Here is a 111,748-nt window from a genome sequence, read left to right on the forward strand (position 1 = left end):
CGCTCGCCGCCGCCGAACAGCAGGCGGCCGTCCGCCGACAGCCGGTAGTAGTTGACCACGAAGCGGGTGTCGGAAACGGCCACATTGCTTGGGATGACATCGCTCGTGTCGCCCAGCAGCTCGGTGGCGATGATGTAGTTGCCAACCGGCATGATCCGGCTGTTGACGCGCGGCTCGAGCCCCTGGAGCAGCGCGTCGCCCGCCAGCACGACGTGCCTGGCCCGGACCGAGCCCTTGGCCGTCGAAACCCGTATGGAAGGTTCCCGCTCCAGCCGAAGCGCGACCGAGTTCTCATGGATGGCGACGCCCGCAGCAGCGGCGGCGCTGGCAAGACCCAGCGTGTAGTTCAGCGGATGCATATGGCCGCCGAGCTTTTCGTACATCGCGCCGTGATAGGGAGTGTTCACCATTCCACGTGCCTGCGCCGCCGACAGCATCTCGATGTCATGAAAATTCATCACCGTGGCAAGGCACTCGGCCTCTTCTTCGAGATCGCGCAGATCGGAGCTATTGACCGCACCGGCCAGATGGCCGGTCAGCCCGAGGTCGCAATCGATGGCGTGGCGCTCGATCAGGTCGAGCACCAGTCCGCGCGCCTCGAAGGCGAGATCGAATAGCGCCCGCGCCCGCTCCGGCCCATAAAGCCTGACCAGACCCTTGGCGCCCTTGCGCAGGCCAGGGATGATCTGGCCGCCATTGCGCCCCGACGCCCCCCAGCCGATCTTGCCGCCTTCCAAAAGCACGACCTTCAGCCCGCGCTCGGCCGCATGAAGGGCCGCGGACAGGCCAGTGCAGCCGCCGCCGACGACCACCAGATCGGCGTCGACATCGCCCTGCAGCGCCGGATGGTCCGGAGCCGGATTGGCCATCGCGACATAGTAGGACTTGCCGATATCCAGGCCGGAGTTGAAGCCCATCATCAGACCTTGAGCAGCAGATGCTCGCGTTCCCAGCTCGTGACGACGCTCTGGAACAGGTCGAGCTCGACGCTCTTGACGCGCAGATAGGTCTGGAAGAAATCCTCGCCGAGCAACTCCCGAACCGGGCTGCAGGCGGCGAAACGGTCGAGCGCCTCTTCCATGGTTTTGGGCAGCGTGCTCTTGCTGCGATAGGCGTTGCCCGATGCCTCGGGCGAACGCGAGAGCTTTTCCTCGACGCCGAGATAGCCACAGAGCAGCGAGCCGGCCATCGCCAGATAGGGGTTGGCGTCGGCGCCGGGCAGCCGGTTTTCCACCCGCCGCGCGGCCCGCCCGCCGGCCGGCACGCGCAGGCCGCAGGAGCGGTTGTCGTGCGACCACTCGATGTTGGCGGGTGCGCTGTGGTTCGGCCGGATGCGGCGGAACGAATTCACGTTCGGCGCAAACAGCGGCATCACCTCGGGAATGTATTTCTGCAGACCGCCGATGAAATGCCCGAACATCTCGGTGTCGGCATCGTCGCGCCCGGCAAACAGCGTATCCCCGGCCTCGTCGATCACCGACATGTGGAGATGCATGGAGCTGCCGGCTTGTGCGGCGATCGGCTTGGCCATGAAGGTCGCATGCATGCCGAATTCCTGTGCGGCCTGGCGCGTCAACCGTTTGAACAGCAGCACCTTGTCGGCCAGCGGCAGCGCGTCGCCATGCAGGAAATTGATCTCCAGCTGCGCCGTGCCTGACTCGTGGATCAGCGTATCGAGCGGCAGTCCGGCCACCGGAGCATAGTCGTAAAGGCGCCGGATCACCGGCTCGAATTCCTCCAGCGCCGCCATGTCATAGGGGTGCTGTACGGTTTCGGCGCGGCCATTGCGTCCGACCGGCGCTGCCAGCGGCCGATCGGGATCGGGATTGGGCGCGGTCAGGTAGAATTCGAGTTCAGGCGCCACCACCGCCCGCCAGCCGCGCTGGCGATAGAGATCGAGCACGGCCCTCAAGACATGACGCGGCGAGGCCATCCACGGTCGATCGTTCATGTGAAACGCATCGGCGAAGACATAGGCTTTCCCGGCTCCGGCGCCGGGTGCAAGGCAAAGCGTCGCGACATCCGGCACCATCCGCATATCGGGGTCCTGATAGCCGAAGCCCTCGTCGTTGGAACCGGAATAGCGGCCGTCTATGCAGACCAGGAAGGCGCTGCTCGGCAGGTAGAGCGCGCGGTCCTCGAGCGACTTCAGGAACTTGGCCGTCGGGAGGGCCTTGCCGCGCAACACGCCATTCACATCCGGCACCAGGCACTCGACTTCCCTGATCCCCTGCTGCTCCAGCCACCCCTTCGGATCGTCCATGGGGATCATTTGCGGTGCATCCGTTGTCGTTGTGTTGAGCATCAGGTCACGTCCTTACGAGGGCGAGAATGGCTTCGGCGGCGGCGTCCGTTCCCGGCGCCCGTGCCATGGTGGCCGCATTCTCCTTGAGGCGAAAGCGCATTTCGCCGTCGGCCATTAGGCCAAGGATGATGTTTTCCAGTTCCTCGTCGCTCCAGCCGTCGCGGCTGAGGTGACGGCCGACGCCGGTTTCCACGGCACGCCGCGCATTGTCGTGCCCGTCCCAGCAATAGGGCATGATCAGCGACGGCACGCCGAAACGAAGCGCTTCGCAAAAGCTGTTGTTGCCGCCGTGATGGATGAAGAGGTCGGATTTCGCGACGACCGACGGCTGCGGAAACCAGGCGTCGAGGAAGACATTGTCCGGAACCGCGCGGTAGGTGTCGCGCAGACCGCCGACATTGACGATGAAGCGGGCCGGAAGCCGATCGAACACGGCGAGCATGCGCTCGATCAGGCCGACATCCATGGCGCCCAGGCTGCCGAAGCTGAGATAGACCAGCGGCCCCTCATTGCGCGGAAAGACCGGCACATCGAACGGCCCTTCCGAACGGACACAGCCTTCGAGATAGACGAAGCGGGCCGGGTCGAGCGGCTCGGCGCGCTGCCTGCGCACGATCGTCGGGGTCAGCAGCAGATTGAGGTCGGGCGAAGCTTCCAGAAAAAGACCCTTCGGCAAGGGCGCAAGGCCGGCATCCGCCCGAAGCCGGCTGAACCGGTCATGGGCCGGAGCGACGGCTGCCAGGTAGCGCACCTCGAAGGCCTCGCGGCTCGGGTCGTCGGCGGCGAGACCGGACAGATATGGCGGCACATTGGCATCGGGCAGCTCGGTTTCGGCGCAGGAGACCACGCGCACCCATGGGCAGCCGGCAGCGGCCAGCGCCGGAAACATGATGACATTGTCGAGCACCACGGCGTCCGGCTTCAGCCGGGCCAGCAATTGGCGCAGCGGCGCCTCGGCATTGACCGCCGTATCGACGATCGCTTCCCAGGTCGGGGCGACATAGGTTTCGAGCTGATCGATCGGGCTCAGCCTGAAATGCGGCAGATGCCGGCGCACGAAAGCCTGCCAATAGCTCTGGCGTTCGCTGTCGGTCAGCGGCTCGTCGGTCGGCAACTGGTATTCCTGAAAACCATAGTCGGCGAACACGCCGGAAAAGCCGGCATGGCAGATGAACACCGGCCGGGCGCCACGGGCGCGCAAGGCCTGCGCGATGCCGACGCAATTGAGCGCCGCGCCGAAGCTCGCTTCGGGAAACAGCGCGATGGTCGGGCTGGCTTTGCGCGTCACTGTTCTCGTGGTCCTCGTCAGTCCGGCCGGCTGATCATGCCGAACAATGCGGGGGCCCCGCGGCTGGCCGCCTGCGGCCGCTGGCTACGGGACAATCGCAGATGGACGCGAAGCAGATCGGCTGCAATCTCATACTGCCGGCTTTCCAATTGGTCGAGTATGGTCAGGTGCTCGCGCAGCGATTGCTTCAGCCGGAAGACGTTGACGCCAGCATAAGTTCCCGGCAGCCGGCGCAGCCTGAGATGGTCGGACAGCGAGTCGGTGACGAACCGGTTGGCGGCGCCATCGGCGATTAGGCCGTGAAAGTCGATGTCCAGCCGCTGGAACTCTTTGATATCGAACGCGGCGTCGGGCAGCGCCAGCAGCGTTTCCATGCCCTGGCGCAAGGCTGCCGCGCGGGTCCCGTCCAGCCGAAAGCCAGGCCCCAGAATGGCGGCGGGTTCGAGCAGCAGGCGGAACTCGTAGCTTTCCCCTTGTGCCTCTGGATCGTCAGGCGCCCGCCTGAACAGCCAGGCCTGTCCCGGTGCGCGGTCCAGAAGATTTTCATCTGTCAGTTTCTTTAGTGCTTTTAGTACCGTCTTTCGTTCGGCGCCATACCGCCGCATCAGCGCGCCAATGGTCACCGTCTGATCCAACCGGCGCGCCGACCGGTCGCGCAGGATCATCTCCACGAGTTCGTCTTCTTCGGCGCTCGGCAGGTCGGCGGCAACGGTCGCCTGGTTGGTGAGGTCAACGGCCAGCCGATAGCCGGATTCAGCTTCCCAGCGCACCACGCCTTTTTCGGTGAGCAGCCGCAACGCCGCCCGCACCGGGGTCCGCGAAACGTTGCAGAGCGACGCGATCTGCTGTTCCGGGAGATGAGCACCGGCCTCGAAGCCGCATTGCCGGGCCACATCCAGAATGCGCTGAGCGAGATCGAGATGGTTGGTGCGTGGTCGTCTGGCAACGGCTTGCATGGCGATTCTCGTGAACGGGCTTGACCGCTGCGGTTTGACCGATCGCCCTTGCGGACGCAATCGGCCAGGTTCGCGGCGATTTTCCAAATTATGGATTGACGTACTTTTTTCTGCAATAGTACTGTGAGGTCAATCGGCAACAAAAAGACCGGGGAACAGGATCGAAGCCGCGGCACGGTCGCAAGCGGCGGTCCGACGATCGATTGAATTCGACGATCAACCAGAATGGGAGTCTGTCATGACCGCCACCACCCTGCGGCACCGTTCGTTAAAGACATCCTCGATCGCGCTCGGCCTCGCCCTGGCGCTGTCGGCGCCGGCGGCCGCCGCCGACCTCGTCATTTCCAACTGGGACGGCTACATGGCGCCGGACGCCATGGATGCCTTCAAAGCAGCGACCGGCGTTTCCGGCGAGGTCGTTGTCCACGCCACCAATGAGGAGATCATGGGCAAACTCGTCGCGACCGGCGGCAAGGGCTATGACGTGGTCTTCGTCTCCTCGCCCTTCGCCGAAGTGCTGAACAAGCTCGGCCTGATCGAGACGATCGACCACGCCAAGATCCCCAACCTCGCCAATCTCTATCCCGAGGCGACGAAACTGCCGCACGACGTCGGCAATAATTTTTCCGTGCCTTACACCTGGGGCACGACCGGCCTCTGCTACCGCTCCGATCTGGTGAAGACCGAGCCGGCCAGCTGGAACGATCTTCTCGCACCATCCGATGCCCTCAAGGGCAAGACCACTATGCTGGCGACCGACCGTTGGCTGCTTGCCGCCGGCCAGCTCGCCAAGGGCTATTCGGTCAACGAGACCGATCCGGCCAAGCTCGCCGAGGTCAAGGACCTGCTGATCTCGGCCAAGAAAACCTTGCTCGCCTATGACGACACCACCTTCTATTCGAAGCTGGTCTCCGGCGAGGCGTTGTTGGTACAGGCATGGGATGGCTGGTGCAATTACGGCATCGCCGAGAAGCCTGAGATCAAATACGTCATCCCTAGGGAAGGTTCGGACCTGTGGGTCGACACGATGGTGGTGATGAAGGCGTCGGCCAACAAGGACGCCGCCTTCCAATTCATCAACTTCATGCTGGATGCCAAGAACCACGCCTGGGCGGCCCAGAACATCGACTACAAGGTGCCGAACAAGCCGGCTATGGAAAGCCTGCCGGCCGATTTCCTCGCCAAATTCCCGAATATGAGCATGCCGGTGGCCGAGCTGGTCAAGTTCGAGCAGTTGCGCGACGTCGGCGATGCCCAACGCGACTATTCGAAGATCGTCAGCGAGATCAAGGCCGCGCAGTAGGCGCCGCAGTCCGATAAACTGGAAGCAAGCTTGCGTTCCTTCACGCCCTCCTCTGGCCTGCCGGCCATCTCCCCCTCAAGGGGGAAGATTGGCAGTTTCGCCCGCATCCCAACCATTCGGGGCACTGGAGATTGGCCACAGGCCGTGGTCCAGCTGATCTCCCCCCTTGAGGGGGAGATGGCCGGCAGGCCAGAGGGGGGTACTCCTCAATGAGATCTATAGTCCCCACTCGCTCCTCCTTGCTGATGGCGCCGGCGCTGGCCTGGCTCACTGCCTTGATGGTGGTGCCATGCGCGCTGGTGCTGGCGCTGGCCTTCTTCCGGCGCGGTATCTATGGCGGCATCGAATACACGTTCACGCTGGAGAATTTCGGGCTGGTTTTCGACCCGCTCTATGCCGGCATCTTCCTCAATTCGGCGCGCATCGCCGGCACCGCAACCCTGATCGCGGTGGTGATCGGCTATGCCGCCGCCTATGCGATCGCTGCGGCACCGCGCCGGCTGCAGCCGGTATTCCTGTTCTTTGCCGTTTTGCCGTTCTGGTCCAACTACCTGATCCGCACCTATGCCTGGATCGTGCTGCTCAACCGCGAAGGTCTGATCACTCAGCTCTTGCGCTGGTTCGGCTACACCGGTGAGCCGCCGTCTATGCTCTATACCGAAGGCGCCGTCATCGCCGGTCTGGTCTACAATTATCTGCCCTTCGTCATCCTCGCCTGCTACGCGCCGCTGTCGCGGCTCAATCCGGAGCTCGCTGAAGCCTCGCGCGATCTCGGCGCTTCGGCCATGACCACGTTTCGCCGGGTCATCCTGCCCTTGACCGTGCCCGGCATCGCCGCCGGCGCCGTCTTCGTTTTCGTGCTGTCGATCGGCAATTTCGTCACGCCGGCGCTGCTCGGCGGTGGTCGCTTCCAGATGATCGGCAATCTTGTCTACGACCAGTTCCTGACCGCCAATGACTGGCCATTCGGTGCGGCGCTGGCGATGGCGCTGATCGGCATCATGTTGCTGGTGCTGACGACGCAGGCCCTGGCCGCGGATCGCGCCGCGGGCCGTATCGCCGAAGCGAAAGGGGGCGCCGATGTCTGAGCGCTCCCCCGCCACGCGCCGCACGCTCTGGCTCGTGCTCTCGCTGGTCTTCGCCTTCCTCTATATCCCGATCGCCGTGCTGGTGGCGCTGTCGTTCAACCAAGGCGGGCTGCCGACCGTCTGGTCGGGCTTTTCGCTGAAATGGTATGCCTCGCTCGCCGGAAACGCCGCGATCCTTTCCGCCGCCCTCAACACGTTGATCGTGGCGCTGGTCTCGACCGCCATCGCCACGCTGCTCGGCACGCTGCTGGCAATCGGCGTCGAAATGCGCCGGCAGTATGGGAGCGGCCTCGAGGCGCTGATCTTTGCGCCGATGATCATTCCCGACATCGTGCTGGCGATCGCGCTACTCAGCTTCTTCTCCTTGCTCGATTTCACGCTGGGCCTGCACACCATCATCCTTGCCCATGTCGTCTTCAACCTTGCCTTCGTCTGCTCGGTGGTGCGCGCGCGGCTGAAAAGCTTCGACTGGTCGATCGTCGAGGCTTCCGCCGATCTCGGCGCTTCGGCGCTCACCACCTTCCGGCGGGTGACATTGCCGGGCATCCTGCCGGCGGTGGTCGCCGGCGCGCTGCTCGCCTTCACTCTTTCGGTCGACGAATTCATCATCGCCTTCTTCACATCAGGCGCCGGCCGCGCCTCGACCACGCTGCCGATGCAGATCTATGCGATGATCCGCTTCGGCATCACCCCGGAGATCAATGCATTGGCGACCATCGTCATGGCGGTCTCGATCACCGCGCTGACCCTGTCGCAGCGGCTCAACCGCGGGGTGATCGGCCAATGAGCGCACCCCGCACGCTGCTGGCGATCGACAAGGTCTCGAAGAACTTCGGCCGGGTGACGGCCGTTGACGGCATCTCGCTGGATATCCGTGAGAACGAGTTCTTCGCGCTGCTCGGACCTTCGGGCTGCGGCAAGACCACGTTGCTGCGCATGCTGGCCGGCTTCGAGACACCCAATCACGGCCGAATCCTGCTCGACGGGCGCGACATCGCCAGGACCCCGCCCAACAAGCGGCCGGTCAATCTGATGTTCCAGTCCTATGCGCTGTTTCCGCATATGAGCGTCAGGGCCAATGTTTCCTACGGCCTCGAAATGGAGCGCTTGCCGGCAAAGGAAATCCGCTCCCGTGTCGACGCCATCCTGGCGACGACCGAACTCGTTACCTTCGCCGACCGCAAGCCGGAGCAACTGTCGGGCGGCCAGAAGCAACGCGTCGCGCTTGCCCGGGCGCTGGTCAAGCGGCCGCGGCTGCTGCTGCTCGACGAGCCGCTCGGCGCACTCGACAAGAAATTGCGCGGCGCCATGCAGCTGGAGCTGAAGCGCCTGCAGCACGAGGTCGGCATCACCTTCGTCATCGTCACCCATGACCAGGAGGAATCGCTGGTCATGGCCGACCGCATGGCGGTGCTCAGGGACGGCAAGCTGCTGCAATGCGACACGCCGCACGCCGTCTACGAGCATCCGGCCGACCGCTTCGTTGCCGACTTCATCGGCGTGATGAATTTCGTGCCGGGCAAGGCCGCCGCCGACGGGGTGATGGCAGCGAACGGCATACGGATCACCGGAGCGGTTCCCTCGACTCTGGCTCCCGGCGCTGCGGCCGTCGCTTCGGTGCGGCCCGAACGCATCCGGCTGTTTCCGTCGGCGCAGACGGCCAATCGTGTGGCTGGCACAGTCGAGGCGCTGGCCTATCAGGGGCTCGACCTGCAGCTGCATGTACGCACCGCTCTGTCGCCAAAGCCGTTCCTGGTGCGCGTCACAGCCGACGCCGCCGACCGACGCCCGGTCGCGTCAGGCGATGCGGTCGAGCTCGGCTGGGATGCCGCCGACGTCAGAATTTTCGCAGATTGATTGAAGGAGAAGCTTTCATGGCGCAGAAGACGATCGCGTTTTTTCCGGAAGCAGCCTACGGCCCGGCGCTCAATTCCGTCGGCATCGCCCAGGCGGTCGAGGCGCGCGGCCACAAAGCGGTGTTCCTGTCGGACCCCGGCTTCGTCGACGTCTATAAGGGCTATGGCTTCGAGGCTCATCCGGTGAACCTGTCCGAACCGATGCCGCCGGAACAGATGGCCAAGTTCTGGGAAGACTTCATCAACGGCCACATACCGAATTTCCGCAAGTCGCCCTACGACCAGGTCGACAACTACGTAAAGGATTGCTGGACGGCGATTGTCGATAGCGCCAAATGGGCTGAGAAGGATCTGCCTGGCGTGCTTGCGACGATCAAGCCGGATGTTATCTGTGTCGACAACGTCATCCTGTTCCCGGCGATCAAGCAGTATGGCAAGCCGTGGGTGCGCGTTATCTCCTGCTCGGAAAACGAGATCGAGGACGAGGATATCCCGCCACACCTGTCCGGCTGCGGCGAGAATGACCACGCCTGCCATGAGCGCTATCGCAACCATTTCAACGCCGTCATCAAGCCGATCCATGACGACTTCAATGCGTTCCTGCGTGCTAGCAACGAGGAGCCTTACCCGCTCGGCCAGTTTTTTGAAGCCTCGCCCTACCTCAATTTGCTGCTCTATCCCGAGGCGGCGAAGTTCAAGCGCCGCCATCCGCTCGACCCGGCAAAATTCCAATATCTGGAAGGCTGCGTGCGGCAGGAGAAGCCCTACACGGTGCCGACTTTCGCTGAGAATAACGACGGGCCATTGCTCTACGTTTCCTTCGGCAGCCTTGGCGCCGGCGATGTCGATCTGCTGAAGCGCATCATCGCAACGCTGGGCAAGACGCGCTACCGGGCGCTGGTCAATGTCGGCGGCTACAAGGACCAGTACGCGCAAGTGCCTGGCAACGTCATCGTCGAGAGCTGGTTTCCGCAGCCCTCGGTCATCCCGCAGGTCGATGCGGTGATCCACCATGGCGGCAACAACTCGTTCACCGAGTGTCTCTACTTCGGCAAGCCGGCGATCAGCATGCCCTACGTCTGGGACGGCCACGACAACGCGACGCGCGTCGAGGAAACCGGCCACGGCTTCGGCATGCCGCGCTACGACTGGAGCGACGCCGAGCTGATCGCCAAGATCGAAACCTGCCTGACCGACCCGGCAATCAAAACCAAGCTGGCGAAGACATCGGCGCAGATGCAGTCGCAAAACGGCCCGGAGAAGGCGGCGGGGCTGCTGGAGCAACTTCTATGAGCGCGATGTTTGACGTGCCGAGCCAAGGCACCCCCCTCTGGCCTGCCGGCCATCTCCCCCGCAAGGGGGGAGATTGGCAGCCGTACCGTCGGCTTCAGCCTAGCAACGTTGGCGATTGGCGAAGACATAGCGGAAGTCCGATCTCCCCCCTTGCGGGGGAGATGTCCGGCAGGCCAGAGGGGGGTGGCGTGGAGCGAAGATGCGTCAAAACTCAGTATCGAACCGGAGCACCCGCATGACCGCCTCCGCGCCGCATCTCCACCAAGCCTCGACCCGCACCGACCTCGTCGATTGGGGCGCCCAGCCGGATGCGCTGGAAGGCGCTTCGCACTCCACCGGCAGGCTGGTACACAAGGGACCGAACAACCAGCCGGAATCCGGCATCTGGGTCTGCACGCCCGGCCGGTGGCGGCTGGCGATTCCGCGCGACGAATTGTGCCATTTCGTTGCCGGCCGCGCGACCTACAGGTCGGACGACGGCGAGGTCATCGAGGTCTCCGCCGCCACGGCTGTCATGTTCCCGGCCGGTTGGACCGGCGAATGCACCGTCCACGAGACCATTCGCAATATCTACATGCTGGCCTAAAGCCGGCCATTGGAGCTTCACGACATGCCAACGCCAATCATGAAATCGCCGCTCGCTATCACCGACCTCGTCGACTGGGGCGTCATTCCTACCATGATCGAGGGGGAATCCCGCACCTCGGGCAAGCTGCTGCACAAGGGACCGGAAGGCCGTTCCGAATGCGGGCTGTGGGTCTGCACCCCGGGCAAATGGCTCTGCCACGTCACCCGCGACGAGTTCTGCCACTTCCTTGAGGGACGCTGCACCTATGCGCATGAATCCGGCGAGGTGATCGAGATCGAGCCGGACACGGCGGCGTTCTTTCCGCAGGACTGGAAAGGCGTCTGCACCGTCCATGAGACGATCAAGAAGGTCTACATGATCCGCTGAGCGGGTTTGAAAGGAAGACCATGGAATTCTTCGCTGACCGGCCGGCTTTCTTCGTCAATCCGGATTACCGGCCGATGGCCGGCACAAGAAAGCTGGTGATCGACCCGGCGACGCTGGAAACCGTCGGCGCGATCGCGGCTGCAACCGACGGCGAGATCGACGCCGTGCTCACCGCGGCGACCAAGGCGCAAGCCGCTTGGAAAAAATTCGACGCCAAGAGCCGTGCCAGGCATCTGCACGCCGCCGCCAACGCCATCGAGGCCGCCGATTTCACGCACTGTGCCGAGCTGATGGTGCGCGAGATGGGCAAGCCCTATCCGGAAGCAATCGGCGAGATCGCCAATTGCGCACCGATCTTCCGCTATTACGCCGAGATGGCGCGTGACGATGCCGGCAAGATCGCCGGCACGACGCAGGCCGGTTCGTTCCAGTACGCGCGCTACGAGCCTTACGGCACGTCGGTGCATATCATGCCCTACAATTTCCCCATCCTGTTGATGTGCTGGACCGTCGCCGCTTCGCTTGCCGCCGGCAATGCCTGCGTGATCAAGCCGGCCGAAGCGACGACATTGTCGACGCTGGATTACATGGCTGTGTTCCGCTGCCTGCCGGCGGGCTTGGTGTCCTGCCTGCCCGGCGGGGCGGTCACCGCGCAGGCGCTGATCGCCTCCGACCGCACCCATGCCGTCGCCTTCACCGGTTCAGTCGCCGCCGGCAAGGCTGTCGCCGTCGCCTGCGCCGAACGCATGAAGCCGTGCGTTATCGAGGCCGGCGGCAGCGATCCGCTGATCATCAGCCAACACGCCCCGCTGGACGTCGCAGCGGCCGGCAGCGTCACTGCCGCGTTCCATCTTACGGGCCAGGTCTGCACCTCGGCCGAACGGTTCTTCGTCGTCGATTCCGTTCACGACCGCTTTGTCGAGCTGTTTGCGCAGAAGACACGTGCCCTGCGCATCGGCAACGGCCTCGACAAGACCGAGATCGGGCCGCTGGTCAGCGAGGCGGCGCGGGCTAAGGTTATGCGGCTGGTCGACGATGCGATCCGCAGCGGCGCCAAGGCTATCACCGGCGGGCGCATTCCGCCGGCGCACAATGTCGGCTGGTTCTACGAGCCGACGATCCTGACCGGCGTCACCCCCGATATGGCGATCGTGCGCGAAGAATGTTTCGGACCGGTCGCAGCGATCTGCCGGGTCAAGGATTTCGACGAGGCGATAGAGCTTGCCAATGACAGCCCGTTCGGGCTCGGCGCCTCGGTCTTCACCGCCGACCTTGCCGAAGCGCATGAGGCTGCGGAGCGGCTCGAGGCCGGCATGGTCTGGATCAACAATCCGCTGATCGACAATGACGCGCTGCCGTTCGGTGGCTGGAAGGCATCGGGCCTCGGCCGCGAACTTGGACGCCAGGGGCTGGATGCCTTCCGCCGCTCGAAGATGGTGATCATCGACCACAAACCAACGATCCAGGACTGGTGGTATCCCTATCCCGACAGCTGGTTCCGCGAAGCCGGCGGCCGCAAGCACGTATGAGGTACGAACGGCTGCGTCAGCCGATGCTCTCGCCGCCGTCAATCACCAAAGCCTGGCCGGTCATGAAGGACGAACGATCGGAGACCAGGAACAGGATCGCTTCGGCTATTTCTTCGGCGCTGGCCCAGCGCTGCATGGGAATCTTGGTGCGGACATAGCACTCGATCGCGTCCCGCCCGCCCATCTGGGCGATGAACGGCTCGTTGAAGGGCGTGTCGACCCAGCCGGGGCAGAGCGCATTGACGCGGACTTTGTGCTTGGCATAGTCGAGCGACATCTGCCGGGTCATCGCCACTACGGCATGTTTTGAGGTTGCGTAGGCGATCATCTCGCGGTCGTAGAACACACCCGAATTCGAGGCGGTATTCAGGATGACACCACCGCCCTGTTCGATCATCGACGGCATGACGAGCCTGGCCGCCAGGAACTGCGCCCGCACATTGATACGCCAGGAGGCATCCATGCCGTCGACGCCTACTTCGGTCAGCGTGCCGCCGACCTGGACCCCGGCATGATTGTGCAGGATATCGATCCGACCATGTTTGCCCAGTGTGCCCGTAATGAGTTGCTCGACCGCCACGTCCTCGCCGACATCGGTAGCGATCGCCTCGGCCTGGCCGCCGGCGGCACGGATGTCGGAAGCCGTGGCTTCGCCGGCATGCTGATCCCGGTCGGCGATCACCACCACCGCCCCTTCCCTGGCGATGATCATGGCACCGGCGCGCCCGATGCCCGACCCGGCGCCCGTCACCACGGCGATGCGATCTTTCAGAATCATGACGCGACTTTCAGTTTGATGGTTTGCGTTGGCGCAATTGCCATTGGGCAAGCACCACAAGCAGAACGGAGGCGACGAGGACGATCGTTGCGATGGCATTGATCTCGGGCGTCACGCCGCGCCGGATCGAGGCAAAGACATAGATCGGCAACGTCGTCTGTGCGCCGGCGACGAAGAAGGCGACGATGAAATCGTCGAAGGAGAAGGTGAAGGCGAGCAGGAAGCCGGCGATTACTGCCGGCATGATCTGAGGCAACACGATGCTGCGGAACGTCGTCAGCGGAGTGGCGTAAAGATCCCTCGAGGCCTCGACCAGATTGCGGTCGAGGCTGCCGAGGCGTGTGCCAACGATCATCGCCACCAGCGCCATCGAAAACAGGCCGTGCGCGGCGATGATCGAGCCGTAGCCGAGCGCCAGGCGTGGCGGCTGATCGTTCGGCCACAGCGAAGCGAGAAACGGATTGACGACTCCAAATAGCTGGACGAGCGCGACCAGCGTTGAGATACCGATGACGACGCCCGGAACAACGATCGCAGCGCCGAGAAGTGCATCGAAGACCGCCCGTGTTCGCGCGCCGACGCGCGCCAGGCCAAGCGCCGCAGCCGTGCCGCACAGTGCCGCGAGCAAGGCACTGGTGGTGGCGATGAACAGGCTGTTCTTCAGCGCCTCGACCAAGAAAGGGTTCGACAGCGCCTTGCCGTACCATTGCACCGACAAGCCGGTGAACTCGCTGGCATGGCGGCCCGCATTGAAGGAGAACAGCACCACCAGCGCGATCGGCAGGTAGAGAAAAGCGAAGACCGCTATGACGAAGGCGCGCATCAGATCAAATCCACCCGGCGTGCTCCGGAAAGCCGGGTCGAAATTCGGTTGGCGGCAAGCAGCACCACCACGGAGACCAGAACCAGCGTGATCGCGATTGCCGATCCGAACGGCCAGTTGCGCGATTGCAGGAACAGATCGACCAGCGCGTTGCCGATGAAGAAGACCTTGCCGCCGCCGAGCAGCGTCGGGATCAGATATTCGCCAAGCAGTAGGATCATGACCAGCGAAAAGCCGGTCATCACACCCGGCAGCGACAGCCGCAGCGTCACGCGTAGGAAGGTCGAGATCGGTGTTGCGCCGAGATCGGCGGAGGCTTCCAGCAGCCGGCGATCGAGCCGCTCGAGGCTGACATAGATCGGCAGGATCATCAGCGGCAGATAGCCATAGACGATGCCGAGCAGGACCGCGCCCGGCGTGTTGATCAGCCGCACATCCTCAAACCCGACATAGGCCAGCAGTGCCGGGATGCCGCGTCCGCCCAGAACATACATCCAGGCATAGGTTCGCATCAGCAGGCTGGTCCAGAACGGGATGACGACAAGCGCAAGCAGGATCAGCCGCCACCGCTCCGGCGCGCGCAAGGCGAGGTAATAGGCGACCGGATAGGCGACGAGAAGACAGGCCAATGCGCCTGCCGGTGCCAGCACCATCGTGTTCCAGAAGGCAGTCGCCCGCGCCGGAAGATTGGCATATTGCGCCAACGTGAAAGCGGCCTGATAGCCGCCTTCCGGCGCCCGCTCGCCGACGCTGAAGACGGCGATCGCGACAAACGGCAAGACCAAAAATACCACCAGCCACGCGGTTGCTGGACCGAGCAGCAGCGCGGTCAGCAGATTATGACGAAGGACATTGCTGCGCATTGAAAAATCGCCCCGGTGCCGGCGGACATCTGCCCGCCGGGTGAGTTGCCTGCATCGGACCTATGGCCTTGTTCAAGCCGACTTGAAGCGTGCCATCAGTTCGGCGCGACCCGGATCGGTCAGCGTCGCAGCAGCACCGAATTCCAGCGGAGTCAGCAGATCCGCCGCCGGGTAGAGGATCGGATTGTCCAGCACCTCCTTGGGCAGCAGTGCATTGACCCGCGCATCGGTGGAAGGCGCCCCGTTGGCCAGGTGCTCCCTGACCGCGACTTTCGGGTCCATCAAGTAGTTGAGCAGGGCATAGCCGGCGGGCTTGTTGGGCGCATCCTTTGGAATGGCATAGAAGTCGGTCCAGATCTCGCCGCCCTCCTTGCCAAGCACATAAGCGATCTCGGGAATGTCGCGGTGGAGCTGCGCCCCGTCATTGGTCCAGCACATCGTCATCCAGGCGTCGCCGGCACGCATCGACGGCTGGTAATCGCTGGAAACCGCAAACAGATGCGGCTTGACCTTCAGCAGCAATTCCTCCGCCTTGGCGAGTTCGTCCTGCTTCAGCGAGTTGAACGAGAAGCCGAAATATTTCAGCGCATTGCCGATCGTGGTGAGCTGGTAATCATGGACCATGGTCCGGCCGTCGCCGTCCGCCATGGCCGTGTCCCAGAATTCCTTCCAGCTCGTGATCGGCTTGGTCAGCTTCTTGGTGTTGACTGCAAATCCGGTGGTGCCCCAGTTCTTTGGCACCGCATAAGTCGCACCGTCGATCGTGCCTTCCCCGGTGAAGCGCGGGTCCTGTTGCGAGCCGTCGAAATTGGCAAGCTTGGCCATGTCGAGCGCTTCGATGATCTCGAGCTTCTTGTAGGTGGAGATCGTGTAGTTGGTCGGAACGAAAAGGCTCCAGCCCGAGGCGCCAGCCTGCAGCTTGGCCAGCATCTCCTCGTTTGACCCGAACACATTGACCTCGACAGCGACACCCGTCTCGGCCTTGAAATTCTCGAACGTCGCCGGGTCGTGATAATTGGGCCAGGTGGCGATCGACATGCGGTCGCCAAGACCCTCCTGGGCGAAAGCGGGCGAGGGCACGATGCCGAGCTCGCGGGCCATCACCGCCGTTGCGATGCCAAGACCGGTGAGGCCGAGGAACTCACGGCGTCCGATCGAACCGCGCTTGAGGCGCATCAGTTGATCGACGAATTTTTCAGGGCTTATCGGCAGTCCGTCACGATATGATTTCGACATGTTTGTTTTCCCTCTGGTTGGTCCCGTTGTTCTTGGGGTCCGGGAACGCGAGCGGCGTTCCGGCTGTAAAGCCGATGGCGACGGGTTCACCCGGCTTGAAGAGATTGCCATTGCCGATCACGTGATCGGCCTTGGCGAGCAGGGTTCCGATACCGCCAACCTCGATCGCGTATTCCGCGGTCGAGCCCAAAAAGATCCGGTTGCGGACAATTCCGTTCAACCGGCCGTTTCCCGGCGCGCCGAGGCTTAAGGATTCAGGACGCAGGCTGACCGAAACGGCTTCGCCCCGGCGCAGCGAAGTTCGTTTGCGCGCGGCAATGACGGTGCCGTCGGCAAGCGCCACCTCGACGAGGTTGCCCGAATGCCCGGCGACCTTGCCGCTCAAGAGATTGGTCTTGCCGACGAAGTCCGCGACGAAGAGGTCGGCGGGCTCGTCATAGATTTCGCTCGGCTGCCCGAGCTGGACGATGCGCCCGCCATTCATGACACAGACGAAATCGCTCATCGACAGTGCTTCCTCCTGGTCGTGCGTGACAAGGACGAAGGTGATGCCGATCTCGCGCTGCAGGTTCTGCAACTCTATCTGCATGTCGGTGCGCAGCTTCTTGTCGAGTGCCGCCAGGGGCTCGTCGAGCAGCAGCACCGCCGGCTTGTTGACCAGCGCGCGCGCCAGGGCGACACGCTGCTGCTGGCCGCCGGAAAGCTCGTGGATCTTGCGGCGGCCGTATCCGGCAAGCCGCACCATGGCGAGCGCCTCGCCTGCCCTCAGGCCGATCTCCCGCGACGACAGCCGCGGCCTTGCCTGGCGCAGCCCGTAGGCGATGTTGTCCTCGACATCCAGATGCGGAAACAGCGCATATTGCTGGAACACCATGTTGACCGGCCGCCGGTAGGGCGGCGTGCCGGCCATGTCGCGGCCACGGATGAAGACCGCGCCTTCGCTTGGTTGTTCGAAGCCGCCGATCATGCGCAGGCAGGTCGTCTTGCCGCAGCCGGACGGCCCGAGCAAGGCGACAAAGGCAGACGGCGGAATGGCAAGATCGATGCCGCTGACCGCAGTCACGCTGCCGTAGCGTTTGGTGACCCCGCGAAACTCGATATCTGGCACTGCGGTCAAAGCTGCGGGCTCCAGCGAAGGCGATTTTCAAGACGCTATCAGAGCCAACGGTGACTAGTATATACCTCGCAGGTGGTATATTTGGTCTATTTTCTCGTTTAAAGGGGTATAAATTGAGCGTATCGCGTAGCGACGAATACAATCAGCTCGCTACGCTCATCGCCGCGACACGGGAGACGAGCGGCGAGCTTTTCGGCAAGGCGATGGTCGCCTGGCTCCGGCAGCATGTCAGCTTCGATCACTGTGTCATCTTCGGCTATCGCGGCGCCGCGCGCCCGCCGCTGCTGTTCGAGACGTTCTCGCCAACCGAAAGCCACGTCTTCGTCGCGCTCTATCAGGAGGGGCCTTATCTGCTCGACCCGTTCCACCACGCGGCGGTCGAGCGCAAGGAAGGTTTTTGGCGCATGCGCGAGCTGGCGCCGGACCGCTTTTATGCCAGCGAATATTACCGCTCCTACTATAGCCAGACCAAGCTGGCCGAAGAGGTCGGCTTCTTCGTGCCGCTGCCGGGAAAGGACGCGCTGGTGGTCTCGCTGATGCGACTGCGCGCTTCGGGACCCTTTGGAACCGCCGATGCCAGGTTGCTGCGCGACATGGCGCCGGCGGTGATCAGCTTCGTCAGGCTGCGCTGGCCGGCCCTTCCGGCCGACGAACCGGCAGAGACGAAGCAGGGCGAGGCGATTGCGCCGGTCAACGAGTTCGAACGTGCTCATATCTGGAAGAGCCTTTCGCTCACACCGCGCGAAAAGCATGTCGTCGATCTGGTGCTTCAGGGCCATTCGACGGAATCGATAGCCAGGGCGATGCGCATCGTACCGGGAACCGTAAAGGTCCACCGCCGCAACATCTATCGCAAGCTCAGGATCAAATCGCAGGCTGGTCTTTTCGCGCGTTTTGTCGAGATCATGGACGCGCGGATTCGGTAGTCCACGATTTTCGAAAATGGCCTCGCTGTTTAGCTGGCGACGCCTTCCCAGGCGCCGGTTTCAGCCATCTGCCTGAGCAGGGGCGCCGGCTTAAAAACACCCTTGCCGGTCCGCTCGTGCCAGTGGTCCAGCCGTTCGATGATCTTGTCGACCCCTTCGAGGCCGGCCCAGAACATCGGGCCGCCCTTGCCCACCGGAAAGCCGTAGCCGTTGACCCAGACGACGTCGATGTCGGAGGCGCGGGCAGCTATCCCTTCCTCGAGAATCTTCGCCCCCTCATTGATCATCGGATAGAGCGTCCGCTCGATGATCTCGTCAGCGCCGATCGCGCGCGGCGCGATGCCCTTCTCGGCAGCCTTGTCGCGGATCAGCGCTTCGATTTCGGGGTTGGGAGCCGGGGTGCGTGAGCCTTTCTCGTAGCGATAGAAGCCGCTGCCGGTCTTCTGGCCGAAATGCCCCCGTTCACACAACGTGTCGGCGATTATTGCCGTCAGGCCGCGCGCCTTGCGGTTGCGCCAGCCTATGTCGAGGCCTGCGAGATCGCCCATCTGGAACGGCCCCATCGGCCAGCCGAAATCGGTGAACACCCGGTCGATCTGCTGTGGCGTTGCACCTTCGAGCAACAGCGCCTCGGATTCCGCCCCGCGGGCGGCCAGCATTCGGTTGCCGACGAAACCATGACAGACGCCGACGACGACCGGCACTTTGCCGATCCGCCGCGCCAGCTCGACGATTGTCGCCAGTGCATCCGGCGCGGTCTTCTCGGCGCGCACGATTTCCAGGAGCTTCATGACGTTGGCCGGCGAAAAGAAATGCATGCCGACGACGTCCTGCGGACGCGACGTCGAAGCGGCGATTTCGTTGACGTCGAGATAGGAGGTGTTGGTGGCGAGGATCGCGCCTGATTTGGCCACCGCGTCGAGCCTGCCGAACACCTCCTTCTTGACAGCCATCTCCTCGAACACGGCCTCGACGATCAGGTCGCAATCGGCGAGATCGCCATAATCCGTTGTGCCCTTGAACAGGCCGAGCCGCTGACGCTTGGCCTCTCCGCTGAGCGAGCCGCGGCTGACCGACACGGCGTAGTTCTTGTCGATCATCGCCAGCCCGCGTTGCAGCGCTTCCTGCGTCGCCTCCAGCACGGTCACGGAAAAACCGCCATTGGCGAACGCCATGGCAATGCCGCCGCCCATGGTGCCGGCGCCGATAACGCCAACCCGCACGATCTTGCGCCGTAGGACGTCCTTGCCGGCAACCTTCGCCGCCTCGCGCTCGGCGAAGAACAGATGACGCTGCGCCCGCGACTGGTCGCCTGCAACCAGCTTGACGAACAGTTCGCGTTCCGCCGCCAGCGCTTCGTCAAAGCCGAGCGTGATGGCGTTGCGGACCGACTGCGCGCAGGCGATCGGCGCTTCGAGGCCGCGCGCCTTTTTGGCAAGCTCCGCCGCTTGCCTGTCGAATTCAGGCAGTTCGGCCCGGTTGAGGCGATCATGGCGGTCGCGCACCGGCGTGAACGGTCCACCCTTGCCGGCCATTTCGCTAGCGAAACGAACCGTCTGCGCGCTCAGGGTACCATCGAAGACGCCGTCGACCAGCCCGGCGGCAAGCGCCTCGGCCGCATCCATCGGTGTTCCTGAAACGATCATGCTGAGCGCCTTCAGCGCGCCAACGAGGCGCGGCAGCCGAACCGTGCCGCCTCCGCCGGGCAGCAGGCCGAGCTTGACTTCTGGCAAGCCGAGCTTGGCTTGGCTGTCGGCAATGCGAAAATGGCAGCCGAGCGCCAGTTCCAGGCCGCCGCCGAGCGCGGTGCCGTGGATGGCGGCGACCGTCGGCTTGGCGATGGTTTCCAGCATGGCAATGATGGCGCGCAGATCCGGCTGCTGCACCGGCTTGCCGAACTCGGTGATGTCGGCGCCGGCGACGAAGGTCCGCCCGGCGCAAGCGATGGCGATGGCCGCGACATCAGGCTCGTCGCGCAAGGAGACAAGCGCCTGCATCAGCGGCTCGCGAACGTGGAAGCTCAGCGCGTTGACCGGCGGATTGTCGATGGTCACGACCGCGACGCCGCCATCCCTTGTAACGCTCACGAAATTGGACACGCAAATCTCTCGCAATGATGACGCCGACAATGCCGAGGGATTTACAGGGCTGATGCCTGGATGGGAACTGGATGTTTTCGCGAAAGACCGCCGCAGCGATCGTCATCCTGGGGCGGAGCAAGGAGCGAAGCGACGCGGCGCAGACCCCAGGATCCATGCCGTGACATCAGAGCGCCGCAGCAGTGCAGAGTCCGTACCCGCCGCAATCCTCGGCGAGGGTCACGGCATGGATCCTCGGGTCAAGCCCGAGGATGACGAAGGTATGGTCAGCGCAGCGCCTTCTGGCCGCCCGCGGCGGTAATGACACCGACGATGATCAGTCCGGTTAGCAGCAGCCGGACGCCGGCGCTGACGCCGAACGTATTGAGCATGGTCAAGAGCAGCACCAGGAACAGGGCCGCGCCCCAGACACCCGGCACATTGGCCTTGCCACCCGCCACCGACGTGCCGCCGATGACGACGACGGCGATCGAGGCCAGCAGATACTCGTTGCCGATATCGACATTGGCGCCGCGGAAATAGCCAGCAAGCAGCGCCCCGTCGAGGCCGCCAAGCGCGCCCGAGAGCGTGTAGGTGAGGAAGCGGATGCGGCCGACATTGATACCGGCCAGCCACGCGGCGCGGATGTTCTGGCCGATCGCCAGCACCGAGCGGCCATAGATCATGCGCTGCAGCGCGATGGCAGCGCCGATGGTGAACAGCACGGTGAGGATCGCCAGCACCGGAATGCCAAGAATCTGCCAGTTGGTGAAACTGGCGAAGCCCGGCGGCGGCTTGATCTGCAAGCCGCGGCCATAGCTGATGTCGATCGACTGGATGATGAAGCTCGCCGACAATGTGGCGATGATCGGCGGGATGCGCAGCGCCCAGATCAAGAGATAATTTGCGGCGCCGATCGCCATACCGCAGGCCACCGCCGCCAGGAGCCCGACGGCGATCATCTGGTCATTGCCGTCCATCACCTTCATGGCGACGGCGCTGGCGAGGCCGATATTGGCCGGCAGCGACAAATCCACATTGCCCGGTCCGAGCGTGATGACGAACATCTGGCCGACACCGACAATGACGGTGAAGACGGCGAGCGAAAGTGCCGCCGTGATCATGCCGCCGCCGCCGTATCCGCCGGTGAAGGCGATCGTCGCCAGCCAAACCAGCAGCGCGCCGATGAAGGACCAGATCCAGGGTTTGGCGAGCAGCAATCGCAACGAGGCCATCGCTCACCTCTCCCTGCGGCTGATCAGCACCCGGGCCGCCAGCACGATGATGAGGATGGCGCCATTGGCGGCAACCTGCCAATCGGGCGGGATGTGCATGAAGGTCAGCAGCGGCGAGGCGGCGAGCGCCAGCGTCAGCGCGCCGATCACCGCGCCGATCGGCGATACCCGGCCGCCGACAAATTCGCCGCCGCCGAGAATGACACCGGCGATCGAAAGCAGCGTATAACCATTGCCGATATTGGCATCGGCCGAGGTGGTGATGCCGATCAGGGCCATGCCGGACAACACGCCGAACAGGCCGGCCAGTGCGAACAGCACGATCTTGGTCTTGAGCAGCGACCAGCCGGCACGGCTTAGAGCCGCAGCATTGCCGCCCGATCCGCGCAGGATCACGCCATAGGAGGTGCGCATCAGCCCGAAATGGACGACCGCGGCGATCAGCAGTGCGGCAATGATCGGGAACGGAATGAAAGGCGGCTTGAAGGCCATGAGCGACATCAGCCAGTCCGGCGCTTTGCCGCCGGGCTTCGGCAGGATGAGGATGGCCAGACCCTGCCAGACAAAACTCATGCCGAGCGTCACGACGATTGAAGGCAAATTGCGCAGATGGATCAGCGCGCCGAGCAGTGCATAGACGCCGATCGAGCCGAGCAGGATCAAGACACCGACCAGCGGCGCGTCCTTCAGCCACGTCGCCGTGACGCAGCCGACGAAACCGACGAAGGTGCCGATCGACAGGTCCAGCTCGTTGCCGGCAATGACGAACATCTGCGCGATCGTCGCCAAGGCGATCGGGATCGCCAAATTGAGCATCAGGCTGAAGCCGAAATAGCTGATGGCGCGCGGGTTGAGCCAGGCGATCGCCAGCAGCACCAGCACCAGCGACATCGCAGGCAGCAGCCCGCGCAACAGGCGCGCCCGCGCCAGCGCGCCGCGCTCGGAAGAACTCTTGGGACCGGTCTCGACGGGTGCTGCCGTCATCTCAGGCCGCGTCGCCGAACGAGGACTGGATGATCTTTTCCTCCGTCAGCTCGTCACGACCAAGATTGGCGACGATCCGGCCGTTCTTGAAGACATAGATGCTGTGGCAATTGTCGAGCTCTTCGGTTTCCGTGGTGTACCAGAGGAAAGTGCGGCCGCGGCCAGCCTCTTCGCGCACAAGATCGTAAACCTCGAGCTTGGTGCCGATATCGACGCCGCGCATCGGGTCGTCCATCAGCACGATTTTCGCGTCGGAACCGAGCGCCCGGGCAAACAGGACCTTCTGCTGGTTGCCGCCGGACAGCGAGAAGATGTTGTTGTTCATGTCAGGGGTGCGGATGCCGATTTTCCTTTGCCAAAAGGTTGCGAGTTCGGCTTCGCGTTGCGGCGAGATCAGTAGACCATTGCGCAATCGCTTCAGCGAGCGGACGCCGATGTTTTGCGCAATCGACCATTGCGGAAAAATCCCGTCAGACTGGCGGTCGCCGGCCACCAGTGCCACCGGCGCGGTGACCTCGATGCCGGTTTTGCCGCGCGCCGCGGCGGCGAAGATCGCCAGCAGCAGGTCCGTCTGTCCATGGCCGGCCAGCCCGGCAAGGCCGATGATCTCGCCCGCATGCGCCACAAGCTCGTTGCCGTCCTCTTGCCGCGCTGGCCGGGCTCGGACCCGCAATGGCCCGGTCTCCGGCTTTTGGGTCGCGATTTTGGCGGCGATCTTCTCACGCGCTTCCGCTCCACCCATGGTCGTCACCAGCCTGTCGCGATCGAAAGCCTTCGCCGCATCTGACGCGACGACCTTGCCGTCGCGCATCACCACGATGCGGTCGGCATTCCCGAGCACCTCGCCCAGAACATGCGAGATCAGAATGCAGCTCTTGCCCCCGGCGACAAAGCGCCGGACGAAGGCCAGCAACTGGCCGGCCGTGTGTGCGTCGAGCGAGGATGTCGGCTCATCGAGGATGACCAGTTCGAGCGGATCCTGCGTCACCGTGAAGGCACGCGCCACCTCGACCATCTGCCGCCTGCCGATGGAAAGATCGCTGGCGATATTGGAGGCGGAGATGCTGTGGCCCGGGAATATCTCGTCGAGCTTGGCGGCGATGAGATCGGCCGCCTTGCGCCGCCAACCGAACCCGCGCAGCGTCGTGTGGTTGATGCGCGTGTTCTCGGCGACGCTGAGATTCGGGCACAGCGACAGCTCCTGGAACACGCAGCGTATGCCGAGCTGTTGGGCGCGCGCCACCGAATAATTGTTCTCGATGCCGCCACGCACCGCGATCCGCCCGCTGTCGGGCCCGAGCGTGCCCGCCACCATGTGCATGAGCGTCGACTTGCCTGCGCCATTGTGGCCGACGAGACCGACGCATTCGCCGGCACCAACGTGGAAGTCGACGCCGGCGAGCGCCCTGACCGCGCCGAAACGTTTTTCGGTGCCGTCCAGTCTGATGATGTCGATATTGGCGGCGCCGAAATGTTTTTCGGCGCCATCCAGTCTGACGATGTCTGCGTTACCTCTAGGCATCCCTAGCGACATCCGGTTGGCGATGCAGCTGGCAACGTGCCACGCTCACTTGATGTTGGCTTTGATCGCCGCGATTGCGTCTTCTTGCGTGTATTCGTGACTGGCGACACCACCCTTGGGGATGTTCGGCAGCTCGGCCTCGAACGTATCCTGGGTGAAGGCGAGGTATGGCACCAAGAGATCATGTGGCACATCCGTGCGGCCGTCGAGCACCTGCTGCGCCACCCAGAAGGCCAGCGACGACACGCCCGGCGCGATGGACGCCGACCAGGTCTGGTAGCCGTCCTTGTCCTTCTGTTCCTTCCACCATTGCAGCTCATCCTGACGGTTGCCCATGATGATGGTCGGGCGCGGTTTGCCGGCGGCGGCGAAGGCTTGTGCCGCGCCATAGCCGTCGCCGCCCTGATCGACGACGCCGACGATTTCCGGCAGCGACGGCAGGATTGTCGCGACCGCCTTCTGTGCTGTGGTCTGATCCCAGTCGCCGGTCACCGAACCGACGATCTTGAACTCGGGATGAGCGGCGACGCCTTCCAGAATCCCGGCATGGATGGCGTCGTCGATCGACGTGCCGGCAAGGCCGCGGATTTCCAGCAGGTTGCCGCCCTCGGGATGGAACTTGGCCATCTGCTCGACTTCCTGCCTGCCCATGTCCTTGAAGTCGACGACCACGCGGTAAGCGCAGGGTTCGGTGACAATGCCGTCGAAGGAGACGACGACGATGCCGGCGTCGCAGGCCTGCTTGATGGCGCCGTTGAGCGCGTCCGGCGAGGCGGCGTTGATGACGATCGCGTCATAGCCTTGCAGGATCAGGTTCTGGACCTGGGCCGCCTGGGTCGGCACTTCCTTGTCGGCCGTCGTGAAGATGTCCGCCGCGGCGACCACCTTGTCTTCGACCGCCTTCTTGGTGACGATGCCGTAGCTGTCGAGCATCGCCTGGCGCCACGAATTGCCGGCATAATTGTTGGAGAAGGCGATCTTCTTGTCGCTGGTATCGGCAAGCGCGTTGCCTGACGCGAGCATCGCCGCAAGGGCACTCAAGACGAGTATCTTCTTCATGTGTTATCCTCCCATGGATTGCTGATCGTTGCTGGCTGCTGGTGGCTGTTATGACGACCCTCGTTTCAATATTGTCAGACAAATTTAGATGGGCGCACTTGTCAACAGCGATCGGTGACGGTTTGACGATCAACTTGCGGTGCAATGATTGAAAAGGCTTCGGCTCCTGGTCTAGGGGTGGGGCAGGAGACCGAAATCGAGATGGCAGCGACGCCGACTGATGCGCTGGGCGCACCCGGAATTCCGGCGCGCTGGACCTCGAGCGCCAAGAGCGGTGTCGGCACCGCGCTTTCTCCGGCCTGCCCTATCTGGTTCACGATCAGCCACGGCATCCTCAACGAGATCTACTATCCCCACTTGGACAGCGCCTGCACGCGCGACATGGGGTTGGTCGTCACGGGGCCGGGCGGCTATTTCTCGGAAGAGAAGCGCGATGCCGAACACAGCATCGAGCCGTTCGAGGACGGCGTGCCCGCCTACAGGCTGGTCAACACCGCCGCTGATGGCACCTACCGGATCGAAAAGCGGATCATCACGGATCCGGAACGTCTTGTTTTGCTGCAGGAAATCAGCTTCACGCTGCTGAGAAGCACAGTTGCCGACTACCGCATCTACGCACTGTTGTTGCCGCATCTGGTCAATGCCGGCATGGGCAACACCGCCTGGGTCGGCGACTACGAGGGAAAGCCTGTCCTGTTTGCGTCCGGGCGTCGCGTTTGCCTGGCGCTCACCTCGTCGCTGCCTTGGGGAGCATGCTCGGCCGGCTATGTCGGTGTCTCCGACGGCTGGCAGCAACTCCATCGTGACGGCCGGCTCGACCCGGCCTGCCGCAGGGCCGAGGACGGCAATGTCGCGCTGACCGGAGAGATCGGCTTTTCGGCTGTAAACCCAAAGGCCTTACTGGCGCTGGGTTTCGGAACGACGCCGCACGAGGCGGCGGAAAATGCCTCGGCCAGCCTGAAGCGGGGTTTTGAGCCCGCGGCCAAATCCTATGTCCGAAAATGGCGCAACTGGCAGGCTAGCTTGCTGCCGCTGGACCGGCATGTAGCAGGGATCAACAGCTATCGCGTCAGCACGGCGGTTCTGGCGACGCACCGGTCATCCGCGAAATCCGGTGCAGCCGTCGCCAGCCTGTCGATCCCATGGGGTTTCAGCATGGGCGACGACGATCTTGGCGGCTATCACCTGGTCTGGCCGCGCGATCTGGTCGAAACCGCGGGTGGCTTCCTGGCCGCCGGCGATCCGGCGCAAGCGCTTGAGATTCTCGCCTATCTCCGTTCCATCCAGCAGCCGGACGGTCATTGGCCGCAGAATGCCTGGCTCGACGGGTCAGCCTATTGGCCCGGCATTCAGATGGACGAATGCGCCTTTCCGCTGCTGCTCGCCGACGCGCTGCGCCGCGCTGGGCACCTGCCGCACGCCAAGCTGCTCGCCTTCATGCCGATGATCGAGCGCGCCGCTTCCTATGTCGTGCACAACGGTCCGGTCACCGGCGAGGACCGCTGGGAAGAGGACGCCGGCTACAGCCCGTTCACGCTCGCCGTCGAGATCGCAGCGCTGCTTGCGGCGGCCGACATGTTCGACGCTTGCGGCAAAGCAGAGCCGGCAAATTATCTGCGTGAGACCGCCGATGTCTGGAACGATCAGATCGAGCGCTCGACCTATGTCATCGGCACTTCACTCTGCGAAGAGGTCGGCGTCGCGGGCTATTACGTCCGCATCGCGCCGCCCGACACCGCCGGTGCGGCGTCACCGAAGGACGGCTACGTCCCAATCAAGAACCGGCCGCCTGGCGATAGCGACCGGCCGGCCGAGGCGATCGTCAGCCCGGATGCGCTGGCCCTCGTCCGCTTCGGCCTCAGGGCCGCCGACGATCCGCGCATCGCCGACACGGTCAAAGTCATCGATGCGCGGCTGCGCTGCCACCTGCCGCAAGGGCCGGTCTGGTATCGCTATACTGGCGACGGCTATGGCGAACACACCGACGGCACGCCCTTCGATGGAACCGGCCCGGGCCGGCCCAGGCCGCTGCTCACCGGCGAGCGCGCCCACTACGAGCTGGCGGCGGGGCACAAGGACAGAGCGGAAAGCCTGCTCCTGACGTTCGAGGGCTCGGCCGGGCCTGGCGGCCTGCTGCCCGAGCAGGTCTGGGACGGTCCTGACATGCCGGAAAGGGAATTGCGGCACGGCCGACCATCGGGCAGCGCCATGCCGCTGGTCTGGGCGCATTCGGAGCACATCAAGCTGCTGCGTTCGCTCAGTGACGGCGCCGTCTTCGACATGCCGCCGCAAGGGGTGAAGCGCTACATCGAGGACAGGACCGTGGCGCCGCGCCGGATATGGCGCTTCAACCACAAGGCCCGCACCATGCTCGCCGGCAAGATGCTGCGCGTCGAACTGCTGGCCCGGGCGGTGGTGCATTGGAGCAGCGACGGTTGGGCGACCGTCCATGACGCCGAGACGACCGAGAATGCCTTCGGCATCCATCTCACGGACCTGCCCGTTGCCGATGTTCCGCCGGGCAATACGATCATCTTTACTTTTTTCTGGTCCGATGCCGGCCGTTGGGAGAATGTCGACTTTTCCATTGGTATCGACAAGCTGGACAACCAGTAGGTCTTCTATCCCTCAAGAATCAGGACGAGAAACATGCAGATCGGAATGATGGGACTGGGCAGGATGGGCGCCAATATGGTGCGGCGCCTGCTGCGCGATGGTCACGAATGCGTCGTCTACGACATCAACCCGGCCAGCGTCGCAGCCCTTGTGACGGCTGGCGCGATCGGAGCGGCTTCGATGGAGGAGTTCGTCGGCAAGCTGACCAAGCCGCGCAGCGCCTGGCTGATGCTGCCGGCGGCGATCACCAGCCGGATCGTCGATCAGGTGGCCGCGCTGATGGAGCCGGGCGATATCATCATCGACGGCGGCAATTCCTATTATCACGAGGCTGTCGACCATGCAGCGCGCCTGGCATTGAAAGACCTGAGCTATGTCGATGTCGGCACCAGCGGCGGTGTCTGGGGCCTCGAGCGCGGCTATTGCCTGATGATCGGCGGCCCTGACAGCGCGGTCCAGCATCTCGATCCGGTCTTCGCCACCCTGGCGCCGGGCGCCGACACCGGAGGGCCCGCCCCCGGCAAGGATGCAGGAACCGCCCCCTTCGGCTATCTCCACTGCGGACCAAGCGGCGCCGGCCATTTCGTCAAGATGGTCCACAACGGCATCGAGTACGGCGTCATGGCCGCCTATGCCGAAGGCATGAACATCCTGAAATCGGCAAATGCGGGCAAAAGACAGCGGACGGCCGACGCTGAAACCAGTCCATTGGAAAACCCGCAATACTACCAGTTCGACATCGATATCGCCCAGGTTGCCGAGGTCTGGCGGCATGGCAGCGTCATCGGCTCCTGGCTGCTCGACCTGACGGCGGGCGTGTTGAAGGCCGATTCGGGGCTGACGCAGTTCGGCGGACGGGTTTCGGATTCCGGCGAGGGCCGCTGGACGCTGAAGGCGGCGATCGACACCGGCGTGCCGGCGCCGGTTCTGTCCTCGGCCCTGTTCGACCGATTCTCCTCGCAAGGCGAATCCGAATTCGCCGACAAGCTGCTGTCCGCCATGCGCTATGCCTTCGGCGGCCATGTCGAAAAGCCGAAGACCGGCTCGTGACAGGGAAGATACGCTCATGAACCAGGAACGGTCCGACACGCTGGTGCTTTTCGGGGCGACCGGCGATCTCGCCCACAAGAAGATCTTCCCGGCACTTTACACCATGGTCGCCAAGGGAGCGCTGACCGAGCCGGTGATCGGCGTCGCTTTCGACGCCTGGGACGTGAAGCAGTTGCAGGCGCGCGCCCACGACGGCATCGTCAAGGCCATCGGCAAGGTCGACGAGAAAATCTTTGCGAAACTAGCCTCGCTGCTTCGCTATGTCAGCGGCGACTACCGTAGCGCCGCGACATTCGAGAAGCTGAAAAGCGCTCTGGGAACCGCACAGCACCCGCTGCACTATCTGGCGGTGCCGCCGACCATGTTCGAGACGGTCATCCAGGGGCTGGAACAGTCGAGCGCGGCCCAGGGCGCACGGCTGATGGTGGAAAAGCCTTTCGGCCACGATCTGCAATCGGCGCGCTGGCTGAACCGGGTCCTGCACCTGGTGTTCGACGAAAAGTCGATCTTCCGCATCGACCACTACCTTGGCAAGGAAGCGATCCAGAACCTGCTCTATTTCCGCTTCGCCAATTCCTTTCTCGAGCCGATCTGGAACCGCAATTTCGTCGAGAGCGTGCAGATCACCATGGCCGAGGATTTCGGCGTCGAAGGCCGCGGCCGCTTCTACGACGAGGTCGGCTGCATCCGCGACGTCATCGAGAACCATCTGCTCAACATCCTGCTGCTGCTTGCCATGGAGCCGCCCGTCGGCCGCTCGGCCGACGATCTGATCGACGAGAAGGTGCAGGTGCTGCGGGCGATACGGACGCTGAGCAAAGACGATGTCGTGCGCGGCCAATTCAAGGGCTATCTCAGCGAGCCGGGCGTGGCGCCGAACTCGCCGGTCGAGACCTTTGCAGCGGTGCGTTTTTCCGTCGACACCTGGCGCTGGCAGGGCGTGCCTTTCTTCATTCGCGCCGGCAAATCAATGCCGGTGCACGCCACCGAGGTCATTGTCCGGCTGAAGCGGCCGCCGCTTAATGTCTTCGACCCGATCAAGCCCGACGACGCCAACTACGTGCGCTTCCGCATCGACCCACAGGTGGCGATCTCGGTCGGCGCCCAGCGCAAGGCCCCTGGCGACGACATGATCGGCGAGCAGGTCGAACTCACCGCACTCGACGACACCAAGGGCGACATGCCGCCCTATGAGCGGCTGATCGGCGACGCCATGAACGGCAACGGTCAGTTGTTCACCCGCCAGGATGCCAGCGAACTCGCTTGGCGGATCGTCGGCCCGGTGCTTGGCGACACCACGCCGCCTCACCTTTACGAGCCTGGGACATGGGGCCCGGCCGATGCGATGGCCGGGTTCGGACCGCCGAACGGCTGGATCAATCCGGCGAAATAAGCTCAAGAGGCGACACAATGGCCAAAGCAGCGAAAAAGCCGGCACCGGACAGCGAAAGCATAGTGCTTGCGATCGATGTTGGCGGCTCCCATGTCAAGATCCTCACCAGCGCCGGCGGCGAGGAGCGTAGAGCCGATTCCGGACCCGGCCTGACGCCGCAGCAGATGATCGCGGCCGTGCAGACGCTCACCGATGGCTTGCCCTACGACGTCGTCTCGATGGGTTATCCCGGCCCGGTGCACCACAACAGGCCGCTGACCGACCCCGCCAATCTCGGCAAGGGTTGGGTCGGATGCGACTTCGCAGCGCAGTTCGGCAAGCCGGTGAAGATGGTCAATGACGCGCTGATGCAGGCCATCGGCAGCTACGAGGGCGGGCGCATGCTGTTTCTGGGTCTGGGGACGGGCCTGGGTGCTGCGATGATTGTCGACAATGTCGCCCAGCCAATGGAACTCGCGCATCTTCCCTACAAGAAGGGCGGCAGCTTCGAGGATTATGTCGGCGAACGCGGCCTGGAAAAGCGCGGCAAGAAGAAATGGCGCAAACACGTCTTTGACGTCGTCGAGCGGCTGCGCGCCGCCATGCAGCCTGACTATGTGGTCATCGGCGGCGGCAATGTCGACAAACTAGACGAATTGCCTGCCGGTTGCAGGCGCGGTGACAACACACGCGCCTTCGAAGGTGGATTTCGACTGTGGCGCGACAAATCCTTGGTTGTGTGATATTATAGACGTTCGGGTTCAGACCTGTTGATCCGGCCCTGCCGTTAGTATTGTTGTTCAAAATAATGGGCGACGTGGTGCGGCGTCATTGCATTATGCAGATTTGCCGACTAGGAATTCTGCGACCCCCACGGACGGAGAAAATAGATTGACCGACGACAGCAACAAAGCCCGCAAGGACATCGACCTGCTCGAGCTGACCGCTCACATCGTGTCCGCTTACGTCGAGAAGAACCGCTTGCCGGCTTCCGGCCTCGGCGATCTCATCGCGAGCGTCAGCGCGTCGATAGGTGGGCTCGGACAGCCCGCCGCCCCGGTGGCAGCGCCGCTGATCCCCGCGGTCAATCCCAAGAAATCGGTGACGCCGGACTACATCATCTGCCTCGAAGACGGCAAGAAGTTCAAATCCCTGAAGCGCCATATCGGCGTTCATTTCGGGCTGACGCCGGATGCCTACCGCGCCAAATGGGGCTTGCCGGCCGACTATCCGATGGTTGCCCCCACCTATGCGGCCTCGCGCTCGCAACTGGCAAAGGCAATCGGTCTTGGCCGTAAGGCCGCCCCGCCGGCCCCGGTCAAGAAGACCAGGAAGCCCAAGGCCACGGTCTAGCAGGACGACATCAGGTCTGGTCGCTCCGCCCAGCGGCAACGCCACGGCGGGGCGCGAATTTGTTGATCCAGCGCCTGTTTTTGCCCGCGCCTGGCGCTGAACTGCGCTAGGCTTTCGCTGTCGGACCAGCGCCCTCGTGGAAGTGCCCCGCCGGCCGACTCTTTGCCACGGGGCCTAGATTCATGACATCACAATCCCATGCATCGCCCGACCGGCGCTATGCCGCCTTCCACCACAAACCGTTCCTGAGCTATTGGGCGGCGCGCTTCCTCTCCACGTTCGCCACCCAGATCGTATCAGTCGCCGTCGGCTGGCAGGTGTACGACCTGACCCGCGATCCATTCGATCTCGGCCTTGTCGGCATTGTCCAGTTCCTGCCTTCGCTGCTGCTGGTGCTGGTCACCGGGGTCGTCGCCGACCGTTTCGGCCGCCGCCTGATCATGGCGCTGACCGCACTGCTGGAGGCGATCTGCGCGTTGGCGCTGCTGCTGCTGACGCTGCGCGGCCTTAGCGGGCCGGGGTTGATCTTCGGCGTGCTCGCCATGTTCGGCGTCGCGCGCGCCTTCTTCGGACCGGCGGCAGCGTCGCTGTTCGCCAACCTCGTGCCGCCAGAGGATTTCGGCAATGCGATCGCCTGGAATTCGTCAGCCTGGCAGACGGCGACCATCGTCGGACCGGTCGCCGGCGGCCTGCTCTACGGGGTTTCGGCGGAAGCGGCATACGGCACCGCCGCCGTTCTGATGTTTGTCGCCGCAGTGCTGGTCGTCAGTATCCCGAAGCCTGCCCAGCGCAGCGAGACCGACAGGCCGACGATGCAGACCCTGTTTGCCGGCTTCGGCTACATCTGGAGCGAAAAGATCGTGCTCGGCGCCATTTCGCTCGATTTGTTCGCCGTGCTTTTGTCCGGCGCCACGGCACTGCTGCCGGTCTATGCGCGCGACATCCTCGAACTCGGCCCATGGGGCCTCGGACTGTTGCGCTCGGCGCCGGGCATTGGCGCCATCTGCGTTGCCATCTGGCTGGCCGGACATCCGATCCGCAACCATGCCGGCGTGGTCATGCTCGGCTTCGTCGCGCTGTTCGGCGCCTTTACCGTGCTGTTCGGCCTCTCCACCATCACCTGGCTGTCGATCGCAGCACTCGCCTTGCTCGGCGCCACCGATATGTTCAGCGTCTATATCCGCGAGACGCTGATCCAGCTGTGGACGCCGGACAAGGTGCGCGGCCGCGTCAACGCCGTCAATCAGGTTTTCGTCGGCGCCTCCAACGAGCTCGGTGAATTCCGCGCCGGCACCATGGCGGCATTGATTGGCACCGTTCCCGCGGTGGTGATCGGCGGCGTCGGGGCAGTCGTTGTCGCCGGGCTGTGGGCGGTGCTGTTCCCGCAATTGCGCAAGGTGCGCCACCTCAAGGGGCGAAACTGATCCGGCGCATATTGATCCAGGCGCGGGCCCGCAAACGCCGAACGAGCCCGCCACGTCTCAGCTCTCATCGACGCGGACGGATGCTATTCGGGGGTTGCAACGCGAATCGGGCGGGTGCCGATCTTTGCCCCTGTGACAGCATCCACGGCCACCGGCTCGATTTCTGCTCCTGTCTCTGCGTCGATGTATCGCGCCAAACTGCCTTCGCCACGGTACTGGCGTCCCCACGCACCCAGTAAGACGAGCACCGGCAAGAAATCGCGGCCGGCGGCTGTCAGCACATATTCATCGCGCGGAGGCCGCTCCGAGTAGCGCCGCTTTTCCAAAAGTCCCTCCTCCGTCAGCGTCGCCAGCCGCCGAGTCAGAATGGTGGGGGCGATGCCCAGACTTTTCCGGAATTCGTCGAAGCGGGTGAGGCCCAGGCTGGCGTCGCGAAGGATCAACATGCTCCACGAATCGCCGACGCAGGTGAGGCCGCGGGCGATCGGGCAAGAGGTATCGGAAAGATTTTTCATGTTCGTATCATTTTGATAGTGACTTCGTATCGAAATGATAGTAACATCCTTTTGAAATGCAATCCAGCACAAAGAAGGAGTGACTTCCATGAACAGGACCATTTTTGACGCCCCCCATCCAGAACGTAACCGTCAGCGCGTGCAATCGGCGCATCATGTCGCCGCGGCCCAGCCGAGATCGACATCATCCAAACGGAGCGTCGCGATGATCAACCTCATCGGTGGCGCGGCGGCATTCTTCCTGGCTGCGTCTCCATTGCACGCCGGTGAGCTGTCGGCCATGGCGGGGAGAGTATCCATCTCGGCGGTTTTCACGGCGTCTTGCACTACACCGACGAAAATGACGGCTATCGGGTGATCGCAACGATAGCGGATGGTGAGGCCGGGCTCCCGGTGCGCTTCTCGGCCACGCTCGCCGAAGGGCAGTCGACCACGATATCCGTGCCGGGCAAATTGGGCGAGCCTGAGCAAAGTCTTGAGCTGTCGCGCTCGGGCGACAAGCTTACCGTTACCGAGGTGGGGTCGACCTCCAACCAGACAACTGGGGCCATCGCCGAGTAATGCCCTCATCGGATCGCCGGAGCGTGCGCCATTTGTGCGCGCGACCGACGCCGGTAATCCAGAACAAAGAAAGAGTGATTTCCATGAACAAGACCAATCTAGGTGTCGCCCTGGTAACAGGTGCGTCCACCGGCATCGGGCACGCGACGGCCAAGGCCCTGCAGAACGCGGGCTTTCGCGTGTTCGGAACCAGCCGTCGCGCGGTCGCTGCACGATCCGACGGCGTTACCATGCTGACCTGCGACGTCACCGACGACGCGTCGGTGGCGAAACTGGTCGATGACGTGCTGGCCGAAACCGGGCGTATCGACCTGCTCGTCAACAATGCCGGCGTCGGCCTGCTCGGCGGTGCAGAGGAGTCCTCGACCGTCCAGGCTCAGGCGCTGTTCGACGTGAATGTCTTCGGCGTCCTGCGCGTGACCAACGCGGTCCTGCCGATAATGCGCCGTCAAGGGACGGGCAGGATCGTCAATTTGAGTTCGGTACTGGGGTTAATCCCAGCACCGTATTCCGCGCTCTATGCGTCGACCAAACATGCCATCGAAGGTTATTCCGAATCGCTCGACCACGAACTGCGCCATTTCGGAATTCGCGTCGTGCTGGTCGAGCCCGCCTATACCCGCACGTCATTTGAAGAAAATCTCGCCAAGCCGGACCAGTTGCTTGATATCTATGATGCTGCGCGCGCTGGCATGGATGTGATCCTGCGCAAGGCGATGGAAACAGGCGATGCTCCCGAAATCGTAGCCGAGACGGTCTTGAAAGCAGCGACCGATTCCGTTCCGAGAAGGCGCTATGCGGCGGGAAAAATGGCGCGCCAGGTCAGTTTCCTGCGCCGTTTCGTCCCGGCATCCGCATTCGACAAAAGCCTGCGTAAGCAGAACGGGCTGCCGGTCTGACGTCGACGATGACATCATGCTCGGTCGAGCCGGCAGGCGTGGTCAGCGCGCGGGGCCCGCGCCCGGCACGCGCTAGATTAGCTCAACGCCGGTTTGCCGAAGATCGTCTGCAGGAATTCGCCGAGCCAGCGCTTCAGATGCATGTCCCAGATCAGCCGGCCGCCGAGATGATCGCGGCCCGGCTGCGCGCCCGGCAACTCGAAGCGATGCGCGCCGCGAACCACCCAGCGCTGCATCATCGCCCGGGTCAATTCGCCATGGAACTGGATGCCCCAGGCATTGTCGCCATAACGAAAGGCCTGGTTGGGATAGGTTTCGGCCGTCGCCAGCAGCGTCGCGTCCTTCGGCAGCGAAAAGCCCTCGCGGTGAAACTGGTAGACAATCTCAGGCCAGCGCATCAGCTTCTTGCCATCCTCCGTCGCTTTCAGCGGATACCAGCCGATCTCGACCAGCCCCTCGCCATGACCCTCGACCTTGCCGCCAAGATGTTTGACCAGCATCTGCGCGCCGAGGCAGATGCCGAGCAACGGCCGGTTCTCCCTGAGCGGAACTTTCAGCCAGTCGGTCTCGCGGCGGACGAACTCGTACTCGTCATTGGCGCTCATCGGTCCGCCGAACACCACGGTTCCGGCATGACCGTCCAGTGTGTCCGGTAAGGCATCGCCGAGCGGCGGGCAGCGGAGATCGAGGTCGAAGCCTTCTTCAATAAGCATGTGGCCGACGCGCCCGGGGCTCGAACTCTCCTGATGCAGCACGATCAGGATTTTTGGTCTCGGCCTCGGCGTGGATGGCATGGGCATCCTGTCTATTCGTCGCTCGACGTTCCAGTGGCGCCCGGCGCATTGGCTGCCGCCTTGCGGCGTGCCTCGACGCGATCGTGGCGTTCGACATCCATCAGCTCGGCGACCCGCCAGACGATATTGTCCTCGAGTTCGTGCAATTCGCCATCGGCATAGACGATTTCCCACATCAGGCCGATGAAGGCTTTTCGCGCGTCCGGATCGAGCTGACGCTTCAATATGCTGGTGAAGGCGTAGAGGTCGATCGCCTCATTGTCGGCCTTCTCGCCGGCAGCGGCAAGCGCGTCGAGTTCGTCGCCGCTGATCGAATAGCTTTCCCCCAGCACCGCCTTGAACCGCTCCCATTCGGCATCCTGACGCACGCCGTCGGCACTCATCACATGGTAGAGAAGGGCGGATGCGGCAACGCGCGGATCATCGGCGTTGTTGCGGGCGCTGCCAGCTGCCGGCAGGTCCTTCAGAAACGACAGAACGCGTTCGAACATGTGATTCCCACTTCCCATCGGCCAAAACTATCAAGCTCAGCTGAATCAAAACAATCGAAACTTGCGTGGTGATTTTTGGTCTTCGTCGTCCGGATCGACGCCGGGATCGTCGGGCAGCCGGGCCAGTTCCTCCGCCGGTTCGACAGCTTCGGCATCCGGCGGCACCCCGGCAAACGCCGTGGCGTTGACCGGTGCAACATCGTCTTCGCCACTTTCCGAGGCCGCCGCGGTGGTCGGTCTTTCGGCCGAACCAGAGGGGTTCAGCTCGATCACATTTTCTTTTGCCGGCTTGATTGGTGCCGCGATAGTCGGCACCGCGGCGTCCGGCGCGTCCTCATCACTGTCGATGAGCTGGCCGAGCCGCTCCATCGGCGCCCGCCACTCGAAGGCGTCGAGCTTGCCGGTGATCGGCGACGCCGGCGCCCAGCGTTCGGAGACGACGCCGTCGGCAACCCAGGCCGGATCGCGCGGTGCACGCACTGCCTTGGACAAAAGCTGCCGAACCTTGCCCTGATCGCCGGTCTCGGCCTCCTCGATGTCGGCCAGAAGCAGATAGGCGCCTTCGCGGCGATCCATGCGGATGGCTGCCTCAGCCTCCTGGCGGGCGGTCTTGTAATCCTGCGCGTCGAGCGCGGCGCGCGCCACCGACAGCGACGATTCGGCGTGGTTCTTCTTCATCTCCTGCAGCTTCTTCGCCCGGTTCAGGCGGTCGAGCACGGCATCGCCTGGCCGGGCGTGGGTGTAAAGCTCCGCGATCTCCGGATGCGGCTCGGCTTTCCACGCCGCTTCGAGGACCTTCGCGCCCTTGCGCACATCATTCTGTCTGAACAGCAGTTTGGCCGCGATCACCGCTGCCGGCGCGAAATCCGGCCGCAGCCGGTTGGCCTCCAGAGCAGCGGTTTTGGCGGCATTGGGATCGCTGTCGATCAGCGCCTGCGCCTTAGCAGTGAGCAGCACGGCGCGACGCCGGTTGGCGGCATCGCGTTCGATCTGGCGCGTCGATTTCTGCGCCTCGACCAGTTTCAGCGCGCCCTCCCAGTCGCCGCGCCCGGTAAGATCTTCCAGCGTCGATTCGGCGGCCCAGGCCAGCTGCGGCGCCATCACCGCGGCGCGGCCGGCATAGTGCCGCGCTGCGTTGCGATCGCCGAGGCGCTCGGCCTCGAGATAAAGCCCGCGCAGGCCGAGCAGCCGCATTTCGGGATCGTCGAGCATAGTCTCGAACTTTTCGCGGGCACCCTCATGGTCGCCTTCGAGCAGCGAAGCTTGCGCCTCGAGCAGATGGATCAGCGGCTCCTGGTCGGAGCGGATCAGCTTTGCCGCTTCCTTGATCTTCTTGCGGGCGAGCGCTCCGTCACCGGCGCCGGCCGCGATCATACCGGTCGACAGCGCCTGATAGCCGCGATCACGACGGCGCACACGGAAATAGCGCGAGATGGTGTAGGGGCTGTTCCACAGCGCCTTGAGCAGCCACCAGACGATCATCACCGCGGCAACCACGGTGACGACCGCTACCGCGGCCACCATCAGGCTGACCTGGTATTGATAGCCGCTGAAGGTGACGACCATTTCGCCCGGCCGGTCGGCCAGCCAGCCGAAACCCAGCGCGAGCGCGAAAACGACGGCGAGGAAAAGCAGAATGCGAATCATCGGGTTTCCCTCACGCCTTCATCGCACCTGATATCAGCGCGTCGACCTGCTTCTCGACCTCGATTCGCGCCTTCAGTTTGCCGGCAAAGTCGGCGCCGGCAGCCTTCACCGCTTCGGGCAGTGTATCGTATTCGCTGAGCGCCTTGGCGTAGTCGCCCTGGTTGACCGCCACCTCCATACGGGCGACGATTTCCGGCGCCCCGGCGCCTTCGACAGCACCGATCGGCCTGACCTTGACCAGTGATTCGGCGCTCGACAGCAGGTTTTGCAGGAAGCCGGCATTCTGGTCGACGGGCTCGGAGGCAGTGACCATGGCATTGGCGGCGGCAGGCATTTCGGCGGCGATCTCAGCCCGGGTCGAAACGCCCTTTTCGGCGTAGGGACGTAAGGTTGCGATCTTTGGCGCGCCCGGTGAAATCGCCGCAAAGGTTTCGAGTTCGGCGGCGAATGGCGCACCGCGATCGAGGGCTGCCTTCAGCGCCGAGGCGGCGATGGCGAGCGCAACCTTCGGCTGCCCGGCCTGTGCCTCGACCTTGCCGGAAAGCTGCGACACCGACTGTTCCAGCGCCGCAAGGCGGCCGTCCTGCGCCTTTGCCGTCTCACCGGCGGATTTCACCGCCGCGTCGAGCCCGGCCAGCTTTTCGTTGAGCGGGCCGAGATCGACCGGCGCCGTATTGCCGGCCTGGCCAAGGACAGCGACCGCCGTCTCGATCTGCCTGACCTTGTCGCCAAGGGCTGCAAGCCCGGCAGTGTCGCCTGCTCCGCCCTGCTCGACCGCCGATTTCAGCGCCGCGACATCCGTCCTGACCTGATCCAGCGCCGCCGACAGCCCGTCCACCTTGGCCGACGCATCATTGTTGCCGGCTGTGTCCTTGAGCCCGGCGATCTCGCTCTTCAACGCAGCGATTTCGCCATTGATGCTATCGAGCGACACGCCGCCCGAGGAGACATCGCCAGCCCCTGGCGCGCCGAGCAGGCCGGCAAACTGCAGCCCTCCGGCGGCGGCCAGCGCAATGACGCCGCCGATAATGCCGGCAGCGATGCCGTTGATGCCGCCACGCTTCGGCTGCGCTGCCATGTCTTCATTCCCTATCTGGGTTTCTTTCGGCGCTTCATCGGTCCCGCTGCTGGTCGCCGTCCCGCTGGTCCCCGTCCCGCTGGCCCCCGTCCCGCTGGCCCCTCTCCCGCTGGCTTTGGCGGATGCTTCGTCGAAGCTGTAGTCGAAGGCTCGGTTCGCGGACGCCTCCGCGCCGGCCGGATAGGTCGGTTTGGGTCCTTCAGGACCTTTGGCACCGCCCTCTGCCGGCTCTTCCGAGCCGGCCGGCGGGGCCGCGTCGGCATGTTCCCACGGCTCGATGTCGGTCTGATCGGCATGGACGGGTTCTTCAGGCGCCTCCGGCTGCGAAGCGTTCGCCGCTTCCTCCGCCTTCGCCTCGTCGGTCCGCCCGTTGGCGGCGTCCTCGTCGGCAACGCGCGACACGGCGCCGGGTTCGAGCTCGATGGTCACCGGCTCGCGACGGCTTTTCGAATGCCGCATCTTCGGCGTCTTGACCATGCTTGGGCTCCGCAAAATTCGCTTCGGGATGGTTTAGGAAGGGTCTAGCACATCACCAAGCGGTGAAAAGGGGCGGCGTGATGACGCCGTGGCTTCAAGGTCAGTTTTGGCAAAGCGCCGCAGGGGCCGTGTCTGCACTTCAGGGAGATCAGAAACAAAAAAACCCGCCTTGGCGGCGGGTCGTCGGCGCGAATGAGCACCATAAATAATTTTTAGCACAGCTGCCGGCACAAAGCAAGAACAAACATGCTGATCCAGGCAGTCGCCCCGGCACCGACGTCTGGGAGGGGCAGGCAGCAGCGGCAGGTGCCGGTCAGCGCCGCGCCCGCAAAAGTCGCAGCAGCGCGTCTTCGCTGGGCTCAGGCGCTATCCGGATCCTGTCGCCGGCGACATCGTCCAACGCTGCGGCAATGCGCCCCGACAAAGCGAAGAAAACTGTCCTGTCAAAAACGCCAAGCAGCGCCGGCCGGCCGGCCAGCGCCTGCATCGCTGTGGCCGCGTTGGCCGAATAGAGCAGCACCGCCTCGACCGGCAGGCCGAACAACCGCGCAAGGACGGCCTCGTCGGAATAGTCCAGCGCGACGGTGTCATAGGTCTCGACGGCGCGGACGTGAACGCCAGCCGCCTGCAGCCGCTGCTCGAAACCCGAAAACCGCACCCGCCCGCACAGATAGACGATGGTCTGTCCTGCGTAACCGCCGGCAAGCGAATCGGCCAGCGCCTCGGCGTCGCCTGGCCCTTCGCTGACAGACAGAACCCCTGCTGCACGAGCCGCTTCCGCTGTCCTTCTGCCGACGGCATGGCAGGGCAAGCCGGCGAGAGCTGCGATGATTTCCTTCGGCGCGTAGCGCACGGCATTGGCGCTGGTGACCGCGACCGCCGCTGCTGTATCGGCGACCCCGTCCGCATCGATCGGCAGAGCCACCGTCTCGGTCAGCGGCAGCAGGATCGGCTCAAACCCCTGGTCCTCAAGCCGCTGCGCCGTGCGCGAGGCGCCCGGTTCCGGCCTCGTCACCAGGACGCGACGCATATCAGGCCCAGCCGTCGAAGAATTTTTCGCCGGCCTTGGCCCGCACGGTCCTGGCGGCCTCCTCGCCGATGCGGGCGGCATCTTGGGCGGGGGCCTCCACCTTGACCTCATGGGACTGCGTACCGTCCGGCGAGATGATCAGACCGGCAAAGAAAACCGTTCCGCCCGATATCGCCGCATGGCCGGCGATCGGCGTGCGGCACGACCCGTCGAGCGCCGCCAGGAAGGCGCGTTCGCAGGCCAGCGCCTGCCCGGTCGGCAAATCATGGATTGCCGTCAGCATCCTTTCCATATCGAGGTCGCCGATGCGGCTTTCGATGCAGATCGCGCCTTGCCCCGGCGCCGGCGGAAAGGTGTCGAGCGGCATCAGGTCGGTGATGACATCTTCGAGCCCGAGCCGCTTCAGCCCGGCATAGGCGAGGATGGTGCCGTCGGCGACGCCCTCGTCGAGCTTGCGTAGCCGCGTCTGCACATTGCCGCGGAACATCACCACGTCGAGGTCCGGCCGCATCCGCTTTATCAGTGCCTGGCGCCGCAGCGACGATGAACCGACCTTCGCGCGGTGCGGCAATCCGGCGATTGTTTTGTCCGCCTTGCCGACGAAAGCGTCGCGCGCATCTTCGCGCGGCAGGAAGGCGGACAGTTCCAGCCCGTCGGGCAACACCGTCGGCATGTCCTTTGACGAATGCACGGCGATGTCGATGCGGCGCGCCAGCAGCGCTTCCTCGATCTCCTTGGTGAACAGGCCCTTGCCGCCGGCTTCCGACAGCGGCCGGTCCTGGATGCGGTCGCCGCTGGTCGAGATGACGACCACTTCGAACGCCTCGACCGGCATACCGTGCGCGGCCATCAGTCGCGCCTGCGTTTCATGCGCCTGGGCCAGCGCCAGCGGGCTGCCGCGTGTTCCGATTTTCAAGATTGTTTGCATGGCGCGCCGTCCGTGATAACCCCCGGCAGATTGAGGCCGTTTTCCGGGCTTCCTCCTAACGGGGAAAGACTGGTTGCACAATCTCTGGGGGATAGCGACGAATTGATCCGCGTTCTGGGCATTGAGACGAGTTGCGACGAGACCGCCGCCAGCGTGGTGGCGCTGGACGGCGGCGGCGCGCCGAAAATCCTGTCCGATATCGTGCTCAGCCAGATCGAGGAGCATGCCGCCTTCGGCGGCGTCGTCCCGGAAATCGCCGCGCGCGCCCATGTCGAGGCGCTGGACGGCATCATCGAGGCGGCGCTTGCCGATTCGGGCGTCGATCTCGCCGACATCGACGCAATTGCCGCGACAGCCGGGCCCGGCCTGGTCGGCGGGCTGATCGTCGGGCTGATGACGGCCAAGGCGATCGCCGCCGCGGCGAACAAGCCGCTGATCGCCATCAACCATCTCGAAGGCCACGCGCTGACCGCGCGGCTGACCGACAGGCTCGATTTTCCCTACCTGTTGCTGCTGGTGTCCGGCGGCCACACGCAGATCGTCGCGGTGCGTGGCGTTGGCGACTACCAGCGCTGGGCGACAACCATCGACGATGCGCTCGGCGAAGCCTTCGACAAGACGGCCAAGATGCTCGGCCTGCCCTATCCCGGCGGACCGAATGTCGAGAAGGCGGCGGCGACCGGCGACGCCACGCGCTTCGCCTTTCCGCGGCCAATGAAAGGCTCGGCGCAGCCCGACTTTTCTTTTTCCGGGCTGAAGACCGCCGTGCGCCAGGCAGCGACGGCCATTGCCCCTTTGAGCGACCAGGACGTCGCCGACATCTGCGCCTCGTTCCAGGCGGCAGTGGCGGATGCGCTGGACGATCGTGTTTCGAGGGCGCTGAACCGATTCCGTCAGGAGTTCCCGAGCGAACTGGACCCCGCGCTTGTTGTTGCCGGCGGTGTCGCCGCCAACCGGACGATCAAGACGACACTCGAAGCCCTATGCGAGAAAGCCGGCTTTGTTTTCGTCGCACCGCCGCTCAAACTCTGCACCGACAATGCGGCGATGATCGCCTGGGCCGGCATCGAACGGCTGCGCGCCGGCATCGCGGGTGAAAACACCGCCGGTTTCGTGCCGCGCTCGCGCTGGCCGCTGGACAGCATCTCTGCCCCGATGGTCGGCTCGGGCCGGCGCGGAGCCAAGGCATGACCGGTAGCGGGCACCAGGCGCCAAGCGGCTGGCGCATTGCCGTGCTCGGCGGCGGTGCCTGGGGCACGGCGCTGGCGCTGGCCATGCTGAGGGCCGGTCATTTCGTCCGCCTCTATGCCCGCGACCCGGAGACCGTCGCCGCGATCGACCGTGGCGAAAATCCGCGCTATCTGCCGGGCATCGCGCTCCAGCCCGGCATCGTGGCAACGAGCGACATCGAGGCCGCGCTCGACGGCGCCGACTGCGTTCTGGCGGTGGCGCCGGCGCAGTCGCTGCGCGCCATGCTCGCCACCGCGAAAGGCCCTATGCCGAACGGCGTCCCGCTGGTTCTCTGCGCCAAGGGCATCGAGCGCGACACCGGCGCGCTGCTGTCGAAGATCGCTAGAGAAATCCTGCCTGAAAATCCGGTTGCCGCCCTGTCAGGCCCGAGCTTTGCCACCGACGTCGCCAGGGGGCTGCCGACGGCCGTGGTGGTCGCCGCCCGCAGCGAGGATCTGGCGGCCGACCTGGCCGCTCGCTTCTCGGCGCAAAATCTGCGCTGCTATTCGAGCGACGATCTCATCGGCGTCGAGATCGGCGGCGCGCTGAAGAACGTCTTCGCCATTGCCGCCGGCGCCGTCACCGGCGCCGGGCTCGGCGCCAGCGCTCAGGCCGCCATGGTGACGCGCGGCTTCGTCGAATTGCGCCGCATCGGCGCTGCCTTCGGCGCCAGGCCGGAAACGCTGATGGGACTTTCCGGCCTCGGCGACCTTTTGCTCACCTGCTCGTCCGCCCAGTCGCGCAATTTCGCCTACGGGCTGGCGCTGGGACAAGGCAAGCCACTTGCCGGGCTGCCCTTGGCCGAAGGCGTGCCGACGGCGGCGATCGCCGCCCGCATTGCCGCCGAGCGCAAGATCGACGCGCCGATCATCACCGCCGTCGCCGCCATACTGGAGGGCACGATCACCATTCGCCAGGCTGTGTCGGCGCTGATGACAAGGCCGCTGAAGACCGAAACCGATGTTTAGAGCGACGTGTGTCCGCTTGGACGCACAAAGTACGCTCTAACACTTGAACCTGCGCATCTTGCTTTCCGAAAATCGATTCCGATTTTCGGGCCGATGCGATAAGTCTCGAACAATCCGGAGATGAAAAGATGCTGTTTGCGTTGATTTGCAAGGACAAGCCTGGAAACCTGCAGGTGCGGCTCGATACGCGGCCCGAGCATGTTGCCTTCCTGGAAGGATTGAACGGCGAGAAGAAGCTGGCTTTCGCCGGTCCGTTCCTCGACGCCGACGGCAAGCCGAACGGCAGCCTCGTCGTGGTCGAGGCGCCCGATCTGGCCGCAGCACAAGCACTGTCGGCGGCAGACCCCTACGCCAAAGCCGGGCTGTTCGAAAGCGTCGAAATCCGGCAATGGAATTGGACCTTCAACAAGCCGGCGAGCGCATGACCCCGAAAATCGGAATCGATTTTCGGAAAGGATCATGCGCAAAATCAAAGTGCTACATCGCCGCGCGTCTGAAAGACGCGCGGCGCTGTAGCTGATCGCTAGCCGCCAGGAGGAGCAAAAACAATGAACTATTGGCTGTTCAAATCGGAGCCGTCGGTCTTCTCCTTCGAAGCGCTGAAGGCGAAGGGCAAGGCCGGCACGCAATGGGACGGCGTGCGCAATTATGCGGCGCGCAACAACATGAAGGCGATGCAGATCGGCGATCTCGGCTTCTTCTACCATTCCAACGACGGGCTCGATGTGGTCGGCATCGTCGAGGTCTGCGCGCTGGCCCATCAGGACACGACATCAGACGATCCACGCTGGGAATGCGTCGATATCCGCGCCGTCAAGGATATGCCGAAGCCGGTGACGCTGGAACAGGTCAAGGCCAATCCCAAGCTTGCCGAGATGGCGCTGGTCCGGCTCGGACGGCTTTCCGTCCAGCCGGTGACGCCGGCCGAATGGAAAGAGGTCTGCCGCATGGGCGGCCTGACGCCGGCTCCGTGACGGCGCTGACGCCAAACAGCGCGAAAAACTTCATCCTCGACAACACGGCGCTGATGGCGCCGCCGCATGTGCCGGAGATCCTGCTGCATCTGGCCGACGAGGCGCACGACTTGTGGCAGCGGACCGAGGACGAACTGGCCGAAATCGGCCTGCCGCCGCCTTTCTGGGCCTTCGCCTGGGCCGGCGGCCAAGGCCTTGCCCGCTACATCCTCGACAATCCGTCTGATGTGCGCGGCAAGCGCGTGCTCGACTTTGCCTCCGGTTCCGGCCTTGTCGCCATTGCCGCGGCGAAGGCCGGCGCGGTAGAGGTGATCGCCGCCGACATCGACCCGTTCTGCGCGACCGCGATCCGTCTCAACGCCGAGGCCAATGATGCCGGGATAAAGTTCCTTGGCTCGGACTGCATCGGAACCGATGCTGGCTGGGATGTGGTTCTGGCCGGCGACGTCTTCTACGACAAATCCTTCGCCGACCGGATGATGCCATGGTTCGCGACGTTGAAGGCGCGCGGCGCCGACATTATCGTCGGCGATCCCGGCCGTTCCTATATGCCGCAAGCAGGGCTGGAGCCGCTTGCCGTCTATGAAGTGGCGGTAACCCGGGCGCTGGAAGACGCCTTGGTCAAGCGCACGACCGTCTGGCGGTTTGCTTGACGGCATCGCCGAACGGGCGTTCCATCACGCATCGATTTTGAGAATACGCATGTCGTTGTCCCAATGCCGTTGGGCACCCCCGGTTCGTGGCCCGGGGGCATGCTTTTGGGCGACATGCTTTCCGGGAGGGAAGCCATGGATTTTTCAGCAGTGAACTGGCTGGCGGTGATCGTCGCCGCCGTGGTGGCGTGGTTGTTCGGCGCTGCCTGGTACATGGGCTTGAGCAAGCCCTGGCTCAAGGCCGCCAAGCTTGACCCGGCGACATGAACAAATCGCCGTTGCCCTTCGTCGTCAGCTTCGTCGCGGAAATTGTCATGGCGCTCGTCATGTCCCTGATCATCGGAGCGATGACCGGCGGCGCACCGAGCCTCGTTGCCGGGCTCGTCTTCGGCTTCGTTCTCTGGCTGGGATTCGTCGCCACGACGCTATCCGTCAATCATCGCTACGAAGGGTTCGGCTGGGATCTGACCATCATAGACTGCGGCCACTGGCTCGGCGTGCTGCTGATCATCGGCGCGGTGATCGGCTGGTTCGGAGCAGATGTCGCGGGCTGACCCTGCCGCCACGAAATAGGTCGACGACCGCCGGCAGATCACTCAGAGCGACCTAAAGCTCATCCAGGCGTCGGGTCCGGCTGCGGGTTGTGAACTTCGTTCAGGAGCCAATCCCTGAACGCCACGATCCTGGCGTCGTTGGCCGATGCGATGGGATAGACCAGATGATAGGCGAAGTCGGGCGGAACCTTGATGCCAAGTTCGAAGGGCCGGATCAGCCGGCCCTCGGAAAGATCGTTCGCCACCATGGCAAAATCGGCGAGCGCGACGGCATTGCCGTCGAGCGCGGCCTGAACGGCGTCGGTCGAGGTGCCGAACACGATCGTCCGGCTGTCGTCGAAATCGTCGACGCCGGCTGCTGCCATCCACATCCGCCAGTTCGGCCAGGTCACGCCTTGTCGCGCCCACTCGATATGGGCGAGCGTATGATGGAAGAGATCGCGCGGCTCGCGCAGCGGCGGGCCGGAGGCCAGCAGGCCGGGGCTGCACACAGGGATGATGATGTTGTCGAACAGCCGGTGGGTGCAAAGGCCCGGATATTTTCCGGCGCCGAAACGGATGCCGACATCGACGTCGTCCAGGTCGAAATCGCGCAATTCGGAGGCAATGTCGAAGCGGAGCTCGATGCCCGGCCGCTGCTTGCGAAAATCATCGACGCGCCGCATCAGCCATTTTGTCGCGAACTGGGCGTCGAGGGTCACTTTCAGCAGCGCCGTTCCACGCGCCATCTTGTGCGCCCGTGAGACGGCTCGGCCAAGCAGGTCGAGCGCGTCGGTCGAGGCCTCGAACAGCACCGCGCCCGCCTCCGTCAGCCGGATCGTCCGGCTGGTGCGCGTGAACAGCACGATGCCGAGCTTATCCTCGATTTCCTTGATCTGGTGGCTGACCGCGGCCGGCGTCAGGCCGAGCTCGTCTGCGGCGCGGGTGAAATTGAGGTGCCGGGCCGCTGCTTCCAGCGTCCTCAGTGCACGGGTTCCAGGCAGCAGGCGCGCCATCACAGTAGGACGAGGAGAGGTCGGTCGAGCATTTTCCTATCCTCAAAGAAAACTTGAAGATGCTGAGAAAACTACTCGTTTCTCGTTTTAATTTCAATCCGGCATGATGGGGAAATCGAAATAACATCAAACCGGATTTGATATCCGGAGAAGCGGATTGCACCATGTCCCAGATAGTTATGACTCCTGCAGTCGCCCGGCCGGCCTGGTTGCGCGCGGTGCTTGACTGGTTTCGTCATGCGAAAGTTGCGGTCAACCTCCCGCATGAGAAGGTCGACGATCTTCCGGACCGCCAATTGCACGACATCGGCGCTGAACGCAAAGATGTCGCGCGCGCGATGGACCGGGAACTCGGCCGGTTAGGTCTTCTCGACATCGGCTGGCAGAGGCCGCGGCAGTAGGGCAGTAGGGAAAGCTAAGAGGCGCGCCTGCGCAATCCTGCTGACACTTTCTCACTCCCCTACTGCCTACTGCCCTACTGCCCTACTCCCCTACTCCCCTACCTCACCACCCTCATCACCGTGCGGTCCGACAGCAGCGGCAGCAGCCGGGCCATCGTGCGTGCCGTCACCGCGACGCAGCCTTGCGTCGGCGTGAAGCCGGGGCGCGCCAGATGAAAGAAGATGGCGCTGCCGCGCCCGCGGCGGCGCGGCGAAATGTTCCAGTCGAGCACCAGGCAGGCATCATAGAGCCGGTCGGTGCGCAGCATCCGTTCGTGGCTGGCGCCATAGGGAATCTTGACGGGACGGTTGTAGTTGCGGTCCTCAGGTACTTCGCACCAGCCGAGATCGGGACCGATCGGCGTCATCGCCAGCCGGGTTTTGCGGCCGCCGGAAAAATGATCGTTACGGAAATATCCCGACAGGATCCGCATCGACCCAAGCGGCGTGGCGCCATCGCCTTCGCGCTTGCCGGCCGATATGCCGCCGCGTCCCAGCGCACATGAAAACACCAGTTTGCTAGCCTGCAGGAGCCCCTGGCTGGCGTGGCCGGGCCTGGCGCGCACGGTGAGAACACGAAGCCCTTTTCGCAAAAATGCGCTCGCCTCATTGCACACGCGTTTTTTCTTGTATGATCGTGCCACGGAACAAATCATTGTGATCGGCTGTTGTGCCGGTCAGCTTCCGCATAAACAGGCAGCGGTCAACTGAATTTTCTTTTCAAAACAACGGATTGATCCATGACTTCACGCACCATTCTGATCGTCGATGACGATGACGACCTGCGCGGCACGCTCGTCGAGCAATTGTCTCTCTATGAGGAATTCGACGTCCTGCAGGAATCAACCGCCGCCAAAGGCGTCGCCACGGCCCGCGGCGGCCTCATCGATCTGCTCATCATGGATGTCGGCCTGCCCGACATGGATGGCCGCGAGGCGGTGAAGATACTGCGCAAGGGCGGCTACAAGTCGCCCATCATCATGCTGACGGGACACGACACCGATTCCGACACGATTCTCGGCCTCGAAGCCGGCGCCAACGACTATGTGGTCAAGCCGTTCCGCTTCGCGGTTCTCTTGGCCCGCATCCGTGCCCAGCTTCGCCAGCATGAGCAGAGCGAAGACGCCACCTTTTCGGTCGGCCCCTACACTTTCAAGCCCAGCCAGAAGCTTCTGATCGACCAGCGCGGCGCCAAGGTGCGGCTGACCGAAAAGGAAGCCTCGATCATCAAGTATCTCTATCGCGCCGACCAGAAGGTGGTGACGCGCGACGTGCTGCTCGAGGAAGTCTGGGGCTACAATTCCGGCGTCACCACGCACACGCTGGAAACCCATGTCTATCGGCTGCGCCAGAAGATCGAGCGCGATCCTTCCAATGCAGAAATTCTTGTGACAGAAAGCGGCGGCTACAAGCTGGTTCCTTAAACATTTAATCATTCAATGAGCGGTCGGGGCAGGGGCCGCTTTCGGGTACGATCCTGAGACTGGAGATGGTTCTGGATCGAACTCGCCGACGCATCGGACCAAAATCGGAATCGATTTTTGGAAAGCGTCGATTTCAAAGCGTAAGAGCGTCCTTTGCACGTCCAAAGGGAGGCTCGGCGCTGTAAGGGAGGGATTGGACTGGCCGTTCGGGGACATAGCTAGATGGCGTTGGATGACGACATCCGCATCCTGTCCACCGTGAGGCTCTTCGAGGGCTTCACGGAGGAACAGTTGCGTCTGCTCGCCTTTGGCGCGGAAACCACTAGGTTGCAGGCCGACCACAAGCTCTACCGCGAGGACGACGAGGCCGATTGCGCCTATATCGTCGTCAGCGGGCGCATCGTGCTCTATCGCGAGCAGGATGGCGCCCGCGTGCCGATCGGCACGGCCGGCCCCGGTACCATGTTGAGCGAACTGGCGCTGATCGCCGACACCAACCGGCTGACCAGCGCATCCGCCGAGATCGATTCGGAAGTGCTGCGGCTCAGCCGCAAGATGTTCCACCGCATCCTGGAGGAATATCCCGATATCGCGGTCCATCTGCACCAGCGCATCTCCGAGGATTTTCAGGAATTGATCCGGCGCGTCGAGAAACTGGCGCCGCGATTCGACAACTGAACCCGGATGCTTTCAACTCGCTCTCACAACTGACCGTGAAAGCCAATCGGATCAGGGCGGCAAGGGGCTGAGGTGTGTCGAGATTCAGATCAGGCCGAGCCGGAGTCGAAGCCGGGCGCGAAGCGACCAGAATGGTGGGGTCCGAGAACCGGAGCGGAGCGTACTTTTGGGTGAACACCGGAAGCGCAGGAGACCACCATTCGCAGGCCGGCCTCATCTGAATATCGATACACCTAATCCAGGTCGAACCGCGCTATGACCGGCACATGGTCCGACGGCCGTTCCCAGCCGCGCGCCGGTCGCAGGATCTCGTAGCCGGCAAAGCTCGGCACCAGATTTGGCGACGACCAGACATGGTCGAGCCGCCGGCCGCGATCCGACGCTTCCCAATCCTGCGCGCGATAGCTCCACCAGGTGTAGAGCTTCTGCTCATAAGGGACGTTGAGCCGCATCAGGTCGACCCAGTTGCCGGCGAGCCGCATCGTCTCGAAATTTTCCGTCTCGACCGGCGTATGGCTGACTACTTTCAAGAGCTGCTTGTGCGACCAGACATCGTGCTCGAGCGGCGCGATGTTGAGGTCGCCGACCAGGATCGAACCGGAGACTTCGTCGTGCTCGGCGCGGATGGCGTTCATCTCGGCGACGAAATCCAGCTTGTGCCTGAACTTGCAGTTGATCTCCGGATCGGGCTCGTCGCCGCCGGCCGGAACGTAGAAATTGTGCAGCAGGATCGCCTTGCCGCCGGCCTGCACGGTGACCGACAGATGCCGACAGTCCTCGATCTCGCAGAAGCGGCGCCTTTCGACCACTTCGATCGGCCGGCGCGCCACCGTCGCCACGCCGTGATAGCCCTTCTGGCCGTGGAAGGCGATGTACTCGTAGCCGAGCTTGCGAAAGGCCTTCTCGGGAAACAGCTCATCCGGAACTTTGGTTTCCTGCAGGCAGAGCACGTCCGGTACCTGTTCGACAAGCAGGCGTTCGACGATCGGCATCCGCAGGCGGACGGAATTGATGTTCCAGGTGGCGATGGAAAAGGGCATGTTTGGGATTCCGGGCAGCGCAAGGTCCGCCAGATGGCTCCGACGGGCTGGTGCCTTTTTGGCGAGGCAGTTCCGGAAACTACTGCCAGCCATACGCTTCAAAAACAAGCCGGCGCCTGGCCGGACCTGTTGATGTCATGGTCGACCTCGGCGCCGCCCCTCATCGCCCTGCCGGGCACTTCTCCCCGTATAGTGACGGGGAGAAGAGGCTGGCGGCAGCCTTGGCGCTCGTTTTGCTACGCTGACAATTGGCGAAATCATGGATGAAGGAACCCTCTCCCCGTCACTATACGGGGAGAGGATGCCGGCAGGCAGGTGAGGGGCAGCACCGACGCCGGAAACCCTTCGACGGCGATGGAATGCTACCGAGACTTGGTGTTCAGTTCGCGGTTCGCCGTATAGTCGATGGCAAAGGTGTCGGGTGCGAAGCTCACGCCTTCCCTGACGTTGAAGATCATCACCGTCGTGTCCTTGCCTTGCGCATCGGTTATCGTCCACTGGCGCAATTCGTAGGTCTTCGGATCGAACATCATGGTGATCTTCGAACTGCCGAACACCGATTTGTCTGCGAGCTGAATGGTGGTGACGTCGTTCTCTTCCTTGACGCTTTTGACGCGGCCTCCGGAGAGGTCGATCTTGGTGTCGAGCAGCAGCTTGAGCGGCGTCTTCGACAGTGGGTAGAGATCGGACGTTTTCAGCCGCTTGTTGAGGATGACCACCGACTTGCCGTCGGAAATCACCCTGAAATTCGACGTCCCGTCATAGTTGAAGCGGATCTTGCCCGGCCGTTCCAGAAAGAACTTGCCGCCGGTCTGCTCGCCCTTGGGTCCGAACTGTACGAATTCGCCGGTCATCGATTTGACCGAGGAAAAATGGTCGGCGATCTTCTGCGCGGTGGGTGGCACCGCCGCTTGCGCCGACGCCAGCAACTGGACCCCGGGCACGACATTGATGGCCGCAGCACCGGCCAGGATCAGGCCGAGGCCAAGCAGCTGGCGGCGGGTCGGGGCAAAATCGCTGATCGTGGCGAAAGAAGAGTTTTTCATGCCGGTCACTCTCGTCTGGTTTATCTGTTGTCGCAGTGTTTGGCCCCCCAGTTGGGCTTAAGTTTGGCGGCGTAACAGCGCTTGGTCGTTGCAAACGCGCCAGAAGGTTCAAAGTTGCTGCGGTCGGGTTGCAGCGGCGAAAATCCTATCGGTTCGTGCCGGCGGATCAGAACTTGTCGTCCTCCGTCGGCACCAGAATCTCGCGTTTTCCGGCATGGTTGGCCGGGCCAACAATGCCTTCCTTTTCCATCTTCTCGATGATCGAGGCGGCGCGGTTGTAGCCGATGCCGAGCCGGCGCTGGATGTAGCTGGTCGAGGCCTTGCCGTCGCGCAGCACCACGGCAACCGCCTGGTCGTAGGGATCGTCGGAATCCTCGAAATTGCCGCCGCCACCCCCCGAGCCACCCTTGCCCGACGGCTCGTCGTCGTCCTCATCGTCATCCTCGGTAATGGCATCGAGATACTCCGGCACGCCCTGCAGCTTCAGATGCGCGACGATTTTCTCGACCTCGTCATCGGAAACGAAGGGGCCGTGTACGCGCTGGATGCGGCCACCGCCGGCCATGTAGAGCATGTCGCCCATGCCAAGCAGCTGTTCGGCGCCCTGCTCGCCCAGAATGGTGCGGCTGTCGATCTTCGACGTCACCTGGAAGGAGATGCGGGTCGGGAAGTTGGCCTTGATCGTGCCGGTGATGACGTCGACCGACGGTCGCTGCGTCGCCATGATGACGTGGATGCCGGCGGCACGCGCCATCTGCGCAAGGCGCTGCACCGCGCCTTCAATGTCCTTGCCGGCGACCATCATCAGATCGGCCATCTCGTCGATGATGACGACGATGTAGGGCATCGGCTCGAGATCGAGGTTTTCCGTCTCGTAGATTGCTTCGCCGGTCTGGCGGTCGAAGCCGGTCTGCACGGTGCGCGAGATTTTCTCGCCTTTCTTCTCCGCCTGCTGCACCCGCGCGTTGAAACCGTCGATGTTGCGGACGCCGACCTTGGACATCTTGCGGTAGCGGTCCTCCATCTCGCGCACGGTCCATTTCAGCGCGACCACCGCCTTCTTCGGGTCGGTGACGACAGGCGTCAGAAGATGCGGGATGCCGTCATAGACCGAGAGCTCCAGCATTTTCGGGTCGATCATGATCAGCCGGCAGTCCTGCGGCGTCAGCCGGTAGAGCAGCGACAGGATCATGGTGTTGATGGCGACCGACTTGCCCGAGCCGGTGGTGCCGGCGACCAGCACGTGCGGCATCTTGGCGATGTCGACGATGACCGCCTCGCCGTTGATGGTCTTGCCGAGGGCCAGCGCCAGCTTGGCCTTGGTGGTCTCGAAATCGCGGCTGGCCATGATCTCCCTGAGATAGACGGTCTCGCGCTTGGCGTTCGGCAGCTCGATGCCGATGGCGTTGCGGCCGGGCACCACGGCGACGCGGCAGGCGATCGCGCTCATCGAGCGGGCGATGTCGTCGGACAGGCCGATGACCCGCGACGATTTGATGCCGGGTGCCGGCTCCAGCTCGTAAAGCGTGACGACCGGGCCCGGGCGGACATGGATGATCTCGCCCTTGACGCCGAAATCCTCAAGCACGCCCTCGAGCAGACGGGCATTCTGCTCCAGCGCGTCCTTGGACAGGCTGGCGTCACGCACGACGTTCTTCGGTTCGGACAGGAAATGCAGCGACGGCATTTCGAATTGTTCGGAGCCGATCAGCGAAGTCTGAGCTTCGCGCTGGACACGGGCGCCCGGAACCGGCCGGGGCGCCGGCGCCGCGACGCGGGTGGCCGCATCGGAGCGGAACGGCTGCACCTTCGCATTGGGCGGAGTGCTGCGCTGGCCCACGGGCTCCGGCGCAAAGCCCATGTCGTCGTCATCATCAAAAACATCGGCGTCGTCGGGATCGAGCGAGGCGCTTCGGTCGTTCACCATGGCGGCGAAGAATTCCGGCTCGACGCGGGCGCGGCCATCGGCACTCATCCGCGCTTCCGCGAGTTCGGCCGATTCGACCCGCTCGGCAGCGCGCCGCCAGGCGCTGGCGCGCGGTTCCATCTCCGGTTCGAAATCGTCGCGCTCCCGGCGGCGCGCGGCGCGACGGCGGAGATAGGCGCGTAACGACAACCACCAATGCGTGATCGCGCCAAGCGCCAGAATGCCCTCGTCGCCCTCGTCCTCGTCATTGTCGAAAAGCAGGTCGTCCTGGTCCCGGGGATCGGGCGCGGCCGGCTGCTCCAGGACGGCGAAACCGTTCTGGCGTGCAATCAGCGCCGAGCCGTAGGCAAACAGCCACAGTGCCGGCGCGGCGAGAAGCACGGCGAGCACGCTGGCGATGAGACCGGTCGGGTAGCCGCCGACGACGAGGCCGGGAATCTTGAGCACCATGTCGCCGAACACGCCGCCGAGACCGGTCGGCAGCGGCCAGGTCTTGGGCGGCACCGCGCAGCCGGCGATGGCCGCGGCAAGCACCGCATAGCCAAACCAGGCGAGCCCGCGCTTCGGCAGCCTGTCGACGCCGCGCGCAGAGAACAGCAGAAATCCCCAGACCACCGCCGGCACCAGCGCCGCGACGGCAGCAAGGCCGAAGAACTGCATGGCAAGGTCGGAGAAGACAGCGCCCACATAGCCCATGGCGTTGGTGACGATGTTATCGGTGGCGTGGGAGAAGCTTGGGTCGGCGACGTTCCAGGTGGCGAGGCTGGCGATACCGAAGGCGACCAGCGCAAACAGGCCGGCGCCGACCAGCCGGCCGACCTGACGCCGCGCGAACGCCCGGATGCCCTGCCCCGTATCGGCCAGCGCGAGCGGTGCTGAAGCCCCTGAACGCATGCTCTTCCCCGTCTATCATTGCCCGGCCGATAGCGTGCGAGCAGCTCGGCAGATTCGGGCTCCAGACTATCGGCGGGAAGGTTAAGGCAGCATTAACTATAAGGGGTTGGGGGAAGTATCTTGCGGCGAGTATCTGGCTCGGCTATCTGCGCACAAAAAAGAGGCCCGGAACGGGTCCGGGCCTCAATGCGTGAGCCCTTTGCAGGAGCATCACGACGGGAGGGAGGATGCGGGACGGCCGAGGCCGCCCGGACAGGGCTTACGGGTGATAGGCCGCTTCGCCATGCGAGGTGAGGTCGAGCCCTTCACGCTCTGCATCGGCTGTCGGACGCAGGCCTACGATCATATCGACGATCTTGTAGAGGATGGCGCTGCCGATGCCCGACCACAGGACGGTTACCAGCACACCCTTGAACTGCGACCACAGCTGGGTGGCCGTGCCGGCATAGCCGGCGGCGAAGTCGGCTGTCGAATAATCGACGATGCCAGCGCCGCCGAGAGCGGGATTGACCAGGATGCCGGTGCCGAGCGCGCCGATGATACCGCCGATACAGTGGATGCCGAAGACATCGAGGCTGTCGTCGTAGCCGAACTTGTTCTTCACGACCGAGACGAAGAAGTAGCAGACGCAGGTGGCGACAATGCCGAGCACGATGACGCCCATCGGTCCGGCAAAGCCGGCAGCAGGCGTGACGGCGACAAGGCCGGTGACAGCGCCCGAAACCGCGCCAAGCATGGACGCCTTGCCGCGCAGCAGCGTTTCGAGCACGATCCAGGTCACTGCCGCCGCCGCCGTGGCGACGAAGGTGTTGACCATGGCCAGCACCGCGTAGGCGTTGGCTTCGAGGTTCGAGCCGGCGTTGAAGCCGAACCAGCCAACCCACAGCAGCGAAGCACCGACCATGGTCAGCGTCATCGAGTGCGGTGCCATGATGTCCTTGTTGTAGCCGATGCGCTTGCCGATCATGAGCGCGCCGACAAGGCCGGCGATGCCCGCATTGATGTGAACGACGGTGCCGCCGGCGAAGTCGATGGCGCCGAAGCCGAAGATGAGCCCCGACGGGTCGCTATAAGCGCTCGGGCCGCCCCAGAACCAGACCATATGCGCGATCGGGAAGTACACGAATGTGACCCAGAGGATGGTGAAAAGGATCACGGCCGAAAACTTGACGCGTTCGGCGAAGGCGCCGACGATCAGGGCCGGCGTGATGCAGGCGAAGCTCATCTGGAAGATGACGAACACCAGCTCGGGAATGGCGACCCCCTTGGTGAAGGTTTCCGACACCGTCGTCACGTCGACGCCGGCAAGAAACATCTTGGAAAGACCGCCGATGAAGGCATTGCCGGGGGTGAAGGCAAGGCTGTAGCCGTAGAAAACCCAGACGATCATGACCACGCTGGTGATGGTGAAGACCTGCATCAGCACCGACAGCATGTTCTTGGCGCGAACCAGGCCGCCGTAGAAAAGGGCAAGGCCTGGAATGGTCATCAACAGCACCAGGATGGTGGAAATCATCATCCACGTCGTGTCACCCTTGTCGACGGTAAAGGCCGGTGCCGCTGGCGCTGCCGGGGCGGCTGGCGCCGCTTCCTGCGCGAATGCGGCCACGGTGCCCAGTGCTGCGATAGCGAGCGAGCCCAGCAGCGCGGTGCGCGCCGCCGACTTCAAAGTAGAAGGAATATTCATTGAACTCTCCATTGGAATACGTGTCCGCAGCTCAAAGCGCGTCGGTGTCTGTTTCGCCGGTGCGAATGCGCACCGCCTGGTCGATGCCGAAAACGAAGATCTTGCCGTCGCCGATCTGACCGGTCTTGGCCGCCGCGGTGATGGCTTCGACGGCCTTGTCGACCATGTCCAGGGCGACCGCGACTTCGATCTTGATCTTCGGCAGGAAGCTGACCGCGTATTCCGCCCCGCGATAGATTTCCGTGTGTCCCTTCTGCCGCCCGTAGCCTTTGACTTCGGTGACGGTCAGGCCCTGAATGCCGACGGCGGTGAGCGCTTCGCGCACCTCGTCGAGCTTGAACGGCTTGATGATTGCCATCACGATTTTCATAAGGTTTCACCCTTTACTGTTGCGGGTCCCCGCGTTTGCACGACGTCGCCGATCCCGATGAGAGCCGGAGAGTGCCCGCTATGATTCAAGCTCCGTGCCAGTTGCCGAAGCAGGGTGTTAAGCTGCTGTTAAATAAGGAATTGGGGAAGGTTTGTCGGCTGACTGGTCATAGTCGCGGCAGCGCATCTGATTAAAAAATAGGCAATTTTGCAAAAATGCCTATTCGGCGGGCTGCCGCTTCAGCCTGATCAGGCCTTCCTGGGCAACCGAGGCGATCAACGTGCCGTCGCGGGCAAACAGCGACCCGCGAGTGAACCCCCGCGACCCTTGCGTCGACGGGCTGTCCTGCGTGTAGAGCATCCAGTCGTCGAGCGGATGGCTGCGGTGGAACCACATCGCGTGATCGAGGCTCGCCGCCTGGATGTCGCTATCGAAAATGGCGCGGCCATGCGCAAAGGTCGAGGTATCGAGCAGCGTCATGTCGGAAAGATACGCAAGCACTGCCGCCTGCGTGGCGCGATCGGCTGGAACCGGGCCGGTCGTGCGGATCCAGATGTTCTGCTTTGGCTCCAACTTTTCCCGGCTGGTGTAATGCTCCAGCATCACCGGCTTCATTTCGATCGGCCGGTCACGCTCCCAGTAGCGCCTGATGCCGTCAGGCACGGCCTCGCCGAACTTGCCGATCAGTTCGCGCTGCGACAGCAATGTGTCGGGCGCCGGCACGTCCTGCGGCATCGGCACCTGATGCTCGAGCCCGACCTCTTCCTGCTGGAACGAGGCTTCCAGCGAAAAGATCGCCTGGCCGTGCTGGACCGCCACGACACGGCGCGTGGTGAAGGAGCCGCCGTCACGGATGCGGTCGACCTGGTAGATGATCGGCACCTTGGTGTCGCCGGGCCGCATGAAATAGCCGTGCAGCGAATGCACCTGGCGTTCGGGCTCCACCGTTCGCTGGGCGGCGACCAGCGCCTGGGCGATGGTCTGGCCACCGAAGACACGCTGCCAGTCGAGTTTGGGGCTGCGACCACGGTACAGGTTGTGTTCCAGCTGCTCGAGGTCGAGAATGCCGAGAAGCTCGTCCATGGCCGCCGTCATGTTTCGCGCCCTCACCGCAAAAGTGTTATGGCGGTTTCCGACAGGAATGACGGGCAGTCAAGGCCGGATGGGAATTGGCCGGAAAGGAATTTGCCATGGTGGACCGCAAGGAGGATGCAAAAACCTCGCTCGATATTCTGGTCGCCGGCGCCGGCTATGTCGGGCTTGCCGCCGCCGTATCGCTGAAACAGACGCGGCCGAGCCTGGCGGTCGCTGTCGTCGACGCCGCGCCCGCCGGCGTCTGGCAAAAGGACGGCCGCGCCTCGGCCATCGCCGCTGCCGCTTGCCGCATGCTCGATCAGCTCGGCGTCTGGGCCGAAATCGCGCCCGAGGCGCAGGCGATCACCGAAATGATCGTCACCGATTCGCGCGCTTCCGATCCGGTGCGCCCGGTGTTTCTCACTTTCGATGGCGAGGTCGCGCCCGGCGAAGCCTTTGCCCATATGGTCGCCAACCGCGATTTGAATGGCGCTTTGCGCCGGCGCGCTGAAAAACTCGGCATCGACATCATCGAAGGCGTCGCCGTCAATGCCTTCGACGTGAATGGCGCCGGCATCACCGTGCATCTTGCCGACGGCGCCACGCTGAAGGCGCGGCTGCTGATCGCCGCCGACGGCGTCAACTCGAAGCTGCGCGACATGGCCGGCATCAAGACGGTGAAATGGGAGTACGGCCAGTCCGGCATCGTCTGCACCGTGGCGCATGAACGGCCGCACAACGGCCGCGCCGAAGAGCATTTTCTGCCAGCCGGCCCGTTCGCCACGCTGCCGCTCAAGCCTGACAAGGACGGCACCAACCGCTCCTCGATCGTCTGGGTCGAGCGGTCGGAAGATGCCGAAAAACTGGTCGACGGCGACGACCTCGTCTTCGAGCACGAGCTCGAACAGCGGTTTGGCCTGAAGCTCGGCGAAATACACGTCGCCGACAGGCCGCGCGCCTGGCCGCTCGGCCTGACGCTTGCCCGCGCCTTTGTCGCGCCGCGCATCGCACTCGCCGGCGACGCCGCCCACGGCATCCACCCGATCGCCGGTCAGGGCCTCAATCTCGGCTTCAAGGATGTGGCCGCACTGGCTGAAGTGGTGGTCGAGGCCGACCGGCTCGGCCAGGATATCGGTGCGCTCGACGTGCTCGAACGCTACCAGCAGTGGCGGCGCTTCGACACGCTGCAGATGGGCATCACCACCGATGTCCTGAACCGGCTGTTTTCCAACGACATCGGCCCGCTGCGCGCCGTCCGCGATATCGGCCTCGGCCTCGTCGAACGCCTGCCGCGGCTGAAGGATTTCTTCATCCGCCAGGCGTCCGGTCTGTCCGGCGACACACCGAAACTGCTCAAGGGCGAGGCGATCTGATCCGTTTCACGGCCATGCCCAACTTCGTCATCCTTGGGCGGAGTGACGCGAAGCGGAGCGAAGACCCAAGGATCCATGCCGTGACCTCAGCCGGAGAATACAGCGGAGCAGAATTCTGCACTGTCGCGACGCCTTAAGGTCACGGCATGCATCCTGGGGTCTGCGCGGCGTCGCTTCGCTCCTTGCTCCGCCCCAGGATGACGAAGCGATCCTTCCGTGTCAGGGAACTTAGTTGACCTCGAAGCCCAGCTTCTGGCGCAACCGCAGTATCCGCTGGTCGGATATCTTCAGGGGTTGCTCACCAGCCTGCGCCGCGCGGTTCACCATCTGCAGCAAATCGTTTCGCTCAGTCACATCCAGACGTTCGCGCAGGAACGGCGCCAGCTTGTCAATGACAATCGTGGCATCATCGATCTGTGACGCCGCCCATTTGGCGTAGACCACGGCCTCCTCGGTCTTCTTCTCGTCTGCAATCTCCGAAATCATCGACCGAATCGCGGCTTCGCGCTGCGGCAGGACAGGGCCGCTCTCAGAAACGATGGCGGTGATCAGCGTCGCGGCCGCCACGACCGGATCGTTGATCGCCGTCAGCGGTGAGAGCGCCGCCTGCTTGCGCAGTCTCTTGCGCCGAATGTTCCCCTGCACACGTCCGACGACGTCCGCGACCTCGCGCGCCGCATCGTTCATGGCCTTCATCCGATACCACCAGAACGCCGCCGCTCCCAACAGCCCTATTGCAGCAATCAATATATGCATGCCCGTGATCCCCAAACCGCAGCGACGATAGGAGAAGTGCTGCCCCGCTTCAACACGCAAAAGTTGCGCCCGCCGAAGAAATTCAGCCGGACGCAAAACAGAATAATCGCTAGGACCCCGGCACGTTGTAGATCGCCCTGACCTCGATCGTGCCGATTTCGGCCAGCGGGATGCCGCCGGCAATCTCCAGCGCCTCGTCGATATCCCCGGCCTCGATCATCACGAAGCCGAGCAATTGCTCCTTGGTCTCGGCGAAAGGGCCATCGGTGATCAGCCTCTTGCCCTTGCGCCGGCGCACGGTTTTCGAGGTCTTCACCGACTGCAGCGCCTGCGCGATGATCAGCCGACCGCTTTGCTCCACCGATTTGTCATAAGCCAGCGAGTCGGCGTCGAGCTTGGCCAGCCTCTCCGGGCTCATTGCATGAAGGTCTTTTTCCTCACCGTAGACCAGGCAAACGTATTTCATCTCTCATCTTCCTTGTTGGGACGAGCCGTTGGCAACCAACGTCTCAGCCGGGCTTTTGTCCGCCGCGTGATCGACAAGGGACACCGCAACCCCAATGATGGCAACCGCCGCAAGCAGTCGACCGAAACCGGAAGGTGGGCGATGCAACCAATCGGCTTCTTGTTCAGCCGCCTTTCGGCCGGTGTCTCTCCAGTGGGCAGAAAACAGATTGTTCATGCGATCCTCCATCCGGCCACGAAAACTGTGGCCGCCCGCAGGACGGCCGAGGCAGAGGGAAGTCGACATTTTTGCACGCGGATTTTTTTTAACGCCTGGTCATTGGCGCGAAAGCACGGGTGGCCTTCGTGCCCGCGCGCACTATAGTCGATCGGACGCCGATCACAGCCACCACAATCAAGGAGGAATTCATGGACCGCACCGCAAACGCCATCTGGCAGGGCAATCTGAAGGAGGGTAAGGGCACGCTCGACACCCAGAGCGGAACGCTGAAAGGCACGCCCTATTCGTTCAAGATGCGCTTCGAGGATGAAAGCGGCAAGTCCGGCACCAATCCGGAGGAACTGATCGCGGCGGCGCATGCCGGCTGCTTTGCCATGCAGCTTTCGCATGTCCTGGCCGAGAACGGCACCCCCGCCACCGAACTCGACGCCAAGGCCGTGGTGACGCTGGTTCCAGGCACCGGCATCACCGGCAGCGCGCTCACGCTGGTCGGCAAGGTGCCGGGTATCGACGCGGCGAAATTCCAGGAACTGGCCGAGCAGGCCAAGGCCGGGTGTCCGGTTTCGAAGGCGCTCGGCGCCATCAAGGTTTCGCTCGACGCCAAGCTCGGCTGAGAGAGCTTCCGCGTATAGCCGATTGCGACGTGGAGGCCATCAATTTTTGAAGCCGGCTCCGCCCCTCATTGCCCTGCCGGGCATTTCTCCCCGTATAGTGACGGGGAGAAAAAAGCCGGCCGCCGCCGCGGCACCCTTCCTGCAACGCGGATAATTGGCGAAAACTGTCGATGAGCGTCCCTCTCCCCGTCACTATACGGGGAGAGGTCGCCGGCAGGCGGGTGAGGGGCAGCGTCTACCGATCGAGAGTGACGGCGAACAAGGTTCCTGGAGAGCTGTCCTCTCGAAAGGTCGTTAGCTTCCCTCGCCGGTCAGCGCGTCGATGCGTGCGCGTAACTGTGCAAGCTCTTCCTCGAGAGCCTGCACGCGGGCTTCGAGGTCCGAGGCCGGCGAAGGCGATTGCGGTGGCGTTGCAGCCATTGGCGTCTGCACCGGTCCGCTCAAGAGGTGCACATAGCGGTCCTCACGCTGGCCGGGTCCACGATCGATCTGCTGAACGAGCGGCGGCTTGCGGCCGATCAACAGGTCGAGATTGCTGCGCAGCTCGTCGATGGAGGGCAACCGCGCCATGCGCTCAGCTCGCGCCAGCAGTTCATAGGCGGTTTGCGGACCGCGCAGCAACAGCAGGCCGAGCAGCGCAATCTGCGCCGAGGTCAGCGAAAAGCGCTGCGCGATGATATGCTCATAGCGCTCGACGCGCGAGGCAAAGACCTGCCTGACCAGACCCTTGTGCTCAAGTTGGCCAAGCGCTCGTCTGACCTCGGCAAGCTCGACCGACATCACCGGCTCGCGCGCCGTCTTCTGGTTCGCGGCGGCAAGTGCCGCATTGAGCGTCATCGGGTAGATGTCGGGCGTCAGTTCCTTCTTTTCGATCAGGCAACCGAGCACGCGCGCTTCGACGGGAGACAGGATGGGAAGGTCAGAGTCAGTCATAGGTCGGTTATCCTTTTGGAGCTGGCGGGACAGCGCCCCCCTCTGTCCTGCCGGACATCTCCCCCACCGGGGGGAGATTGGCGGCTTCAGCGCTCTGCTCACTCCGCAACGCCGACGATTGGCGAAAGCCGACCTGACGGCCGATTTCCCCCCTCGTGGGGAGATGTCCGGCAGGACAGAGGGGGCGCGAAGGATCGATCTCGACGGCACCCGTCCGCCGCTACACCCTTCTCTCCACCATCATCTTCTTGATCTCGGCGATCGCCTTGGCCGGATTGAGCCCCTTGGGGCAGGTCTGGGCGCAGTTCATGATGGTGTGGCAGCGATAGAGCCGGAACGGGTCTTCGAGATTGTCGAGCCGTTCGCCCGTGGCCTCGTCCCGGGAATCGATCAGCCAGCGATAGGCCTGCAACAGCGTCGCCGGGCCGAGATAGCGGTCGCCGTTCCACCAGTAACTCGGGCATGAGGTCGAGCAGCAGGCGCACAAGATGCATTCGTAGAGCCCGTCGAGCTTTTCGCGGTCCTCATGGCTCTGCAGCCATTCCTTAGCCGGCTCGGGCGACACCGTCTTCAGCCACGGCTCGATCGAGGCGTGCTGGGCGTAGAAATTGGTGAGGTCGGGCACCAGGTCCTTGACCACCGGCATATGCGGCAGCGGATAGATCTTGATCGCGCCGGAAATGTCGTCGCAGCCCTTGGTGCAGGCGAGCGTGTTGGAGCCGTCGATGTTCATGGCGCAGGAGCCACAAATGCCCTCGCGGCAGGAGCGGCGCAGCGTCAGCGTCGGGTCGATCTTGTTCTTGATGTAGAGCAGCGCATCAAGCACCATCGGCCCGCAATCGTCCATGTCGACGATATAGGTGTCCATGCGCGGATTCTCGTCATCGTCCGGCGACCAGCGGTAGATGCGGTATTCGCGCAGATTGGTGGCATTCTCCGGCTTCCGCCAGGTTTTCCCGGCCTTGATCTTCGAGTTTTTCGGGAGCGTCAGTTCGACCATTACCTCAGGCCCTTTCGGATGACGAGCTTCAGCCCGGACCAGATATCGTTCACGGCAGCGACCTTCACGTCGACAAGATCGAGCTTCAGCGCTTGCACGCGGATAATATCTTCGCTGACGTCGGTCGGCACCTTGGATGCCTTCTTGGGCCAGGAGACCCAGACCATGCCGTCGCTCTTGATTGCAGCTGCGACGCCGGCGAGGCGATCCTCGATCTCGGCGCGCTGTCGGGTGAAAGCGTGGACGGCGTCGTATTTCCGGACAGCACCTGAAATCTTTGGCCAGTCCGGCAGCCGATCGACATGGGCGAAGTCGACGGCACTGGCTAGGTCGTCGAGCTCAGCCGGCAAGGCAATGAAGGCGGCGGTCATCCCGTCCTTCAGGCCGAGCTTCGCCGGAAGGGGCGTGCCGGAATATCCTGCAACCGCCAGCGCCATCGTCAATACACCCTCGCCTTCGGCGCGATCTTGGCCAGGTTGATGCCGCCGTCTGCTTCCCTAAGCAGCGGTTCGGTGTGCACCGGCCGGTAGCTGAGCGACACCTCGCCGGTCTCGCTGAGCCGGGCCAGCGTGTGCTTGCGCCAGTTCGCATCGTCGCGCGCCGAAAAATCTTCCCGCGCATGCGCGCCGCGGCTCTCCTTGCGCGCCTCGGCGCCGTAGACGGTGGTGATGGCGTTGACCATCAGGTTTTCCAGCTCCAGCGTCTCGACCAGATCGGAGTTCCAGATCATCGAGCGGTCGAATACTTTTACATCCTTGAGCTCGCTCCAGATCTGCGAAATACGCTCGCAGCCGGTTTCCAGCGATTCCTGCGTGCGGAACACCGCCGCGTCGTCCTGCATCGCCTTCTGCATCTTTTCGCGCAGCACCGCAGTCGGCGTCGAGCCGTTGGCGTGGCGCAGCCGGTCGAAGCGGTCCATGATCTTCTCGACCGAGGCTTCGTTGGGCGACGGGATCGCGGCGTTGCGGTCGATCACCTGGCCGGCCCTGATCGCCGCCGCGCGGCCGAACACCACCAGATCGATCAGCGAGTTGGAGCCCAGCCGGTTGGCGCCATGGACGGAAGCGCAGCCGGCTTCGCCGACCGCCATCAGCCCGGGCGACACCTGGTCCGGGTTCAAGGCGCTGGGGTTGAGCACCTCGCCCCAGTAATTGGTCGGCACGCCGCCCATGTTGTAGTGGACCGTCGGCAGCACCGGGATCGGTTCTTTGGTCAGGTCGACGCCGGCAAAGATTTTTGCCGACTCCGAAATCCCCGGAAGTCGCTCGTGCAAAACGGCCGGATCGAGGTGGTCGAGGTGGAGAAAAATATGGTCCTTGTTTTTGCCGACGCCGCGCCCCTCGCGGATCTCCAGCGTCATGCAGCGCGAGACCACGTCGCGCGAGGCAAGGTCCTTGGCTGACGGCGCATAGCGCTCCATGAAGCGCTCGCCCTCGGAGTTGACGAGATAGCCACCCTCGCCGCGCGCACCCTCGGTGATCAGGCAGCCGGCGCCATAGATGCCGGTCGGGTGGAACTGCACGAACTCCATGTCCTGCAGCGGCAGCCCGGCCCGCGCCGCCATGCCGCCGCCGTCGCCGGTGCAGGTGTGCGCCGAGGTCGCCGAGAAATAGGCGCGGCCATAACCGCCCGTCGCCAGCACCACCATTTTTGCCGAGAAGCGGTGGATGGTGCCGTCGTCGAGATTCCAGGCGACGACGCCGGTGCAGGTGCCGTCCGACTCCATGATCAGGTCGAGCGCGAAATACTCGATGAAGAACTGCGCGTTGTTCTTCAGCGACTGGCCGTAGAGCGTGTGCAGGATGGCGTGGCCGGTGCGGTCGGCGGCTGCACAGGTGCGCTGCACCGGCGGGCCTTCGCCGAAATTCATCATGTGGCCGCCGAACGGCCGCTGGTAGATCTTGCCCTCTTCGGTGCGCGAGAACGGCACGCCGTAGTGCTCAAGCTCATAGACCGCGGCAGGTGCTTCGCGCACCAGATATTCCATGGCGTCGACGTCGCCGAGCCAGTCCGATCCCTTAACGGTGTCGTACATGTGCCACTGCCAGGAGTCGGGGCCCATATTGGACAGCGAGGCGGCGATGCCGCCCTGAGCGGCGACAGTGTGCGACCGCGTTGGGAAAACCTTGGTGATGCAGGCAGTGCGCAGGCCCTGTTCGGCCATGCCGAGCGTGGCGCGCAGGCCGGCGCCGCCGGCGCCGACGACTACCACGTCGAATTTGTGGTCGACATAGGTGTAGGCGGACGCCGTGTTGGCGTTTTTCGCGTCCTTGGCCAAAACTCACCCTCCAAATGCCAGTTTGAGCAGGGCGTAGATCGAGGCGACGCCGACCACTACGGGAAAGAACGTGTTGAGGGCGAGCAGCGCCAGCCTCATGCCCTCGCCATGAACATAGTCCTCGATGATAGCCTGCATGCCGAGCCGCATATGGTAGAGCCCGGACAAGAGCACCAGGGCCAAGACCAGCGCCACGAACGGGTTGGCAAGTGCGGCGCGCACTTCCGCATAGCCGGCGCCATTCAGCGCGATCAGAAAGCCGACGAAGAACAGGATCAGCGGGATGTTGGCGATCGCCGTCAGGCGCTGGCGCCAGAAATGCTCCGTACCCTCGCGGGCGGAGCCGAGGCCGCGGACTTTCGCCAGCGGCGTGCGCATGTCGGTGTTGCGGTGGCTCACGATCAAGCTCCCCGCGCCATGTAGCCGGCGATCCAGATCAGCAGCGTCAGTACAATCGAGCCGGCCAGCGTCGCCCAGGCGATCCTGGAGGCCGTGTCCTTCTCAAGACCGGCCCCGGTGTCCCAGATCAGATGGCGCACGCCGCCCAGCATGTGGTGCATCAGCGCCCAGGTATAGAAGAACAGCACCAGCCGCCCCAGCCACGAACCGAAGGCCCAGTTGACGGCATCGAAGGTGGATTGCGAGCTCGCCGCCGCCATCAGCCACAGCGCGACCAGCAGCGTGCCGAAATAAAGCGCCCCACCGGTGATGCGATGGATGATCGACATCGTCATCGTGATCGGCGGTCGATAGACAGTCAGATGCGGCGAAAGCGGCCGTTCACGTCTGGCAAATTCGCGGGTGGCTGGTGATTTGCTCATGGCTCCCCCAGTTCGGCGTCTCTGGAGCCCCAGGGGAAATGCGGCGTTACCGCTTCCGGTTGCGACTTCGGACAGCCGGTTTCTAATGCGCTTTTTGCACCGCGTCAAAGCCGGAAAATCGTTTCGAAAACGTAATTTAGTCTGACAAAAGGGCGGTGTTTCGCTTCAATCGATTAGGGCAGGAGCCAAAAGCCGGCGCAATGTCGCTGCAGTGCGGTATGTGGTTTCGGACGACGGCTTTGGGGCATGTTGAGATTCAGGTCAGGTCGTGGCGAAAACAGTGGTTCCGAGAACCGGAACGGAGCGTACTTTTGAGTACGTGAGTACCGGAAGCGCAGGAAACACGGTTTGCAGACCGGCCTCACCTGAATATCGGCATGCCCCTAGCGGGTGCAGGTCAGCGGCGTCCTCCCGCCCTTCATCACCAGCGCGTCGCGTCCGTCGATCACGATTGCGTCATGCGCCGCGCCGAAGCGGCTGCTTTGATTGGCGGGCGAGGCCGGCAGGTCCTCGCTGGCGCCGTCTGGGCCAAGCACCCGTACCGAAGTGCCGAGGTTTTCGATGGTGATCCTGGCGCCATCAGCGCAAGTGTAGGTCGCGGTGCGCGGCTGCGGTGAATCGGTCGCGGCGGCCGGCGCATTGGTCTGCGACACGCAGGCAACGGTGATCAGCAACGGTAAAAGCGCAAGCAGCACCCGAAAGGTCCGGCCAAACGCCATATGCTGCCCTCCCTACGCGTCAATCCAGCCGCGATGCTTGGCCAAGATCACCCGACGTCGCGCTTGGCGCCGGCCGCGATGGTGCGGGCAAGCATGGCCGAAAGATGGCCGCAGCCTTCCAAGGCGCCGGATATTAACCATGTTTGCCGAGACCTGGCTGCCAGCAGGCCTAGCCTCTTAACAAAGGTTAATAAAAGGTTAATTTATGATTCGAGGAAGACTCGCCTCTGACAAATGGGGGACGCCATGCGTTCGAATTCAGGTAGATCGCGCCTTCCGGCGCTCATCCTGGTGGCAGTGGCCATCGGCTTCGCAGCACCGGCACTTGCCGGGACGCGCGACCGCGTCTACGCCGATTCATTTGGCAATCTCGTCATCGAAAGCGCCGCCGGCTACAAGCGCATCCTCGTTGGCGAGGGCAACCTGGCCAAGGAACTGTCGGACTACACCGGCGCCGGCCAGCCCAAAATCTATGAAAACGACGCGGATGACGTCAGCAGCCGCGACTGCTACAGGCCGCCGGTTTTCGTGAAGGGCCGCAGTTATATGTACGGGCTTTCCGACGGCGAGATGCCCGAACTCAGCCCCTGCCGCTGATCTTCGGCCCGGCGTTGGCAACAGCCGTCTGCCGGGTGGCGATTGATCCTATCGAGATGCGCACGCAATCGCGTCCGCTGCCCTTCGCCTGATAGAGCGCTTCGTCGGCGCGCCGCAGCAGGTCGGAAAAGCCTTCGGCCGGGTGAAGCTCGGCAACGCCGAAGCTGGCGGTGCAACGGTGGTGCGCCGGCAGACAGTCTATCGGCAACGCCCCGAAAGCGCTGCGCGTTCCTTCGGCGAAGAGCCGCGCGGCGGCGAGGTTGGTTCCCGGCAGGATGATAGCGAATTCCTCACCGCCGATGCGGCCGGCGACGTGATGATCGGCGGCAGCATCACGCAGGAACCCAGCAAAGGCTTCGATGACCCGGTCGCCGGACGCGTGGCCGAAACTGTCGTTGATGCTCTTGAAATGATCGAGGTCGGCAATGACCAGGGCGACCGGAATACTCTTGCGCACGGCGTCACGCATCGCGAGCTCGGCATGACGTTCGAAGCCGCCGCGGTTGAGCAACCTCGATAGCGTGTCCGTCTCCGACTTCGACGTCGCCTCGGCGAGCACGTCGCGGACCAGGATGACCAGGATGAGAAGCGCGATTGTCAGGCCGAACACCGTGCCAAGCGATTGCGACACCAGAGCGTAGTTGCTGTGCAGATAGGCCTGCGGATTGACACCCCAGCCGCCCAATGCATGGGCGATGAACGGCTTGCTCACGAATTGCAGGGCGCTGGCCGCCAGAACGGCCATCAGCGCACGGTCGAGCCAGTCGCGTCTCTGCCTGGACGACCAGACGATGCCGACGCCGACGAACTGCATGGCCGCATAGGGAAGCTGGTAGGCCATCATGCGGGCAAGCGACTGGCGCGGCAGGTCCTGCACGAAATACACGGCCACGGTGGCCGCAAACAGGAAGACGAGCATCGGCGCCCAGCGCGGCGGCACGCCGTATTTATGGGCAAGCCCGCCATTGAACGCGATGGTGGCCCCCAGGAAAACGGCGAAACCCGCGACGACTGCCGGTCGCGCATTGTCGAAGACCGGAATGCTGAACTCGATGGCGAAATAGGCCATCCCGAGCAGATAACCGAAGACCAGCCAGCGCGCCGGCGCGCGCGCCACATCGTTGAACGAGATGGTCATGAAGGCAGCCGCCAGCAGGCCGGCGACGAGCAGGTTGATTGCAAGGATGAACTCTGCGCCGCCGCCCATGTGGTTTTTCGCACTCCCTGCACCAGCAAATCATGAACGGGCGAAAAAGACGTTAACGTGGGCCCGGAGCGGGATGATCAGCCGGCTTTGAGCGTTCCACAACGAGCACCGTTTCCGACCGTTCATGAGATAGCTGCACGCTGTCGCGGCCGTTCCGTTTGGCTTTGTAAAGCGCCTCGTCGGCGCGGCGCATCAGCGGCTCCAGCCCTTCCTCGCCGGTGCGGGCCGCCACGCCGAAGCTCGCGGTCACTCTTGTGCCGGACGGAAGCCCGTCTACGCTGCCCGCCGAATAGAGCGTGCGAATAGCTTCGGCAAACAGCCTTGCCGAGCCAAGGTCGCTCAGCGGCAAAAGCACTGCGAACTCCTCGCCACCTATGCGGCCGGCGACGCCGCTGGTGCCGGCAGCCGATAGAAGCTTGGCGGCGAAGTCGGCGATCACGCGATCGCCCGCTGCATGACCGTGCAGATCGTTGAGGGCCTTGAAATGATCGAGGTCGGCGAGCACCAGCGCGACCGGCAGTTTGGCGGTGGCGCAATGCTGCAGGACAAGCGTGGCGCGCTCCTCGAAGCCGCGGCGGTTGAGCAGGCCCGACAGCGGGTCGGTATACGCTTCGGCCTTCAGCGCTTTCATCACGTCGAGTGCAGCCGCGCAAAACAGGCAAAGCGCGATGAGCAACGACAGCAGCGCGTGCGACAGCAGCGCCGTCGTCCAGTAGGACGAGGCATAGAACCCGTCATAGCTCTGGTAAGGTCCATGCGCGATGACGATAACGAGGGTGCGCACGAAGAAGTTCAACCCGGAAAGCAGCGACAGCACGAACAGGATCATTTCCGTCGGGCCGTTGTCACGCACCCCGCGCAGTTCGGCGGCGACAACCAGGCTGAGGCCGCCGAAAGCGAAATTCATCGCCAGGATCCGCCAGGTGAGGTCCGGCTGGATGAACATGAACCAGCAAAAAGCGGCCAGGCCGCCGCTCGCCATGACGCCGATCGCGACAAAGGGCACGCGCCGTCCATAACGCGTCACGATCGCGCCGGCGAGACCACAGGCGGCGATGGTGAAGCAGAGGTTGGAGAGCAGCTTGGTCGGCGCCATACCGATGGGCAGCGTGAAATACTGCAACAGGAAACCGGCCGCCGAAAGCCAGTAGCTAGCGGCGAGCACGGCCAGATAGGGGCGGTGACGCTGATAGAACCACAGCACGAGAAACACCGCGCCGAGCGCAAGCGCGATCGTCGGGTTGAGCAACCCTATCAGCAGACCGGTGTCCAAAGGACCGTGACCCCCCACGCTTCCGTCAGGCAGACCTTAGAGCGGAAGCCCGAACAAGCGGTTAAGCAAAGTCGATATGCGCAAGGTCGCCCATGAAGCTGCTGCACGGAACTTGAAACCGCGGCCGGCGTTTTCCGGCAGCAACCAGGAGACACTTTCATGGCCGATACGATCATGCTGACCGACCACGAGGCAATTCGCTCATGGGCCGCGGCGCGCGCTGGATTTCCGGCAATCGTCGATGTGTCGCCCGAAGCAGGCACCCAAGCTATGCTGAGGCTGGTCTTCGGCCAGCATGCCTATCAGGACCTTGATGAGGCCGAACGCCCGGTCAACGCGGGCGGCTACGAACTGGTCGAATGGGACGAATGGTTCAAGCTGTTCGACGAACGGCAGCTGGCCCTGGTGGTCGCCGCGGAGCAACCCGGCCGGCGTGAACAATTCCATGAGATCGTGAGGCGCCCGGGGTGAAGAAAACCCGAACCGCATGCGGTTCGGGGTTCTCGCATATCGTATACGGACTGTGGCAGCCCTGAGTTATTTCCACTCACGGATGTCGACGAAATGGCCGGCGATCGCCGCTGCCGCCGCCATGGCCGGCGACACCAGATGGGTGCGGCCCTTGAAACCCTGACGGCCCTCGAAATTGCGATTCGAGGTCGAGGCGCAGCGCTCATGCGGCTTCAGCCGGTCGTCATTCATGGCAAGGCACATCGAGCAGCCCGGCTCGCGCCAGTCGAAGCCGGCGGCGATAAAGATCTTGTCGAGGCCTTCGGCCTCCGCCTGTTCCTTGACCAGGCCGGAGCCCGGCACGATCATCGCACTGACCCGCGGATTGACTTGTCTGCCCTCGATCACCTTGGCGGCGGCGCGCAGGTCCTCGATGCGGCCGTTGGTGCAGGAGCCGATGAAGACGCGGTCGAGCGCTATGTCGGTGATCTTGGTGCCCGGCTTCAGGCCCATATAGTCGAGCGCACGCTGCTTGGAGGTGCGCTTGTTCTCATCAGTGATATCATCGGGGTTCGGCACGATGCCCTGGACCGAGACGACGTCCTCGGGCGAAGAGCCCCAGGAGACGATCGGCGGCAATTTCGCCGCGTCGAGCACGACCATCTTGTCGAAATGCGCGCCTTCGTCGGACTGCAGCGTCTTCCAATAGGCGAGCGCGGCATCCCACGCCTCGCCCTTCGGCGCGCGCGGCTTGTCCTTGACATAGGCGAAGGTCGTCTCGTCAGGCGCGATCAGGCCGGCCCGGGCGCCGCCCTCGATCGACATGTTGCAGATGGTCATGCGGCCTTCCATGGACAGCGCGCGGATCGCCTCGCCGGCATATTCGATGACGTAGCCGGTGCCGCCGGCAGTGCCGATCTCGCCGATGATCGCCAATATGATGTCCTTGGCGGTGACGCCTTCCGGCAGTACGCCGTCGACGCGCACCAGCATGTTCTTGGCCTTGCGCTGGATCAGCGTCTGCGTGGCCAGCACATGCTCAACTTCGGACGTGCCGATGCCGTGCGCCAACGCGCCGAAAGCACCATGCGTCGAGGTGTGGCTGTCACCGCAGACGATGGTCATGCCGGGCAGCGTAAAGCCCTGCTCGGGACCGATGATGTGGACGATGCCCTGGCGGATATCCTTCTCGGAATAATATTCGACGCCAAAATCCTTAGCGTTCTTGGCCAGCGCCTCGACCTGGATGCGGCTTTCCTCGTTCTTGATGCCGAACTTGCGCTCGGGCGAGGTCGACACATTGTGGTCGACCACGGCCAGTGTCTTTTCCGGATGCCGAACCTTTCTGCCGGTCATGCGCAGGCCTTCGAAGGCCTGCGGGCTGGTCACTTCATGGACGAGGTGACGGTCGATATAGAGCAGGCAGGTGCCGTCGTCCTGGCGGTCGACGACATGGTCGTCGAAAATCTTGTCGTAGAGGGTGCGCGGTGCGCTCATGTGCGTAAATCCGTCGATATGAAAATGGGAAGGGACAAGCGCCGGCTAGCCGGCGAACACGGCTTAGCGAAGTCGGCTGGTCAGAGCGCCGGAAACGCGCGCGGAGAATCGCGACGGCAGGCGTTTTCTGTCCTGCAGCACGAAGCCCTTGTAAGCCGGATCGCCAAAAAGCTGTTCCATTGCGTGGCTCATATCAATGTTTTGGCTTTTCGGCAATCGCGGCGGCCTTCGCAGAACCTGGGTTCAAAGCACCTCAAACACGAAAGTCTTCACCAGCGCCTCGGGTTCGGCGATCGCATAGCAGCGGAACCACGGGCTTTCCTCGACCGGCCGCCATTTTTTGTCGTGCTCCAGCTCGGCAAAGACATCACGAAAGCCGCCGCTTTCGAACACCTGGTCGCGAACTGTGAAAATGGCGTGGCCGCCCTTCTTGGTGATACGCACCAGTTCATGCAGGCCGGAAGCCGGCGCATGGCTGATGGTGAACACGCCGGTCGAGAAGAAGGCGCGGAAATACCCGTCGGGCCAGGGCAGCGGATCGCCGAGCATCGCCTGTTTCAGCTCGCTGTAAGCCTGCCGGCTGCCGGCGATGTCAAGCATGTCTTGCGACAGGTCGAGACCGGCAATGTCCTGATAGCCCAGTGCCTTAAGCGACGGTCCGGACAGGCCGGTGCCGCAGCCGGCGTCGAGCAGCGGCCCCTCGCCTGATGGCACATGGCGCGCCACCCAGGCGGCGATCAGGAACGGCAGGAGATAGCCGAGCGAGGCGGTTTCGCTGTCATAGGTCGCAGCCCATGCGGCGTAGGCCCCGGCAAGCGCTTCCGGCGTATCGGCCGTATAGACGCACTCCAGCGCCGCATTGGCTTTGTCGATGATCATGGGTGTCATCCCTTGAAACGTATCTACCGCGATCGTAGCGCCGTCTTCGCCTGCCGGCTATTGCTCATGCTGGCGGCGCAGCCGCTTCTCCAGCGCCCGCAAGGCCAGCGACAGGCCGACCGTCAGGATGAGATAGATATAGGCAACGATCGAGTAGGTCTCGAAGAAGCGGAACGAGCCGGCGGCGTAGATCTTGCCCATCTGGGTGATGTCGGCGACGCCGAGCACGGAGACCAGCGACGAATCCTTGACCATGGCGACGAAATCATTGCCGAGCGGCGGCAGGATGGTGCGGATCGCCTGCGGAAAGACGATCAGCCGGAAACGCTGCGTGCGCGTCAGCCCAAGCGCCTTTGCCGCCTCGATCTGACCCTTCTCGACCGCCTGGATGCCGGCGCGGAAGACCTCCGAGATAAACGCGGAATAGCCGATGGTCAGCGCCATGATGGCGCGCCACAGCAGCGACACGTCGCGCACCAGCAGTTCTCCGAAAAGACCCGCATTTTGCAATGGCGCGGTCACCGCGTTCCACGCCGCGACGAAGGCCGGCGCCCCGGCAAAGGCGATCCAGAACAACAGCACCAGCATCGGCACGCCGCGGATGATCTCGACATAGAAGCGGGCGATCTGGCGCAGCCAGCGCGATCCCGACAGCCCCATCAGCGCAATGCCGAGCCCAATTGCCGAGGCCAGCGCAAAGGCGATCATTGTGACGAAGACGGTGATGCCGATGCCCTTGGCGACGGTCGCGAAAACCTGGGCGTAGAGGTCGCTTGCTGCAATGAAGATGGCGGCGGCCACGCCGAGCGCCGCCGCCACGGCAAGCCACCAAGGGAAGTCTGATTTGGCGGTGGCTGGAGGTGCCGGCGGCATCAAGCGATACCGGTGACGGAGCCACGAAGGCTGCGTTCCGTCACACCCCCCTCCGTCCTGCCGGACAGTCCGGCAGGACACAGGGGGGTGGGAAAAAACTCCGTCCGTGCGATTTTCAGCGCACGGCCCTCACACAGCAAGTGCGCCAAACCGGCTCACTGCCCCATCTTGTAGTCGAGGAACCATTTCTTGTTGAGCGCGTCGAGCGTGCCGTCGGCCTTCAGTGCGGCGATCGCTGCATTGACCGGCTTCACCAGATCCGAGCCCTTGGGGAAGATGAAGCCGAAATCCTCGGTGCCGAGCGGCCCGCCGATCAGCTTCAGCTCGCCATTGGAGGCGTCGACATAGCCCTTGCCGGCGGTGCCGTCGGTCAGCACGACATCGACGTCACCGGTCTTCAGCGCCTGCACCGTCGCACCGAACGTCTCGAACAGTTTGATGCGCGGGTTCTGCTCATTGCCGTCGAGCACGCTGTAGACGGCGGTGTAGAACGGCGTGGTGCCTGCCTGCGCGCCGATCAGCCCATCCTTGAAGGCGCCGAACGTCTTGGCGTCGGTGAAGCGCTTCTCGTCGCCACGCACCAGCATGAACTGTTCCGAGCGCATATAGGGGTCGGAGAAATCGACCTTCTGCTTGCGGTCGTCCTTGATGGTGATGCCGGTCATCCCGATGTTGTACTGATTGTCAGAAACCGCCTGGATCATCGCATCCCAGGAGGTGTTCTGGTACTCGACCTGGAAATTCAGCCGCTTGGCGATCTCGTTCATCGCGTCATATTCCCATCCGATCTGCTTGCCGGTCTTGGCATCGATGAACTGCAGCGGCGGATAGGCGTTTTCAGTCACAACCACCACCTTCTTGCCGCCGAGATCGGGCAGCGCCTGCGCCAGGGCGGCGACGGGCGCAAGTATCAGAGCCAACAGGCCGGCCAACAGCAGTTTCGATTTGGTCATGGTACACCCCGAAAACTTGAACGGCCTCGACATGGTCGAGGCTTGCAGGAAAATCCGGCGCCGACTTTAGCTTTCCGCAAGCGCCTTGCAAGCCGGCTTGATGCGCCGCTTTGCGCGAAAATGAATTCCCATGCTTTCACCAAACGATTACGGAACGATCCGTTTCGATTGTGGACCAACGTGGCCCGGCAAGATCGAATCCATCCCGCGAAACAAAAAGGCGGCCGAAGCCGCCTTTTCGAAACATGGGTGTTGAAGACGCGTTATTCGGCGACAGCCGCTTCCGCAGCCTTGGCGGCCTCGTCGGCGGCCTTCTTCTCGGCGGCGTCCTGCGCGGCCTTCTCGGCGGCCAGCGCCTGGGCTGCGGCCACTTTCTCGGCCTCGATGCGGGCCTTTTCGGCGTTCAGCGCATCGCGCTCATCATCGTTCAGCTTGCGGGCGCGCACGCCGGTGTTTTCCGAAATGCGGGCCGACTTGCCGCGACGATCGCGCAGGTAATAGAGCTTGGCGCGGCGCACCTTGCCGCGGCGTACGATCTCGACGCCCTCGACCATCGGCGAAAAGATCGGGAACACGCGCTCCACGCCTTCGCCGTAGGAAATCTTGCGAACGGTGAAGTTTTCCTGGAAACCGGCGCCGGCGCGGGCGATGACGACGCCCTCATAAGCCTGGACGCGGGTGCGGGTGCCTTCGGTCACGCGGACCTGGACGCGCACGGTGTCGCCGGGCTGGAATTCGGGAAGCTTGCGCTTGGCTTCGATCTTGGCGGCCTGTTCGGCCTCGAGCTGACGGAGGATATCCATCTCAAAAATCCACTTCTTGTTCTTCCGACAGTCAGAGCGTCCGACACTCGCCTTGCAGTTCCATCGACCGCTCGGCTATGCCCTTTGTTCGCGAAAACATCGGGCAGGGGCGACTACACCGCCATTGTTGACGGGCCAGAAGATCGCTCTTGGCAGATTGTTCTTCCGGTTCGGCGCGCACATACAGCTATTTCGGCGCTTTGTCACGCCTTCGCCATGTCTTTTTTGGTCGTTGGCCGACATTGCAATCTTTCAGCGCAGGGGTTGCGTCGAAGGCTCAAGCTTTTTAAGCCGGGTAGAACGTGACTTTCCTCCGGCGGCAACACCCTCCATGCCAGTTCTCGATGCGGCCCTGCTTTTTTTCGCGGGCTTTCTCTCAGGTGCCGTCAACGCCATAGCCGGCGGCGGGACGTTCATAACCTTCGGCGCCATGTCGCTGGTCGGCTTGCCGCCGATCGTCGCCAACGCCACCTCGTCGCTGACACAGTTTCCCGGCTACATCACCTCAACGCTCGCCTACTGGTCCGACATCAAGCATTTCTGGCGCACGGCATTGCTGCTCGGCCTTATCTCGGCTGTCGGCGCGCTGGCCGGTGCGCTCGTCCTTCTGGCGCTCGACAATCCGTCGTTCCGCGTCCTGGTGCCATGGCTGCTGCTGGCGGCAACCGCGCTGTTCGCCGCCGGGCCGTGGCTGAAGCCGGCGCCCAAGCCGGGGCATGAGGCCGCGGTGGGTTCGCTGGTCGGTTCCCTGGCGCAGTTCGCCACCGCCGTCTATGGCGGCTTCTTCGGCGCCGGCATGGGCGTCATGATGCTGGCGACACTCGGCCTCACCCAGCCCGGCGACTATCACCGACTGAATGCGCTGAAGAACATGCTGGCCGTGGTCATCGCGGCGGTAGCCATCCTGGTCTTCATCTCCGGCGATGTCATCGCCTGGCCGCAGGCGATCATCATGATACCGGGCGGCGCGCTGGGCGGCTATGCCGGCGTCTGGATCGCCAAGCGCGTGCCGCAAATTGCCGTGCGCGGCTTCGTCGTTGGAGTCGGGGTGTTCCTGGCCTTCTATTATTTCACCAAGGGGTGAGCGGCCAACAAGTCCGGCCGCCGCTCCTTGGTCAGCTTCTCCGCCTCGGCACGCCGCCATGCGGCGATTTTCTTGTGATTGCCCGAGGTGAGGACCTCGGGGATTTGCCGGCCCTCGAATTCCTGCGGCCGCGTGTAGTGCGGATGTTCGAGCAGGCCGTTTTCAAAACTCTCTTCATCGCCTGACACCGCATTGCCCATCACGCCGGGCAACAGCCGCACCACGGCGTCAAGCAGCACGAGCGCTGCCGGCTCGCCGCCGGAGAGGATGAAGTCGCCGACCGAGACCTCTTCCAGCCCACGCGCGTCAATCGCCCGCTGGTCGACGCCCTCGAAGCGCCCGCAGACGATGACGACGCCCGGCCCAGCGGCCAGTTCGCGCACGCGGGACTGCGTCAGCGGTTTTCCACGCGGACTCATCAGTAGCCGTGGCCGTGGATCACCCGGTGGTGAGATATGGTCGATCGCCTTGGCCAAAACGTCGGCGCGCATCACCATGCCGGCGCCGCCGCCTGCCGGCGTGTCGTCGACGGTGCGATGGCGATCGCTGGCGAAATCGCGGATCTGGATTGCTTCCAGCGACCATGTGCCGGCCTCGAGCGCCCGGCCGGCCAGCGACAGGCCGAGCGCGCCGGGAAACATCTCGGGATAGAGCGTCAGCACCGAGGCGGAAAAACTCACCGGTTGCCCCCGGCGTCCTTCGGCCCGCGCGGCCTGCCCTTCGGGTCGAAACCATCGCGGCCGGGTGCATCGCCGTCTTCGTCATCGATCAAGCCCGCTGCCGCCGGATCGATGCGGAGGAAGCCCTCTTTGATCGACACGTCAGGCACGGCGGCCTGCGTGAACGGGATCAGCACGCCTTTGCGCTCGCCAAGCGTCACGTCGAGAATGTCGCCGCCGCCGAAATTATGCACGGCAACGACCTTGCCGATGTCAGCACCGGTGTCGTCCCGGACCGCCAGCCCGACGAGATCGGCGTGATAGAATTCGTCCTCTTCGCCATCGTCAGGCAGCATCGAGCGGTCGACGAATAATTCCGTGCCGGCGAGCGCCTCGGCGGCGTTGCGGTCGCTGATACCCTTGAAGCGCACCACGACGACCGTGTTGGCCGGCCTGATGTCGACGATCTGGAAGGCGCGGCCGTCCCTGGCATAGAGCGGCCCGTAGTCGGCCAGCGCCAGCGGATCGCCGGTGAAGGTCTTCACGCGCAATTCGCCCTTGATGCCGTGGGCGGCGCCGATCACGGCCATCAGGACGGGGTTTTGCGGTTTGGTCATCGGTGGTTCCTTTGCCTTGCTCTAGCTCCACCCTCTTGTCATTTCAATGACGCGGCTCTTCACCGCTTCCTAACCCGGTTGCCGGAAGATGGCCCAGAATTGGAAGAACGGCGTATCGGAAGAGCGCAAATGCAGGAATTCCTCATACCGGCCAAACCAGACCTTCAGGCGGCCCGCGAAAGCTGGCTGAAGATGCTGGCGCGCGAACGCCGGCTGTCGCCGGAAACCGTGGAGGCCTATGAGCGCGATACGCGCCAGTTCCTGCACTTCCTGACAGGCCATTGCGGCGGCTCGCCCGGCGTTTCAGATATCGCCGATCTGCGCCCGGCCGATCTGCGCGGCTTTCTCGCCGCCCGCCGCGCCGGAGGCGCCGGCGCCCGCACGCTCGGGCGCGGGCTGGCCGGCATCCGCTCGCTGCTGCGCTTTCTGGAGCGGCGCGGCCTCGTCAATGCGGCGGGTGCTGCCGCACTGCGCGCGCCACGGCAGCCGAAGTCGCTGCCCAAGCCGCTGACGGCAAGCGATGCGAAACACGTCGTTTCGGTGGAAGGCCAGTTGGCGGAGGAACCGTGGATCGCCGCCCGCAACGCCGCCGTGCTGACGCTGCTCTACGGTTCGGGCCTGCGCATTTCCGAGGCGCTCGGCCTGTCGGGTGCCGATCTGTCGGCCCCCAGCGATAAGGTGCTGCGCGTCACCGGCAAGGGCGGCAAGACGCGGCTGGTGCCGGTGCTGCCGATCGCGCTGCGGGCGATCGCCGAATACCGCCGGCTTTGCCCCTATCATCTCGATCCGAAGGGCCTGCTGTTTCGCGGCGCTCGCGGCGGCCCGCTCAACCCGGCCATCGTCCAGCGCGACATGGCCAGGCTGCGCTCGGCGCTCAATCTGCCCGACACCGCCACGCCGCACGCCTTGCGCCATTCCTTCGCCACGCATCTGCTTGGACGGGGCGGCGACCTGCGCACCATCCAGGAACTTTTGGGCCACGCCAGCCTGTCGACGACGCAGATCTACACCGGCGTCGACACCGCGAGGCTGCTCGAAATCTATGAAGCGTCCCATCCGCGGGCGTAACCGACGCATGATTTCGCAAAGTTGCAGCCAAATATGAGCCGTGGAGCCATATCCGAGACAATTTTGCTGCGCCGGTTAACCGTTTCGCCGTTCTTTCTCTCTAGAAAGCGAGCTATGAAACGCGTCATTGCCATCGCCGACCGCACGGCCCTTGCGTCGCTAAAGCTGCTCGTGGCACTCAACGTCCTGTTTTTCCTCTCTTTCCTCATCCTCGCGCTGCTCGCCGCCGGCAAGGCGCGCGCCGAAACCCCGGTCTGCGCCGGCGCCGACATGCTGTCGGCCTTGCAGAAGGACGATCCGGCCACCTACCGCAAGATCGAAACCGAAGCGGGTGCAACACTGAACGGCAAGGGCCTGTTGTGGAAACTGGAAAAGGCGGGCGAAAGACCGTCCTTCCTGTTCGGCACCATGCACATGACCGACCCGCGCGTGACCACGCTGCCGCCCGCCGCGCAAAAGGCCTTTGACGCCGCCGACACTGTCGTCATCGAGACCACGGAGGTGCTCGATCAGCAGAAGATGATGGCGGCGTTCCTGAAAGAGCCGGAACTGATGATGTTCACCGACAGCACCACGCTGTCCTCGCTGCTGTCGCCGGATGATGCGGCGGCGGTGAGCAAGGCGCTCGACGCGCGCGGCATCCCGCCGGCGAGCGTCGCCAAGATGAAACCGTGGATGCTGTCGACCATGGTCGCGCTCCCGGCCTGTGAACTGGCCCGCCAGGCCGGCGGCACGCCGGTGCTCGACATCAAGCTTGCGCAGGACGCCAAAACCTCAGGCAAGGCCGTCGATGGGTTGGAGACCATCGCCGACCAGCTTCGCGCCATGGCCTCGCTGCCGCTCGCTTTTCACATGAAGGGCCTCGTCGACACATTGAAGCTCGGCGACAGAATGAGCGACGTCAACGAAACCATGATCGTGCTCTACCAGCGCGGCGACATCGGCATGTTCTGGCCGCTGTTTCGTGCCGTCCTTCCCGGCGGCGAAGACGATTCGGCGGGCTATGCCGCCTTCGAGGAAACCATGATCACCCGCCGCAACAAGGTGATGATCGACCATGCCGGGCCGATCCTCGCCAAGGGCAACGCCTTCATGGCGGTCGGCGCCTTGCACCTTCCGGGCGCGGAAGGCCTGGTCGAGGATTTCCGCAAGGCCGGCTACACTGTCACAGCCGTCGACTGAGTTGCACGGTTGAGTTGCGATTCGGCAAGACGTGATTCGGGGCGATACCTCTTTCTCGAATCACGGAAGGCTGTCTCAGTACGGGAAGGTCGAAAGGTTTGTTTTGGCTCGATTTCTGCTAATTTTGCGAGTAAAGTGCGTGCGGACAAACGATTCCCGGCGAAGATTGCCCTGTTTTCGGCGTTTTCGATCCCTAGCGTGAAACCTGTTCGACGATTGCGCGTTGAAGTGTGTTGATTGATACTTTTCATCCACGGAGGACACTTTATGGCGAATCCAAACGACCCGTACACCACTCCGACACCCCCTCCCAGGTCGGGTGGCGGCAGCACCGGCTGGCTGATTGCCCTGGTTGTCGTTATTCTGGCTATTGTCGCTTACTACGTTTTTGGAAGAAGCGGTGAAGCGCCTGAGCCTGCTGAACCGCCTGCCGCCACGACGCCAGCACCGGCGCCAGCACCGGCTGAACCGACGCCTGCTCCGGCAGAGCCTGCGCCAGCCCCGGCACCGGCAGAGCCTGCTCCGGCGCCTGCCCCAGCACCTGCTCCGGCGCCTGCAGAGCCAGCGCCTGCTCCGGCGCCCGCACCAGCCCCGCAGTGATCGGCTGCTGATTTCAAATATGAACGGCCCGCTGAAAAGCGGGCCGTTTTGCTTTGAGTCGTCAGATGGCTGCCAGAGATGGCCTACATATGGATCGGCTTGAAGAAGGTCGCCAGTGCCGCTTCCTTCACCGCTTCCGACATCGTCGGATGGGCGTGGCAGGTGCGGGCAAGATCTTCCGACGAGCCACCGAATTCCATCAGTACCGCCGCCTCGTGGATCATCTCGCCGGCGCCGAAGCCGACAATGTGGACGCCGAGCACGCGGTCGCTCTGCTTGTCCGCCAGGATCTTCACGAAGCCGTCGGTATGCAGCATGGCGCGCGCCCGGCCATTGGCACTGAACGGAAACTTGCCGGCCTTGTAGTCGATGCCGGCCGCCTTCAGCTCTTCCTCCGTCTTGCCGACCGAGGCGATTTCCGGACTGGTGTAAACGACGTTCGGGATCACCTCGTAATTCACATGGCCGGCCTGGCCGGCCATGGTCTCGGCCACCGCCATCCCCTCGTCCTCGGCCTTGTGGGCAAGCATCGGCCCGGCGATGACATCGCCGATGGCGTAGATTCCCGGCATATTGGTCTTGAGATGGCCATCCGTCTTGACCCGGCCGCGCTCGTCGACCTCGACGCCAGCCTCCTTCAGCCCAAGACTGTCCGAATAGGCCCGGCGTCCCGTCGCGATCAGCACCGCATCCGCCTCGATCGTCTCGGCAGCACCCCCCGTGACCGGCTCGAAGGTGACGGTGGCACCCTTCTTGGTCTTGGCGACACCGGTCACCTTGGCGCCGAGCCTGAATTCGATGCCTTGCTTGGACAGCATGCGCTGGAACTGTTTGGCGACCTCGCCGTCCATGCCACCCAGTATGGTGTCGAGGAACTCGACGACGGTGACCTTGGCGCCGAGCCGCGCCCATACCGAGCCGAGCTCCAGCCCGATGACGCCACCGCCGACCACCACCAGATGGCCCGGCACCTTGTCCAGCGACAGCGCGCCGGTCGAGGACATGATCACCTTCTCGTCGATGTCGACCTTGACGCCCGGGATGCCGGCGACGTCGGAGCCGGTGGCGATGACGATGTTTTTGGTCTCGATCTCCTCGACCTTGCCATCCTCGCCGGTCACCGACACCTTGCCGGCGGACAAGACCTTGCCGGTGCCGCGAAACGAGTCGATCTTGTTCTTCTTGAACAGGAAGGCGACGCCGTTGACGTTGGACGCCACGGTCGCGTCTTTGTGCGCCATCATCTTCTTCAGGTTCAGCTTCGGCGCGCTGATTTCGATGCCGAGCGTGTCGAAGGAATGGCCGGCCTCGGCGAACACCTCGGAGGCATGCAGCAGCGCCTTGGACGGGATGCAGCCGATATTGAGGCAGGTGCCGCCGAAGGTCGGGTTCTTCTCGACCACCGCCGTCTTCAGGCCGAGCTGTGCCGCCTTGATGGCGCAGACATAGCCGCCTGGTCCCGATCCGATGATAACGACGTCATAAGCCATGATACTGTCCTTCTGGTCTGGCACTCAGCCTTGGCTGGGATTAGCGGCCGCCGCCCACTTCCAAATTCGCGCCTGTCGTAAAGGACGCCTCGTCTGATAGGAGCCAAAGAATTGCCGCGGCGACCTCTTCGGCGGTTCCCGCCCTTTGCAGGGGCACGAGGTGACGCATTCTCTCGACGCGATCCGGCTGTCCGCCGGAGGCGTGAATTTCGGTATCGATGATGCCTGGGCTGACGGCGTTGACGCGGATGCTTTCGCCGGCCACTTCGCGCGCCAGGCCAATGGTGAAGGAATCGATCGCGCCCTTCGAGGCGGCGTAGTCGATATATTCGCCCGGTCCGCCGATTCTCGCAGCAATGGAGGAAATATTCACGATGGCGCCGCCCTTGCCGCCATGGCTGGTCGACATGCGCTTCACCGCTTCGCGGGCACAGAGCATGGAGCCAATGACGTTGATGCGCATCATGCGCTCCAGCCTTGCTCCGCTCATTTCGTCGACACGCGCCCTGCGGTCGACTACGCCAGCATTGTTCACAAGCGCATCGAGCGAGCCGAAGGCGCGATCAATCCTCTCGAACATCGCCTGAATATCGGCCTCGCTGCCGACGTCGCCCCTGATGGCCAGCGCTTCGCCGCCATCCTGCGCGATCGCCTCGACAAGCGCCGTGGCTGCAGCCTCGTTCGAGGCATAGTTGACCACAACACGATATCCAGCCTTGGCAGCAAGCCTGGACGTGGCGGCGCCGATGCCGCGGCCGCCGCCGGTCACCAGCAGCACTTTTTTGGCCGCGCTCATTCCTGACAACCCTTCAATGAGAAAACATCCCAGGGCACTTTCGAAAACCCATTGGTGCCATAGGCGGCCGACATCTGCAGCGACGGTCCGAGGTCGGGAAAGATAAGGGTCTTCGGCGCGTCCACGCCTTCGGCCGGCAGCAGAGCGATGTTGCCCTTGTCGTCAGCACTGTAGACGACCCCCTCCCACAAAGTGCAGGCGGCGAGCTCGTCGCCGGTGACGTCGCCTGTCGGGCATTTGTACATCAGCGAGCCATGCGGCCGCGCCACGCCCTCCGTCCACATGACGATGCCGTCGAGCACGACATCGTTATCGAGCACCATCTTGAAGGTGTTGGTGACAACAGCCGATCCCCCGGTCGGCCTGAAATCGATCTCGGCAGCACCTTCGGCATCGCCATAGACGGCGAGTTCGAGCGGGCAGGCGGCGTGAGCGGCCGATCCCGTCTGCGCAACACCGGCCATGCAGAGCGTGAAAAGCAATCCGGAGCGCAAACGAGAGGAGCTCATTCGGTGGCGCAGATCCATTCTCCGGCTCACCTCGACCTACCCTAGAGATCAAGCACCAGCCGCTCCGGATCCTCCAGGCTTTCTTTGACGCGGACCAGAAAGGTCACCGCTTCCTTGCCGTCGACGATGCGGTGATCGTAGGAGAGCGCCAGATACATCATCGGCCGGATGACGATCTGGCCGCCGACCACCACCGGCCGCTCCTGGATCTTGTGCATGCCCAGAATGCCCGACTGCGGCGCGTTGAGGATGGGCGTCGACATCAGCGACCCGTAGACGCCGCCATTGGAAATGGTGAAGGTGCCGCCCTGCATATCGGCCACGGAAAGCTTGCCGTCACGCGCGGCGACGCCCAGCCGGCCGATCTCCTTCTCGATCTCGGCAATCGACATTTGGTCGGCATCGCGCACCACCGGCACGACGAGGCCTTTTTCGGTGCCGACGGCGACGCCGATATGGGCGTAGTTCTTGAAGATGATGTCGGTGCCGTCGATCTCGGCATTGACGGAAGGAATTTCCTTCAACGCATGGGTGACGGCCTTGGTGAAGAAGCCCATGAAGCCCAGCTTCACGCCGTGCTTCTTTTCGAACAAATCCTTGTATTTGGTCCTGAGCGCCATCACCGCGCTCATGTCCACCTCGTTGAAGGTGGTCAGCATGGCGGCGGTCGACTGCGCTTCCTTGAGGCGGCGCGCGATGGTCTGCCGCAGCTTGGTCATCCGCACGCGCTCTTCGCGCGACGCGTCGTCGGCCGAGGACGGCGCACGGGCGGCGACCGGTGCAGGCGCCTTCGGCGTCTCGGCCGGTTGCGACGGAGCGCCCCTGGCGATCGCGTCGAGCACGTCGCCCTTCAGCACCTGGCCGCGCTTGCCGGAACCCGAGACCTGATCGACCGCGAGATTGCTCTCGGCCAGCAGCTTCGCCGCCGCTGGCGCCGGCGGCATCGTGCGCGCCTCGATTGGCCCGGCGTCGCCGGCGATCTTGGCGGTCTCGGCCGCGGCTTGCTTGACGGTGGATGCGGCGGTCGGCGCCGAAGCCTGCGATACCGCGTCCTGCTTCGTTTCAGGAGTTGACGCCTTCGCGGGTGCTGCCGCCTTTGCCCCGTCGCCCGCCGAAATCATGCCGAGCAAAGCGCCGACTTCGACTGTCTCGCCTTCCTTGACGGCGATTTCGCTGAGCGTTCCTGCGGCCGCGGCCGGCACTTCCACCGTTACCTTGTCGGTTTCGAGCTCGACCAGCGGCTCGTCGGTGGCGATTGCATCGCCCACCTTCTTGAACCATTTGCCGATGGTCGCCTCGGTGACGGATTCGCCAAGAGTGGGGACGCGGATTTCGGTAGCCATTGTGCCTGTCCGTTTTCTGTCGGTTCTGTTCTATTCGCCGAGCTCTGTTCTATTCACCGAGCGCGTCTTCGAGCAAGGCGGCAAGCTGGGCGAGATGCTTCGACATCAATCCGGTCGCCGGCGACGCCGCGGCCGGCCGGCCGGTATAGCGCACCCGCTGATGCTTGGCGTCGATATGCGCCAGCACCCATTCCAGATACGGATCGATGAACGACCAGGCGCCCATGTTCTTGGGCTCCTCCTGGCACCACACCATCTCGGCGTTGCGGAAGCGTGACAGTTCGGTGATCAGCGCCTTGGCCGGGAACGGATAGAGCTGTTCGACGCGCAGCAGGTAGATGTCGTTGATGCCGCGCTTCTCGCGCTCCTCGTAGAGGTCGTAATAGACCTTGCCCGAGCAGAGCACGACACGGCGGATCTTCGAATCCTTGGTGAGCTTGATCGCCTGGCCGGGGAGCTGTTGGGCATCGTCCCACAACAGCCGGTGGAACGCGCTTTCACCCGACATCTCGGGCAGCGTCGACACCGCCCGCTTGTGGCGCAGCAGCGACTTCGGCGTCATCAGGATCAGCGGCTTGCGGAAATCCCGCTTCAACTGCCGGCGCAAGATGTGGAAGTAGTTGGCCGGCGTCGTGCAGTAAGCCACTTGCATATTGTCTTCGGCGCAAAGCTGCAGGAAGCGCTCGAGTCTGGCCGACGAATGTTCCGGCCCCTGGCCTTCATAGCCATGCGGCAGCAGGCAGACGAGGCCCGACATTCTGAGCCACTTGCGCTCGCCCGACGAGATGAACTGGTCGAACACCACCTGGGCGCCGTTGGCGAAATCGCCGAACTGGGCCTCCCAAAGCGTCAGCGCCTTCGGCTCAGCCAGGCTGTAGCCGTATTCGAAGCCGAGCACGGCCTCTTCCGACAGCATCGAGTTGATGACCTCGAAGCCGGCCTGCGCCGCCGACAGATTGTTGAGCGGGATGTATCGTGTCTCGTCGCGCTGGTCGTAGAGGACGGAGTGGCGTTGCGAGAACGTGCCGCGCTCCGAATCCTGACCCGACAGCCGGACCGGATTGCCGTCGAGCAGGATGGCGCCGAAGGCCAGCGCCTCGGCCGTCGACCAGTCGATGCCTTCCCCCGACTCGATCGCTTGGCGGCGGTTCTCGAGAAAGCGCAGGATCGTCTTGTGGGCCTCGAAATCCTTCGGGACCTCGGTCAGCTTCTTGCCGATCTCCTTCAGCGTCTTGACCGGCACGGCGGTCTTGCCGCGCCGCTGTTCGTCCTGGTTGTCGGCCGTGCGCAGGCCAGACCAGGCGCCATCCAGCCAGTCGGCCTTGTTGGGCTTGTAATGCTGGCCGACCTCGAATTCCTGCTCGAGATGTGCTCGCCAGTCGGCTTTCATCTTGTCGAATTCGGCCTGGGTGATATGGCCTTCAGCAATCAGCCGGTCGGCATAGATCTGCACCGTCGTCTTGTGGTTGCGGATGTTGCGGTACATGATCGGCTGGGTGAAGGCCGGCTCGTCGCCTTCATTGTGGCCGAAGCGGCGATAGCAGAACATGTCGACCACGACAGGCTTGTGAAACTTCATGCGGAATTCGATCGCCACCTTGGTGGCATGGACCACGGCTTCCGGATCATCGCCATTGACGTGGAAGATCGGCGCCTCGATCATCTTGGCCACATCCGACGGATAGGGCGACGAGCGCGAGAAGCGCGGATTGGTGGTGAAGCCGATCTGGTTGTTGATGATGAAGTGCAGCGTGCCGGCGACGCGGTGGCCGCGCAGTCCCGACAGGCCGAGGATTTCGGCAATCACGCCCTGGCCGGCAAAGGCGGCGTCGCCGTGCAGGAGCAGCGGCAGCACCTTGGCGCGCTCTTCCAGCGGCACGATCTCCTCGCGGCTGCGGCCGAACAGGGAGTCCTGCTTGGCCCGCGCCTTGCCCATCACCACCGGATCGACGATTTCCAGATGGGAGGGATTGGCGGTCAGCGACAGATGCACCTTGTTGCCGTCGAACTCGCGGTCCGACGAAGCACCGAGATGGTACTTCACGTCGCCCGAGCCCTCGACCTCGTCGGGTGCGGCCGAGCCGCCCTTGAACTCGTGGAAGATGGCGCGGTGCGGCTTGGCCATCACCTGGGAGAGCACGTTCAGCCGGCCGCGATGCGCCATGCCGAGCACGATTTCCTTCATGCCGAGCTGGCCGCCGCGCTTGACGATCTGCTCCAGCGCCGGGATCAGCGCCTCCGCGCCGTCGAGGCCGAAGCGCTTGGTGCCCTTGTACTTGACGTCGATGAACTGCTCGAAACCTTCGGCCTCGACCAGCTTCTGCAGGATCGCCTTCTTGCCGGTGGCGGTGAAGGAGATCTCCTTGTCGGTCCCCTCGATGCGCGCCTGGATCCAGGCCTTCTCCTCGGGATCGGAAATATGCATGAACTCGACGCCGAGCGTCGAGCAATAGGTGCGGGTCAGGATGTCGAGCATCTGCCGGATCGTGCCGAATTCAAGCCCGAGCACATTGTCGAGGAAGATCGGGCGGTCGTAATCGGCTGATGTGAAGCCGTAATTTTCCGGCGACAGTTCGTTGTAATCCTCGAGCGGCTTGGCGATACCGAGCGGATCGAGATTGGCGTGCAAATGGCCACGCATGCGGTAGGCGCGGATCATCATGATGGCGCGCACGGAATCGCGCGTCGCCTGATGCACGTCGGCGTCGGAAAGAGAGACGCCGTTCATCACCGCCTTGTGCTGGACCTTCTTCTCGATGTGCTTCTCGATGATGCCCCAATCGCCGTCGAGCGCCGACACCAATTCGCCATTGGCCTGCAGCGGCCATGAGGGCTTGGCCCATGAGGCGCCCTTGGCATTCTTGCGGACATCGCCGGCGTCGTCTTTCAGCGCCGCGAAGAAATCCCGCCATTCGGGATCGACCGAAGAAGGATCGTCCTCATAGGCAGCGTAGAGCGCATCGATATAGTCGGCATTGCCGCCATAGAGGAAAGAGGTAAGCGAAAATTGGTCGTTGGCCTGATCTTGTCTTGCCATTTTTTTCCGCGGAGCCTGGCTCCGTCTCCTGTTTTTGGAGGGGAGTAGGGGAATAGGGGAGTAAGGGAATAGGGCATTGTTGCCGCTGGTCCTTTTCCCTATTGCCCTACTCCCTCACTCCCCTACTCCCTTAACCCTTAATCGCTTCGACCAGCGTCGTGCCGAGCCGGGCTGGCGACGGCGAAACCCTTATCCCAGCCGATTCCATCGCAGCGATCTTATCCTCGGCGCCGCCCTTGCCGCCGGAGATGACCGCGCCCGCATGACCCATGGTGCGGCCGGCCGGGGCCGTGCGCCCGGCGATGAAACCGGCCATCGGCTTCTTGCGGCCACGCTTGGCTTCGTCCTTGAGGAACTGCGCGGCGTCTTCCTCGGCCGAGCCACCGATCTCGCCGATCATGATGATCGACTGGGTCTCGTCGTCGGAGAGAAACATCTCCAGCACGTCGATGAACTCCGTGCCTTTGACGGGATCGCCACCGATGCCGACGGCGGTGGTCTGGCCGAGGCCGACATTGGTGGTCTGGAACACTGCCTCATAGGTAAGTGTTCCCGAGCGGGAAACAACGCCGACCGAGCCCTTGCGGAAGATGTTGCCGGGCATGATGCCGATCTTGCATTCGTTGGGGGTCAGGACGCCCGGGCAGTTGGGGCCGATGAGCCGCGACGTCGAGCGGTCGAGCCTCGCCTTGACCCTGATCATGTCGATCACCGGGATGCCCTCGGTGATGCAGATGATCAGCGGGATCTCGGCTTCGATCGCTTCCAGGACCGCCTCCGCGGCGCCCGCCGGCGGCACATAGACGACAGACGCATTAGCGCCGGTCTTCGCCTTGCCTTCAGCGACAGTGGAAAATATCGGCAGCGTCTCGCCCTTGGCGCCGGTCCAGGTTTCGCCACCCTTCTTGGGGTGGATGCCGCCGACCATTTTTGTCCCGTGATAGGCCAGCGCCTGTTCGGTGTGGAACGTGCCGGTCTTGCCGGTCAGGCCCTGTACGAGGACCTTGGTGTTCTTGTCGACGAGAATGGACATGGTGGTCCTTTTTTACAAACCGTTGATCGAGGAAGGCTGCGCGGTCATCGTCAGGTCAGAGACGCTTGAGATCGGCGACGGTAAGGTCGCTTTTGGCGTTGCCGGTGTTGAGTGTCGTCGCCGGCTCGAACATCAGCACCACCGGCTCTTCGCTCAGCGAGCGAGGCCGGTGCTCGACGGCGCGCGGCACGACGATGAACTCGCCGCTGCCAAGCTCCACCGTGCCGTCGCGGAAATCGATGGCAATGCGGCCGCGCAGCACGAGGAACGCTTCGTCCTCGTTGTCATGCGCGTGCCAGTCGAAGACGTCGCCGAACTTGGCGATCTTGACCTGGGCGTCGTTGACGTCGCCGGCGATATGCGGATCGAAGACCTTTTTGATCTTCTGATCCGCCGCCTCGACGAGGTTTATCTTGTGCGGAGGCACCAGATCAGCCCTTAACCGCCGCCACGATTTTCTTGGCCGCGTCGTCGAGGTCGTCGGCCGAGACGACGTTGAGCCCGCTGTCGTTGATGATCTTCTTGCCGAGCTCGGCATTGGTGCCTTCGAGCCGCACCACCAGCGGTACCTGCAGCCCGACTTCCTTGACTGCTGCGATCACGCCCTCGGCGATGATGTCGCACTTCATGATGCCGCCAAAAATGTTGATCAGGATGCCCTTGACCGCCGGATCCTTGGTGATGATCTTGAATGCCGCAGTCACCTTCTCCTTCGACGCGCCGCCGCCGACATCGAGGAAGTTGGCGGGTTCGGCGCCATAGAGCTTGATGATGTCCATCGTCGCCATGGCGAGGCCGGCGCCGTTGACCATGCAGCCGATATTGCCGTCGAGCGCGACATAGGCGAGGTCGTATTTCGATGCCTCGATCTCCTTCTCGTCCTCTTCGGTGATGTCGCGCAGCTCCATCACGTCGGGATGACGGAACAGCGCGTTGTTGTCGAACGACACCTTGGCGTCGAGCACGCGCAGCCGGCCGTTCTTCATGACGATCAGCGGGTTGACCTCGAGCAGGCTCATGTCCTTCTCGACGAAGGCCTTGTAGAGGATCGGGAACAGCGTCTCGCCGTCCTTGGCGGCCTCGCCGTCGAGCTTCAGCGCACCGTTGAGTTCTTTCAAATCATCCGCCGTTATGCCTTTTTCCGGGTCGATGGTGACGGTGATGATCTTTTCCGGCGTATCGTGGGCGACCGCCTCGATATCCATGCCGCCCTCGGTCGAAACGACGAAGGCGATGCGGCCGACGGAGCGGTCGACCAGCAGCGACAGATAGAGCTCGCGCTCGATATCGGCGCCGTCCTCGATGTAGAGGCGGTTGACCTGCTTGCCCGCCGGGCCGGTCTGCTTGGTGACCAGAGTGTGGCCGAGCATCTCGTTGGCGTTGGCGACGACTTCGGCCACAGACTTCGCCAGCCTGACGCCGCCCTTGGCGTCGGGGCCGAGCTCCTTGAACTTGCCCTTGCCGCGGCCGCCGGCATGGATCTGGCTCTTCACCACGTAGAGCGGGCCGGGCAGTGCCTTGGCGGCGGCTTCCGCCTCGCTTGCCTCGAACACCGGCACGCCTTCGGCAACCGGTGCGCCAAAGCCCTTAAGCAGCGCCTTGCCCTGATATTCATGGATGTTCATGCGCGTTATCTCCAGATCCGTTACTGGGGGATCACTTGGCGGCGAGTTGCGGAGCGATCTTGACGCAGGCCTCGCACAGGCCCTGCACCGCCGCCACCGAATTGTCGAACATCTTCTGCTCGGCCTTGCCGAGCTCGATCTCGATGATGCGCTCGACGCCGCCGGCGCCGATCACCACCGGCACGCCGACATAGGTGTTCTTGACACCATACTGGCCGGAGAGATGCGCAGCACAGGGCAGCACGCGCTTCTTGTCCTTGAGATAGGCTTCGGCCATGGCGATCGCCGAGGCGGCCGGTGCGTAGAAGGCCGAGCCGGTCTTGAGCAGGCCGACGATCTCGGCGCCGCCGTCGCGGGTGCGCTGCACGATCTGGTCAAGCTTTTCCTTCGAGGTCCAGCCCATCTTGACGAGGTCGGGCAGCGGGATGCCGGCGACCGTCGAATAGCGGATCATCGGCACCATGGAATCGCCATGGCCGCCGAGCACGAAGGCGGTGACATCCTCGACCGACACCTTGAATTCCTCGGCCAGAAAATAGCGGAAGCGCGAGCTGTCCAGCACACCGGCCATGCCGACGACATGGCTCTTCGGCAGGCCGGAGAACTTCTGTAGCGCCCAGACCATGGCGTCGAGCGGATTGGTGATGCAGATGACGAAGGCCTTCGGCGCGTACTTCTTGAGACCCGCGCCAACCTGCTCCATGACCTTCAGGTTGATGCCGAGAAGGTCGTCGCGGCTCATGCCGGGCTTGCGCGGCACGCCGGCGGTGACGATGCAGACGTCGGCGCCCTCGATGCCGGCATAATCGTTGACGCCGACCAGCCTGGAGTCGAAGCCATCGACCGGCGACGACTGCGCGATATCCAGCCCCTTGCCTTGCGGGATACCCTCGGCGATGTCGAACAGCACAACGTCGCCGAGATCCTTGAGGCCGATCATATGGGCGAGGGTGCCGCCGATCATGCCCGAGCCGATGAGCGCTATCTTGTTGCGTGCCATGTCAGGATGTTTTCCCTTAGACTGTGACGATGCCATGACGGCGTCGAGGAAGGAGGCCGGAATGCTGCGGGGAAGCCGCGAATTTTCGCCGCACCGAATAGCCCCGCCGCGAAAGAAATTCAAACGATGATTTTGGAGTAAATGATTTCAATCGGTTAGAGACAACGGGAATTACGTAAGCGTCAAAATAATTGAGCCGACTTGGGAAAGTTACACAATGAAGATGGAAATAAGAAGGCTGCTTCCCGGCGATGACGCCGTTGTGATGCGGGTCGCCGAAGATGTGTTCGATGAACCGGTCAGGCCGAATCGGCTCGCCGCCTATCTCGCCTCATCAGGCCATTTCATGATTGTGGCGCTGGCCGACGGCGTCGTCGTCGGCCAGTGCGCGGCCGTCATCCACCGCCACCCGGACAAGGTGAGCGAACTCTACATCGACGAAGCCGGCGTGGCGCCGGCCTTCCAGCGCCAGGGCATAGCGACGAGGATGCTCGACGCCATGTTTGAGCTCGGCCGCGAGCATGGCTGCGAGGAGGCTTGGGTCGGCACCGAGCCGGACAATGTTGCGGCCCGCGCGCTTTACGAGGCACGGAAGGAGCCGCATGGGCCGGCAGAGGAGTGCGTGATGTATGTTTATCGGTTGTAGGCGCCGGCGGGACGGTACCCCCCTTGCGGGTCGGGGGGCGCGAAGGATCGCGACCTTCCGGAGACTATCAAGCCCGAGCCTGCTGCGCTTCCGCCAGCGTCGCCTTCTGCCTTTCCGCCCAATCTTCCAGCCATTCGTGGCTCTGCATCTCGATCAGCCGGGACGCTGTGCGCTCGAACTCGAAGACCTCGGTGCCGCGCTTGGCCGTATACAGCTGCGCTGGTGGCGCAGCGGCGCTCACCACCAGCCGCACATGATGGTCGTAGAGCGTGTCGATCAGCAGGATGAAACGCTTGGCCTCGTTGCGTCTGCCTTCGCCGAGCACCGGCACATGATCGATGAAGACGGTCGAGAAGCGGCCGGCAATCGCCAGGAAGTCACGGGCGCCGTGCGGTTTTTCGCAAAGATCGGCAAAGGAAAACCGTGCTGCTTCGCCGGCAGCGCGCGGCACCACGACCTGCCGGCCCTTTACCGTCAATGCCGCCTCGGCCGTCGGCCGGCCACGCGTCATCACTTGCCAGGCCTCGTAGAGGACAGCATCGGCGGCGGCATCGTCAGGGGTGACATAGACCGGCAGGCGGCTCAGCTTGTCCAGCCGATAGTCCTTGTCGGCATCCAGCGCCAGCACCTGCGCATGCCGCTCCAGGATGCCGATGAAGGGCAGGAAAAGCTTGCGGTTCAAGCCGTCGCGGTAGAGATCCTGCGGCGCGACATTGGACGTGGCGACCAGCACGACGCCGTTGGCAAACAGCGCCGAGAACAGCCGGGACAGGATCATCGCATCGGCGATGTCGGTGACGGAAAACTCGTCGAAGCAAAGTACCCAGGCTTCCTCGGCCAACGCGCGGGCCACCGGCGCGATCGGGTCGTCTTCCCTGACGGTGCCTTCTTTACGCGCCTGCCGGTGCCTCTGGATGCGGTCCTGCACATCGGCCATGAAGTCGTTGAAATGCACACGGCGTTTGCGCCTGACCGGCACCAGCTCAAAGAACATGTCCATCAGCATGGTCTTGCCGCGGCCGACGCCGCCATGGATGTAGAGGCCCTTGACGGCCTCGCGCGTCTCGCGCTTGCGGGCGAACAGCCAGCCCAGCGCGCTCGATTTGTGCGCCAGCCGCTTTGCCGAAACCTCGTCGATCAGCCGATCGAGTGCCGCGACGATCCGCTCCTGCGCTGGATCGCGATCAATCAGGCCTGACACAACCAGATGGTCGTAGCGCTGCCGGACGGTCGCATGGGTCTGAAGGCCGTCACGCAGATGCATCGGTCACGTCGTTCTAGAGCAATTCCAGGAAATGCGCTTAGCGGTTTTCGGTCGGAATTGCGTATAACAAAAGACAGCAATTCCAGGAAAAGTGTGTAGCGGTTTTCCGTCCGGAATTGCGTAAAAACACTAGGGGCGGTTCAGCCCCTTGTAAGCGAGATCGGCAGGCCGTTGGAAGTCTGGCCGTCGAATTTCTCTCCGCCCGAGGAATAGAGCCGAGCCAGCGTGCCGCCATTCTCGTCGTACAGCGTCAACTGCTTGCCGGCGACGTTCCAGGATTTGATGCCGTCGATCGGCGCCGGACAATGCAGCGGTCCAGCCCGATAGCCAGCGCCAAATTTGGTCTGCGGCGTCGCCACCTGACAGCTCTGGCCGGACACGCTGGCCTTCCACACGCCGGCGACGCTGCTTGCGGTAAGATCCGGGGCTCCGGCCGGAGCCGTCCCGTCCGGCGGCAGCGAGGCGACCTGAGGGTTTAGCGTGCCTTGCGGCGCCGTCGGAAATTTCGACGGGTCGGCCGTGCCGGGCGACGCCGGCGGCGGCAGCTGGTTTGCGGTCACCTTGCCGGAGGGCGCGGCTTGCAGCGGCGCCGGCTGCTCCTGGTCCATCGACGAGAACCGTGACGTTGAACAGCCGCTCGCAAACAGCGCGGCCAGTGATACGGCCAGCAGACCGGTTTTCGAAAAATTCATTTCAAACCTCCGTCGGATCCGGCTGGGGCTGCCGTCCGCACAATATCCCCTTCACCAAGATGGAGAAGGTGGCGAAATTTCAACCCGATATGGCTAAAATACAATTTGCGTCAGCATCTGTTGCAATTTTGCCACAAGATGCGTGCCGCCTGAAAGCCTGCCCTAGGGATCTGACCCGAAACCGCGCAGCGGTTTGCCTGGACAGGCGTGCCTTGGCGCCCGCTGCAAATGCTTGCGCCAGCCCGCTTCGGTCCTATCTCTGATGAAACGGAACCTTGCCGGAGGCGAAACCTTGGCTGCGAGAAAAAGGGCTGCCAATCGCTACTATAGCGGCCCGCCCAGCGATCATTTCGACGGCACCTTATTCTTCAATCCCAACGGCAAGCCGCCTGCCCGTTTTTCCGATCTTTTGAAGTGGCAGTTGGGCGGCGAACGCTCGAAATGGCCGGCGGCGAATCCGAGTCCGTTCCATCAGGCGACACCGGCCAAACGGATTGACGGCTCCGAACTGAGGCTGATCATGGTCGGCCATTCCACGCTGCTCATCCAGACAGCCGGCCTGAACATCCTCACCGACCCGGTCTGGTCGCGGCGCGTCTCGCCGCTGTCCTTTGCCGGGCCGAAACGGGTGAATCTGCCGGGCATCGCTTTTTCCAACCTGCCGCCGATCGACCTCGTATTGGTCAGCCACAACCACTACGACCATCTCGACCTCGCCACGCTGAAGCGGCTGAAGACAAAGCACGACCCACTGGTGCTGACGCCGCTTGGCAACGACGCCATCATCGACGGTGGCGTTCCCGGAGTGCGGCTTTCCGTGCATGACTGGGGCGAGCGGGTCGAGATCGGCAAGGACGTCGCCGTCCATCTCGAGCCGGTGCACCACTGGTCGGCGCGCGGCACCCGCGACCGGCGCATGGCGCTGTGGGCGGGTTTTGTGATCGAGACGCCGGGCGGAAAAATCTATTTCGCCGGCGACACCGGTTTCCACGATGGCATCAACTACCGGCTGATGGCTGAAAGGCACGGCGGCTTTCGCCTCGCCATCCTGCCGATCGGCGCCTACGAGCCGCGCTGGTTTATGGCGCCACACCACCAGAACCCGGAGGAGGCGGTGCAAGGCATGCTTTTGTGCAACGCCGCCTATGCTGCCGGCTGCCATTGGGGCACGTTCCGGCTTACCAACGAGCCGATCGACGAGCCGGCCAGAAAGCTTGGCGCGGCCCTCGACGATCAAGGTATCCCGCAGGAACGCTTTCGCGCCTTGCGTCCCGGCGAGGTCTGGGACGTGCCGGCGCTCTAAACAGGCGACCGGCTTCACGGCGCACGGGAAGCCCAGGGGAACCCGGGACGTCGTAAACGCGTTGGTGGTCATCCACAACCGTCGGCTGCGAGGGATTTCCCCATGATCAAATGGATTGTCATTCTTCTGATTATCGCGGCCGCAGCCAGCCTGCTCGGTATGCCGGCATTGGCCGGAGCCGCCGCCACCGGCGCCCGTATCCTCATCGGCATCGTGCTGATCATCTTCCTGCTGGTCATGCTTGGCGTCTTCGCGGTAGCGTAGACGCATCGGCCCGAAAAATCGGAATCGATTTTCGGAAAGCACGACGCGCCGGTTCAAAGTGTCAGCGCGTGCTTGTGCGTCCAAGGGACACACGTCGCTCTGACCCGTCCGCACACTGGTAATTTCGGCCGGTATCCGCCATATAGGCGCCAAACCGGCATGAGACCTTCCGATCCATGGCAAGTATCGCCCCCTTCGCCAAGATGAACGGCATCGGCAACGAGATCATCGTTGCCGACATGCGCGGTCGCGCCGATCGGGTGACGCCGGCTGCCGCCCTTGCGCTCAATGCCGATGCCGCGACGAAATTCGATCAGATCATGTCGATCCACGACGCCAGGACGCCGGGCACCGCCTTTTTCATCGACATTTTGAATTCCGACGGAACCGGCGCGCAGGCCTGCGGCAACGGCATGCGCTGCGTGGTGCAGGCACTTGCTGCCGAAACCGGCCAGAAGACATTCGCCTTCGAGACGGTCGCCGGCATCCTCAACGCCGAAGAACATGCCGACGGGCTGATCTCGGTCGACATGGGCAAGCCGCGTTTCGGCTGGCAGGATATTCCGCTGGCCGAAGAATTTCGCGATACCCGCATGATCGAGCTGCAGATCGGCCCGATCGACGCGCCTGTGCTGCACTCGCCTTCGGTCGTGTCGATGGGCAATCCGCACGCCATCTTTTGGGTCGACCGCGACGTCTGGTCCTACGAGCTCGACCGCTTCGGCCCGCTGCTCGAAAGTCACCCGATCTTCCCCGAACGCGCCAACATCACCATCGCACGGGTGACCTCGCCCGAGACGATGGTCATCCGCACCTGGGAGCGCGGCGCCGGCCTGACCAAGGCCTGCGGTACGGCGGCTTGTGCCGCCGTCGTCGCTGCCGCGCGCACCAGGCGGACCGGACGCAGCGTCGCTCTGGTGACGCCCGGCGGCGGCTCCTTGCATGTCGAATGGCGCGGCGACGACCACGTCATCCTCACCGGTGCCGCCGAATGGGAATTTTCCGGCAGCTTCGACCCGTCGACCGGCGTGTGGGCCCGCGACACCGAAAGCGCCGCCTGATGGCTCCTCTCGCAAAGAAGGGTCCCGTCCTTTCCAACGGCCCCACTCTTCCCAAACGTGTTGACGTCGTTACCTTCGGCTGCCGGCTGAACACCTACGAATCCGAGGTGATGCGGCGAGAAGCGGAAAGCGCCGGCCTTGGCGCGCTGGAAGGCGGCGCCATCATCTTCAACACCTGCGCCGTCACCGGCGAGGCGGTGCGCCAGGCAAAACAGTCGATCCGCAAGGCCCGCCGCGAGAACCCGGCCGCCCGCATCATCGTCACCGGCTGCGCCGCGCAGACCGAGCCGCAGAATTTCGTCGCCATGGACGAGGTCGATCTCGTCCTCGGCAATGATGAGAAGCTGAAGGCCCATTCCTATCGCGCGCTGCCGGATTTCGGCGTCAACGATACCGAGAAGGCTCGCGTCAACGATATCTTTTCGCTACGCGAGACAGCCGGCCACATGGTCGACGCCATCGAGGGCCGGGCGCGGGCTTTTGTCCAGGTGCAGAACGGCTGCGACCACCGCTGCACCTTCTGCATCATCCCCTATGGCCGCGGCAATTCGCGCTCGGTGCCGATGGGCGCCGTGGTCGAGCAGGTCGAGCGGCTGAGCGGCAATGGTTATGCCGAGATCGTGCTGACCGGCGTCGACATGACCAGTTTCGGCGCCGACCTGCCTGGCAGCCCGAAACTCGGCAAATTGGTCAAGACAATCCTGAAGCAGGTGCCTGACGTAAAACGCCTGCGCCTCTCCTCGATCGATTCGATCGAGGCTGACGACGATCTGGTCGACGCCATTGCCACCGAGCCCAGGCTGATGCCGCATCTGCATTTGTCGCTGCAGGCGGGTGACGACATGATCCTGAAGCGGATGAAGCGCCGGCACAACCGGGATCAGTCGATCCGTTTTTGCGAGGATTTGCGCAAATTGCGTCCCGGTATCGTCTTCGGCGCCGACATCATCGCCGGCTTCCCGACCGAGACGGACGCCATGTTCGAAAAGTCGCTGGAGATCGTCAAGGAATGCGGGCTGACGCATCTCCACGTCTTCCCGTTCTCGCCGCGCGAAGGCACCCCCGCCGCGCGCATGCCGCAGCTTCGCCGCGAGATGGTCAAGCAGCGCGCGGCACGGCTGCGCGCCGCCGGCGACGCCGCCTATATCAGTCACCTCGCCGCACTCGCCGGAACACGCCAGTCCATCCTGGTCGAGCGCGACGGGCTCGGCCGCACCGAAGGGTTTACGCTCGCTGCGGTCTCCGCGGGCGCGCCGGGCGAAATCGTTGAGGCTGACATCGCCGGCCATGACGGCGCCCGGCTGATCGCCGCGCCGCTTGCCGCGCGCGCCGCCTGAGACGCAAAGACATGGCTGGTTTTTTCAAGAAGATATTTTCGTTCGGCAAGAAGGAAGTGGTCGAGGAGCGGATCGACGAGTCAGCACCCCTGCCGCCGATCAAATGGGACGCGCTGGAGGCGCTGAAGCCGGCCGCCGAACAGACTGTTCCGGAATTTTTGAAACGCGAAGAGCCTCGGCCCGAGGCAGAAGCTGCGCCGGCGCCACCGGTCGAGGCGGAAGCACCGCCCGCGCCGCAGCCGGCGCCTGAAGAGGCCGAGCCCACTCCTGCACTAATCACTCCGCCCGAACCAGAAATCCAGCCGGAACCCGCTCCGGTCGAGGAGCCGAAGGCGCCTGCCGAGGAGCCGGCGCCAGCGGCCGCTCCCGTCGTTCCCGAGCCAGCTCCGGAGCCAGAGCCGGAGGAAATTCCTGAGCCAGAGCCGACCCAGCCAGAGATCGTCCAGACTGAGCCTCCGTCAGCCGAACGTGGCGCTGCCCCTCATCCGCCTGCCGGCACCTTCTCCCCGTATAGTGACGGGGAGACGGGTGCTGATCGTCACGCCGAGCCTCCTCTTGAAAGCGGCAAAGAAGAAGCTCCGACGCTGACGCCCCCCTCTTTCCGTCCCTCACGGGGAGAGCGTGAGAGGCAGCGCGAACCTGCGCAAGACACCGCACCGCCCGCCGAGGCCCCCTCGCCGGTGCCCGAGCCTGAGGCGCCGTCGGCCGAAATCTCGCCGCCCATTCGCCAGCCGGCGCCGGTCGAGGCGAAGCCGATCCTTGCCGAGATCGCACCGGAGCCAGAGGCCGTTCCGCAACCACCGCCGGAGCCAAAGCCCGCCCCCGGCAAGGTGACCGTAACCAAGAAGGTCGAGCAGAAGGCCGAGCCGCAGAAAGCGCGCGAACCGGCACCGAAACGCTCGTGGTTCCAGCGCATGAAGGAGGGGCTTGCCCGCTCTTCCCGGGAACTGTCAGGCAACATCGCCGGCGTCTTCACCAAGCGCAAGCTCGACGAGGACACGCTGCAGGATCTGGAGGACGTGCTGATCCGCGCCGATCTCGGCATGGAGACGGCCCTGCGCATCACCGATTCGCTGTCCGCCAGCCGCTACGGCAAGGATGTCTCCGAGACGGAGGTGCGCGCCATCATGGCGACCGAGGTGGAGAAGGTGCTGACCCATGTTGCCATGCCGCTGGAGCTTGACCTCAGCCACAAGCCGCATGTTATCCTTGTCGTCGGCGTCAACGGCACCGGCAAGACCACGACCATCGGCAAGCTGGCGGCAAAGCTCACCGACGGCGGCCTGTCGGTGATGCTCGCCGCCGGCGACACATTCCGCGCCGCCGCGATCGAGCAGTTGAAGATCTGGGGCGAGCGCACCAAGTCGCCGGTCATCGCCTCGAAGCTTGGCGCCGATGCGGCAGGTCTTGCTTACGACGCCTTCGAACAGGCCAAGCAAGCCGGCTCCGACGTGCTGATCATCGACACCGCCGGGCGGCTGCAGAACAAGACCGAACTGATGGCGGAACTGGAAAAGATCGTCCGGGTGCTGGGCAAACTCGATCCGGAAGCGCCGCACACCGTGCTGCAGACGGTCGATGCCACCACCGGCCAAAACGCGCTCAACCAGGTCGAGATCTTCCGCAATGTCGCCGGCGTCAACGGTCTGGTGATGACCAAGCTGGACGGCACGGCGCGCGGCGGTATTCTGGTGGCGATCGCGGCAAAGCACAAATTGCCGGTCTATTTCATCGGCGTCGGCGAACAGGTCGACGACCTCGAACCATTCTCCGCAAGCGAGTTCGCCAGGGCGATCGCTGGAGTGGCCTAACAAGCATGATCCCAGGAAGTCGCAGACTTCTTGGACAGGATCATGCGCAAAAAGGAAGCCTATGAACCCGCCCATCCTCGAACGCGACCCGTCCGATCCGCAGAAGCAGAAGAAGGAAGGCGTCAATCCGCTGCTCAAGATGGTGCTGGAGCTCGGCCCGTTGATGGTGTTCTTCTTCGCCAACGCCCGTGGCGCATGGCTGTCGCAGAAATTTCCGGCGCTGGCCGAATTCGGCGGGCCGATCTTCGTCGCCACCGGCCTGTTCATGGCCGCGACCGCGATCGCGCTGGCCGCGTCCTGGCTGCTCACCCGCACCTTGCCGATCATGCCGATGGTGTCGGGCGTCGTCGTCTTCGTCTTCGGCGCGCTGACGCTCTACCTGCAGGACGACATCTTCATCAAGATGAAGCCGACCATCGTCAACATGCTGTTCGGCAGCGTGCTGCTCGGCGGGCTGTTCTTCGGCAAGTCGCTGCTCGGCTACGTCTTCGATTCGGCGTTCAGCCTCGACGCCGAGGGCTGGAAGAAACTCACCTTCCGCTGGGGCCTGTTTTTCCTGTTTCTGGCCCTTGTCAACGAAGTGGTCTGGCGGAATTTTTCCACCGACGCCTGGGTTACCTTCAAGGTCTGGGGAATCATGCCGATCACGCTTCTTTTCACCTTCAGCCAGATGCCGCTGATCATGCGCCATTCGCTTGAAGGCAAGACCGGGAACGAAGAGAAGGCCGGCAAGTAGCAGTTAGGGAGAGGGCATGGAATTCGTCACCACGCGTGAAGAGCTGAGAACGATCTACAAGACGCCTCGGCCGACCGACGGCTCGATCCGCAAGGAATTGAAAGCGCTGGATGGCCACAGCCGTTCCTTCATCGGCAAAAGCCCCTTCGTGCTGATCGGCTCCTCCGACGGCGCCGGCAATGCCGATGTGACGCCGAAGGGCGACAGACCGGGCTTCGCCGCCGTGCTTGACGAGAAGACCATCGCCATCCCCGACCGGCCCGGCAACAACCGGCTCGACACGCTGGAGAACATTCTTCTCAACCCCTCGGTCGGGCTGCTCTTCCTCATCCCGGGCATGAATGAGACGCTGCGCGTCAACGGCGATGCCCGCATCACCGTCGATGCGGCTTTGCGCGAGCGGCTCGCCGTCGACGGCAAGGAACCGCAAAGCGTCGTCCTGGTTACGGTGAAGGCCGCCTACATGCATTGCGCCAAGGCCTTCATGCGCTCCGATTTGTGGAACCCGGAAACCTGGTACGACGGCGCGACCCTGCCGACGCTCGGCCAGATCCTGCGCGACCAGCTGGCGCTCGCCGATTCGGCCGAGGCGACCGATCGCTGGCTGGACGAAGAATACAAACACACCATGTGGTAAAATCTGCTCGGGCGCGATCCGCCCGAGAAGGCATAGCAATGTCCTCCATTGATTGGCGGCCGCTCAAAATGTCTTTGCGCCGTTGACCATCAGCCGGACCATGTAGAGCGAGGTCGTGCCGGCGATGTAGAGGCAGTTCAGCTTGTTGCCGCCGAACACGCAGTTGGCGACGACTTCGGGCACTTTGATCTTGCCGATCAGCGTTCCGTCGGGATCGTAGCAATGGATGCCGTCGGCAGCACTCGCCCAGATGCGCCCTTGATCGTCGAGCCTGAAACCGTCGAACAGGCCGGCCGTGCAGTCGGCGAAGACCTTTCCGCCGGAGATCTTCTTGCCACCCTCGTCGACATTGAACACCCGCATATGCGCCGGATTTTGTGCGCCATGCGTGCGGCCGGTATCAACGACATAGAGCTTGCTCTCGTCGAGCGAGAAGGCAAGCCCGTTGGGCCTGACCATGTCGGTGATCACCGCTTCGATCTCGCCGGTGCCGGGATCGGCCCGATAGACATGGCAGGCGCCGATCTCGCTCTCGGCCTTGTCGCCCTCATAATCCGTATCGATGCCGTAGGTCGGGTCGGTAAACCAGATCGAACCATCGGACTTGACCACCGCATCATTGGGCGAGTTCAGCCGCTTGCCGCGCCATTTGTCGGCGATGGTGGTGATCGAGCCGTCATGCTCGGTGCGGCTGACCCGGCGGCCCGAATGCTCGCAAGTGACCAGCCGGCCCTGCCGGTCGACGGTGTTGCCGTTGGAATTGCCGGACGGCTGCCGGAACACGCTGACGCTGCCGTCAGTCTCGTCGTAGCGCAACATGCGGTTGTTGGGGATGTCGGACCAGACCAGATAACGGCCGGCCGCAAACCAGGCCGGCCCTTCCGCCCACCGGCATCCGGTGAACAGCTTGTCCACCTGCGCGTTGCCGTTGAACAGCCGCGCAAAACGCGGATCGAGAATCTCGTAGTCTTCGGCGGCCATGGTTTTCCTCCCAGTCATGCAAATCGCTAATGCCGGCGCGATCAAGCCAGCCGGCGATCGATATGGCAAGATCGCTGATATCACTTCACCGCATCTTGAGACGTTGAGGCAAACGGCGGCAAGACCGCCTTGCTCAATGAAGGGCTCGAACGACGGGGTCATGTGCCGTCAACCGGCTATGCGTCCAGCGCAACGGTGCATTGCAACATCTTCTTTTTGCAACGCACCATAACTATGTCATGCTCCATATCGATCAGGGAGGAACAACCTGCCGCAACAATGCGGCACAGAAGGAACCTCGCTATGATTCTCGACAGCCTCATGAGCCGCGCTCGCACCAGCATCGCCAAGCGCCGGCAATACAACCGCCTCGTCGCCGAAATCGACTCTTTTTCCAGCCGCGATCTGGCCGACATGCGCGCCGACCGCAGCGAAATGCTCTACCAGGTCCACAAGCAGATCTACGGCTGAGGCGGACGCGTGATCCCGAACCGAAGGTCATCGCAGCAAAAAGTTGCAGACTTTTCGGACGAGATCATGCGCAACCAGAACTGTTTGATCGGCTTAGCCAATCCATTCGATCCAGCGGCCGTGGTAATCGCAATGGGCCAGGCGGCGTGTCTCGCCGCCGGGCCATAGAGTGAGGCTGAGTACCGCCCACTGCTTTGGGGGATCGCGCGGCTCCATCCTCAGCCTTGCGATAGGCGCAACGGCCGTGGCCTCTCTGCCCGCCTGCTCTAGCGTGGCGGTGATGGCATCCTTGGTCGCCCGCGGCAGATATTGCCACATGATCGAATGATAGAGCACGAAGGCGCCGCCCTGCTGCCGTGCGGCCAGTGCCTTCTCGACAAAATCCGCCGCGTCCGCTTTGACAAGCAGCGGTTGAAGCTTTTCGGTAAGTGACAGCGCGGCGTCGAGCCGGGCCAGCCGCGCTGCCTGATCGGCCCAGACGTAAGACCGAAGCCGTAACCGCGCCGATGCGTCGGCGACATCGACCGGCGCGATGTCGCAGCCGGCGCGATGGCGGACGTTGATCGCTCCACCAAGCGGCACAGCGAGGCCGCGCACCTCCGGCGCCAGCCGGACGGGGGAGGCCGGGTCTCCCCACTCGGCATCGCCGTAGCGGTAGTGAAAGCTGTCGAACAGGAGATTGAGCCCGGCGCTGGCGCCGATCTCGCACAGATCCAGCGGCAGGCCGGTTTCCCGCGCCACCGTCAGAAATCCCGGCAGCAGCATCGCCGACCGGGCGATTTCATTGGTCTGCGGCGCGCCGGCGAGGCCGGCGACGATCTGCTCGTCGGATAGCGCAATTGCCTCCGGCAGCACCGCCGCGATCTCGGATTCGCTTGTCTGGTTGGGCGGATAGATCAGTGCCAGTCGCTCACTGGCACCCGTCAGGACCAACGTATGCAGCGCGCCGCAGAGCCGCAATGCGAGGGCGTCGGCGCGCGCGTCGCCCGGCCAGCCGAGCATCGCCTGCCCGGTTCTGGTGTTTGCGTCGAGAACCTTGGCCAGCGCACGGCATAAATTCGCGGTGAACGGCGAACCAAGCCCATCGCAGGCTTTCGCCTGAGCCAGAAAATGATCGCGGATGTCTCGTTCGTCCATCGCGTTTCCGGTGCCTTAGCCCGGCGCGGCCAGCGCCTTCTCGATCTCCGGCAAAAGCAGCGTCTGCGCCGAGCCTGGGGTCAGCGGGCCGACATGCTTGTAGGCGATCTTGCCGTCCTTGCCGATGACGAAGGTTTCCGGCACGCCGTAGACGCCCCAGTCGATCGCCGCGCGCCCCGCCGCGTCGACGCCGATCGCCTGGAACGGATTGCCGAGATCGCCGAGGAACCGGCGGGCGTTTTCCGGCTGATCCTTGTAGTTGAGCGCGGCTATGACAAAGCGCTTGTCCTGCGACAGCGCCAGCAGCACCGGATGTTCGTCGCGGCATGGCCCGCACCACGACGCGAAGACGTTGACCAGTGTGACCTTGCCGGCGAACTGCCTGGAATCGAGCCCCGGCAAATTCATGCCCTCCAGCGCCGGCAGATTGGTCTGCGGCGCCGGCAGGCCGATCAGCGCCGATGGCACTTCCGAGGTGTCGCGGCCGGACAGCAGCTGCGTCAGGAACAGCCCCGCCAGCCCAAGGAAAATCACCAAAGGCAACAGCACGATTAGGCGCCGCCCGCGCGCCGGCGTTTCCGTTTCCATGCTCATGATTTCCGCGCCTTGTCGGAGCGCCGCCGCACGCCGGATGCTTCCAGCTCGGCGAGGTCCCTCTTGCGCGCACGCTGGTCGAACAGGATCCAGCCGATCAGCCCGGCCAGAACCACGGCCGTGATGGCATAGGCAGCGGTCACATAAAGCGCATGCACGCTCATATGGGTCGCTCCGCCGGCGCAAAACCTTTCAGCCGGACCATTCCGCTTCGTTCGATCATGCCTTTTCTTAACCTTGCGCCATCGGCTTCGCAATCGACAGCAGCGCCGCAGCCCTTGACGCGATGCAACCACGAACGATGGCCGGCCACATCAGTCTGTTCCATGACGCAGCGCCAATGCTGCCGCAACCGGCCCCAGCACGGCAAGAAACAAGGTCAGCGCGGCGAGGATGAGGAAAGGCTGTAGGAACGGATCGGGGTTGGCCACCGCGCCATAGCTTGCCGAGACGCCAAAGATCAGCACGGGAATGGTCAGCGGCAGCACCAGCACCGAGATCAGCAGCCCGCCGCGCGGCAGCGCCACCGCCACCGCCGCACCGGCAGCGCCGATGAAGGTGATCGCCGGTGTGCCGACCAGAAGGGTCAGCGCCGTGGCGCCGATGCCAACCGGCTCCATGTTCATGAACAGGCCGAGCAAGGGTGCCGCAATGACCAGTGGCAGCACGCTTCCCGCCCAATGCGCCAGGCATTTCGTCAGCACGGTCAGCGCCAGCATCTGCCGGTCGTTGCCGAGCACCAGAAGATCGAGCGAGCCGTCTTCCCGGTCGGCCTGAAACAATCGGTCGAGACCGAGCAGGCAAGCGAGTAAGGCGCCGATCCACAGGATCGCCGGGCCGATGCGGGCGAGCAAATTGAGGTCCGGTCCGACGCCGAAAGGGATCGTGGCGATCACGGCGAGAAAGAAGATCACGCCGGTCAGCGCCCCGCCGCCGGCACGGATACTCAGGCGGATATCGCGCAGGAAAAGGGCTAGCATGGCGTGAGATGCCTTTGCCCAGGCACCCCCCTCTGGCCTGCCGGCCATCTCCCCCGCAAGGGGGGAGATTGGCTGGCACGACTGCCTTCGCCAATCCCGATCGTTGAGAGATGAGCGCAGCGACGAAGCTGCCAATCTCCCCCCTTGCGGGGGAGATGGCCGGCAGGCCAGAGGGGGGTGGGACGGAACGCCAACATTACCGAGTTTCCCCCATCCTCAATTCCTTCGCCCCCCCAAGCCCCAGCGGCAGATGCGTGGCCGCCACAACGATCCCCCCCTTCTCAAGATGCTTCCGCATCATTCCGCCGAATCGCCCTTCCGATGCCTTGTCCAGCCCGGCCGTCGGCTCGTCGAGCAGCCACAATGGCCGCCGGCTGACAAGCAGCTTTGCGATTGCCGCTCGGCGACGTTGCCCGGTGGAGAGATAGCCGAACGGCAGATGGCCGATACCATCAAGCCCGACCGCTTCGAGCGCCTCTTCAGCGCCCAAAAAATCAGCGCCCAAAAAATCGCGCCAGAAGCGCAGATTTTTCGCCACGCTCAGCGCCGTCTTCATCGCGTTCTGGTGGCCGAGATAATGGCAGGCCGAGGCAACCGACGGAAAATCCTCGCCGCCGCCTTCGATAAGCACACGGCCTGCCGCCACCGGCAGCAGCCCGGCAACCACCCTGAGCAGCGTCGACTTCCCCGCGCCGTTCGGCCCGGTGACGATCAGCGCCTGGCCTTTCTCAAGGGCAAAGTTGATGCCGGAAAAAACCGCCTCGCCGCCGCGTTCGCCGCCTAGATTTTCGGCGATCAGCCGCATTCCTTGCCCGTCCCGAAAGCACCGCGCCACGGCTGCTGCCGCATCGCACAAAATAGCCTTTCGACTGTCTAGAACTATTCCAGGAAATTCTCTATATGCGGGTCATCCGTGCCAGCGGTCGGCACGGGAAGCGAATTAGCGCCGAACCAGCGCACGCGCCGCCTTGAACGGCTCGGGTTGGCTGGGAACGGACAGCGGAAATGGCCGTACCCGCACCTTTGCGCGTGATTGCATGCCATCGGCGTCCGTTCCCTTTCAGGCTGAACAGACAAGGACGGATCACACGTGTCAAAATCCCTCGATAGTTTCAATTGCTGCCGCACGCTGACCGCAGGCGGCACCGACTATGTTTATTACGACCTTGTCGAGGCCGAGAAGAACGGCCTCACCGGCATCGCCCAGCTGCCCTATTCGATGAAGGTGCTGCTGGAGAACCTGCTGCGCAACGAGGACGGCCGTTCCGTCACCAAGGAGAGCATCCAGGCGGTCGCCGGCTGGCTGATCGACAGGGGCACCGCCGGCGTCGAGATTGCCTATCGCCCGGCCCGTGTGCTGATGCAGGATTTCACCGGCGTTCCGGCCGTGGTCGACCTGGCCGCCATGCGCGATGCCATGGTCTCGCTCGGCGGCGACCCGCAAAAGATCAATCCGCTGGTGCCCGTCGACCTGGTCATCGATCACTCGGTCATCGTCGATGAATTTGGCACGCCGCTGGCTTTCGCCCGCAATGTCGAGCTTGAGTACGAGCGCAACGAGGAGCGCTACAAGTTCCTGAAATGGGGCCAGCAGGCCTTCCGCAATTTCCGCGTGGTGCCGCCCGGCACCGGGATCTGCCACCAGGTCAATCTCGAATATCTCGGCCAGGTGGTGTGGACCAACACTGAAGGCGGCGAAACCACCGCCTATCCCGACACCTGCGTCGGCACTGATTCGCACACCACCATGATCAACGGCCTTGGCGTGCTCGGCTGGGGCGTCGGCGGCATCGAGGCCGAGGCCGCCATGCTCGGCCAGCCCGTCTCCATGCTGTTGCCCGAAGTCATCGGCTTCCGCCTCACCGGCAGACTCAGGGAAGGCGTCACCGCCACCGACCTCGTGCTCACCGTCACCCAGATGCTGCGCAAGAAGGGCGTCGTCGGCAAGTTCGTCGAGTTCTTCGGTCCGGGGCTGTCCAACATGACGCTGGCCGACCGCGCCACCATCGGCAACATGGCGCCCGAATATGGCGCCACCTGCGGCTTCTTCCCGGTTGATGGCGAAACCATCCGCTACCTCACCATGTCCGGCCGCGAGGAAAGCCGCATCGCGCTGGTCGAGGCGTATGCCAAGGCGCAAGGCATGTGGCGCGATACCAGCTCTGCCGACCCGGTCTTCACCGACCTGCTCGATCTCGATCTCGGCAGTGTCGTGCCGTCGATGGCCGGCCCCAAGCGTCCGGAAGGCCGGGTCGCGCTGGAAGGCATTCCGGCCGGCTTTGTCAAGGCGATGGAAACCGAATACAAGAAGGCCGCCGAAATCGACAGGCGCTATGCCGTCGAGGGCACCGATTACGACCTTGGCCATGGCGACGTCGTCATTGCCGCCATCACCTCCTGCACCAACACCTCGAACCCGAGCGTGCTGATCGGCGCCGGGCTTTTGGCACGCAACGCCAACCGGCTCGGGCTCAAGCAGAAGCCGTGGGTCAAGACATCGCTGGCGCCGGGCAGCCAGGTCGTCGCCGAATATCTGGAGAAATCCGGCCTGCAGAAGGAACTCGACCAGATCGGCTTCAATCTGGTCGGCTTCGGCTGCACCACCTGCATCGGCAATTCCGGCCCGTTGCCGGCGCCGATCTCCAGGACGATCAACGATAAAGGTTTGATCGCTGCCGCGGTGCTTTCCGGCAACCGCAATTTCGAAGGCCGCGTCTCGCCCGACGTGCAGGCGAACTACCTCGCCTCGCCGCCGCTGGTCGTCGCCCACGCGCTGGCCGGGACCGTGACCAAGGACCTGACCACCGAGCCGCTCGGCGAGGACCGTGACGGCAACCCGGTCTACCTCAGGGACATCTGGCCGAGCTCGGTCGAGATTCAGGAGTTCATCGAGAAGAACGTGACGCGCGAACTGTTCGCCCGCAAATATGCCGATGTCTTCAAGGGCGACGAATACTGGCAGAACGTCAAGGCGCCGGAGGGCCAGACCTACGCCTGGGACGACAATTCGACCTATGTGCAGAACCCGCCCTATTTCGCCGGCATGACGTCAGGCTTTGGCACAATCGAAGACATCAAGGGCGCACGCGTGCTCGGCCTGTTAGGGGACAAGATCACCACCGACCACATCTCACCGGCCGGCTCGATCAAGGCGGCCTCGCCGGCCGGCAAGTACCTCATGGATCATGGCGTCGGCGTTGCCGACTTCAACCAGTACGGCACACGGCGCGGCAATCACGAGGTGATGATGCGCGGCACCTTCGCCAACATCCGCATCCGCAACCACATGCTGGGCGAGAACGGCCGCGAGGGCGGCTACACCATCCACTATCCGTCGAAGGAAGAGAGATCGATCTACGACGCCGCCATGGAGTACAGGAAGGAAGGCGTGCCGCTGGTCATCTTCGCTGGTGTCGAATACGGCAACGGCTCGTCGCGCGATTGGGCGGCCAAGGGCACCAACCTGTTGGGTGTTCGCGCCGTCATCGCTCAGTCGTTCGAGCGCATCCACCGCTCGAACCTGGTCGGCATGGGCGTCATCCCCTTTGTTTTCGAGGAGGGCACCTCATGGGCCTCGCTCAACCTCCAGGGCGACGAACTGGTCGAGATCGACGGACTGAGCGCCATCAAGCCGCGCCAGAAGATGGTCGCGAAAATCACCTATAGCGACGGCACGGTGAAGAACATTCCGATCATCTGCCGCATCGATACGCTGGACGAGCTCGACTACTTCAAGAACGGCGGCATCCTGCAATATGTGCTGCGCGATCTGGCAGCATAGGAATTAGGGAGTAAGGGAGTAGGGCAGTAAGGGAGTAGGGAAGACATTCCCCTATTCCCCTATTCCCCTATTCCCCTATTCCCCTATTCCCCTATTCCCCTACCTTTGGCGCTCCGAAACGCGCCGCCGCCGCCAGCAGCACGCCGAGCATCAGCCCGTTGAGGACGTGCCACAGGAAATGCGTGCCGAGCGGGAAGCTGCCGCAGACCAGCGGATCGATCATCCTGAAGATGACCGACACAACGAAGATCGCCGAGCCGGCCAGATTGTACCAGCCGGCCCGGTTGCCGCTCGCCGCCACTATGACGCCGAAGAAGGCGAGCGCCAGGAAGGGCGGCAGATAGCCGGTCGTGCCGTTTGATGCCTGGCGCAGCCAGTCCGGCACCGCCCAGGTCAACAATCCGGTGACGGCATAGAAGGCGACGAAGATGGCGGTTGCCTTGCCCCATTTCATGCCGAGGAAACGGCGCAGGTTGAACAGCGTGTAGGCCAGCGTGAACCCGGCGATCGGCAGCACGTCGGCCCACACCGTGCCATGGTTGGCAAAGGTGTGGAACAGCGCCGAGCCGATGCCAATCGCCACCACCCACCAGGCCAGAACTTCGGCGAAGATGCCGGTGCCACGCCGGCGCACCTCTCGGAGACCCCACAGCCCGGCGACAAGAAAAGCCAGATTGGTCAGTGCGTTGACCGGCTCGGCCCAGAGCTCCGGCCCGACCCGCTCGCAGTACAGGTCGACCGGCGTCAGGAGAGTTTGCCACATGCTGATTGTTGCCCGAATCGGTATCTACCCTGAAGTGTAGCCCGTCCTGTTGCGCGCTTGCAGTTGGTTGCAGCGCTAAAATTTCACCGCAACGTGACTTCCCGTTGACTGCCGCTTCTGCCACATATTTCGCCAATCAGAATAAAGCCGGCCATCACCGGCGGGAGTCGAAACGGCTATGACACCTCGAAGACCATTGCGGCTTGCGGCATTGGCGCTGGCCCTCTCGGTGTTTGCCGGCGCTGGACTTGGCGGCAGTGCGCTTGCCGGCGAGGCCGACAAGCCCCAGGCTGACAAAGCCTCGACTGACGAACCGTTGGGTGTGGTCGAGCTCTTCACCAGCCAGGGCTGCAGTTCCTGCCTGCCGGCCGATGAATTCTTTGCCGAGCTTGCCACCAAGGAGAACATCGTCGCGCTCGCCTATCATGTCGACTACTGGGATTATCTCGGTTGGAAGGACACGCTGAGCCGCAAGGAGAACACCGAGCGGCAATATGAGTATATGCGTGCCTTCGGCAGCCGCTCGGTCTATACGCCGCAGGCCGTCATCAATGGCCGCAGCCATGTCAACGGCGCCAGCCGCAAGGAAGTCGACGGCGCGCTCGCCCGCATGGAGAGATCAGGCGAAGGCATGCGGGTCAGCATCAAGGTCAGCCGAACCAGCGACCGCGTCACGATCGACGCCGGCGATGCCGGGACCGGCCCCAGCGATGCCCATGTCGTCATCGTCTATTTCGACCCGCCGCAGACGATCAAGATCGGCAAGGGCGAAAACACCGGCCGCAGCATGACCTACTGGAACGCCGTCTCCGGCATCCAGACCGCCGGCATGTGGCACGGCAAGGCGCAGCGCTACGAATTGCCGATGAGCGTGATTTCCAAGAAAGGCGGCTGCGCCGTGCTGCTGCAATCGGTGGGCAAGGACGGCCTGCCGGGTCCCATTCTGGGCGCCGCCTTAATCCACAAGCCTTTACCGGCTGCGCATTCTCGCCCGTAGCATTTTGCAGCCAAACGTCTTCGTTTGGCGTCCGACAAAATGCGTTAAATAGTAAGAGAGCGCGGATTTGGTTCCACCAAAACGCAAAGCGCTCTCGGCGTCCGCTTCCATCCAGGCATAAAAAACCGGCGTCAGCTTGCTTCTGACGCCGGTCATTTAGGTTTTGGGATCGTCGCACTCGATTTTTCGCAGGGAAAACCGAGGTTGGTTCGATCCGACGCAGACCCGTGGGCGGGGGGCTTGGGGTTTACGAGCCAGTGCCGGACCGAACCGTCTCAGGCAACACCCGTAAATTCGTCGGACATTGGGGCATTAGCGCGGATAAAAGAAGGCAGGATTGTGGCGAAGCATCACCAATTCCAACGGGCGTTTTATAAACGTGACTGGACACCGGGGAAACGGTGCGCCGCCAGCCTTTGTCCGGGTGGGCTTGCAATTCCACGGCGAAAGCGCCAACTTTGATTGGTGTAAGATTCATTCGAAGGGATCGAGGCATGACTGATCACGGCAGTGGGACGGAGGATGGGGACGCATCCGCAATACTGATCCCGCTGCATGAGGCAAGACGCGAACGCCTCGACCAACCGGTGCGGTTCGACCGGCGTGAATTGGACCAGATCCTGAGGCTTTACGGGCGCATGGTCGCCGCCAATGAATGGCGCGACTACGCCATCGACCATCTCACCGACCGCGCCGTCTTTTCCGTCTTCCGTCGCACCAGCGAGGTGCCGCTGTTCCAGATCGTTAAGGATCCGAAGCTGGCGCGCCGGCAAGGCGCATTCGCCGTTATTGCCGCTGGCGGCCGCATCCTCAAGCGCGGCCAGGAACTTGGCCGCGTGCTCGGCGTCTTCGACCGCACGCTGAAGCTGGTCGAGGCCTAGCTACTTATTGCTGCTGGCGGAATCTCCGTTCCGGCAACGAGTTGGGATCGGGCGGAACCAGAGCTCCGTCATTCATCGGCAGCTGCATGAACACCGTGTCGAGCCAGCGTCCGTGCTTGTAGCCGGAGCCTTCCAGGCGGCCCGAATGGCGAAAGCCTAGCTTTTCATGCAGCCGCACCGAGGCACTGTCCGGCCGACCGTCGCCGATCACCGCGATGATCTGGCGGAAGCCCGCCGCCTCGGCCGCCTCGATCAACCCTTGCATCAGCTTGAGC

At 63.5% G+C, this 111,748-nt stretch carries 112 protein-coding genes and 1 pseudogene (2 of these 113 cut by a window edge); 45 read left to right on the forward strand and 68 right to left on the reverse strand.

All coding sequences use genetic code 11. The features are described 5' to 3' along the window. The 4 genes in view from NKH36_RS08630 to NKH36_RS08645 are tightly spaced (at most 17 nt apart) and all read right to left on the reverse strand, a layout consistent with a single transcriptional unit that may run on beyond the window. Window positions 1-920: the 5' portion of an NAD(P)/FAD-dependent oxidoreductase gene (locus NKH36_RS08630; protein ID WP_352961152.1), read on the reverse strand. It extends 370 nt beyond the left edge of the window; 920 of the gene's 1,290 nt are visible here — the first part of the coding sequence; it begins with the start codon at window positions 918-920; its stop codon lies off the left edge, out of view. After that, window positions 920-2,305: a glutamine synthetase family protein gene (locus tag NKH36_RS08635; protein WP_352961154.1), complete on the reverse strand. Its 1,386-nt coding sequence runs from the start codon at window positions 2,303-2,305 to the stop codon at window positions 920-922. Before NKH36_RS08635 ends, NKH36_RS08630 begins: the two co-directional genes overlap by 1 nt. Window positions 2,306-2,309: 4 nt before the next feature. Then, window positions 2,310-3,593 (reverse strand): glycosyltransferase, encoded by a 1,284-nt coding sequence (locus NKH36_RS08640; RefSeq protein WP_352961156.1) that lies wholly within the window; start codon window positions 3,591-3,593, stop codon window positions 2,310-2,312. Window positions 3,594-3,610: 17 nt separating this feature from the next. Beyond that, complete coding sequence (locus tag NKH36_RS08645) at window positions 3,611-4,549, reverse strand: GntR family transcriptional regulator (protein WP_352961158.1); 939 nt, start codon at window positions 4,547-4,549, stop codon at window positions 3,611-3,613. A 238-nt stretch (window positions 4,550-4,787) separates the two neighbouring features. Here NKH36_RS08645 and NKH36_RS08650 point away from each other — a divergent pair, with 238 nt between their 5' ends. The 8 genes from NKH36_RS08650 (at window position 4,788) to NKH36_RS08685 (ending at window position 12,573) form a co-directional block, all read left to right on the forward strand. After that, the gene (locus NKH36_RS08650) at window positions 4,788-5,852 is read left to right on the forward strand and encodes a polyamine ABC transporter substrate-binding protein (protein WP_352961160.1); all 1,065 of its coding nucleotides are present in this window, start codon (window positions 4,788-4,790) and stop codon (window positions 5,850-5,852) included. Window positions 5,853-6,097: 245 nt separating this feature from the next. Next, window positions 6,098-6,940, forward strand: coding sequence for an ABC transporter permease (locus NKH36_RS08655; protein ID WP_352961513.1), 843 nt, complete (start codon window positions 6,098-6,100; stop codon window positions 6,938-6,940). Next, the gene (locus tag NKH36_RS08660; protein WP_352961162.1) at window positions 6,933-7,727 is read left to right on the forward strand and encodes an ABC transporter permease; all 795 of its coding nucleotides are present in this window, start codon (window positions 6,933-6,935) and stop codon (window positions 7,725-7,727) included. Before NKH36_RS08655 ends, NKH36_RS08660 begins: the two co-directional genes overlap by 8 nt. Further along, a complete protein-coding gene (locus tag NKH36_RS08665; protein ID WP_352961164.1) occupies window positions 7,724-8,797 on the forward strand; it encodes an ABC transporter ATP-binding protein in 1,074 nt (357 codons plus the stop codon). The genes NKH36_RS08660 and NKH36_RS08665 overlap by 4 nt, the downstream gene beginning before the upstream one ends. A 17-nt stretch (window positions 8,798-8,814) precedes the next feature. Then, window positions 8,815-10,089, forward strand: coding sequence for a glycosyltransferase (locus tag NKH36_RS08670; RefSeq protein ID WP_352961166.1), 1,275 nt, complete (start codon window positions 8,815-8,817; stop codon window positions 10,087-10,089). A 235-nt stretch (window positions 10,090-10,324) separates the two neighbouring features. Then, on the forward strand, window positions 10,325-10,675 hold the full coding sequence (locus tag NKH36_RS08675) for a cupin domain-containing protein (RefSeq protein WP_352961168.1): 351 nt from the start codon (window positions 10,325-10,327) through the stop codon (window positions 10,673-10,675). 24 nt (window positions 10,676-10,699) lie between these two features. Continuing rightward, entirely contained in the window at window positions 10,700-11,044 is a 345-nt protein-coding gene (locus NKH36_RS08680) for a cupin domain-containing protein (protein WP_352961170.1), read from the forward strand. A gap of 20 nt (window positions 11,045-11,064) precedes the next feature. Then, window positions 11,065-12,573 carry an aldehyde dehydrogenase family protein gene (locus NKH36_RS08685; protein WP_352961172.1) on the forward strand — a complete coding sequence of 503 codons (1,509 nt, stop codon included), beginning with the start codon at window positions 11,065-11,067 and terminating at the stop codon, window positions 12,571-12,573. 16 nt (window positions 12,574-12,589) lie between these two features. Here NKH36_RS08685 and NKH36_RS08690 read toward each other — a convergent pair whose 3' ends face one another. The 5 genes from NKH36_RS08690 to NKH36_RS08710 form a co-directional block, all read right to left on the reverse strand. Then, window positions 12,590-13,351 carry an SDR family NAD(P)-dependent oxidoreductase gene (locus tag NKH36_RS08690; protein WP_352961174.1) on the reverse strand — a complete coding sequence of 254 codons (762 nt, stop codon included), beginning with the start codon at window positions 13,349-13,351 and terminating at the stop codon, window positions 12,590-12,592. A gap of 10 nt (window positions 13,352-13,361) precedes the next feature. Then, window positions 13,362-14,174 carry an ABC transporter permease gene (locus tag NKH36_RS08695; protein ID WP_352961176.1) on the reverse strand — a complete coding sequence of 271 codons (813 nt, stop codon included), beginning with the start codon at window positions 14,172-14,174 and terminating at the stop codon, window positions 13,362-13,364. Further along, the gene (locus NKH36_RS08700) at window positions 14,174-15,037 is read right to left on the reverse strand and encodes an ABC transporter permease (RefSeq protein WP_352961178.1); all 864 of its coding nucleotides are present in this window, start codon (window positions 15,035-15,037) and stop codon (window positions 14,174-14,176) included. The genes NKH36_RS08695 and NKH36_RS08700 overlap by 1 nt, the downstream gene beginning before the upstream one ends. Before the next feature lie 72 nt (window positions 15,038-15,109). Then, the gene (locus NKH36_RS08705) at window positions 15,110-16,273 is read right to left on the reverse strand and encodes an ABC transporter substrate-binding protein (RefSeq protein ID WP_352961180.1); all 1,164 of its coding nucleotides are present in this window, start codon (window positions 16,271-16,273) and stop codon (window positions 15,110-15,112) included. Continuing rightward, window positions 16,254-17,390, reverse strand: coding sequence for an ABC transporter ATP-binding protein (locus NKH36_RS08710; RefSeq protein ID WP_352961182.1), 1,137 nt, complete (start codon window positions 17,388-17,390; stop codon window positions 16,254-16,256). The genes NKH36_RS08705 and NKH36_RS08710 overlap by 20 nt, the downstream gene beginning before the upstream one ends. Window positions 17,391-17,503: 113 nt before the next feature. Between NKH36_RS08710 and NKH36_RS08715 the strand changes: the two genes are divergently transcribed. Then, window positions 17,504-18,316, forward strand: a complete 813-nt coding sequence (locus NKH36_RS08715) for a response regulator transcription factor (RefSeq protein WP_352961184.1) — start codon at window positions 17,504-17,506, stop codon at window positions 18,314-18,316. A gap of 29 nt (window positions 18,317-18,345) precedes the next feature. Here the strand turns inward: NKH36_RS08715 and NKH36_RS08720 are convergent, their stop codons facing one another. The 5 genes from NKH36_RS08720 to NKH36_RS08740 all read right to left on the reverse strand — a co-directional run bounded on the left by NKH36_RS08720 (window position 18,346) and on the right by NKH36_RS08740 (window position 25,194). Further along, window positions 18,346-20,415 (reverse strand): 3-hydroxyacyl-CoA dehydrogenase NAD-binding domain-containing protein, encoded by a 2,070-nt coding sequence (locus tag NKH36_RS08720; protein WP_352961186.1) that lies wholly within the window; start codon window positions 20,413-20,415, stop codon window positions 18,346-18,348. 266 nt (window positions 20,416-20,681) lie between these two features. Beyond that, on the reverse strand, window positions 20,682-21,629 hold the full coding sequence (locus tag NKH36_RS08725; protein ID WP_352961188.1) for an ABC transporter permease: 948 nt from the start codon (window positions 21,627-21,629) through the stop codon (window positions 20,682-20,684). A gap of 3 nt (window positions 21,630-21,632) precedes the next feature. Beyond that, window positions 21,633-22,613, reverse strand: coding sequence for an ABC transporter permease (locus NKH36_RS08730; protein WP_352961190.1), 981 nt, complete (start codon window positions 22,611-22,613; stop codon window positions 21,633-21,635). A gap of 1 nt (window position 22,614) precedes the next feature. Further along, a complete protein-coding gene (locus NKH36_RS08735; RefSeq protein ID WP_352961192.1) occupies window positions 22,615-24,135 on the reverse strand; it encodes a sugar ABC transporter ATP-binding protein in 1,521 nt (506 codons plus the stop codon). Window positions 24,136-24,180: 45 nt separating this feature from the next. Further along, entirely contained in the window at window positions 24,181-25,194 is a 1,014-nt protein-coding gene (locus tag NKH36_RS08740; RefSeq protein ID WP_352961194.1) for an ABC transporter substrate-binding protein, read from the reverse strand. Between the two features lie 201 nt (window positions 25,195-25,395). Here NKH36_RS08740 and NKH36_RS08745 point away from each other — a divergent pair, with 201 nt between their 5' ends. The 6 genes from NKH36_RS08745 (at window position 25,396) to NKH36_RS08770 (ending at window position 33,009) form a co-directional block, all read left to right on the forward strand. Further along, window positions 25,396-27,810: a glucan 1,4-alpha-glucosidase gene (locus NKH36_RS08745; RefSeq protein ID WP_352961196.1), complete on the forward strand. Its 2,415-nt coding sequence runs from the start codon at window positions 25,396-25,398 to the stop codon at window positions 27,808-27,810. 33 nt (window positions 27,811-27,843) lie between these two features. Continuing rightward, window positions 27,844-28,860 carry a phosphogluconate dehydrogenase (NAD(+)-dependent, decarboxylating) gene (gene gnd, locus NKH36_RS08750; protein ID WP_352961198.1) on the forward strand — a complete coding sequence of 339 codons (1,017 nt, stop codon included), beginning with the start codon at window positions 27,844-27,846 and terminating at the stop codon, window positions 28,858-28,860. Window positions 28,861-28,876: 16 nt separating this feature from the next. Next, window positions 28,877-30,253: a glucose-6-phosphate dehydrogenase gene (gene zwf, locus NKH36_RS08755; protein WP_352961200.1), complete on the forward strand. Its 1,377-nt coding sequence runs from the start codon at window positions 28,877-28,879 to the stop codon at window positions 30,251-30,253. 17 nt (window positions 30,254-30,270) lie between these two features. Continuing rightward, entirely contained in the window at window positions 30,271-30,975 is a 705-nt protein-coding gene (locus tag NKH36_RS08760; RefSeq protein ID WP_352961202.1) for an ROK family protein, read from the forward strand. A gap of 148 nt (window positions 30,976-31,123) precedes the next feature. Beyond that, on the forward strand, window positions 31,124-31,585 hold the full coding sequence (locus NKH36_RS08765) for a Ros/MucR family transcriptional regulator (RefSeq protein ID WP_029349266.1): 462 nt from the start codon (window positions 31,124-31,126) through the stop codon (window positions 31,583-31,585). 182 nt (window positions 31,586-31,767) lie between these two features. Then, window positions 31,768-33,009 carry an MFS transporter gene (locus NKH36_RS08770; RefSeq protein WP_352961204.1) on the forward strand — a complete coding sequence of 414 codons (1,242 nt, stop codon included), beginning with the start codon at window positions 31,768-31,770 and terminating at the stop codon, window positions 33,007-33,009. An 83-nt stretch (window positions 33,010-33,092) separates the two neighbouring features. Here the strand turns inward: NKH36_RS08770 and NKH36_RS08775 are convergent, their stop codons facing one another. Continuing rightward, on the reverse strand, window positions 33,093-33,524 hold the full coding sequence (locus NKH36_RS08775; protein ID WP_352961516.1) for a winged helix-turn-helix transcriptional regulator: 432 nt from the start codon (window positions 33,522-33,524) through the stop codon (window positions 33,093-33,095). Between the two features lie 321 nt (window positions 33,525-33,845). Between NKH36_RS08775 and NKH36_RS08780 the strand changes: the two genes are divergently transcribed. Together NKH36_RS08780 and NKH36_RS08785 are read left to right on the forward strand one after the other, a co-directional pair. Continuing rightward, on the forward strand, window positions 33,846-34,085 hold the full coding sequence (locus NKH36_RS08780) for a hypothetical protein (RefSeq protein WP_352961206.1): 240 nt from the start codon (window positions 33,846-33,848) through the stop codon (window positions 34,083-34,085). A gap of 83 nt (window positions 34,086-34,168) precedes the next feature. Then, a complete protein-coding gene (locus NKH36_RS08785) occupies window positions 34,169-34,984 on the forward strand; it encodes an oxidoreductase (RefSeq protein WP_352961208.1) in 816 nt (271 codons plus the stop codon). A 77-nt stretch (window positions 34,985-35,061) separates the two neighbouring features. Here NKH36_RS08785 and NKH36_RS08790 read toward each other — a convergent pair whose 3' ends face one another. From NKH36_RS08790 to hemC, 6 genes are all read right to left on the reverse strand, one after another. Continuing rightward, the gene (locus tag NKH36_RS08790; protein WP_352961519.1) at window positions 35,062-35,778 is read right to left on the reverse strand and encodes a glutamine amidotransferase; all 717 of its coding nucleotides are present in this window, start codon (window positions 35,776-35,778) and stop codon (window positions 35,062-35,064) included. Window positions 35,779-35,789: 11 nt separating this feature from the next. Next, window positions 35,790-36,269 carry a tellurite resistance TerB family protein gene (locus tag NKH36_RS08795; protein ID WP_352961210.1) on the reverse strand — a complete coding sequence of 160 codons (480 nt, stop codon included), beginning with the start codon at window positions 36,267-36,269 and terminating at the stop codon, window positions 35,790-35,792. Between the two features lie 45 nt (window positions 36,270-36,314). Beyond that, window positions 36,315-37,916: a heme biosynthesis protein HemY gene (locus tag NKH36_RS08800; protein ID WP_352961212.1), complete on the reverse strand. Its 1,602-nt coding sequence runs from the start codon at window positions 37,914-37,916 to the stop codon at window positions 36,315-36,317. A 10-nt stretch (window positions 37,917-37,926) separates the two neighbouring features. Next, window positions 37,927-39,471 (reverse strand): COG4223 family protein, encoded by a 1,545-nt coding sequence (locus NKH36_RS08805; protein ID WP_352961214.1) that lies wholly within the window; start codon window positions 39,469-39,471, stop codon window positions 37,927-37,929. Window positions 39,472-39,784: 313 nt separating this feature from the next. Next, on the reverse strand, window positions 39,785-40,501 hold the full coding sequence (locus tag NKH36_RS08810) for a uroporphyrinogen-III synthase (protein WP_352961216.1): 717 nt from the start codon (window positions 40,499-40,501) through the stop codon (window positions 39,785-39,787). Window position 40,502: 1 nt separating this feature from the next. After that, window positions 40,503-41,429 (reverse strand): hydroxymethylbilane synthase, encoded by a 927-nt coding sequence (gene hemC, locus NKH36_RS08815; RefSeq protein ID WP_352961218.1) that lies wholly within the window; start codon window positions 41,427-41,429, stop codon window positions 40,503-40,505. A gap of 105 nt (window positions 41,430-41,534) precedes the next feature. Between hemC and tsaD the strand changes: the two genes are divergently transcribed. From tsaD to NKH36_RS08845, 6 genes and pseudogenes are all read left to right on the forward strand, one after another. Then, a complete protein-coding gene (tsaD, locus tag NKH36_RS08820) occupies window positions 41,535-42,620 on the forward strand; it encodes a tRNA (adenosine(37)-N6)-threonylcarbamoyltransferase complex transferase subunit TsaD (RefSeq protein ID WP_352961523.1) in 1,086 nt (361 codons plus the stop codon). Then, window positions 42,617-43,627, forward strand: a complete 1,011-nt coding sequence (locus tag NKH36_RS08825; protein ID WP_352961220.1) for an NAD(P)H-dependent glycerol-3-phosphate dehydrogenase — start codon at window positions 42,617-42,619, stop codon at window positions 43,625-43,627. Before tsaD ends, NKH36_RS08825 begins: the two co-directional genes overlap by 4 nt. 128 nt (window positions 43,628-43,755) lie before the next feature. Further along, window positions 43,756-44,052: a YciI-like protein gene (locus tag NKH36_RS08830; RefSeq protein WP_352961222.1), complete on the forward strand. Its 297-nt coding sequence runs from the start codon at window positions 43,756-43,758 to the stop codon at window positions 44,050-44,052. A 123-nt stretch (window positions 44,053-44,175) separates the two neighbouring features. Then, window positions 44,176-44,601: an EVE domain-containing protein gene (locus NKH36_RS08835; RefSeq protein ID WP_352961224.1), complete on the forward strand. Its 426-nt coding sequence runs from the start codon at window positions 44,176-44,178 to the stop codon at window positions 44,599-44,601. Between the two features lie 53 nt (window positions 44,602-44,654). Continuing rightward, complete coding sequence (locus NKH36_RS08840; RefSeq protein WP_352961526.1) at window positions 44,655-45,254, forward strand: class I SAM-dependent methyltransferase; 600 nt, start codon at window positions 44,655-44,657, stop codon at window positions 45,252-45,254. A gap of 135 nt (window positions 45,255-45,389) precedes the next feature. Beyond that, window positions 45,390-45,808, forward strand: a pseudogene (locus NKH36_RS08845) (DUF1761 domain-containing protein). 59 nt (window positions 45,809-45,867) lie between these two features. Here the strand turns inward: NKH36_RS08845 and gcvA are convergent. Continuing rightward, window positions 45,868-46,803 (reverse strand): transcriptional regulator GcvA, encoded by a 936-nt coding sequence (gene gcvA, locus NKH36_RS08850; RefSeq protein WP_352961226.1) that lies wholly within the window; start codon window positions 46,801-46,803, stop codon window positions 45,868-45,870. 164 nt (window positions 46,804-46,967) lie between these two features. Between gcvA and NKH36_RS08855 the strand changes: the two genes are divergently transcribed. Continuing rightward, entirely contained in the window at window positions 46,968-47,204 is a 237-nt protein-coding gene (locus tag NKH36_RS08855; RefSeq protein WP_352961228.1) for a hypothetical protein, read from the forward strand. 98 nt (window positions 47,205-47,302) lie between these two features. On the opposite strand, the gene NKH36_RS08860 is transcribed toward NKH36_RS08855, so the two are convergent. Beyond that, window positions 47,303-47,899, reverse strand: a complete 597-nt coding sequence (locus NKH36_RS08860) for a L,D-transpeptidase family protein (RefSeq protein ID WP_352961230.1) — start codon at window positions 47,897-47,899, stop codon at window positions 47,303-47,305. Window positions 47,900-47,983: 84 nt separating this feature from the next. Here NKH36_RS08860 and NKH36_RS08865 point away from each other — a divergent pair, with 84 nt between their 5' ends. Beyond that, window positions 47,984-48,667 carry a response regulator transcription factor gene (locus tag NKH36_RS08865; protein ID WP_127319501.1) on the forward strand — a complete coding sequence of 228 codons (684 nt, stop codon included), beginning with the start codon at window positions 47,984-47,986 and terminating at the stop codon, window positions 48,665-48,667. Window positions 48,668-48,889: 222 nt separating this feature from the next. Then, entirely contained in the window at window positions 48,890-49,345 is a 456-nt protein-coding gene (locus NKH36_RS08870) for a cyclic nucleotide-binding domain-containing protein (protein WP_352961232.1), read from the forward strand. Between the two features lie 233 nt (window positions 49,346-49,578). Here the strand turns inward: NKH36_RS08870 and NKH36_RS08875 are convergent, their stop codons facing one another. From NKH36_RS08875 to tesB, 6 genes are all read right to left on the reverse strand, one after another. Beyond that, window positions 49,579-50,385: an exodeoxyribonuclease III gene (locus NKH36_RS08875; RefSeq protein WP_352961234.1), complete on the reverse strand. Its 807-nt coding sequence runs from the start codon at window positions 50,383-50,385 to the stop codon at window positions 49,579-49,581. A gap of 362 nt (window positions 50,386-50,747) precedes the next feature. Then, window positions 50,748-51,431, reverse strand: a complete 684-nt coding sequence (locus tag NKH36_RS08880; RefSeq protein ID WP_352961236.1) for an outer-membrane lipoprotein carrier protein LolA — start codon at window positions 51,429-51,431, stop codon at window positions 50,748-50,750. A 166-nt stretch (window positions 51,432-51,597) separates the two neighbouring features. Continuing rightward, the gene (locus NKH36_RS08885) at window positions 51,598-54,252 is read right to left on the reverse strand and encodes an FtsK/SpoIIIE family DNA translocase (RefSeq protein ID WP_352961238.1); all 2,655 of its coding nucleotides are present in this window, start codon (window positions 54,250-54,252) and stop codon (window positions 51,598-51,600) included. Between the two features lie 259 nt (window positions 54,253-54,511). After that, window positions 54,512-55,939, reverse strand: a complete 1,428-nt coding sequence (locus tag NKH36_RS08890; RefSeq protein WP_352961240.1) for an ammonium transporter — start codon at window positions 55,937-55,939, stop codon at window positions 54,512-54,514. 31 nt (window positions 55,940-55,970) lie between these two features. Beyond that, window positions 55,971-56,309 carry a P-II family nitrogen regulator gene (locus tag NKH36_RS08895; protein WP_006201125.1) on the reverse strand — a complete coding sequence of 113 codons (339 nt, stop codon included), beginning with the start codon at window positions 56,307-56,309 and terminating at the stop codon, window positions 55,971-55,973. A 219-nt stretch (window positions 56,310-56,528) separates the two neighbouring features. After that, window positions 56,529-57,404 (reverse strand): acyl-CoA thioesterase II, encoded by an 876-nt coding sequence (gene tesB, locus NKH36_RS08900; RefSeq protein WP_352961242.1) that lies wholly within the window; start codon window positions 57,402-57,404, stop codon window positions 56,529-56,531. 95 nt (window positions 57,405-57,499) lie between these two features. On the opposite strand from tesB, the gene NKH36_RS08905 reads away from it, so the two are divergent. Further along, the gene (locus NKH36_RS08905; protein WP_352961244.1) at window positions 57,500-58,756 is read left to right on the forward strand and encodes a ubiquinone biosynthesis hydroxylase; all 1,257 of its coding nucleotides are present in this window, start codon (window positions 57,500-57,502) and stop codon (window positions 58,754-58,756) included. Window positions 58,757-58,984: 228 nt separating this feature from the next. Here NKH36_RS08905 and NKH36_RS08910 read toward each other — a convergent pair whose 3' ends face one another. The 3 genes from NKH36_RS08910 to NKH36_RS08920 are packed head-to-tail and all read right to left on the reverse strand — an operon-like array spanning window position 58,985 to window position 60,194. Continuing rightward, window positions 58,985-59,572 carry a hypothetical protein gene (locus tag NKH36_RS08910; protein WP_352961246.1) on the reverse strand — a complete coding sequence of 196 codons (588 nt, stop codon included), beginning with the start codon at window positions 59,570-59,572 and terminating at the stop codon, window positions 58,985-58,987. A gap of 49 nt (window positions 59,573-59,621) precedes the next feature. Beyond that, window positions 59,622-59,978, reverse strand: coding sequence for a YciI family protein (locus NKH36_RS08915; protein ID WP_352961248.1), 357 nt, complete (start codon window positions 59,976-59,978; stop codon window positions 59,622-59,624). Between the two features lie 3 nt (window positions 59,979-59,981). Continuing rightward, window positions 59,982-60,194 carry a hypothetical protein gene (locus tag NKH36_RS08920; RefSeq protein ID WP_352961250.1) on the reverse strand — a complete coding sequence of 71 codons (213 nt, stop codon included), beginning with the start codon at window positions 60,192-60,194 and terminating at the stop codon, window positions 59,982-59,984. A 191-nt stretch (window positions 60,195-60,385) separates the two neighbouring features. On the opposite strand from NKH36_RS08920, the gene NKH36_RS08925 reads away from it, so the two are divergent. Next, window positions 60,386-60,811 (forward strand): OsmC family protein, encoded by a 426-nt coding sequence (locus NKH36_RS08925; protein WP_352961252.1) that lies wholly within the window; start codon window positions 60,386-60,388, stop codon window positions 60,809-60,811. Between the two features lie 294 nt (window positions 60,812-61,105). Here the strand turns inward: NKH36_RS08925 and NKH36_RS08930 are convergent, their stop codons facing one another. The 7 genes from NKH36_RS08930 to NKH36_RS08960 all read right to left on the reverse strand — a co-directional run bounded on the left by NKH36_RS08930 (window position 61,106) and on the right by NKH36_RS08960 (window position 66,562). Continuing rightward, entirely contained in the window at window positions 61,106-61,744 is a 639-nt protein-coding gene (locus tag NKH36_RS08930) for a YceH family protein (protein ID WP_352961254.1), read from the reverse strand. A gap of 220 nt (window positions 61,745-61,964) precedes the next feature. Beyond that, on the reverse strand, window positions 61,965-62,744 hold the full coding sequence (locus tag NKH36_RS08935) for a succinate dehydrogenase iron-sulfur subunit (protein WP_352961256.1): 780 nt from the start codon (window positions 62,742-62,744) through the stop codon (window positions 61,965-61,967). Next, window positions 62,744-63,181: a DUF3052 domain-containing protein gene (locus tag NKH36_RS08940; RefSeq protein WP_352961258.1), complete on the reverse strand. Its 438-nt coding sequence runs from the start codon at window positions 63,179-63,181 to the stop codon at window positions 62,744-62,746. The genes NKH36_RS08935 and NKH36_RS08940 overlap by 1 nt, the downstream gene beginning before the upstream one ends. 2 nt (window positions 63,182-63,183) lie before the next feature. Beyond that, entirely contained in the window at window positions 63,184-65,022 is a 1,839-nt protein-coding gene (gene sdhA / locus NKH36_RS08945) for a succinate dehydrogenase flavoprotein subunit (protein ID WP_352961260.1), read from the reverse strand. Between the two features lie 3 nt (window positions 65,023-65,025). Further along, window positions 65,026-65,421, reverse strand: coding sequence for a succinate dehydrogenase, hydrophobic membrane anchor protein (gene sdhD, locus NKH36_RS08950; RefSeq protein ID WP_352961262.1), 396 nt, complete (start codon window positions 65,419-65,421; stop codon window positions 65,026-65,028). Between the two features lie 2 nt (window positions 65,422-65,423). Continuing rightward, window positions 65,424-65,843 carry a succinate dehydrogenase, cytochrome b556 subunit gene (sdhC, locus tag NKH36_RS08955; RefSeq protein WP_065007244.1) on the reverse strand — a complete coding sequence of 140 codons (420 nt, stop codon included), beginning with the start codon at window positions 65,841-65,843 and terminating at the stop codon, window positions 65,424-65,426. 383 nt (window positions 65,844-66,226) lie between these two features. Beyond that, on the reverse strand, window positions 66,227-66,562 hold the full coding sequence (locus tag NKH36_RS08960) for a hypothetical protein (protein WP_352961264.1): 336 nt from the start codon (window positions 66,560-66,562) through the stop codon (window positions 66,227-66,229). A 246-nt stretch (window positions 66,563-66,808) separates the two neighbouring features. On the opposite strand from NKH36_RS08960, the gene NKH36_RS08965 reads away from it, so the two are divergent. Further along, entirely contained in the window at window positions 66,809-67,159 is a 351-nt protein-coding gene (locus NKH36_RS08965) for a hypothetical protein (protein ID WP_352961266.1), read from the forward strand. Here the strand turns inward: NKH36_RS08965 and NKH36_RS08970 are convergent. Together NKH36_RS08970 and NKH36_RS08975 are read right to left on the reverse strand one after the other, a co-directional pair. Beyond that, window positions 67,143-68,366, reverse strand: coding sequence for a GGDEF domain-containing protein (locus tag NKH36_RS08970; protein ID WP_352961267.1), 1,224 nt, complete (start codon window positions 68,364-68,366; stop codon window positions 67,143-67,145). The genes NKH36_RS08965 and NKH36_RS08970 overlap by 17 nt on opposite strands. 52 nt (window positions 68,367-68,418) lie before the next feature. Then, the gene (locus NKH36_RS08975; RefSeq protein ID WP_352961269.1) at window positions 68,419-69,639 is read right to left on the reverse strand and encodes a GGDEF domain-containing protein; all 1,221 of its coding nucleotides are present in this window, start codon (window positions 69,637-69,639) and stop codon (window positions 68,419-68,421) included. Between the two features lie 159 nt (window positions 69,640-69,798). On the opposite strand from NKH36_RS08975, the gene NKH36_RS08980 reads away from it, so the two are divergent. Further along, the gene (locus tag NKH36_RS08980; RefSeq protein ID WP_352951860.1) at window positions 69,799-70,110 is read left to right on the forward strand and encodes a hypothetical protein; all 312 of its coding nucleotides are present in this window, start codon (window positions 69,799-69,801) and stop codon (window positions 70,108-70,110) included. Between the two features lie 66 nt (window positions 70,111-70,176). Here the strand turns inward: NKH36_RS08980 and leuC are convergent, their stop codons facing one another. From leuC to rplS, 5 genes are all read right to left on the reverse strand, one after another. After that, window positions 70,177-71,586, reverse strand: a complete 1,410-nt coding sequence (gene leuC, locus NKH36_RS08985) for a 3-isopropylmalate dehydratase large subunit (protein WP_352961271.1) — start codon at window positions 71,584-71,586, stop codon at window positions 70,177-70,179. A gap of 243 nt (window positions 71,587-71,829) precedes the next feature. Next, a complete protein-coding gene (locus tag NKH36_RS08990) occupies window positions 71,830-72,465 on the reverse strand; it encodes a class I SAM-dependent DNA methyltransferase (protein ID WP_352961273.1) in 636 nt (211 codons plus the stop codon). Window positions 72,466-72,522: 57 nt separating this feature from the next. Continuing rightward, complete coding sequence (locus NKH36_RS08995; RefSeq protein WP_352961275.1) at window positions 72,523-73,338, reverse strand: amino acid ABC transporter permease; 816 nt, start codon at window positions 73,336-73,338, stop codon at window positions 72,523-72,525. A 155-nt stretch (window positions 73,339-73,493) separates the two neighbouring features. Continuing rightward, complete coding sequence (locus NKH36_RS09000) at window positions 73,494-74,291, reverse strand: transporter substrate-binding domain-containing protein (protein WP_352961277.1); 798 nt, start codon at window positions 74,289-74,291, stop codon at window positions 73,494-73,496. 263 nt (window positions 74,292-74,554) lie between these two features. Then, window positions 74,555-75,094: a 50S ribosomal protein L19 gene (gene rplS / locus NKH36_RS09005; protein WP_352961279.1), complete on the reverse strand. Its 540-nt coding sequence runs from the start codon at window positions 75,092-75,094 to the stop codon at window positions 74,555-74,557. 331 nt (window positions 75,095-75,425) lie between these two features. On the opposite strand from rplS, the gene NKH36_RS09010 reads away from it, so the two are divergent. Next, window positions 75,426-76,178 carry a sulfite exporter TauE/SafE family protein gene (locus NKH36_RS09010; protein WP_352961281.1) on the forward strand — a complete coding sequence of 251 codons (753 nt, stop codon included), beginning with the start codon at window positions 75,426-75,428 and terminating at the stop codon, window positions 76,176-76,178. Here the strand turns inward: NKH36_RS09010 and trmD are convergent. Both trmD and rimM read right to left on the reverse strand, forming a co-directional pair. Then, window positions 76,160-76,858: a tRNA (guanosine(37)-N1)-methyltransferase TrmD gene (gene trmD / locus NKH36_RS09015; protein WP_352961283.1), complete on the reverse strand. Its 699-nt coding sequence runs from the start codon at window positions 76,856-76,858 to the stop codon at window positions 76,160-76,162. The genes NKH36_RS09010 and trmD overlap by 19 nt on opposite strands. After that, complete coding sequence (gene rimM, locus NKH36_RS09020; RefSeq protein ID WP_352951866.1) at window positions 76,855-77,454, reverse strand: ribosome maturation factor RimM; 600 nt, start codon at window positions 77,452-77,454, stop codon at window positions 76,855-76,857. Before rimM ends, trmD begins: the two co-directional genes overlap by 4 nt. Before the next feature lie 129 nt (window positions 77,455-77,583). On the opposite strand from rimM, the gene NKH36_RS09025 reads away from it, so the two are divergent. Both NKH36_RS09025 and NKH36_RS09030 read left to right on the forward strand, forming a co-directional pair. Continuing rightward, window positions 77,584-78,522, forward strand: coding sequence for a tyrosine recombinase XerC (locus NKH36_RS09025; protein ID WP_352961285.1), 939 nt, complete (start codon window positions 77,584-77,586; stop codon window positions 78,520-78,522). Window positions 78,523-78,636: 114 nt separating this feature from the next. Next, window positions 78,637-79,704 (forward strand): TraB/GumN family protein, encoded by a 1,068-nt coding sequence (locus NKH36_RS09030; RefSeq protein WP_352961287.1) that lies wholly within the window; start codon window positions 78,637-78,639, stop codon window positions 79,702-79,704. A 367-nt stretch (window positions 79,705-80,071) separates the two neighbouring features. Here NKH36_RS09030 and NKH36_RS09035 read toward each other — a convergent pair whose 3' ends face one another. The 10 genes from NKH36_RS09035 to mdh all read right to left on the reverse strand — a co-directional run bounded on the left by NKH36_RS09035 (window position 80,072) and on the right by mdh (window position 91,137). Next, window positions 80,072-80,290, reverse strand: coding sequence for a hypothetical protein (locus NKH36_RS09035; protein WP_352961289.1), 219 nt, complete (start codon window positions 80,288-80,290; stop codon window positions 80,072-80,074). A gap of 97 nt (window positions 80,291-80,387) precedes the next feature. Beyond that, window positions 80,388-81,794, reverse strand: coding sequence for a dihydrolipoyl dehydrogenase (lpdA, locus tag NKH36_RS09040; RefSeq protein ID WP_352961291.1), 1,407 nt, complete (start codon window positions 81,792-81,794; stop codon window positions 80,388-80,390). Between the two features lie 40 nt (window positions 81,795-81,834). Continuing rightward, window positions 81,835-82,590: an SDR family oxidoreductase gene (locus tag NKH36_RS09045; protein WP_352961293.1), complete on the reverse strand. Its 756-nt coding sequence runs from the start codon at window positions 82,588-82,590 to the stop codon at window positions 81,835-81,837. Further along, a complete protein-coding gene (locus NKH36_RS09050; protein WP_352961529.1) occupies window positions 82,587-83,054 on the reverse strand; it encodes a hypothetical protein in 468 nt (155 codons plus the stop codon). Before NKH36_RS09050 ends, NKH36_RS09045 begins: the two co-directional genes overlap by 4 nt. An 86-nt stretch (window positions 83,055-83,140) precedes the next feature. Next, window positions 83,141-84,442, reverse strand: coding sequence for a 2-oxoglutarate dehydrogenase complex dihydrolipoyllysine-residue succinyltransferase (odhB, locus tag NKH36_RS09055; RefSeq protein ID WP_352961295.1), 1,302 nt, complete (start codon window positions 84,440-84,442; stop codon window positions 83,141-83,143). A gap of 49 nt (window positions 84,443-84,491) precedes the next feature. Then, complete coding sequence (locus NKH36_RS09060) at window positions 84,492-87,479, reverse strand: 2-oxoglutarate dehydrogenase E1 component (protein ID WP_352961297.1); 2,988 nt, start codon at window positions 87,477-87,479, stop codon at window positions 84,492-84,494. A gap of 130 nt (window positions 87,480-87,609) precedes the next feature. After that, complete coding sequence (gene sucD / locus NKH36_RS09065; RefSeq protein ID WP_352961299.1) at window positions 87,610-88,512, reverse strand: succinate--CoA ligase subunit alpha; 903 nt, start codon at window positions 88,510-88,512, stop codon at window positions 87,610-87,612. A 55-nt stretch (window positions 88,513-88,567) separates the two neighbouring features. Continuing rightward, a complete protein-coding gene (locus NKH36_RS09070) occupies window positions 88,568-88,939 on the reverse strand; it encodes a cupin domain-containing protein (RefSeq protein ID WP_065007262.1) in 372 nt (123 codons plus the stop codon). 4 nt (window positions 88,940-88,943) lie between these two features. Next, window positions 88,944-90,137 (reverse strand): ADP-forming succinate--CoA ligase subunit beta, encoded by a 1,194-nt coding sequence (sucC, locus tag NKH36_RS09075; RefSeq protein ID WP_352961301.1) that lies wholly within the window; start codon window positions 90,135-90,137, stop codon window positions 88,944-88,946. A gap of 31 nt (window positions 90,138-90,168) precedes the next feature. Beyond that, the gene (gene mdh, locus NKH36_RS09080) at window positions 90,169-91,137 is read right to left on the reverse strand and encodes a malate dehydrogenase (protein WP_352961303.1); all 969 of its coding nucleotides are present in this window, start codon (window positions 91,135-91,137) and stop codon (window positions 90,169-90,171) included. Between the two features lie 217 nt (window positions 91,138-91,354). On the opposite strand from mdh, the gene NKH36_RS09085 reads away from it, so the two are divergent. After that, a complete protein-coding gene (locus tag NKH36_RS09085) occupies window positions 91,355-91,783 on the forward strand; it encodes a GNAT family N-acetyltransferase (protein WP_352961305.1) in 429 nt (142 codons plus the stop codon). Between the two features lie 67 nt (window positions 91,784-91,850). Here the strand turns inward: NKH36_RS09085 and zapE are convergent, their stop codons facing one another. Together zapE and NKH36_RS09095 are read right to left on the reverse strand one after the other, a co-directional pair. Continuing rightward, entirely contained in the window at window positions 91,851-93,047 is a 1,197-nt protein-coding gene (zapE, locus tag NKH36_RS09090) for a cell division protein ZapE (RefSeq protein ID WP_352961307.1), read from the reverse strand. A gap of 140 nt (window positions 93,048-93,187) precedes the next feature. Further along, window positions 93,188-93,739 carry a protease inhibitor Inh/omp19 family protein gene (locus NKH36_RS09095; protein ID WP_352961309.1) on the reverse strand — a complete coding sequence of 184 codons (552 nt, stop codon included), beginning with the start codon at window positions 93,737-93,739 and terminating at the stop codon, window positions 93,188-93,190. 292 nt (window positions 93,740-94,031) lie between these two features. Here NKH36_RS09095 and NKH36_RS09100 point away from each other — a divergent pair, with 292 nt between their 5' ends. From NKH36_RS09100 to NKH36_RS09130, 7 genes are all read left to right on the forward strand, one after another. Beyond that, entirely contained in the window at window positions 94,032-95,042 is a 1,011-nt protein-coding gene (locus tag NKH36_RS09100) for an MBL fold metallo-hydrolase (protein ID WP_502911997.1), read from the forward strand. Between the two features lie 102 nt (window positions 95,043-95,144). Beyond that, entirely contained in the window at window positions 95,145-95,306 is a 162-nt protein-coding gene (locus NKH36_RS09105; protein WP_128175373.1) for a DUF1328 family protein, read from the forward strand. 176 nt (window positions 95,307-95,482) lie between these two features. Continuing rightward, window positions 95,483-96,367, forward strand: a complete 885-nt coding sequence (gene dapF, locus NKH36_RS09110) for a diaminopimelate epimerase (RefSeq protein ID WP_352961313.1) — start codon at window positions 95,483-95,485, stop codon at window positions 96,365-96,367. Next, entirely contained in the window at window positions 96,367-97,704 is a 1,338-nt protein-coding gene (gene mtaB, locus NKH36_RS09115; protein WP_352961315.1) for a tRNA (N(6)-L-threonylcarbamoyladenosine(37)-C(2))-methylthiotransferase MtaB, read from the forward strand. Before dapF ends, mtaB begins: the two co-directional genes overlap by 1 nt. A gap of 11 nt (window positions 97,705-97,715) precedes the next feature. Beyond that, window positions 97,716-99,515 carry a signal recognition particle-docking protein FtsY gene (gene ftsY, locus NKH36_RS09120; RefSeq protein ID WP_352961317.1) on the forward strand — a complete coding sequence of 600 codons (1,800 nt, stop codon included), beginning with the start codon at window positions 97,716-97,718 and terminating at the stop codon, window positions 99,513-99,515. A 61-nt stretch (window positions 99,516-99,576) separates the two neighbouring features. Next, window positions 99,577-100,251, forward strand: a complete 675-nt coding sequence (locus tag NKH36_RS09125) for a septation protein A (protein ID WP_352961319.1) — start codon at window positions 99,577-99,579, stop codon at window positions 100,249-100,251. 16 nt (window positions 100,252-100,267) lie between these two features. Then, window positions 100,268-100,888 (forward strand): pyridoxamine 5'-phosphate oxidase family protein, encoded by a 621-nt coding sequence (locus tag NKH36_RS09130; RefSeq protein ID WP_352961321.1) that lies wholly within the window; start codon window positions 100,268-100,270, stop codon window positions 100,886-100,888. Window positions 100,889-100,951: 63 nt separating this feature from the next. On the opposite strand, the gene NKH36_RS09135 is transcribed toward NKH36_RS09130, so the two are convergent. Continuing rightward, window positions 100,952-101,869, reverse strand: a complete 918-nt coding sequence (locus NKH36_RS09135; RefSeq protein WP_352961323.1) for an SMP-30/gluconolactonase/LRE family protein — start codon at window positions 101,867-101,869, stop codon at window positions 100,952-100,954. Window positions 101,870-102,172: 303 nt separating this feature from the next. On the opposite strand from NKH36_RS09135, the gene NKH36_RS09140 reads away from it, so the two are divergent. Then, window positions 102,173-102,340 carry a hypothetical protein gene (locus tag NKH36_RS09140; protein WP_127314787.1) on the forward strand — a complete coding sequence of 56 codons (168 nt, stop codon included), beginning with the start codon at window positions 102,173-102,175 and terminating at the stop codon, window positions 102,338-102,340. Between the two features lie 93 nt (window positions 102,341-102,433). On the opposite strand, the gene NKH36_RS09145 is transcribed toward NKH36_RS09140, so the two are convergent. From NKH36_RS09145 to ccmA, 5 genes are all read right to left on the reverse strand, one after another. Then, on the reverse strand, window positions 102,434-103,477 hold the full coding sequence (locus NKH36_RS09145; protein WP_352961325.1) for a DUF2332 domain-containing protein: 1,044 nt from the start codon (window positions 103,475-103,477) through the stop codon (window positions 102,434-102,436). 15 nt (window positions 103,478-103,492) lie between these two features. Then, complete coding sequence (locus NKH36_RS09150; protein WP_352961327.1) at window positions 103,493-104,071, reverse strand: DsbE family thiol:disulfide interchange protein; 579 nt, start codon at window positions 104,069-104,071, stop codon at window positions 103,493-103,495. Continuing rightward, entirely contained in the window at window positions 104,068-104,235 is a 168-nt protein-coding gene (ccmD, locus tag NKH36_RS09155) for a heme exporter protein CcmD (protein WP_352961328.1), read from the reverse strand. Before ccmD ends, NKH36_RS09150 begins: the two co-directional genes overlap by 4 nt. A 150-nt stretch (window positions 104,236-104,385) precedes the next feature. Continuing rightward, window positions 104,386-105,051, reverse strand: coding sequence for a heme exporter protein CcmB (gene ccmB, locus NKH36_RS09160; protein WP_352961330.1), 666 nt, complete (start codon window positions 105,049-105,051; stop codon window positions 104,386-104,388). A 196-nt stretch (window positions 105,052-105,247) separates the two neighbouring features. Further along, window positions 105,248-105,856: a heme ABC exporter ATP-binding protein CcmA gene (gene ccmA / locus NKH36_RS09165; RefSeq protein WP_352961332.1), complete on the reverse strand. Its 609-nt coding sequence runs from the start codon at window positions 105,854-105,856 to the stop codon at window positions 105,248-105,250. A gap of 285 nt (window positions 105,857-106,141) precedes the next feature. Between ccmA and acnA the strand changes: the two genes are divergently transcribed. Further along, the gene (gene acnA / locus NKH36_RS09170; protein WP_352961334.1) at window positions 106,142-108,832 is read left to right on the forward strand and encodes an aconitate hydratase AcnA; all 2,691 of its coding nucleotides are present in this window, start codon (window positions 106,142-106,144) and stop codon (window positions 108,830-108,832) included. A 91-nt stretch (window positions 108,833-108,923) separates the two neighbouring features. On the opposite strand, the gene NKH36_RS09175 is transcribed toward acnA, so the two are convergent. Beyond that, window positions 108,924-109,595, reverse strand: coding sequence for a ceramidase domain-containing protein (locus NKH36_RS09175; RefSeq protein WP_352961336.1), 672 nt, complete (start codon window positions 109,593-109,595; stop codon window positions 108,924-108,926). A gap of 178 nt (window positions 109,596-109,773) precedes the next feature. On the opposite strand from NKH36_RS09175, the gene NKH36_RS09180 reads away from it, so the two are divergent. Then, on the forward strand, window positions 109,774-110,592 hold the full coding sequence (locus NKH36_RS09180) for a DUF1223 domain-containing protein (RefSeq protein WP_352961338.1): 819 nt from the start codon (window positions 109,774-109,776) through the stop codon (window positions 110,590-110,592). 494 nt (window positions 110,593-111,086) lie between these two features. Then, the gene (locus NKH36_RS09185) at window positions 111,087-111,473 is read left to right on the forward strand and encodes a DUF2794 domain-containing protein (RefSeq protein ID WP_095484870.1); all 387 of its coding nucleotides are present in this window, start codon (window positions 111,087-111,089) and stop codon (window positions 111,471-111,473) included. 4 nt (window positions 111,474-111,477) lie between these two features. Here NKH36_RS09185 and NKH36_RS09190 read toward each other — a convergent pair whose 3' ends face one another. Further along, window positions 111,478-111,748, reverse strand: partial view of a GNAT family N-acetyltransferase gene (locus NKH36_RS09190; RefSeq protein WP_352961340.1) — the end only. Its footprint extends 299 nt past the window's final position; 271 of the gene's 570 nt are visible here — the last part of the coding sequence; its start codon lies off the right edge, out of view; the stop codon is at window positions 111,478-111,480.

The sequence above is a fragment of the Mesorhizobium sp. M1312 genome, assembly GCF_040318115.1.
Lineage (GTDB): Bacteria > Pseudomonadota > Alphaproteobacteria > Rhizobiales > Rhizobiaceae > Mesorhizobium.

What these genes read in the sequence shown, in the direction of transcription:
- NKH36_RS08760 (WP_352961202.1), top strand. Translation starts at nt 30,271, where the DNA reads ATGGCCAAAGCAGCGAAAAAGCCGGCACCGGACAGCGAAAGCATAGTG.
- NKH36_RS08745 (WP_352961196.1), top strand. Translation starts at nt 25,396, where the DNA reads ATGGCAGCGACGCCGACTGATGCGCTGGGCGCACCCGGAATTCCGGCG.
- NKH36_RS08635 (WP_352961154.1), bottom strand. Translation starts at nt 2,305, where the DNA reads ATGCTCAACACAACGACAACGGATGCACCGCAAATGATCCCCATGGAC.
- NKH36_RS09000 (WP_352961277.1), bottom strand. Translation starts at nt 74,291, where the DNA reads ATGACCAAATCGAAACTGCTGTTGGCCGGCCTGTTGGCTCTGATACTT.
- NKH36_RS09030 (WP_352961287.1), top strand. Translation starts at nt 78,637, where the DNA reads ATGAAACGCGTCATTGCCATCGCCGACCGCACGGCCCTTGCGTCGCTA.
- NKH36_RS08890 (WP_352961240.1), bottom strand. Translation starts at nt 55,939, where the DNA reads ATGAATATTCCTTCTACTTTGAAGTCGGCGGCGCGCACCGCGCTGCTG.
- sucC (WP_352961301.1), bottom strand. Translation starts at nt 90,137, where the DNA reads ATGAACATCCATGAATATCAGGGCAAGGCGCTGCTTAAGGGCTTTGGC.
- NKH36_RS08875 (WP_352961234.1), bottom strand. Translation starts at nt 50,385, where the DNA reads ATGCCCTTTTCCATCGCCACCTGGAACATCAATTCCGTCCGCCTGCGG.
- NKH36_RS09045 (WP_352961293.1), bottom strand. Translation starts at nt 82,590, where the DNA reads ATGAGCGCGGCCAAAAAAGTGCTGCTGGTGACCGGCGGCGGCCGCGGC.
- NKH36_RS08650 (WP_352961160.1), top strand. Translation starts at nt 4,788, where the DNA reads ATGACCGCCACCACCCTGCGGCACCGTTCGTTAAAGACATCCTCGATC.
- mdh (WP_352961303.1), bottom strand. Translation starts at nt 91,137, where the DNA reads ATGGCACGCAACAAGATAGCGCTCATCGGCTCGGGCATGATCGGCGGC.
- NKH36_RS08920 (WP_352961250.1), bottom strand. Translation starts at nt 60,194, where the DNA reads ATGAACAATCTGTTTTCTGCCCACTGGAGAGACACCGGCCGAAAGGCG.
- NKH36_RS08665 (WP_352961164.1), top strand. Translation starts at nt 7,724, where the DNA reads ATGAGCGCACCCCGCACGCTGCTGGCGATCGACAAGGTCTCGAAGAAC.
- NKH36_RS08740 (WP_352961194.1), bottom strand. Translation starts at nt 25,194, where the DNA reads ATGAAGAAGATACTCGTCTTGAGTGCCCTTGCGGCGATGCTCGCGTCA.
- NKH36_RS08915 (WP_352961248.1), bottom strand. Translation starts at nt 59,978, where the DNA reads ATGAAATACGTTTGCCTGGTCTACGGTGAGGAAAAAGACCTTCATGCA.
- NKH36_RS08995 (WP_352961275.1), bottom strand. Translation starts at nt 73,338, where the DNA reads ATGCCGCCGGCACCTCCAGCCACCGCCAAATCAGACTTCCCTTGGTGG.
- sdhC (WP_065007244.1), bottom strand. Translation starts at nt 65,843, where the DNA reads ATGAGCAAATCACCAGCCACCCGCGAATTTGCCAGACGTGAACGGCCG.
- hemC (WP_352961218.1), bottom strand. Translation starts at nt 41,429, where the DNA reads ATGCAAACAATCTTGAAAATCGGAACACGCGGCAGCCCGCTGGCGCTG.
- NKH36_RS08660 (WP_352961162.1), top strand. Translation starts at nt 6,933, where the DNA reads ATGTCTGAGCGCTCCCCCGCCACGCGCCGCACGCTCTGGCTCGTGCTC.
- NKH36_RS09025 (WP_352961285.1), top strand. Translation starts at nt 77,584, where the DNA reads ATGCAGGAATTCCTCATACCGGCCAAACCAGACCTTCAGGCGGCCCGC.
- mtaB (WP_352961315.1), top strand. Translation starts at nt 96,367, where the DNA reads ATGGCTCCTCTCGCAAAGAAGGGTCCCGTCCTTTCCAACGGCCCCACT.
- NKH36_RS08895 (WP_006201125.1), bottom strand. Translation starts at nt 56,309, where the DNA reads ATGAAAATCGTGATGGCAATCATCAAGCCGTTCAAGCTCGACGAGGTG.
- NKH36_RS08645 (WP_352961158.1), bottom strand. Translation starts at nt 4,549, where the DNA reads ATGCAAGCCGTTGCCAGACGACCACGCACCAACCATCTCGATCTCGCT.
- NKH36_RS09140 (WP_127314787.1), top strand. Translation starts at nt 102,173, where the DNA reads ATGATTCTCGACAGCCTCATGAGCCGCGCTCGCACCAGCATCGCCAAG.
- NKH36_RS09185 (WP_095484870.1), top strand. Translation starts at nt 111,087, where the DNA reads ATGACTGATCACGGCAGTGGGACGGAGGATGGGGACGCATCCGCAATA.
- NKH36_RS08835 (WP_352961224.1), top strand. Translation starts at nt 44,176, where the DNA reads ATGAACTATTGGCTGTTCAAATCGGAGCCGTCGGTCTTCTCCTTCGAA.
- NKH36_RS08735 (WP_352961192.1), bottom strand. Translation starts at nt 24,135, where the DNA reads ATGCCTAGAGGTAACGCAGACATCGTCAGACTGGATGGCGCCGAAAAA.
- NKH36_RS09105 (WP_128175373.1), top strand. Translation starts at nt 95,145, where the DNA reads ATGATCAAATGGATTGTCATTCTTCTGATTATCGCGGCCGCAGCCAGC.
- NKH36_RS08805 (WP_352961214.1), bottom strand. Translation starts at nt 39,471, where the DNA reads ATGGTCAAGACGCCGAAGATGCGGCATTCGAAAAGCCGTCGCGAGCCG.
- NKH36_RS08670 (WP_352961166.1), top strand. Translation starts at nt 8,815, where the DNA reads ATGGCGCAGAAGACGATCGCGTTTTTTCCGGAAGCAGCCTACGGCCCG.
- rplS (WP_352961279.1), bottom strand. Translation starts at nt 75,094, where the DNA reads ATGGATATCCTCCGTCAGCTCGAGGCCGAACAGGCCGCCAAGATCGAA.
- NKH36_RS08970 (WP_352961267.1), bottom strand. Translation starts at nt 68,366, where the DNA reads ATGGGCGGCGGCGCAGAGTTCATCCTTGCAATCAACCTGCTCGTCGCC.
- NKH36_RS08865 (WP_127319501.1), top strand. Translation starts at nt 47,984, where the DNA reads ATGACTTCACGCACCATTCTGATCGTCGATGACGATGACGACCTGCGC.
- NKH36_RS09180 (WP_352961338.1), top strand. Translation starts at nt 109,774, where the DNA reads ATGACACCTCGAAGACCATTGCGGCTTGCGGCATTGGCGCTGGCCCTC.
- NKH36_RS08775 (WP_352961516.1), bottom strand. Translation starts at nt 33,524, where the DNA reads ATGAAAAATCTTTCCGATACCTCTTGCCCGATCGCCCGCGGCCTCACC.
- NKH36_RS09010 (WP_352961281.1), top strand. Translation starts at nt 75,426, where the DNA reads ATGCCAGTTCTCGATGCGGCCCTGCTTTTTTTCGCGGGCTTTCTCTCA.
- NKH36_RS09145 (WP_352961325.1), bottom strand. Translation starts at nt 103,477, where the DNA reads ATGGACGAACGAGACATCCGCGATCATTTTCTGGCTCAGGCGAAAGCC.
- NKH36_RS08790 (WP_352961519.1), bottom strand. Translation starts at nt 35,778, where the DNA reads ATGCCATCCACGCCGAGGCCGAGACCAAAAATCCTGATCGTGCTGCAT.
- NKH36_RS09050 (WP_352961529.1), bottom strand. Translation starts at nt 83,054, where the DNA reads ATGGCCGGTGTTGCGCAGACGGGATCGGCCGCTCACGCCGCCTGCCCG.
- NKH36_RS08825 (WP_352961220.1), top strand. Translation starts at nt 42,617, where the DNA reads ATGACCGGTAGCGGGCACCAGGCGCCAAGCGGCTGGCGCATTGCCGTG.
- rimM (WP_352951866.1), bottom strand. Translation starts at nt 77,454, where the DNA reads ATGACCAAACCGCAAAACCCCGTCCTGATGGCCGTGATCGGCGCCGCC.
- NKH36_RS08800 (WP_352961212.1), bottom strand. Translation starts at nt 37,916, where the DNA reads ATGATTCGCATTCTGCTTTTCCTCGCCGTCGTTTTCGCGCTCGCGCTG.
- zwf (WP_352961200.1), top strand. Translation starts at nt 28,877, where the DNA reads ATGAACCAGGAACGGTCCGACACGCTGGTGCTTTTCGGGGCGACCGGC.
- gcvA (WP_352961226.1), bottom strand. Translation starts at nt 46,803, where the DNA reads ATGGCGCGCCTGCTGCCTGGAACCCGTGCACTGAGGACGCTGGAAGCA.
- NKH36_RS08725 (WP_352961188.1), bottom strand. Translation starts at nt 21,629, where the DNA reads ATGGCCTCGTTGCGATTGCTGCTCGCCAAACCCTGGATCTGGTCCTTC.
- NKH36_RS09175 (WP_352961336.1), bottom strand. Translation starts at nt 109,595, where the DNA reads ATGTGGCAAACTCTCCTGACGCCGGTCGACCTGTACTGCGAGCGGGTC.
- NKH36_RS08930 (WP_352961254.1), bottom strand. Translation starts at nt 61,744, where the DNA reads ATGACTGACTCTGACCTTCCCATCCTGTCTCCCGTCGAAGCGCGCGTG.
- odhB (WP_352961295.1), bottom strand. Translation starts at nt 84,442, where the DNA reads ATGGCTACCGAAATCCGCGTCCCCACTCTTGGCGAATCCGTCACCGAG.
- NKH36_RS08905 (WP_352961244.1), top strand. Translation starts at nt 57,500, where the DNA reads ATGGTGGACCGCAAGGAGGATGCAAAAACCTCGCTCGATATTCTGGTC.
- zapE (WP_352961307.1), bottom strand. Translation starts at nt 93,047, where the DNA reads ATGCATCTGCGTGACGGCCTTCAGACCCATGCGACCGTCCGGCAGCGC.
- leuC (WP_352961271.1), bottom strand. Translation starts at nt 71,586, where the DNA reads ATGAGCGCACCGCGCACCCTCTACGACAAGATTTTCGACGACCATGTC.
- NKH36_RS08935 (WP_352961256.1), bottom strand. Translation starts at nt 62,744, where the DNA reads ATGGTCGAACTGACGCTCCCGAAAAACTCGAAGATCAAGGCCGGGAAA.
- NKH36_RS08655 (WP_352961513.1), top strand. Translation starts at nt 6,098, where the DNA reads ATGGCGCCGGCGCTGGCCTGGCTCACTGCCTTGATGGTGGTGCCATGC.
- ccmA (WP_352961332.1), bottom strand. Translation starts at nt 105,856, where the DNA reads ATGCGGCTGATCGCCGAAAATCTAGGCGGCGAACGCGGCGGCGAGGCG.
- NKH36_RS08795 (WP_352961210.1), bottom strand. Translation starts at nt 36,269, where the DNA reads ATGTTCGAACGCGTTCTGTCGTTTCTGAAGGACCTGCCGGCAGCTGGC.
- NKH36_RS08830 (WP_352961222.1), top strand. Translation starts at nt 43,756, where the DNA reads ATGCTGTTTGCGTTGATTTGCAAGGACAAGCCTGGAAACCTGCAGGTG.
- NKH36_RS08700 (WP_352961178.1), bottom strand. Translation starts at nt 15,037, where the DNA reads ATGCGCAGCAATGTCCTTCGTCATAATCTGCTGACCGCGCTGCTGCTC.
- NKH36_RS08675 (WP_352961168.1), top strand. Translation starts at nt 10,325, where the DNA reads ATGACCGCCTCCGCGCCGCATCTCCACCAAGCCTCGACCCGCACCGAC.
- NKH36_RS08770 (WP_352961204.1), top strand. Translation starts at nt 31,768, where the DNA reads ATGACATCACAATCCCATGCATCGCCCGACCGGCGCTATGCCGCCTTC.
- gnd (WP_352961198.1), top strand. Translation starts at nt 27,844, where the DNA reads ATGCAGATCGGAATGATGGGACTGGGCAGGATGGGCGCCAATATGGTG.
- dapF (WP_352961313.1), top strand. Translation starts at nt 95,483, where the DNA reads ATGGCAAGTATCGCCCCCTTCGCCAAGATGAACGGCATCGGCAACGAG.
- NKH36_RS08965 (WP_352961266.1), top strand. Translation starts at nt 66,809, where the DNA reads ATGCGTTCGAATTCAGGTAGATCGCGCCTTCCGGCGCTCATCCTGGTG.
- NKH36_RS08855 (WP_352961228.1), top strand. Translation starts at nt 46,968, where the DNA reads ATGTCCCAGATAGTTATGACTCCTGCAGTCGCCCGGCCGGCCTGGTTG.
- NKH36_RS08685 (WP_352961172.1), top strand. Translation starts at nt 11,065, where the DNA reads ATGGAATTCTTCGCTGACCGGCCGGCTTTCTTCGTCAATCCGGATTAC.
- NKH36_RS08690 (WP_352961174.1), bottom strand. Translation starts at nt 13,351, where the DNA reads ATGATTCTGAAAGATCGCATCGCCGTGGTGACGGGCGCCGGGTCGGGC.
- NKH36_RS08840 (WP_352961526.1), top strand. Translation starts at nt 44,655, where the DNA reads ATGGCGCCGCCGCATGTGCCGGAGATCCTGCTGCATCTGGCCGACGAG.
- tesB (WP_352961242.1), bottom strand. Translation starts at nt 57,404, where the DNA reads ATGACGGCGGCCATGGACGAGCTTCTCGGCATTCTCGACCTCGAGCAG.
- NKH36_RS09125 (WP_352961319.1), top strand. Translation starts at nt 99,577, where the DNA reads ATGAACCCGCCCATCCTCGAACGCGACCCGTCCGATCCGCAGAAGCAG.
- NKH36_RS09130 (WP_352961321.1), top strand. Translation starts at nt 100,268, where the DNA reads ATGGAATTCGTCACCACGCGTGAAGAGCTGAGAACGATCTACAAGACG.
- NKH36_RS09060 (WP_352961297.1), bottom strand. Translation starts at nt 87,479, where the DNA reads ATGGCAAGACAAGATCAGGCCAACGACCAATTTTCGCTTACCTCTTTC.
- NKH36_RS08785 (WP_352961208.1), top strand. Translation starts at nt 34,169, where the DNA reads ATGAACAAGACCAATCTAGGTGTCGCCCTGGTAACAGGTGCGTCCACC.
- lpdA (WP_352961291.1), bottom strand. Translation starts at nt 81,794, where the DNA reads ATGGCTTATGACGTCGTTATCATCGGATCGGGACCAGGCGGCTATGTC.
- NKH36_RS08885 (WP_352961238.1), bottom strand. Translation starts at nt 54,252, where the DNA reads ATGCGTTCAGGGGCTTCAGCACCGCTCGCGCTGGCCGATACGGGGCAG.
- ccmB (WP_352961330.1), bottom strand. Translation starts at nt 105,051, where the DNA reads ATGCTAGCCCTTTTCCTGCGCGATATCCGCCTGAGTATCCGTGCCGGC.
- NKH36_RS08980 (WP_352951860.1), top strand. Translation starts at nt 69,799, where the DNA reads ATGGCCGATACGATCATGCTGACCGACCACGAGGCAATTCGCTCATGG.
- NKH36_RS08880 (WP_352961236.1), bottom strand. Translation starts at nt 51,431, where the DNA reads ATGAAAAACTCTTCTTTCGCCACGATCAGCGATTTTGCCCCGACCCGC.
- NKH36_RS08940 (WP_352961258.1), bottom strand. Translation starts at nt 63,181, where the DNA reads ATGGCGCTGGCGGTTGCAGGATATTCCGGCACGCCCCTTCCGGCGAAG.
- NKH36_RS08680 (WP_352961170.1), top strand. Translation starts at nt 10,700, where the DNA reads ATGCCAACGCCAATCATGAAATCGCCGCTCGCTATCACCGACCTCGTC.
- NKH36_RS08860 (WP_352961230.1), bottom strand. Translation starts at nt 47,899, where the DNA reads ATGATTTGTTCCGTGGCACGATCATACAAGAAAAAACGCGTGTGCAAT.
- NKH36_RS09095 (WP_352961309.1), bottom strand. Translation starts at nt 93,739, where the DNA reads ATGAATTTTTCGAAAACCGGTCTGCTGGCCGTATCACTGGCCGCGCTG.
- NKH36_RS09135 (WP_352961323.1), bottom strand. Translation starts at nt 101,869, where the DNA reads ATGGCCGCCGAAGACTACGAGATTCTCGATCCGCGTTTTGCGCGGCTG.
- NKH36_RS08810 (WP_352961216.1), bottom strand. Translation starts at nt 40,501, where the DNA reads ATGCGTCGCGTCCTGGTGACGAGGCCGGAACCGGGCGCCTCGCGCACG.
- NKH36_RS08925 (WP_352961252.1), top strand. Translation starts at nt 60,386, where the DNA reads ATGGACCGCACCGCAAACGCCATCTGGCAGGGCAATCTGAAGGAGGGT.
- NKH36_RS08990 (WP_352961273.1), bottom strand. Translation starts at nt 72,465, where the DNA reads ATGATCATCGACAAAGCCAATGCGGCGCTGGAGTGCGTCTATACGGCC.
- ftsY (WP_352961317.1), top strand. Translation starts at nt 97,716, where the DNA reads ATGGCTGGTTTTTTCAAGAAGATATTTTCGTTCGGCAAGAAGGAAGTG.
- NKH36_RS08730 (WP_352961190.1), bottom strand. Translation starts at nt 22,613, where the DNA reads ATGACGGCAGCACCCGTCGAGACCGGTCCCAAGAGTTCTTCCGAGCGC.
- ccmD (WP_352961328.1), bottom strand. Translation starts at nt 104,235, where the DNA reads ATGAGCGTGCATGCGCTTTATGTGACCGCTGCCTATGCCATCACGGCC.
- NKH36_RS09085 (WP_352961305.1), top strand. Translation starts at nt 91,355, where the DNA reads ATGAAGATGGAAATAAGAAGGCTGCTTCCCGGCGATGACGCCGTTGTG.
- NKH36_RS08695 (WP_352961176.1), bottom strand. Translation starts at nt 14,174, where the DNA reads ATGCGCGCCTTCGTCATAGCGGTCTTCGCTTTTCTCTACCTGCCGATC.
- NKH36_RS08705 (WP_352961180.1), bottom strand. Translation starts at nt 16,273, where the DNA reads ATGTCGAAATCATATCGTGACGGACTGCCGATAAGCCCTGAAAAATTC.
- NKH36_RS08960 (WP_352961264.1), bottom strand. Translation starts at nt 66,562, where the DNA reads ATGGCGTTTGGCCGGACCTTTCGGGTGCTGCTTGCGCTTTTACCGTTG.
- sucD (WP_352961299.1), bottom strand. Translation starts at nt 88,512, where the DNA reads ATGTCCATTCTCGTCGACAAGAACACCAAGGTCCTCGTACAGGGCCTG.
- NKH36_RS08870 (WP_352961232.1), top strand. Translation starts at nt 48,890, where the DNA reads ATGGCGTTGGATGACGACATCCGCATCCTGTCCACCGTGAGGCTCTTC.
- NKH36_RS09150 (WP_352961327.1), bottom strand. Translation starts at nt 104,071, where the DNA reads ATGAGCATGGAAACGGAAACGCCGGCGCGCGGGCGGCGCCTAATCGTG.